81 protein-coding genes, 1 tRNA gene and 1 pseudogene (1 of these 83 running past the window's edge) are annotated in these 102,748 nt (G+C 73.6%); 43 read left to right on the top strand and 40 right to left on the bottom strand.

The features are described from left to right. From ACZ5NJ_RS24150 to ACZ5NJ_RS24135, 4 genes and pseudogenes are all read left to right on the top strand, one after another. Positions 1-185: pseudogene (locus ACZ5NJ_RS24150) on the top strand (sulfate ABC transporter substrate-binding protein); the annotation flags it as partial. Positions 186-219: 34 nt separating this feature from the next. Next, complete coding sequence (locus tag ACZ5NJ_RS24145) at positions 220-1,014, top strand: ABC transporter ATP-binding protein (protein ID WP_468767258.1); 795 nt, start codon at positions 220-222, stop codon at positions 1,012-1,014. Then, entirely contained in the window at positions 1,001-1,894 is an 894-nt protein-coding gene (locus ACZ5NJ_RS24140) for an ABC transporter permease (protein WP_468767257.1), read from the top strand. The genes ACZ5NJ_RS24145 and ACZ5NJ_RS24140 overlap by 14 nt, the downstream gene beginning before the upstream one ends. Before the next feature lie 14 nt (positions 1,895-1,908). After that, on the top strand, positions 1,909-2,682 hold the full coding sequence (locus ACZ5NJ_RS24135) for a sirohydrochlorin chelatase (protein WP_468767256.1): 774 nt from the start codon (positions 1,909-1,911) through the stop codon (positions 2,680-2,682). Between the two features lie 67 nt (positions 2,683-2,749). Here ACZ5NJ_RS24135 and ACZ5NJ_RS24130 read toward each other — a convergent pair whose 3' ends face one another. The 4 genes from ACZ5NJ_RS24130 to mgt all read right to left on the bottom strand — a co-directional run bounded on the left by ACZ5NJ_RS24130 (position 2,750) and on the right by mgt (position 8,370). Further along, positions 2,750-5,215: a dolichyl-phosphate beta-glucosyltransferase gene (locus ACZ5NJ_RS24130; RefSeq protein WP_468767255.1), complete on the bottom strand. Its 2,466-nt coding sequence runs from the start codon at positions 5,213-5,215 to the stop codon at positions 2,750-2,752. A gap of 274 nt (positions 5,216-5,489) precedes the next feature. Then, positions 5,490-6,491, bottom strand: a complete 1,002-nt coding sequence (locus tag ACZ5NJ_RS24125; protein WP_468767254.1) for a ketopantoate reductase family protein — start codon at positions 6,489-6,491, stop codon at positions 5,490-5,492. Between the two features lie 94 nt (positions 6,492-6,585). Further along, complete coding sequence (locus ACZ5NJ_RS24120) at positions 6,586-7,158, bottom strand: DUF1697 domain-containing protein (protein WP_468767253.1); 573 nt, start codon at positions 7,156-7,158, stop codon at positions 6,586-6,588. 9 nt (positions 7,159-7,167) lie between these two features. Further along, positions 7,168-8,370 (bottom strand): macrolide-inactivating glycosyltransferase, encoded by a 1,203-nt coding sequence (gene mgt / locus ACZ5NJ_RS24115; RefSeq protein WP_468767252.1) that lies wholly within the window; start codon positions 8,368-8,370, stop codon positions 7,168-7,170. A 196-nt stretch (positions 8,371-8,566) separates the two neighbouring features. Between mgt and ACZ5NJ_RS24110 the strand changes: the two genes are divergently transcribed. Further along, entirely contained in the window at positions 8,567-9,418 is an 852-nt protein-coding gene (locus ACZ5NJ_RS24110; RefSeq protein ID WP_468767251.1) for a phosphotransferase enzyme family protein, read from the top strand. Beyond that, entirely contained in the window at positions 9,418-10,074 is a 657-nt protein-coding gene (locus ACZ5NJ_RS24105) for a hypothetical protein (protein WP_468767250.1), read from the top strand. The genes ACZ5NJ_RS24110 and ACZ5NJ_RS24105 overlap by 1 nt, the downstream gene beginning before the upstream one ends. Here ACZ5NJ_RS24105 and ACZ5NJ_RS24100 read toward each other — a convergent pair. Continuing rightward, complete coding sequence (locus ACZ5NJ_RS24100; protein ID WP_468767249.1) at positions 10,055-10,768, bottom strand: exonuclease domain-containing protein; 714 nt, start codon at positions 10,766-10,768, stop codon at positions 10,055-10,057. The two genes, ACZ5NJ_RS24105 and ACZ5NJ_RS24100, sit on opposite strands and share 20 nt — an antisense overlap. A 177-nt stretch (positions 10,769-10,945) precedes the next feature. Then, on the bottom strand, positions 10,946-12,205 hold the full coding sequence (locus tag ACZ5NJ_RS24095) for an SAV2148 family HEPN domain-containing protein (protein WP_468767248.1): 1,260 nt from the start codon (positions 12,203-12,205) through the stop codon (positions 10,946-10,948). Between the two features lie 295 nt (positions 12,206-12,500). Here ACZ5NJ_RS24095 and glgX point away from each other — a divergent pair, with 295 nt between their 5' ends. Further along, complete coding sequence (gene glgX / locus ACZ5NJ_RS24090; RefSeq protein ID WP_468767247.1) at positions 12,501-14,615, top strand: glycogen debranching protein GlgX; 2,115 nt, start codon at positions 12,501-12,503, stop codon at positions 14,613-14,615. On the opposite strand, the gene ACZ5NJ_RS24085 is transcribed toward glgX, so the two are convergent. Beyond that, a complete protein-coding gene (locus tag ACZ5NJ_RS24085; protein ID WP_468767246.1) occupies positions 14,600-15,913 on the bottom strand; it encodes an MFS transporter in 1,314 nt (437 codons plus the stop codon). The genes glgX and ACZ5NJ_RS24085 overlap by 16 nt on opposite strands. A gap of 82 nt (positions 15,914-15,995) precedes the next feature. On the opposite strand from ACZ5NJ_RS24085, the gene treY reads away from it, so the two are divergent. After that, positions 15,996-18,320, top strand: a complete 2,325-nt coding sequence (treY, locus tag ACZ5NJ_RS24080; RefSeq protein ID WP_468767245.1) for a malto-oligosyltrehalose synthase — start codon at positions 15,996-15,998, stop codon at positions 18,318-18,320. Positions 18,321-19,542: 1,222 nt separating this feature from the next. Then, positions 19,543-20,760: a M14 family zinc carboxypeptidase gene (locus tag ACZ5NJ_RS24075; protein WP_468767244.1), complete on the top strand. Its 1,218-nt coding sequence runs from the start codon at positions 19,543-19,545 to the stop codon at positions 20,758-20,760. Here ACZ5NJ_RS24075 and ACZ5NJ_RS24070 read toward each other — a convergent pair. Beyond that, positions 20,742-21,200 (bottom strand): GNAT family N-acetyltransferase, encoded by a 459-nt coding sequence (locus ACZ5NJ_RS24070; protein ID WP_468767243.1) that lies wholly within the window; start codon positions 21,198-21,200, stop codon positions 20,742-20,744. The two genes, ACZ5NJ_RS24075 and ACZ5NJ_RS24070, sit on opposite strands and share 19 nt — an antisense overlap. A 72-nt stretch (positions 21,201-21,272) precedes the next feature. Further along, positions 21,273-21,845, bottom strand: coding sequence for an FHA domain-containing protein (locus ACZ5NJ_RS24065; protein ID WP_468767242.1), 573 nt, complete (start codon positions 21,843-21,845; stop codon positions 21,273-21,275). A gap of 141 nt (positions 21,846-21,986) precedes the next feature. On the opposite strand from ACZ5NJ_RS24065, the gene treZ reads away from it, so the two are divergent. Then, entirely contained in the window at positions 21,987-23,738 is a 1,752-nt protein-coding gene (gene treZ / locus ACZ5NJ_RS24060) for a malto-oligosyltrehalose trehalohydrolase (RefSeq protein WP_468767241.1), read from the top strand. An 18-nt stretch (positions 23,739-23,756) separates the two neighbouring features. On the opposite strand, the gene ACZ5NJ_RS24055 is transcribed toward treZ, so the two are convergent. Beyond that, positions 23,757-24,914, bottom strand: coding sequence for a M24 family metallopeptidase (locus tag ACZ5NJ_RS24055; protein WP_468767240.1), 1,158 nt, complete (start codon positions 24,912-24,914; stop codon positions 23,757-23,759). Positions 24,915-25,818: 904 nt separating this feature from the next. Between ACZ5NJ_RS24055 and ACZ5NJ_RS24050 the strand changes: the two genes are divergently transcribed. Then, positions 25,819-25,891: transfer RNA gene (locus ACZ5NJ_RS24050), tRNA-His, on the top strand. A gap of 63 nt (positions 25,892-25,954) precedes the next feature. Here the strand turns inward: ACZ5NJ_RS24050 and ACZ5NJ_RS24045 are convergent. Then, the gene (locus tag ACZ5NJ_RS24045; protein WP_468767239.1) at positions 25,955-26,764 is read right to left on the bottom strand and encodes an alpha/beta fold hydrolase; all 810 of its coding nucleotides are present in this window, start codon (positions 26,762-26,764) and stop codon (positions 25,955-25,957) included. An 18-nt stretch (positions 26,765-26,782) separates the two neighbouring features. On the opposite strand from ACZ5NJ_RS24045, the gene ACZ5NJ_RS24040 reads away from it, so the two are divergent. Further along, positions 26,783-27,499 carry a hypothetical protein gene (locus ACZ5NJ_RS24040; RefSeq protein WP_468767238.1) on the top strand — a complete coding sequence of 239 codons (717 nt, stop codon included), beginning with the start codon at positions 26,783-26,785 and terminating at the stop codon, positions 27,497-27,499. Here the strand turns inward: ACZ5NJ_RS24040 and ACZ5NJ_RS24035 are convergent. Next, the gene (locus tag ACZ5NJ_RS24035) at positions 27,486-29,546 is read right to left on the bottom strand and encodes a phosphocholine-specific phospholipase C (RefSeq protein WP_468767237.1); all 2,061 of its coding nucleotides are present in this window, start codon (positions 29,544-29,546) and stop codon (positions 27,486-27,488) included. The two genes, ACZ5NJ_RS24040 and ACZ5NJ_RS24035, sit on opposite strands and share 14 nt — an antisense overlap. Positions 29,547-29,906: 360 nt before the next feature. Between ACZ5NJ_RS24035 and ACZ5NJ_RS24030 the strand changes: the two genes are divergently transcribed. The 7 genes from ACZ5NJ_RS24030 to ACZ5NJ_RS24000 all read left to right on the top strand — a co-directional run bounded on the left by ACZ5NJ_RS24030 (position 29,907) and on the right by ACZ5NJ_RS24000 (position 38,127). Beyond that, on the top strand, positions 29,907-31,853 hold the full coding sequence (locus tag ACZ5NJ_RS24030; RefSeq protein ID WP_468767236.1) for a GTPase-associated protein 1-related protein: 1,947 nt from the start codon (positions 29,907-29,909) through the stop codon (positions 31,851-31,853). A gap of 243 nt (positions 31,854-32,096) precedes the next feature. Next, positions 32,097-33,119 (top strand): 3-oxoacyl-ACP synthase III family protein, encoded by a 1,023-nt coding sequence (locus ACZ5NJ_RS24025; protein WP_468767235.1) that lies wholly within the window; start codon positions 32,097-32,099, stop codon positions 33,117-33,119. Beyond that, a complete protein-coding gene (locus tag ACZ5NJ_RS24020; protein ID WP_468767234.1) occupies positions 33,116-33,868 on the top strand; it encodes a glycosyltransferase family 2 protein in 753 nt (250 codons plus the stop codon). The genes ACZ5NJ_RS24025 and ACZ5NJ_RS24020 overlap by 4 nt, the downstream gene beginning before the upstream one ends. Then, positions 33,868-35,346, top strand: a complete 1,479-nt coding sequence (locus ACZ5NJ_RS24015; RefSeq protein ID WP_468767233.1) for an AMP-binding protein — start codon at positions 33,868-33,870, stop codon at positions 35,344-35,346. The genes ACZ5NJ_RS24020 and ACZ5NJ_RS24015 overlap by 1 nt, the downstream gene beginning before the upstream one ends. Then, positions 35,343-36,098 (top strand): glycosyltransferase family 2 protein, encoded by a 756-nt coding sequence (locus ACZ5NJ_RS24010; RefSeq protein WP_468767232.1) that lies wholly within the window; start codon positions 35,343-35,345, stop codon positions 36,096-36,098. Before ACZ5NJ_RS24015 ends, ACZ5NJ_RS24010 begins: the two co-directional genes overlap by 4 nt. Further along, positions 36,095-37,213 (top strand): cytochrome P450 family protein, encoded by a 1,119-nt coding sequence (locus ACZ5NJ_RS24005; RefSeq protein ID WP_468767231.1) that lies wholly within the window; start codon positions 36,095-36,097, stop codon positions 37,211-37,213. Before ACZ5NJ_RS24010 ends, ACZ5NJ_RS24005 begins: the two co-directional genes overlap by 4 nt. Then, the gene (locus ACZ5NJ_RS24000) at positions 37,210-38,127 is read left to right on the top strand and encodes an NAD-dependent epimerase/dehydratase family protein (RefSeq protein ID WP_468767230.1); all 918 of its coding nucleotides are present in this window, start codon (positions 37,210-37,212) and stop codon (positions 38,125-38,127) included. Before ACZ5NJ_RS24005 ends, ACZ5NJ_RS24000 begins: the two co-directional genes overlap by 4 nt. Here the strand turns inward: ACZ5NJ_RS24000 and ACZ5NJ_RS23995 are convergent. The 6 genes from ACZ5NJ_RS23995 to ACZ5NJ_RS23970 form a co-directional block, all read right to left on the bottom strand. Next, on the bottom strand, positions 38,111-39,649 hold the full coding sequence (locus ACZ5NJ_RS23995) for an ABC transporter substrate-binding protein (RefSeq protein ID WP_468767229.1): 1,539 nt from the start codon (positions 39,647-39,649) through the stop codon (positions 38,111-38,113). The two genes, ACZ5NJ_RS24000 and ACZ5NJ_RS23995, sit on opposite strands and share 17 nt — an antisense overlap. Further along, the gene (locus ACZ5NJ_RS23990) at positions 39,646-41,715 is read right to left on the bottom strand and encodes a hypothetical protein (RefSeq protein ID WP_468767228.1); all 2,070 of its coding nucleotides are present in this window, start codon (positions 41,713-41,715) and stop codon (positions 39,646-39,648) included. Before ACZ5NJ_RS23990 ends, ACZ5NJ_RS23995 begins: the two co-directional genes overlap by 4 nt. Before the next feature lie 241 nt (positions 41,716-41,956). Beyond that, complete coding sequence (gene msrB / locus ACZ5NJ_RS23985) at positions 41,957-42,364, bottom strand: peptide-methionine (R)-S-oxide reductase MsrB (RefSeq protein WP_468767227.1); 408 nt, start codon at positions 42,362-42,364, stop codon at positions 41,957-41,959. A 15-nt stretch (positions 42,365-42,379) separates the two neighbouring features. Beyond that, a complete protein-coding gene (gene murC / locus ACZ5NJ_RS23980; protein ID WP_468767226.1) occupies positions 42,380-43,774 on the bottom strand; it encodes a UDP-N-acetylmuramate--L-alanine ligase in 1,395 nt (464 codons plus the stop codon). A 49-nt stretch (positions 43,775-43,823) separates the two neighbouring features. After that, positions 43,824-44,291, bottom strand: a complete 468-nt coding sequence (locus ACZ5NJ_RS23975) for an indole-3-glycerol phosphate synthase (RefSeq protein ID WP_468767225.1) — start codon at positions 44,289-44,291, stop codon at positions 43,824-43,826. A 148-nt stretch (positions 44,292-44,439) separates the two neighbouring features. After that, positions 44,440-45,222 (bottom strand): pyrimidine reductase family protein, encoded by a 783-nt coding sequence (locus ACZ5NJ_RS23970; RefSeq protein WP_468767224.1) that lies wholly within the window; start codon positions 45,220-45,222, stop codon positions 44,440-44,442. A gap of 36 nt (positions 45,223-45,258) precedes the next feature. On the opposite strand from ACZ5NJ_RS23970, the gene zapE reads away from it, so the two are divergent. The 5 genes from zapE (at position 45,259) to ACZ5NJ_RS23945 (ending at position 50,160) form a co-directional block, all read left to right on the top strand. Then, positions 45,259-46,365 (top strand): cell division protein ZapE, encoded by a 1,107-nt coding sequence (zapE, locus tag ACZ5NJ_RS23965; protein ID WP_468767223.1) that lies wholly within the window; start codon positions 45,259-45,261, stop codon positions 46,363-46,365. A 60-nt stretch (positions 46,366-46,425) separates the two neighbouring features. Further along, positions 46,426-46,851, top strand: a complete 426-nt coding sequence (locus ACZ5NJ_RS23960; protein ID WP_042812939.1) for an OsmC family protein — start codon at positions 46,426-46,428, stop codon at positions 46,849-46,851. A gap of 162 nt (positions 46,852-47,013) precedes the next feature. Next, positions 47,014-48,354: an alkaline phosphatase PhoX gene (locus ACZ5NJ_RS23955; RefSeq protein ID WP_468767222.1), complete on the top strand. Its 1,341-nt coding sequence runs from the start codon at positions 47,014-47,016 to the stop codon at positions 48,352-48,354. A 4-nt stretch (positions 48,355-48,358) separates the two neighbouring features. Then, entirely contained in the window at positions 48,359-49,243 is an 885-nt protein-coding gene (locus ACZ5NJ_RS23950; protein ID WP_468767221.1) for a PPK2 family polyphosphate kinase, read from the top strand. Positions 49,244-49,260: 17 nt separating this feature from the next. Then, complete coding sequence (locus tag ACZ5NJ_RS23945) at positions 49,261-50,160, top strand: polysaccharide deacetylase family protein (RefSeq protein WP_468767220.1); 900 nt, start codon at positions 49,261-49,263, stop codon at positions 50,158-50,160. A 38-nt stretch (positions 50,161-50,198) separates the two neighbouring features. Here the strand turns inward: ACZ5NJ_RS23945 and ACZ5NJ_RS23940 are convergent, their stop codons facing one another. Genes ACZ5NJ_RS23940 through ACZ5NJ_RS23925 form a run of 4 tightly spaced genes read right to left on the bottom strand, consistent with a single transcriptional unit; the run spans position 50,199 to position 52,541 of the window. Continuing rightward, positions 50,199-50,375, bottom strand: coding sequence for a hypothetical protein (locus ACZ5NJ_RS23940; protein ID WP_468767219.1), 177 nt, complete (start codon positions 50,373-50,375; stop codon positions 50,199-50,201). 14 nt (positions 50,376-50,389) lie between these two features. Next, positions 50,390-51,046, bottom strand: coding sequence for an ABC transporter (locus ACZ5NJ_RS23935; protein ID WP_468767218.1), 657 nt, complete (start codon positions 51,044-51,046; stop codon positions 50,390-50,392). Then, a complete protein-coding gene (locus ACZ5NJ_RS23930) occupies positions 51,043-51,870 on the bottom strand; it encodes an ABC transporter ATP-binding protein (protein WP_468767266.1) in 828 nt (275 codons plus the stop codon). The genes ACZ5NJ_RS23935 and ACZ5NJ_RS23930 overlap by 4 nt, the downstream gene beginning before the upstream one ends. After that, complete coding sequence (locus ACZ5NJ_RS23925) at positions 51,867-52,541, bottom strand: AIM24 family protein (RefSeq protein WP_468767217.1); 675 nt, start codon at positions 52,539-52,541, stop codon at positions 51,867-51,869. Before ACZ5NJ_RS23925 ends, ACZ5NJ_RS23930 begins: the two co-directional genes overlap by 4 nt. Before the next feature lie 71 nt (positions 52,542-52,612). Here ACZ5NJ_RS23925 and ACZ5NJ_RS23920 point away from each other — a divergent pair, with 71 nt between their 5' ends. The 5 genes from ACZ5NJ_RS23920 to ACZ5NJ_RS23900 all read left to right on the top strand — a co-directional run bounded on the left by ACZ5NJ_RS23920 (position 52,613) and on the right by ACZ5NJ_RS23900 (position 58,323). Next, a complete protein-coding gene (locus ACZ5NJ_RS23920) occupies positions 52,613-53,362 on the top strand; it encodes an aminoacyl-tRNA hydrolase (RefSeq protein ID WP_468767216.1) in 750 nt (249 codons plus the stop codon). Beyond that, positions 53,359-53,793: an SMI1/KNR4 family protein gene (locus tag ACZ5NJ_RS23915; protein ID WP_468767215.1), complete on the top strand. Its 435-nt coding sequence runs from the start codon at positions 53,359-53,361 to the stop codon at positions 53,791-53,793. The genes ACZ5NJ_RS23920 and ACZ5NJ_RS23915 overlap by 4 nt, the downstream gene beginning before the upstream one ends. Positions 53,794-53,970: 177 nt before the next feature. After that, entirely contained in the window at positions 53,971-55,293 is a 1,323-nt protein-coding gene (locus tag ACZ5NJ_RS23910) for an MbnB/TglH/ChrH family RiPP precursor modification enzyme (protein WP_468767214.1), read from the top strand. Continuing rightward, positions 55,290-56,366 carry a TIGR04222 domain-containing membrane protein gene (locus ACZ5NJ_RS23905; RefSeq protein WP_468767213.1) on the top strand — a complete coding sequence of 359 codons (1,077 nt, stop codon included), beginning with the start codon at positions 55,290-55,292 and terminating at the stop codon, positions 56,364-56,366. Before ACZ5NJ_RS23910 ends, ACZ5NJ_RS23905 begins: the two co-directional genes overlap by 4 nt. Positions 56,367-56,526: 160 nt before the next feature. Then, positions 56,527-58,323, top strand: a complete 1,797-nt coding sequence (locus ACZ5NJ_RS23900; protein WP_468767212.1) for an alpha/beta hydrolase — start codon at positions 56,527-56,529, stop codon at positions 58,321-58,323. 116 nt (positions 58,324-58,439) lie between these two features. On the opposite strand, the gene hemQ is transcribed toward ACZ5NJ_RS23900, so the two are convergent. Continuing rightward, positions 58,440-59,153, bottom strand: a complete 714-nt coding sequence (gene hemQ, locus ACZ5NJ_RS23895; RefSeq protein WP_365158741.1) for a hydrogen peroxide-dependent heme synthase — start codon at positions 59,151-59,153, stop codon at positions 58,440-58,442. Between the two features lie 23 nt (positions 59,154-59,176). Further along, the gene (gene hemG / locus ACZ5NJ_RS23890; protein ID WP_468767211.1) at positions 59,177-60,664 is read right to left on the bottom strand and encodes a protoporphyrinogen oxidase; all 1,488 of its coding nucleotides are present in this window, start codon (positions 60,662-60,664) and stop codon (positions 59,177-59,179) included. Between the two features lie 140 nt (positions 60,665-60,804). Here hemG and ACZ5NJ_RS23885 point away from each other — a divergent pair, with 140 nt between their 5' ends. Together ACZ5NJ_RS23885 and ACZ5NJ_RS23880 are read left to right on the top strand one after the other, a co-directional pair. Then, a complete protein-coding gene (locus ACZ5NJ_RS23885) occupies positions 60,805-61,788 on the top strand; it encodes a DUF4349 domain-containing protein (RefSeq protein WP_468767210.1) in 984 nt (327 codons plus the stop codon). A 71-nt stretch (positions 61,789-61,859) separates the two neighbouring features. Continuing rightward, entirely contained in the window at positions 61,860-63,242 is a 1,383-nt protein-coding gene (locus ACZ5NJ_RS23880; protein WP_468767209.1) for an FAD-dependent oxidoreductase, read from the top strand. A gap of 146 nt (positions 63,243-63,388) precedes the next feature. Here the strand turns inward: ACZ5NJ_RS23880 and hemE are convergent, their stop codons facing one another. Beyond that, positions 63,389-64,453, bottom strand: a complete 1,065-nt coding sequence (hemE, locus tag ACZ5NJ_RS23875; RefSeq protein ID WP_468767208.1) for a uroporphyrinogen decarboxylase — start codon at positions 64,451-64,453, stop codon at positions 63,389-63,391. 91 nt (positions 64,454-64,544) lie between these two features. On the opposite strand from hemE, the gene ACZ5NJ_RS23870 reads away from it, so the two are divergent. The 3 genes from ACZ5NJ_RS23870 to ACZ5NJ_RS23860 all read left to right on the top strand — a co-directional run bounded on the left by ACZ5NJ_RS23870 (position 64,545) and on the right by ACZ5NJ_RS23860 (position 67,569). Then, positions 64,545-65,201, top strand: a complete 657-nt coding sequence (locus tag ACZ5NJ_RS23870) for a DUF3000 domain-containing protein (protein ID WP_468767207.1) — start codon at positions 64,545-64,547, stop codon at positions 65,199-65,201. A gap of 298 nt (positions 65,202-65,499) precedes the next feature. Then, positions 65,500-66,162 carry a helix-turn-helix transcriptional regulator gene (locus ACZ5NJ_RS23865; protein ID WP_007267191.1) on the top strand — a complete coding sequence of 221 codons (663 nt, stop codon included), beginning with the start codon at positions 65,500-65,502 and terminating at the stop codon, positions 66,160-66,162. A 123-nt stretch (positions 66,163-66,285) separates the two neighbouring features. After that, entirely contained in the window at positions 66,286-67,569 is a 1,284-nt protein-coding gene (locus tag ACZ5NJ_RS23860; protein WP_468767206.1) for an HRDC domain-containing protein, read from the top strand. Positions 67,570-67,740: 171 nt separating this feature from the next. On the opposite strand, the gene ACZ5NJ_RS23855 is transcribed toward ACZ5NJ_RS23860, so the two are convergent. Continuing rightward, entirely contained in the window at positions 67,741-68,820 is a 1,080-nt protein-coding gene (locus ACZ5NJ_RS23855; protein WP_468767205.1) for an outer membrane protein assembly factor BamB family protein, read from the bottom strand. Positions 68,821-68,995: 175 nt separating this feature from the next. Between ACZ5NJ_RS23855 and ACZ5NJ_RS23850 the strand changes: the two genes are divergently transcribed. After that, the gene (locus tag ACZ5NJ_RS23850; protein WP_468767201.1) at positions 68,996-70,222 is read left to right on the top strand and encodes a thiolase family protein; all 1,227 of its coding nucleotides are present in this window, start codon (positions 68,996-68,998) and stop codon (positions 70,220-70,222) included. After that, positions 70,219-72,357 carry a 3-hydroxyacyl-CoA dehydrogenase NAD-binding domain-containing protein gene (locus ACZ5NJ_RS23845; protein ID WP_468767200.1) on the top strand — a complete coding sequence of 713 codons (2,139 nt, stop codon included), beginning with the start codon at positions 70,219-70,221 and terminating at the stop codon, positions 72,355-72,357. The genes ACZ5NJ_RS23850 and ACZ5NJ_RS23845 overlap by 4 nt, the downstream gene beginning before the upstream one ends. A gap of 62 nt (positions 72,358-72,419) precedes the next feature. On the opposite strand, the gene ACZ5NJ_RS23840 is transcribed toward ACZ5NJ_RS23845, so the two are convergent. Together ACZ5NJ_RS23840 and ACZ5NJ_RS23835 are read right to left on the bottom strand one after the other, a co-directional pair. Then, positions 72,420-74,159 carry a polysialyltransferase family glycosyltransferase gene (locus ACZ5NJ_RS23840; protein ID WP_468767199.1) on the bottom strand — a complete coding sequence of 580 codons (1,740 nt, stop codon included), beginning with the start codon at positions 74,157-74,159 and terminating at the stop codon, positions 72,420-72,422. Next, entirely contained in the window at positions 74,156-75,133 is a 978-nt protein-coding gene (locus ACZ5NJ_RS23835; RefSeq protein ID WP_468767197.1) for a glycosyltransferase family 2 protein, read from the bottom strand. The genes ACZ5NJ_RS23840 and ACZ5NJ_RS23835 overlap by 4 nt, the downstream gene beginning before the upstream one ends. A gap of 249 nt (positions 75,134-75,382) precedes the next feature. Between ACZ5NJ_RS23835 and ACZ5NJ_RS23830 the strand changes: the two genes are divergently transcribed. The 4 genes from ACZ5NJ_RS23830 to ACZ5NJ_RS23815 are packed head-to-tail and all read left to right on the top strand — an operon-like array spanning position 75,383 to position 79,436. Then, on the top strand, positions 75,383-76,660 hold the full coding sequence (locus tag ACZ5NJ_RS23830) for a DUF6716 putative glycosyltransferase (protein ID WP_468767196.1): 1,278 nt from the start codon (positions 75,383-75,385) through the stop codon (positions 76,658-76,660). Further along, a complete protein-coding gene (locus tag ACZ5NJ_RS23825; RefSeq protein ID WP_468767194.1) occupies positions 76,657-77,451 on the top strand; it encodes an acylneuraminate cytidylyltransferase family protein in 795 nt (264 codons plus the stop codon). The genes ACZ5NJ_RS23830 and ACZ5NJ_RS23825 overlap by 4 nt, the downstream gene beginning before the upstream one ends. A 6-nt stretch (positions 77,452-77,457) precedes the next feature. Next, the gene (locus ACZ5NJ_RS23820; RefSeq protein ID WP_468767265.1) at positions 77,458-78,375 is read left to right on the top strand and encodes an N-acetylneuraminate synthase family protein; all 918 of its coding nucleotides are present in this window, start codon (positions 77,458-77,460) and stop codon (positions 78,373-78,375) included. Next, positions 78,372-79,436 carry a hypothetical protein gene (locus ACZ5NJ_RS23815; RefSeq protein ID WP_468767193.1) on the top strand — a complete coding sequence of 355 codons (1,065 nt, stop codon included), beginning with the start codon at positions 78,372-78,374 and terminating at the stop codon, positions 79,434-79,436. The genes ACZ5NJ_RS23820 and ACZ5NJ_RS23815 overlap by 4 nt, the downstream gene beginning before the upstream one ends. Here the strand turns inward: ACZ5NJ_RS23815 and ACZ5NJ_RS23810 are convergent. Further along, on the bottom strand, positions 79,410-80,450 hold the full coding sequence (locus ACZ5NJ_RS23810; RefSeq protein ID WP_468767192.1) for a PLL family lectin: 1,041 nt from the start codon (positions 80,448-80,450) through the stop codon (positions 79,410-79,412). The genes ACZ5NJ_RS23815 and ACZ5NJ_RS23810 overlap by 27 nt on opposite strands. 234 nt (positions 80,451-80,684) lie before the next feature. Here ACZ5NJ_RS23810 and ACZ5NJ_RS23805 point away from each other — a divergent pair, with 234 nt between their 5' ends. Then, positions 80,685-81,830 carry an LCP family protein gene (locus ACZ5NJ_RS23805; RefSeq protein WP_468767190.1) on the top strand — a complete coding sequence of 382 codons (1,146 nt, stop codon included), beginning with the start codon at positions 80,685-80,687 and terminating at the stop codon, positions 81,828-81,830. Here ACZ5NJ_RS23805 and ACZ5NJ_RS23800 read toward each other — a convergent pair. The 6 genes from ACZ5NJ_RS23800 to ACZ5NJ_RS23775 form a co-directional block, all read right to left on the bottom strand. Further along, positions 81,827-83,323 (bottom strand): amino acid permease, encoded by a 1,497-nt coding sequence (locus tag ACZ5NJ_RS23800; RefSeq protein WP_468767189.1) that lies wholly within the window; start codon positions 83,321-83,323, stop codon positions 81,827-81,829. The genes ACZ5NJ_RS23805 and ACZ5NJ_RS23800 overlap by 4 nt on opposite strands. Before the next feature lie 116 nt (positions 83,324-83,439). Continuing rightward, on the bottom strand, positions 83,440-85,356 hold the full coding sequence (dxs, locus tag ACZ5NJ_RS23795; RefSeq protein ID WP_468767187.1) for a 1-deoxy-D-xylulose-5-phosphate synthase: 1,917 nt from the start codon (positions 85,354-85,356) through the stop codon (positions 83,440-83,442). A 253-nt stretch (positions 85,357-85,609) separates the two neighbouring features. Continuing rightward, complete coding sequence (locus ACZ5NJ_RS23790) at positions 85,610-86,869, bottom strand: sugar ABC transporter permease (RefSeq protein ID WP_468767264.1); 1,260 nt, start codon at positions 86,867-86,869, stop codon at positions 85,610-85,612. A 29-nt stretch (positions 86,870-86,898) separates the two neighbouring features. Continuing rightward, entirely contained in the window at positions 86,899-87,687 is a 789-nt protein-coding gene (locus tag ACZ5NJ_RS23785) for an ATP-binding cassette domain-containing protein (protein ID WP_468767186.1), read from the bottom strand. Between the two features lie 183 nt (positions 87,688-87,870). Continuing rightward, positions 87,871-88,986 (bottom strand): substrate-binding domain-containing protein, encoded by a 1,116-nt coding sequence (locus tag ACZ5NJ_RS23780; protein ID WP_468767184.1) that lies wholly within the window; start codon positions 88,984-88,986, stop codon positions 87,871-87,873. 117 nt (positions 88,987-89,103) lie between these two features. Then, a complete protein-coding gene (locus ACZ5NJ_RS23775) occupies positions 89,104-90,318 on the bottom strand; it encodes an ROK family transcriptional regulator (RefSeq protein WP_468767183.1) in 1,215 nt (404 codons plus the stop codon). A gap of 527 nt (positions 90,319-90,845) precedes the next feature. On the opposite strand from ACZ5NJ_RS23775, the gene mgtA reads away from it, so the two are divergent. Beyond that, on the top strand, positions 90,846-93,566 hold the full coding sequence (mgtA, locus tag ACZ5NJ_RS23770; protein WP_468767182.1) for a magnesium-translocating P-type ATPase: 2,721 nt from the start codon (positions 90,846-90,848) through the stop codon (positions 93,564-93,566). A gap of 10 nt (positions 93,567-93,576) precedes the next feature. Here the strand turns inward: mgtA and ACZ5NJ_RS23765 are convergent, their stop codons facing one another. From ACZ5NJ_RS23765 to ACZ5NJ_RS23745, 5 genes are all read right to left on the bottom strand, one after another. Then, complete coding sequence (locus ACZ5NJ_RS23765) at positions 93,577-94,503, bottom strand: carbohydrate ABC transporter permease (protein WP_468767181.1); 927 nt, start codon at positions 94,501-94,503, stop codon at positions 93,577-93,579. Positions 94,504-94,515: 12 nt separating this feature from the next. Further along, positions 94,516-95,460, bottom strand: a complete 945-nt coding sequence (locus ACZ5NJ_RS23760; RefSeq protein WP_468767179.1) for a carbohydrate ABC transporter permease — start codon at positions 95,458-95,460, stop codon at positions 94,516-94,518. A 39-nt stretch (positions 95,461-95,499) separates the two neighbouring features. Continuing rightward, complete coding sequence (ngcE, locus tag ACZ5NJ_RS23755; protein WP_468767178.1) at positions 95,500-96,927, bottom strand: N-acetylglucosamine/diacetylchitobiose ABC transporter substrate-binding protein; 1,428 nt, start codon at positions 96,925-96,927, stop codon at positions 95,500-95,502. Between the two features lie 218 nt (positions 96,928-97,145). Then, positions 97,146-99,860, bottom strand: a complete 2,715-nt coding sequence (gene acnA, locus ACZ5NJ_RS23750) for an aconitate hydratase AcnA (protein WP_468767177.1) — start codon at positions 99,858-99,860, stop codon at positions 97,146-97,148. Between the two features lie 262 nt (positions 99,861-100,122). Beyond that, positions 100,123-101,115: a LacI family DNA-binding transcriptional regulator gene (locus ACZ5NJ_RS23745; RefSeq protein ID WP_468767176.1), complete on the bottom strand. Its 993-nt coding sequence runs from the start codon at positions 101,113-101,115 to the stop codon at positions 100,123-100,125. A 121-nt stretch (positions 101,116-101,236) separates the two neighbouring features. Between ACZ5NJ_RS23745 and ACZ5NJ_RS23740 the strand changes: the two genes are divergently transcribed. Beyond that, a protein-coding gene (locus ACZ5NJ_RS23740; RefSeq protein WP_468767175.1) for an amidohydrolase crosses the window boundary here: on the top strand, positions 101,237-102,748 show its 5' portion. The gene runs 375 nt beyond the window's last position; only the first 1,512 of its 1,887 coding nucleotides appear in the window; its start codon is at positions 101,237-101,239; its stop codon lies off the right edge, out of view.

Below are 102,748 nucleotides of genomic sequence, written 5' to 3'. Positions count from 1 at the left end.
AGTCCATCCTCGTCACCGACGACCCCCTCGCCTCCACCCTCAAGACCGAGTCCGACTGGGCCGTCAAGGCCAAGCTCCTCGACAAGCCCGACCTCGCCGGCATCTACGACCTCACCCTGCTCAACAAGGTCCTCAAGGCCGCCGGCAAGCCCGAGCTCTCCGACGCCGGCCTCGGCGCCAAGTAATCCGTAATCCCGCGCATCCCAGGAGGTGACGACCATGGCCACCACTCTCGCCAAGGCTGCCGAGGGCTCGATTGCGGAGCAGACGCACGCCGCCCGCATCGAGCACGTCTCGAAGTCCTTCTCCGGCCCGGCCGGATCGCAGCTCGTCCTGGACGACATCAGCCTCGATGTCGCTCCCGGCGAGTTCGTCACCCTCCTGGGGGCGTCGGGGTGTGGCAAGTCCACCCTGCTGAACCTGGTCGCGGGTCTGGACAAGCCGTCCGCGGGGTCGATCGAGACCCCCGGCGGCCGTCCGGCGCTGATGTTCCAGGAGCACGCCCTGTTCCCCTGGCTGACGGCCGGCAAGAACATCGAGCTCGCCCTGCGGCTGCGCGGGGTCGCCAAGGCCGACCGCAAGCAGGAGGCCGAACGCCTGCTGGAGCTGGTCCGCCTGGGCGGCGCCCACGGCAAGCGCGTCCACGAACTCTCCGGCGGCATGCGCCAGCGCGTCGCCCTCGCCCGGGCCCTCGCCCAGGACAGCCGCCTGCTGCTGATGGACGAGCCCTTCGCGGCCCTCGACGCCATCACCCGCGACGTCCTGCACGGCGAACTCACCCGCATCTGGACAGAGACGGGCCTCTCCGTGCTCTTCGTCACCCACAACGTCCGCGAGGCCGTCCGCCTCGCCCAGCGCGTCGTCCTCCTCTCCTCCCGCCCCGGCCGGGTCGCCAAGGAATGGACCGTCGGCATCCCGCAGCCGCGCCGCATCGAGGACGCGGACGTCGCGGAGCTGTCGCTTGAGATCACTGAACACCTGCGTGGGGAGATCCGCCGCCATGGCCAGCACTGACACCACCCCCAAGGCGGCGAAGGGCGACGACCTGGCCGGCCTGGAGGCCGGCCTCGACGCCCTCGACGCCGTCCAGACCCACCGCACCCCGGTGCGCGAGGTCCTCACCAAGAAGGTCCTGCCCCCGCTCCTGGCCGTCGGCCTGGTGCTGGTGGTCTGGCAGGTCCTGGTCTCGGCGAAGGTCACCGACGAGACCAAGCTGCCCGCGCTGTCCGCGGTGTGGAACAGCCTGGCCGACATGTGGCTGAAGGGCACGCTGATCGACGTCGTCTGGACCTCGGTCTCCCGCGGTCTGCTCGGCTTCCTGCTGGCCCTGGCCATCGGCACCCCGCTCGGCCTGCTCGTCGCGCGGGTCAAGTTCGTCCGCGCCGCGATCGGCCCGATCCTCCAGGGCCTGCAGTCGCTGCCCTCGGTCGCCTGGGTGCCGCCGGCGGTGCTCTGGTTCGGCCTCAACGACGCCATGATGTACACGGTGATCCTGCTGGGCGCCGTCCCGTCCATCGCCAACGGCCTCGTCTCCGGCATCGACCAGATCCCGCCGCTGTTCCTGCGGGCCGGCCGCACCCTGGGCGCCACCGGCCTGCGCGGCGCCTGGCACGTCGTCCTGCCGGCCGCCCTGCCGGGCTACGTCGCCGGCCTCAAGCAGGGCTGGGCCTTCTCCTGGCGCTCCCTGATGGCCGCCGAGATCATCGCCAGCTCCCCCGACCTGGGCCTGGGCCTGGGCCAGCTCCTGGAGAACGGCCGGAACAACATCGACCTGCCGGGTGTTTTCCTGGCGATCGTCCTGATCCTGGTCGTGGGCATCGCCATCGACCTGCTGATCTTCAGCCCGGTCGAGCGGTGGGTGCTGCGCAGCCGCGGTCTGCTGGTCAAGAACTGAGATCCGAGCGCCCCATGTCCTCTCCCGCACTCCTGGTCATAGCCCACGGCAGCCGCGATCCGCGGCACGCGGCGACCGTGCACGCCCTCGTCGGGCGGGTCCGGTCGCTGCGGCCGGGGCTCCGCGTGGAGACGGCCTTCCTGGACTTCAACGGCCCCACCGTCCCGCAGGCCCTGGCCTCCCTCTACCTCTCGGGCGTCCGGGAGGTCGTGGCCCTGCCCCTGCTGCTCACCCGGGCCTTCCACGCCAAGGCCGACGTCCCGGCGGTCCTGGCCGAGTCGGCCACCCGTCTCCCGGACCTCTCGGTCCGGGTCGCGGACGTCCTGGGCCCGCACCCGCTCCTGATCTCCTCGCTGGAGCTCCGCCTCGCCGAGGCGGGCGTCGGCCTCACCCCGGCGGACCGCGCGACGACCGGTGTCGTCCTCGCGTCCGCCGGATCCTCTGACCCGGAGGCGATCGCAGTGATCGCTGAAATCGCGCGGGAGTGGCGGCGCACCGGTTGGTGTGCCGTGCGGCCTGCGTTCGCCTCCGCTGCCCTTCCCCGTACGGAGGACGCCGTCCGCGCGCTGCGCGCGGAGGGCGTCCGCCGCGTGGCGGTCGCCCCGTACGTCATCGCCCCGGGCTTCCTCCCGGACCGGATCACGACGGGCGCCCGCTCCGCCGGCGCGGACGCGGTGGCGGAGGTCCTGGGCGCGGCCCCGGACCTGGCCCGCCTCCTCCTGCTCCGCTACGACGCGGCCTCCCCGGCCCGCGCGCCGCACACCGGCCTGACCGCCCGGGCGGTCTGAACCACACCCCGCACACGCACGAGGGGGGCCACGGCATCCGCCGTGGCCCCCCTCGGTGGTGCGCGGCCTAGGCGGCGTCCACCTGCCAGATCAGGCAGTCGGCGACCACCTGCGGCTCCTTGCCCAGGAGACCGGAGAGGGTGCCGCGCAGTTCCTTGGCGCGCTGCTGGTCCTTCGGCAGGACCAGCAGGCCCGCCTTCCAGTACGCCAGGTCCTCACGGGCCTGATCGCGCATCTGCGGGGTGATCGTGTCCGGGGGCGTGACGGTGCCCCAGCGGACGTCGTTCAGGAGGGTGGAGAGCATGCGCGGCTTGGCGCCGTAGATGCCCACGCGGTCGGGACCGTCGGGACCGTTGAAGTACCCGCCGGCCAGCTTGAAGCCGAAGCCGGTGCTGCTCTGCCAGTGCAGGGCGGCGGCGGCGCCGGGGTCGGGCAGGGGGACCGGGACCAGCGAGCGGCCGTCCTTCAGGTAGTCCTTGTAGAGGCCCTGGGTGATGAAGGACGGGACCGGTTCGCGGTCCTTGGTGACCAGGGGCAGCGGCAGGATGGGGACCAGGGCGGCCGCGACGGCGAGGTAGCCGACGGTGCGGTGGTCCCCGGAACGGAAGCCCCGTATCCGGTCCAGCGCGAGGGCGAGCAGCATGCCGAAGACGGGGGCGCACACCATCGCCACCCGGCTCTCGATCACCGACTCCAGCAGCGGGAGGTGGCGCAGCAGCCGCCAGGGGGCGGGCACGGTGATGCCGAACTTGTCGAGCTCGACCCGGGGGCCGAGGGACAGCACGGCCGCGACCACGGCGGTCAAGCCCAGGGCCCGGACCAGGGGGCGGCGCCACATCCACAGGGTGATGCCGATGGCCAGCGCCAGCAGCGGCCAGCCGTAGAAGGCGTTCTGCTCGGTGGTGTTCATCGACAGCTTGCCGGCGGTCTCGGCGTCGCCGAACAGCGAGCGCGCCGGGTACTCGCTCAGGGCGCGCAGCGGGTTGCCGGCGCCGTTGTCGCCGTGGAGCACCGAGTGGTAGCTCTGCGGGCCGAAGAACTGCCAGTACAGGGGGAAGGCGACGATCGGTATGGATACGGCGGCCGCGATGCCGAGGCCCTTGGCCAGCGGCTTGACGGCGGCGCGCGCGTTGGCCCGGTCGTAGCAGGCGTGGATGAGGGCGAAGATCGCCATGCCCATCGCGGCCAGGAGGAAGGGCTCTTCGCCCAGGAAGATCTGGTAGGCGGTGAACAGGCCCAGCAGGACGCCGTCGCGGACCACGTTCTTGCCCGCGCACAGGCGCAGGGCCCGGTCGATGATGACCGGGATCATGAAGAGGACGCAGAAGTTCGGGTGCGCGTTGGCGTGCGAGATCATCGGCGGGGCGAGCGCCGCCAGTGCGCCGCCGGCCGCGGCCGCCCAGCGGCTGTCCGTCAGGCGGCGGTGGATCAGCCAGTACCAGGCCCAGGCCGTCGCGGCGATGCCGAGGGTGAAGACCAGCGCCAGGGCGACGGTCGGCCCGAACAGCAGGGTGACCGGTGTCATGGGCACCGAGAGCCCGAGCATCACCGTGTTGGCCATCAGGTTCACGCCGTCCGGCATGTTCTGGAGGTCGGTGAACAACGGGTTGCGCAGATGTGCGACGTTGTCGGCGGTGACGCCGAAGAACCACTCCCACTGGTTCTGGTCCTGGAGCGAGTGGGCCAGGATCGCCCCGTCCAGGTCCGTCCAGAGGCCCTTGTAGAGGTAGAGCGACGCCAGCAGGTAGAGCGCGGCGACGGCGATGCCGCCCGCGTTCAGCTTCATCAGTTCGCCGAGGGTGCGCAGGTAGTCCAGCAGCTTCACCTTCGAGCCGTCCTGGTGCGCCCAGCGGACGGGGACCTCGGCCACGGGCCAGCCCTTGCGCCGGTAGTACTGGAGGATCTCGACGTCGATGGCCCAGCCGTCGAGGCGGGCGGCGCCGAACGCGGCCCGGGCCTGGTCCCCGTCGAACAGCTTGAACCCGCACTGCGTGTCGCGGATGCCGCGTACGGCGACCATCCGGATGACGCGGTTGCCGACCCAGCCGAGGACCTCGCGCAGCACGCTCTGCTGGCGCTCGATGGCGGAGTCGCGGTGGGCGCGCGAGCCGATGGCCGCGTCCATGGACGGGTCGTCGGCGAGTGCCTGTTCCAGACGGGCGAGTTCCTCGATCGGCGTCGCCAGGTCGGCGTCCATGATCAGGACGCGTCGGCCCAGGGAGGCGCGGACGCCCAGGCGCAGGGCGCTGCCCTTGCCCCGGTTCTGCTCCGACTGCACGAGCCGGATGCGCGGCTCGTCGGCCCCGGCCTTGAGCGCTATCGCGGCGGTTCTGTCCGGGGAGCCGTCGTCGACGACGATGATCTCCCAGGCGGCCGGGCCGCTGCCCACGTGCTCGTCGAGGTAGTCCCGGACCAGGTCCAGGGTCGGGGCGAGACGCTCCTCTTCCCGGTAGGCGGGGATGACCACGGAGAGTCCGACAGACCCTGGTCCCTGGTTGTGGGGTTCGCCCGTGATGGTGGCACCTCGGGCCATGCCGTTCTGCACATTCAAGCCGTTCGTCAAGTTGTTCTGCTCATCCGCGAGGCAGCGCCGAGCCGAACGCTCCGCACGTCAAAATCGCCACTGCACGTCAGCCGTCGCGGAGGCACTCGGGGATTCCTGGGAGGGAACCGGCCCGGGAAGCCTTCACGGTGGAACGCTGGTGCATGGCGTCGTCGACCGCGTCTGGAAGCGATCATTGTCAGGCGATTGATTTGTGTGAGGCCTTTACGGTTCCAGAACAATATAGGTCAGGGGCGGGCGCGGGCTATCCGCGCCCTGCGGCCTCGTCGGCCAGGGCGGTCAGGTCGGTGACCGACATGGCTCCCGGGGGCAGGGCCTCGCGGGCGAAGATGTTCGCCGCGTGGCGCAGGACGTCGTTGACGGGGGTGGGCACGCCGTGGAGGCGGCCCAGCAGGGTGATCTCGCCGTTGAGGTAGTCGGCCTCCACCGAGCCCGTGCCGCGGGCCAGGCTCTGCCAGGAGGAGCCGCCGCGGACGCCCGCGGGCTGGTTCACCTTGCCGTCGCGGGCCGCGGACTGCTCGGCGTCCGAGGCGTAGGCGATGCCCGCGGCGTCGAAGGCCGCCTTGGCCTCGCGGACGGCGCGCAGCAGCAGGGCCGCCTTGGCCGGGTCGGGCTCGGGGCCGGTGGTGGCCTGGATCGCGTTGCCCAGGTTGCCGAGGAGCTTGGCGTACTTCCAGCGCATCACGTCCTCGACGACGGGGGCCTCGAAGCCGGCCTTGCCGAGGTCGGCGGCGATGGCCCGGATCCGCTCGTCGGACCCGCCGGCGGCCCGCCCGAGGTGGAGGATGCCGGTGAGCGGGGAGCAGAGCGCCGAGACCACGCCGGGCTCCAGGAAGGTGGCGGGGAGCCAGAGGCAGACCCCGTAGACGCGCGCGAAGCGGCGCAGGGCCAGGCGTTCGCTCTCCACGCCGTTCTGGGCGCACAGCAGCGGCAGCCGCTGGGCGGCGGTGCCGCCTCCGGCGACCTCGGCGGCGCCCCAGGTGTCGAGGGCGGCGACGGCGTCCTGGGTCTTGACGGTCAGCAGCAGGACGTCGTCCGGGCGCAGGGCGCCGAGGTCGTCGGGGTGCGTGGCCACGGGGAGGCGGTGGACGCGTTCCCCGTCGGCGGTCGTCAGCCGCAGGCCGCCCGCCCGCAGCGCCTCGGCGTGCGCGCCGCGTGCGACGAGGACGACCTCCCGGCCCGTCTCGGCGAGCCGTCCGCCGATGGTCGCGCCGACCGCACCGGCGCCGATGATGATGTAACGCATACCCAGAGCCTGGCACACGGTCCGCACCGCAGGCCCACCGGCCCGTGGCGGGCCACGAGTTGCCGCGTGGGCGGGCCGGCGGCCGGGTCGGTCCTCAGGGCTGGTCCGCCGTCAGCTCCACGAGCTTGGCCACCGTGTTCCAGTTGCGGCTGGTGGCGTCGATGCCCTTGAGGACGGACGGCTTGTGGAGGGCGGCGCCCAGGTCGGAGCGGCCGAGGCCGTCGGGGGCGTAGAGATAGAGGACGCGGTCGCCCAGCCGGAATTCCTCGGGGAGGTAGGCGGCCGGGTCGAGGGCCGCGAAGCGGTCCGGGGCGGGCTGCTCGGAGAAGAAGGTGGCGTGCAGCTGCCGGCCCTCCAGCTCGGCGGCCGGGAAGGGGCAGGCGTCGGCGACGGCGCGCAGGTACGCCCCGTCGACCACGAGGACGCTCACCGGGAAGCCGAAGCGGGCCTCGATGGCCGCCTCCAGCCCCCGGGCGAGGGCGGCGGGGTCCTGCTCGGCGCTGCTGAAGACGGCGTTGCCGCTCTGCAGGTAGGTGCTCACGTCCCCGTGGCCGAGCCCCTCCAGTACCGCGCGGAGTTCGGCCATGGGGACCTTCTTCTTTCCCCCGACGTTGATGCCGCGCAGCAGCGCCGCGTACTTCTTCACGGGGGCCGGTAGCTTCGTCATGGCCGCACCCTAGGGCAGTGCGGCCTCGATGAGGTCGGCGGCCTGGCGGGTGCCGCCCTCGGTGGCCATCCGGGCGCGGATCTCCTCGGCCCGGACGGCGACCCGCGGGTCGGCGAGCAGCCCGAGGACGGCCTCGCGCAGGGTGGCCGCGTCGGCCTCCTCCATCGAGACGTGCCGGGCGACGCCGAGGGAGGCGAGCATGTCGGCGTTGCCGAACTGGTCGACGGCCTGGGGGACGGCGACCATCGGGGTGCCGGTGGCCAGGCCCTCCTGGCTGCCGCCGGCGCCGGCGTGGGTGATGAAGGCGTCGGCCTGGCGGAGGATGTCCAGCTGGGGGACCCAGCGGTGGACCTCGACGTTGGCGGGGACGGCCCCCAGGTCGGCCTCGTCGGTGAACCTGCCGATCTGGAGGACGACGTGCCAGTCGGGCAGGTCCCCGAAGGCCTCGATGCAGGCGCGGTAGAAGGCGGGCTGCTTGGTGAAGGTGGATCCGAGGGAGACGAGGAGGATCTTCTTCCCCTCGGCGGCCGCCGGGCGCCGCCAGGTGCCCTGGGTGGCGCTGCGGTCGCCCTGGCAGGAGCCGACGAAGGTGTGGACGGAGTCGTCGACCCGGTCGGCATGGGGCTGGAGGGCGCGCGGGATCAGCACGATGCTGCGGCGCGGCCGGCCGACGAACCGGTCGGGGTCCTCGTCGATGCCGTTCTCGTCGAGCCAGGCGCGGAAGCGGGCGTAGTACGCCCTGCCGCGCTCGCTCGCGCGCAGTTCGGCGGTCATGGGGGCGGCCACCTCCTCCTCGTAGCCCTCCCACGCGACCAGGTTCGGGGAGAGGGAGATCACGGGGACCCCCCAGCGGTGGGCCAGGACACGGGCCGGGTAGGCGGTGATGTCGTGGAGGACGAGGTCCGGCGCGTCGCCGTCGAAGGCGGCCGCGAGCTGCGGGAGCGCCTGTACGGCGTCGTCCAGGAAGGGTTCGATGTGGTCGATGAGCTCGGTGCCCCAGGCCTCCGGCTCGTCGTCGGTGGGCAGGACGGACTTCCAGATCACCGGTACGGCTCCGGTCTCCGCGACCTTCTCGGCGAAGGAGGCGGGGATGGCGTAGCTGACGCGGTGGCCCCTGGCGACGAGTTCCCGGATCACTTCGATGCTCGGGTTCACGTGCCCGGGGGCGGCGATGGAGAACATGGCGATGTGAGCGGGTTTGGCTGAGGTCATGTCGTCGACATTAGCGAGACGATACGTCTCGTGCAAACGGAATCCGACCCTCTGGCCGGTCCTGCGCCGCAGCCCCGCCCTCCCCCTTTCCTCCCGCTCCCACCAGCCGTTTCTCCGCCCGGGGATGCGAGACTGGGCGCCGCACGATCAGCACCGCGCACCGCGACGACCCCCCGGCGAAGGACGAGACGCACACATGGACGAGGCACGGGCCAGGGACGTACTGACACGGGCGGGTCTCACGGGACCCGCCGAACTGCTCGCCTTCGGCGAGAACGCCGTCTTCGGCCTCGGCGACCTGGTCGTCAAGGTCGGGCGGGAGGCCGGTCTGCTGGAGCGGGCCGAGCGGGAGCTGGCCGTCGCCGGCTGGCTGGCCGGCGCCGGGATCCCGGCGGTCCGCGCCGCCGAGCCGCAGCCGCGGCTCGTCGACGGACACCCGGTGACCCTGTGGCACCGGCTGCCCGACGCGCTCCGCCCGGCCGGCCCCGAGGACCTCGCGGCGCTCCTGCGCACCCTGCACGCCCTGCCCGCCCCGCCGTTCGCGCTGCCCGCCCGGGACCTCCTCGGCGGGGTCGAACGCTGGCTGCGGCTGGCCGGGGAGGCCGTCGACCCCGAGGACGCTGCCTACCTGCGGGCCCGCCGCGACGCCTACGCCGCCGAAGTCGCCGCCCTCACCCCGCACCTGTCCCCGGGTCCGATCCACGGCGACGCCCTCCCCCGCAACGTCCACGTGGGCCCGGACGGGCCGGTCCTCGTCGACCTGGAGACCGTCTCGGCCGACCTGCGCGAACACGACCTGGTGGTGATGGCCCTGTCCCGCGACCGGTACGGGCTGCCCGCGGCCGACTACGAGGCCTTCACCGCCGCCTACGGCTGGGACGTCCGCGCCTGGGAGGGCTGCGCCCTGCTGCGCGGCGCCCGCGAGACCGCCAGCTGCGCCTGGGTCGCCCAGCACGCCCCGGCCGACCCGAAGGCCCTGGCGGAGTTCCGCCGCCGCGTGGCCTCCCTGCGCGACGGCGACCCCGAGGTGCGCTGGTACCCCTTCTGATGGACGTGAAGCTGCACCTCACCGTCCACGAGGCCCGGCGCGGCCCGGAGGCCTTCCGCGTCGTCCGCCCGGCCCGGCCGCCGGAGCACGCCGGCCTCTTCGACGACTCCTGGTGGCTGAACGCGTACGTCGACCGGGACGCGGCCCTGCTCATGGCGGGGCTGTGGACCCTGGCGGCCACCTCGCCCCGCTCCCTGGTCCACCTGCCCCTGCGCGGCCCGGCGCCGGGCGCGGGTTCCCGCCGGCTGGACCTCGTCCTGCTCCACCACTCCCTGCAGTGGGCGCCCTCACGCTGGAAGGGACTGCGGTCCCGGCTCTCCCCGGGCCGCCCCCGGACCGTGGACCTCTCCCTCACCGAGCCCGCCGACGAGGAGTACGCGTCCCTCCACCACGCGGAGAACCGGGACCGCCTCCACCAGAGCATCCACGCCGAGACCCTGTTCCTGACGGGCAGCGCGAAGCCCTTCCGGCTGGGCGCCGCCGTCTTCCTCGACGTGGCCCTGGCCGGTCCCGCGCACGTCGCCGCCCACCCGGACCGCGCGCGACGGCACCGCCACTACTGCCGCAGCCTGCCCTGCGACCCCCGCTTCCGCGACCTCCACGTCGCCTACGACGAACCGCCCGGGACGAACCCCGTCAGCGGCTGCGGGGTATGAGCGGCCAGGCCGGTTCGACGACCGCCGACGGATCCGCGGTGCGCCGCAGGTAGGCCTGGAGCGAGACCGACTGTTCGGCCGCCGCCCGGACCTGGAGGTCGTGCAGGTCCGCCAGGGCCATCACGCCGACGCGCCGGTGCCGCTCGGCCATGCTCCGCACCACGCGGGCCGCGGCCACCGCGTCCGCCCGCGCGTCGTGCGCGTCGTCGAGCGGCACCCCGTAGTGCGCGCACAGCGCGTGCAGGGCCCGCTTGCCCTTGCGGTACTTGTCCACGTGCTTGTCGATCACCAGCGGATCGATGACCGGCCACGGGGCCCCGCCCAGCCGCTCGCTGACCGACTCGGCCCCGTGGCGCCGGCACTCCCGGTCCAGCAACGACAGGTCGTAGCGCGCGTTCATCACCACCAGCGGCGTCCCGGCCCGCAGCCCCTCGGCGACGGCCCCCGCGATCTGCGCGACCGCCGACGCGGCCGGCGCCCCGTGCGCCCGGGCGTGCTCCGTCGATATGCCGTGGATCGCCGAGGCCTGCTCCGGTATGGCCACCCCCGGATCGAGCAGCCAGGTCCGCTCCCCCGCGACGGAGCCGTCCGGATCGAGCCGTACGACCGCCGCCGTGACGATGCGGTCGCTCTCCACGTCGGTGCCGGTGGTCTCCAGGTCGAAGGCCACCAGCGGCCCGCCGAGCCAGCTCATCGCACGGCCCCCGCCGCCTGCCGGCCGGCCCCGGCCACCGCTCCCCCGTGCCACGCCTCCATGACGCGCCCCTCCCCCGTATTTCCGGTCAACGCGTTTCAGCCTGCCACGAGGCACTGACACCGGACGCGCCCACCCCCCGCGGCCGCTCCCGCGCGGCTCCTGCGGGACCCGGCGTCAGGACACCGGGCGCGAGTCCTCCCACATCGACTCGAACTCCTCGCGGTAGGTCTGGAACAGGCCGTGGTCCGCGTCCTTCGGGACCCCCCGCCCGCCCCCGCGCAGCACCAGCACCGGTGCCTCCATCCCCCGGGCCCGCCGCAGGTACGACTGGACCACCGCGATGCCCGAGGACTGCCCCTCCACCAGATAGGCGGTGAAGCGCGGGGTCTCGTCGAAGACGTGGATGTCGAAGCGCGAGGGGTCCGTGAGTCCCGCCCGCACCCGGCGCACGTGCAGGATGTTCATCTCCACCGACCGGCTCAGCTCGCCCTTGCGCAGCCCCAGCTCGCGCTCGCGCCGCTTGACGGCGCTGCTCGCCGGGTTGAGGAACAGCAGACGCACCCGGCAGCCGGCCTCCGACAGCCGCACCAGCCGGCGGCCCGAGAAGTTCTGCACCAGCAGGTTGAGGCCTATGCCGATCGCGTCGAGCCGCCGCGCGCCCCCGAACAGGTCCTCCGCCGGCAGCTGCCGCTGGAGCCGCACCCGGTCCGGATGGACGGAGATGACGTCCGCGTACCGGTCCCCGACGAGGTCCTCGACGGCGTCGATCGGCAGCCGGTCCGCCGACGGGCTGCCCGACCCCGCGCCCAGCACCTCCAGCAGCCGCGCCGAGGCACGCTCCGCCTGCTCCAGCACCGCCCGCGACAGCGCCCGGTTGCGCGAGACCACGTTCCGCGTGACCTCCAGCTCGTCGAGCGCCAGCTCGATCTCGCGCCGGTCGTCGAAGTACGGCTCGAAGCACGGCCAGTGCTGGACCATCAGCTCCCGCAGCTGCGGCAGCGTCAGGAAGCTCAGCACGTTGTCGTCGGCCGGGTCGAGGAGGTAGCCCTTGCGCCGGCTGACCTCGCGCACCGCCACCGCCCGCTGCACCCACTCCTGCCCGGCGGGGCCGGCGGCCGCGACCACCCAGTCGTCCCCGCCGTGCACGGGCTCGTAGACGGGCCGCAGCACCGCGCCCACCACCGACCGCAGCCGCTGCTCGATGAGGTTCAGCCAGATGTACGCACGGCCCGCGCGCTGGGCCCGCGTCCGGACCTCGCTCCACGCGTCCGCGCTCCAGTCCAGCTCCGCCCCGGCCCGCACCTCCCCGGCCGCCGGCGGGGCCAGCGAGACCGAAGCCCCGGCCACCGCCCCCGGCACACCGCCTGGGGCGTCCGCCGGGCCGCCCTCGTGTCCGCTGTCACCAGGGGGCAGCTCCAGACCTCCCGAGCTCACTCGTGCACCGCCTTCTGCGTCCGGACGCCCGTCTCCAGTGATCACGGAAGGGTACTCCGCGCGCGCGGCCCGATGCAGCCCGAAGCCGGCCGAGGTGATCACGCCCACCCCGGCCGACCGTCCGTCGGACCATTATGTGATGCCCGGACGGTCCGTCGATCCGCATATCAGCTCTCCGGTTCACTCGGCAGGAGCATCCCAAGTCCACGCGTGCGGAGCGTCTTTCGGGGAAGATTCGGCAGAGACGTGATCCGCGCCGGATCGACCCGGACCAGGATGGAAAGAGTCGTTGCTGATGCAGGTCTGGCCGGGACAGGCGTATCCGCTGGGCGCCACGTACGACGGCGCCGGCACCAATTTCGCGGTCTACTCGGAGGCCGCCCGCCGCATCGAGCTGTGCCTGCTGCACGACGACGGTTCCGAGACCGCCGTCGAGCTGCGGGAGACGGACGCCTTCGTCCGGCACGCCTACCTCCCCGGGGTGATGCCCGGGCAGCGGTACGGGTTCCGGGTACACGGCCCGTACGAGCCCGAGCGCGGGCTGCGCTGCAACGCGGCGAAGCTGCTGCTGGACCCGTACGCGCGGGCCATCAGCGGGCGGATCGACTGGGGCGAGGAGGTCTACGGCTACCACTTCGGCCGGCCCGACTCGCGCAACGACCTGGACTCGGCCCCCCACACCATGAGTTCCGTCGTGGTGAACCCCTACTTCGACTGGGCCAACGACCGGCCCCCGCGCCACGAGTACCACCACACCGTGCTCTACGAGGCCCACGTCAAGGGCCTGACCATGCGTCATCCGGAGCTGCCGGAGGAACTGCGCGGCACGTACGGGGCCCTCGCGCACCCGGCGGTCATCGGCCACCTGGTGAAGCTCGGCGTGACGGCCCTGGAGCTGATGCCCGTACACCAGTACGTCAACGACCACCGGCTCGTCAACGACGGGCTCAGCAACTACTGGGGCTACAACACCATCGGGTTCTTCGCCCCGCACAACGGCTACGCCTCCGGCGACCGGGGCCAGCAGGTGCTGGAGTTCAAGTCGGCGGTGCGCGCCCTGCACGAGGCCGGGATCGAGGTGATCCTGGACGTGGTCTACAACCACACCGCCGAGGGCAACCACCTGGGTCCGACCCTCTCCTTCCGGGGCCTGGACAACGCCTCCTACTACCGGCTCGCGGACGACCCCCGCCACTACACGGACACCACCGGCACGGGGAACTCGCTGCTGATGCGCTCCCCGCACGTCCTCCAGCTGATCATGGACTCGCTGCGGTACTGGGTGACCGAGATGCACGTGGACGGCTTCCGCTTCGACCTGGCGGCCACCCTGGCCCGGCAGTTCCACGAGGTCGATCGGCTGTCGTCGTTCTTCGACCTGGTGCAGCAGGACCCGGTGGTCAGCCAGGTGAAGCTGATCGCCGAGCCCTGGGACCTGGGCGAGGGCGGCTACCAGGTGGGCAACTTCCCGCCGCTGTGGACCGAATGGAACGGCAAGTACCGCGACACCGTACGGGACCTGTGGCGCGGCCAGCCGCGCACCCTGGCCGAGTTCGCCGGACGGCTGACGGGCTCCTCCGACCTCTACCAGGACGACGGCCGGCGCCCGCTGGCCTCCATCAACTTCGCCACCTGCCACGACGGGTTCACCCTGCACGACCTGGTCTCGTACAACGAGAAGCACAACGAGGCCAACAGGGAGGGGAACCGGGACGGCGAGACCCACAACCGGTCCTGGAACTGCGGCGTCGAGGGGCCGACCGAGGACCCCGCGGTCCTGGAGCTGCGGGAACGGCAGATGCGCAACTTCATCGCCACCCTGATGCTGTCCCAGGGCGTGCCCATGCTGAGCCACGGCGACGAGTTCGCCCGCTCCCAGGGCGGCAACAACAACGCCTACTGCCAGGACAACGAACTGTCCTGGCTGACCTGGCCCGAGCCGGGCAAACCCGCGCCCGCCCTGCTGGAGTTCACCCGGCGGATGGTGTGGCTGCGCCGCGACCACCCGGTGTTCCGGCGGCGCAGGTTCTTCCACGGCCGGCCGGTGGAGGGCACCCACGACGAGCTCTCCGACATCGCCTGGTTCACCCCGCACGGCGAGGAGATGCGGGCCCGGGACTGGCAGGCGCAGCACGCGCGCGCCCTGACGGTGTTCCTCAACGGCGAGGCGATCTCCGAGCCCGGCTCGCGCGGCGAGCGGATCACCGACGACTCGTTCCTGCTGATGTTCAACGCGGGCGCCGACCCGCAGGAGTTCACCGTCCCCGCCGGGCACGGCGCGCACTGGCGACTCGTCGTGGACACCGCGCGGGCGGAGGTGCCGGCGCCCGGAACCGGGCCGCAGTACGCCGCCGGGGACCGGGTGGCGCTGACGGGCCGGTGCCTGGCGGTGCTTCAGCGGCCCGCGTAGCCGGCGGCGCCGCCCGGCGCCCCCGAACCCTCCGAGGAGGCGGTGCGCTGGGCCGGCACGAACGCCTTGGCCGGCTCCGCCCGGGCGGCTCCGGGCCGGGCCGACGGCACCCGGGTGACCAGGGCGATCGTCAGGCACAGCGCGGCCGCCCCCACGGCCACGGCGAAGGCTCCGGCGGGCCCGTACGCTTCCGCGAGCCGCCCCGAGACGGCCAGCGCCACCGCCTGCCCGGCCACGAGCGAACTGGCCGCGAAGGCCATCGCCTCGGCGAGCCGGGACGGCGCCACGACCCGCTCGGTGAGGGCGAACGCGGTGATCAGGTGCGGGGCGTAGGCCGCTCCGAGGACGGTCACGACCGCGTACAGCGGCCACAGCGTCTGAGTGAACAGCAGCGGCACCGACAGCACCAGCGCCGCGCCCGTCGCCGCCCGCCAGCGCAGCCGCAGCCCGTAGCGGGCGGGCAGCGCGCCGAGCGCGAGGCCCACGACGGCGCTGACCACGCCCATCGCGGCGTACACGATGCCGGCCTGGCCGGGCACGCCCAACCGGGCGGTGAGGGCGGCGATTCCGGCCTGGCAGGCGCCGAACATGGCTCCCTGGAGGGCGAGGGAGCCGCGCACGGCGTGCACCACGCGGGGCTGGCGGGGCGCCCGGACGCCCTTCCCCCGGGCCCGCGCGGGGTTCCCGGCCGTGACCGCGGCCGTCGGGTGGAGGGCGTAGGCGGTGCCGAAGACGGCGACGAGGGCGGCCGCGCCGCCGAGGGCGACGGCCGGGTGCAGGGCGAGCGCGGCGAGGCCGACGAGGGCGGGGCCGAAGACGAAGGAGACCTCGTCGAGGGTGCCCTCCAGCGAATGCACCGCCGCCACCACGCCCTCGCCGGACCCCGCCCGGTGCGCGAGCGCCACGGAACGGGTCCGGGCGAGGGGCCCGATCAGCGGGACGGAGGCCCCGGCCACGAAGCCGACGGCGGCGAGCGCGGCGGTGGCCAGCCCCGTGAGGGCCCCGGCGACGAGGCCGGCGGTGGCCACGGCGTTGACCGCCGCCGCGGCGAGGACGACCGGCCGCTGTCCGCGGCGGTCGGCGAGCCGGCCCAGGACCGGCCCGAAGACCACCTGGCCGGCGGAGAGCGTGCCGCCGACGATGCCGGCGGTGGCGAGGGAGCCGCTGGTCTCGGACACCAGCAGGACGCTCCCGAACTGGGACATCGCGACGGGCAGTCGGGCGAAGAAGGAGACGAGGGGGAGGAGGGGCCCGGTCAGGGCGATGACGTGTCGGTAGGTGCTGACGCTTGAAGCCACTTGATCGACACTAACGCGACGCAGTCACCCGGATGCATTGGGTCATGGCACGGAATCACGCCGACTGGGTACGTACGTTCTCATGAGCCAGCGGAATTCAATCAGCCCATCGGAATCCGACGTCGGGACACCCGTCGTTCCGGCGTCGACGTACCGTCTCCAGCTCACGCCCGCGTTCCCGTTCGCCGCGGCCGGGGCAGCCGTACCGTACCTCGCCTCCCTCGGCGTGTCGCACCTCCACCTCTCCCCCGTCCTGGAGGCGGTGCCGGGCTCGGGGCACGGGTACGACGTCACCGACCACGGGCGGGTCCGGGAGGAACTCGGCGGCGAGCGGGGACTGCGCGCACTGGCCGCGGCCGCGCGGGAGCGGGGGCTCGCGCTGGTCCTCGACATCGTCCCGAACCACATGGCGGTGCCGTCGCCGCTGCGGCTGAACCGGCCGCTGTGGGAGGTCCTGCTGGAGGGACCGGAGTCGCCGTACGCGCGGTGGTTCGACATCGACTGGGAGGCGGGCGGCGGGCAGGTCCTGCTGCCGGTGCTCGCGGAGCCCGACGAGCCGTTCACGGTGGACGCCAGGGCGCGGCTGCTGCGCTGCGGGGACCGGGAGTTCCCCCTGCGCGCCGGGACGGAGGAACTGCCGCTGCCGGAGCTGCTCGCCGCGCAGTGGTACCGGCCCGCCTGGTGGCGCGAGGCCCGGACCTCCCTCAACTACCGCCGCTTCTTCACCATTTCGGACCTCATCGGGGTACGGGTGGAAGACCCGGCCGTCTTCGCCGCCACCCACGCCAAGGTGCTGGAGCTGGTCCGGGACGGAGTGGTGGCGGGCCTGCGGATCGACCACGTCGACGGGCTGGCCGACCCCGAGGGGTACCTGCGGCGGCTGCGGACCGCGGTGGGCGCCGGCTGCTGGGTGGTGGTCGAGAAGATCCTGGCCCGCGAGGAACGGCTGCCGCCGTCCTGGCCGGTGGCGGGCACCACCGGGTACGACGCCCTGCACCGGGTGGACGGGGTGTTCACGGATCCGGCGGGGGCCGGCGAACTGGCGCGCAGGTACGGGGAGTCGACGGGGACGTCCGACTGGGAGGAGACGGCCTCGACGGCCGCCCGCGAGGTCCTGACCGGCGACCTGGCCGCCGAGCTGGGCACCCTGGAACGCTGGGCCGGCCCGGAACTGGCGCCGGCCGTGAGGGAGTTGCTCATCGCCTCACCGGTGTACCGCACCTACCCCGGCGGTCCGGGCCCGGACGCCGGGACCCGCGACCGGGCCGCCGCGCGGGCCGGGACGGCCGCGGTGGAGGGCGTACTCGGCCTGCTGGAACGCAGCCCCGCCTTCGCGGCCCGCTTCGCCCAGACCTCGGCGGCCCTGCGCGCCAAGTCCCTGGAGGACCGCGCCTTCTACCGCTGGGCCCCACTGCTCTCGGCGACGGAGGTCGGCGGCGATCCGGGGGCCCCGGCGGTGTCGGTGGCGGAGTTCCACGCGTACTGCGCGGAACGCGAACGGGAGCGGCCCGCCGCGGGCACGGTCCTGTCCACCCACGACACGAAGCGCAGCGCGGACGTCCGCGCCCGCATCGCAACGCTGGCGGAGGGGGCGGGTTCGGGGGCGGGTGCGGGTTCGGGTTCGGGGTGGGTGGGTGCGGGTTCGGGGGGGCTGCGGGAGGCGGGGGCGGCCGGGGGCCGGGATCCGCAGCTGGCCTGGGTGGCCCGGCAGAGCGCGCTCGGGCTGGGCGACGTCCCCGAGCGGGGCCCCCGGCTGGAGGCGGCCCTGCTGAAGGCCGCCCGGGAGGCGGCGCTGCACACCTCCTGGACCGACCCCGACCCGGCGTACGAGGCGGGCATCGCCGATCTCGTCCCCCCGGCCCCGCTGGACCTGCCGCCCGCACTGGCGGAGGCGGCCCGGGCGAACGTACTGGGCATGACCCTGCTGCACCTGACCATGCCGGGCGTGCCGGAGGTCTACCAGGGCTCCGAGTACGAGTACCGCGCCCTGGTGGACCCGGACAACCGCCGCCCGGCCGAGTTCCCCCGGGAGGCGCTGGCCGCCCTGGACTCGGGCACCGCCCCGGCGGCCCTCGGGGAGGAGAAGCTCGCCCTGACGGCCGCCCTGCTCCGCCTGCGCCGCAGCCGCCCCGCCCTGTTCCGGGGCTACGCCCCGCTGGCCGCGCGGGGCCCGGCCTCCGACCACTGCCTGGCCTACGCCCGCCTGGGGGGCCTGGTGGCGGTGGTCACCCGCCTCTCCCACCGCCTGGCGGAAGCGGGCGGCTGGCGCGACACCGCCCTCGCCCTCCCCCCGGGCCAGTGGCTCCCGGCCCACGGACCGCACCCGTCGGCCCCGTACGAGGGCGAGGTCCGCCTGACCCGGCTCCTGGCGAGGGGGCCGGTGGCTGCGCTGGTACGGGCGGGGTAGGGGGCGGGGTCCCGGCGGGGCGGTCTCAGGGAGGGGTTGGGGCTTTCCCGTCAGTCTCATCGTCCTTCCGTGTCGGGCCGGCCTGTCCAAGGGCGCTCCTTCGTCGCGTCGCTGCGCGATGGCCTTCGGCCACCCTTGACAGACCGTCCCGCCACGGAAAAACGAAGACTGCCGGGAAACCCCCAAAGAAACGGGACGGATGTACATGAGACATCCGGCCGGATCAGGGAGCCTCCGGGGTCGTCGGGGGCCGGCAGACATCCCATCCGGCCCCGCCGCGAGGGCAATCGGGGACGACGTACGCGTCAGATCGCTACGCGCTCCTCCCGGCTTAGCGTCCGCCGCCCGTCTGGGCTCGCTGCCGTCGCCCGGGGACGACGGAGTCGTCATCCGGGGCCGGTGGGCGCCCCAGATCGCTACGCGCTCCTCATGCCCCAGCGTCTGGCAGCCGTCTGGGGCTGATACCCGCACCAAAGGACGATCAGGACGACATCCGGGCCCTCCGGCGCCCCACATCGCTACGCGCTTCGCTCATCTCAGCGTCCGGCGGCCGTCTTGGCTTTCTGACCGCACCAGACGACGAGTGGCAGGGCATCCCAGCCCACGACCACCCCCGGACGCCGAGAAAAGAGGAGCGCGTAGCGATCTGACGCGCGGGACGGCCCCGGATGTCGATCTCATCGTCCTTTGGTGCGGGTATCAGCCCCAGACGGACGGCGGACGCTAAGCCGGGAGGAGCGCGTAGCGATCTGACGCGTGGGTCGGCCCCGCTTGCGCTCGCGCGGGGGCCGGATGCCCGGTCAGGCGGCCCCCGACGACCTCGCCTGCTCCCTGACACGGCCGGATGTCTCAGGTACATCCGTCCCGTTTCTTTGGGGGTTTCCCGGCAGTCTTCGTTTTTCCGTGGCGGGACGGCCTGTCAAGGGTGGCCGAAGGCCATCGCGCAGCGACGCGACGAAGGAGCGCCCTTGACAGGCCGGCCCGACACGGAAGGACGATGAGACTGACGGGAAAGCCCCAACCGATCTCTGAGACCGCCCAGGTGACACCCCGACCCCTGCGGGTCCCGACCGGCTGTCCTCTCCCGCCCCCGCGGACCCCCGCCCCCGCAGCACCCCGCCCCCTCGGTCCCCCGCCCCCCGCAGGGGACCGGCACAGACGTTTGGGTGCAGTAGGGCAGGCGTGTGGCGGGCATGGCATGGGGGTGAGCCTCCTCCGTGACATGCGCTATCCCGCCCCGCACGAACTCGCCCTGGCCGCACGGGCGATGGCCGACGAGTACCCCGGCCGGGTGCGGCTGCGTCAGGTCGGGGAGTCGCGGGGCGGGCGGCCGCTGTGGGTGCTCTCCGTCGACGGGCGCGGGGGCCGGGGGCGGGAGGTGCTGGTCGTCGCCGGGGCGCACGCCAACGAGCCCGTCGGCGGGGCCACCGCGCTGGACCTCGCGCGGCGGGCGGCCGGGGCCCCGGGCGGCGGGACGGGGTGGCACTTCCTGCTCTGCGCCGACCCCGACGGCGCCGAGCTGCACCGCACCCCGCTCCCCTCCTCCGTGCTCGACTACCACCGGCACTTCTACCGGCCGCCCGGCCCCGAACAGCCCGAGTGGGCGCCGTCGTTGCTGCCCCCGGACCGGCTCCCGCCGGAGGCCGTGGCGCTGACCGGGCTGATCGACGAGCTGCGTCCCGTCCTCCAGGTCTCCCTGCACGGTACGGACCTCGGGGGTTCGTGGGTGCAGCTCACCCGGGACCTGCCCGGGCTGGCCGAGCCGTTCGGGAAGTCGGCCGCCGAGCTGCGGATCCCGGTGGAGACCGGGGCCTCCGACGCCGCCGGGTGGGCCTCGCCCGGTCCGGGGATCTTCGTGATGCCCCGCGCGGGGGCCATCGGCTCCCACTCCGAGGACACGCGGCTGAGCACCTGGTGCCACGGCGGGACCACCACCGCGATCGTCGAGGTGCCCATGTGGGCCTCCGACCTGGTGGACGACCCCGCCCCGCACCCGGACCCGCGGGGCGCCCTGCGGATGCTGGCCGGGCGGCTGGACGGGGACGCGGCGCGGGTCGCCGAGCTGCGCGAGGGGGTCGGGGCGGCGGACCCGGACGCCGCCGCGCTGCTGCGGGCGGTGGACTGGACGCTGTGGCTCATCCCGCAGGTCACCGCCGGGTGGACGGCCTCGGGGACGCCTTCCGGGACGACCACGGCCGCCCTGGCGAGCCTGGACGCCTTCGGGCGGCGCCTGCCGCTGCGGGCCGCCGCCATGCTGTGGCGGGTGGTGCGGGCGCAGGGGCATCCGGCGGCGCCGGGGCTGGACCGGCTGGTGACGGGGTGGTCCGAGGAGTTCTCGGCCCGGTTCCGGGCCCGTCCGGTGCCGGTGGCCACGCAGGTGGAGCACCAGGCGCGGACGGTCCTCGCCGCCCACCGGTGTCTTCAGACGGGCCAGGCGTAGCGGCGCTTGGCCCGGCCGCCGGCGCCCAGGCGGTCGTAGAAGCGGATCGCGCCCTCGTTCCAGTCCGGGGTCTGCCACTCGACGTGGTCGAGGCCCCGCTCCCGGGCGAGGTCCGCCACGGCCGCCATCAGGGCGGCGCCGAGGCCGTGGCCGCGGGCCTCCTCCGCCAGGTAGAGGCAGTCCATGTGGAGGTAGGGGGACGCGTCCCAGAACGCGAACTCCTCCGAGCAGGCGGCGTATCCCGCCACCGTGCCGTCGGGGGTCTCGGCGAGCAGCACCCACAGCGGGGCGCCTTCGGCGAACAGCCGGGACCCGAGGCGCTCGGCGAGGCCCGCCGGCCGGGGGGCCGCCTTCTCGTAGGCGACGTGCTCGTGGATGAGTTCGACGAGGCGGGGGAGGTCGTCGGGCCGGGCCGGCCGGATGCGGGAGTCGTGGTCCATGGGAGGACATCCTGCCCTCCGCCCTCCGCCCGCCGCGCGGCGGGCGGCGGGCGGCGGGCGGCGCGGCGACCGTCAGCCGGCCGTCAGCCGGAAGCTCATCCGCCCGAACCCCACCTGGTCCCCGACCCGCACCACGGCCGCCCCGGTGACCCGGCGGCCGTTGACGGTGGTGCCGTTGGTGGAGCCGAGGTCCTTGAGCAGCCACACGCCGTCCCTCAGGCTCAGCTCCGCGTGGGCCCGCGAGACGGTGTCGTGGCTGAGCCGCAGGCCGTTGCCGGGGTCGCGGCCGATCCGCAGGGGGCCGGCGGCCGGGTGCGGGAGCAGCAGCTTCGGCAGCCGTTCGACCTGCCAGGCCCGCCGGACCCCCGCCGAGACGGCCGAGGCGCGCCCCACCCAGCCGAACAGCCGGTGCGTCCAGGGGGTTTCGGGGCCGAGCGGTCCCTCGCGGGTCTGGAGGTCGGCCAGCAGCACGGCCAGGTCCTCCGAGCGGCGGGCGACCAGCGCGAGTTCCATGCGGCGCAGGAAGGTGTCGTGCGACAGCTTCCCGAGGGCGGCGCCTTCCCTGAGCCGGTCCAGCGCCCGGTCCCGTTCCGCGTCGGACAGCCGCGGGGCGGGGTGGGCGGGGAACTCGAAACCGGACGTCACAGGGTGATTGTCGGCCCGTCGGGTGCGGAGTGTCCAGAACTCCCCCGGCGGGCCCGGAATGATGGGCACGATACGCATGCTGAACGACGCCGCCGGATCCGACCGGATCGACCGGATCGACCGAGAACAAGGGGACCGTCCGTGCAGTTCGAGGTGTGGGCACCGCTGACAGGCCGGGTCGCCGTGCGACTCGGTGACACCGCTTACGAGATGACGCCCGATCCGTCGCCCGGCCGCGCGGGCTGGTGGACGGCGCAGGCCCCGGCGGGCGACGGCGACCGGTACGGGTTCCAGCTCGGCGACGATCCCGTCGTCCGCCCGGACCCGCGCGGGCGGCGGCTGCCGGACGGTACGGACGGCCTGTCCGCCGTGGTCGACTTCGAGGCGCTCACCCCCCGCACGGCGTCCCCGCGCCTCCCGCTCCAGGACGCGGTGCTGTACGAGCTGCACGTCGGCACCTTCACTCCCGAGGGCACCTTCGACGCGGCGGCCGCCCGCCTGGGGCACCTGACCTCGCTGGGCGTGACGCACGTGGAGCTGATGCCGGTCTGTCCCTTCCCGGGCCGGCACGGCTGGGGCTACGACGGGGTGGCGCCCTGGGCGGTGCACGAACCGTACGGGGGGCCGGCGGGGCTGGCCCGGTTCGTGGAGGCGGCGCACGCGGCGGGCCTCGGGGTCGTGCTGGACGTGGTCCACAACCACCTGGGCCCCTCCGGCAACCACCTCCCCGCCTTCGGCCCGTACTTCACCGACACCCACCACACGCCGTGGGGCGCGGCGGTGAACCTGGACGCGCCGGGTTCCGACGAGGTGCGGGCGTACCTGATCGGGAGCGCCCTGGCCTGGCTGCGGGACTACCGGATCGACGGGCTGCGGCTGGACGCCGTGCACGCGCTGGCCGACGGGCGGGCGCTGTCGTTCCTGGAGGAGCTCTCGGCGGCGGTGGACGCGCTGGCCGCCGAGTCGGCGCGGCCGCTGTTCCTGATCGCCGAGTCCGACCAGTGCGACCCGCGCCTGACCACGCCGCGGCCCTCCGGCGGTCTCGGTCTGCACGCGCAGTGGAACGACGACTTCCACCACGCGCTGCACGCCGCGCTGACCGGGGAGTCCCAGGGCTACTACGCCGACTTCGCCGTCGCTCCGCTCGGCGCCGTGGCCAAGACGCTGACCCGGGGGTTCTTCCACGACGGCACCTGGTCCTCCTTCCGTGGCCGCTCCCACGGCCGGCCGGTGGACCGCCGCCGCACCCCGGCGCACCGCTTCCTGGGCTACTCCCAGACCCACGACCAGGTCGGCAACCGGGCGCTGGGGGACCGGCTGTCGGCGTCCCTCTCCCCCGGGCTGCTGGCCTGCGCGGCGACGCTGGCCCTGACGGGGCCGTTCGTCCCGATGCTGTTCATGGGCGAGGAGTGGGGGGCGGGGACGCCCTGGCAGTACTTCACCGACCACCAGGACCCGGGGCTGGCGGAGGCGGTGCGCAACGGCCGGCGCCGGGAGTTCGCGGAGCACGGCTGGAAGGCGGAAGAAGTGCCGGACCCGCAGGATCCGGCGACCCGGGAGCGGTCGTGCCTGGACTGGGCGGAGCCGGAGCGGGAGTCGCACGCCTGGCTGCTGGAGTGGTACCGGACGCTGATCCGGCTGCGTCGTTCGCAGCCGGACCTGCGCGACCCGGACCTGGCGGCGGTCCGGGTCGCCTTCGACGAGGAGCGGCGGTGGCTGACGTTCCGGCGGGGTGACGTCCGGGTGGTGGTGAACCTGGGGACGGAGTCGGTGACGGTGGCGCTGGGCCGCAACGGGGTGCGGGTGCTGGCCTCGTGGGAGCCGGTGGAGCACCCGGGGCCCGACGGGCGCCTGCACGTTCCGGGCGAGTCGGCGGTGGTGCTGGGTCCGTGAGGCCCGCTGCGAGGGGGGTTACTCCACGATCGCCAGCTCCCGGGGGGCCTCGTTGAGGCGGCGGCCGCCGTCCTGTGTGACGGTGACGATGTCCTCGATGCGGACGCCGAAGCGGCCGGGGAGGTAGACGCCGGGCTCGACGGAGAAGCACATGCCGGGGACGAGGGACTGCTCCTCGCCCTCGACCATGTACGGCGGTTCGTGGGTGGTGACGCCGATGCCGTGGCCGGTGCGGTGGATGAAGCGGTCGCCGTAGCCGAATTCGGTGATGACGGCGCGGGCGGCGCGGTCGACGTCCTGGCAGGCGGCGCCGGGGCGGACGGCCGCGAAGCCGGCCTGCTGGGCCTCGCGGACGATGTCGTGGACGCGCTGTTCCTCGGCGGTGGGTTCCCCGACGTGGACGGTGCGGGAGATGTCGGAGCCGTAGCCGTGCTTGAGGCCGCCGAAGTCGAGGACGACCATGTCGCCGCGCCGGATGACGCGGTCGCCGGCCTCGTGGTGCGGGTTGGCGCCGTTGGGGCCGGAGCCGACGACGGTGAAGTCGACCTGGGAGTGGCCGTGTGCGCGGAGCAGGCCGGCGAGGTCGGCGGCGACGTCGCTTTCGCGGCGGCCGGTGAAGGGGACGTGGAGGATCTGCGCGTAGGCGGCGTCGGCGGCGGCTCCGGCGGCGGCGAGGCGGGCGAGTTCGCGGTCGTCCTTGACGGCGCGGAGCATGGGCAGGGCCTCGGTGAGCGGGGTGTAGGAGGTGGTGGGCGACTCCTTCTGCAGGCCGAGGAGGTGGAGGGCCCAGGTGTTGTCGCTGACGCCGAAGCGGCCGCTGACGTCGAGGAGCGGGGCGGTGAGGGCGTACGGGTCCTTGCCGTCGGTCCAGTCGCGCAGGGTGAGGGCGCCGGCGCCGGGGGCCTTGGCGGCGTCGGGGGCCTCCAGGGCGGGGACGACGAGGACGGGGTCCCGGCCGGCGGCGAGGACGAGCAGGGTGAGCCGTTCGGTCTCGGCGGTGGGGCGGTATCCGGTGAGGTGGGTGAGGTCGGGGCCGGGGGCGATGAGCAGGCCGGCGAGTCCGGCGTCGGCCGCGGCCCGGGCGGCGGTGGCCATGCGGGCGGCGTAGTCATCGGTGGTGAAGGGGGCCGGGCCGGGGTGGGCGGGGGCGGCCTCGGGGTGCGGTGTGGTGGTCATACGGGGGATCCTGCCGTGAGGCGTGCGGCGAGCGCAGCGGCCGCGCCGGGCGCGAGGAGCTCCGTACGGTGCACCAGGCACGGGGCGCCGAGCGGTACGGCGACCGCCGCGCCGGGGCGGGCCCTCGCCGAAGGTTGCGCGTGCGGCGGGGCAGCAGGAGCCGACCGTACCCGGCGGCGCCGAGGGCGCACAGGTCGCGGCGCAGGGCCGCGCGTGCGAAGCCGCGGGCGGGGGTCAGCGGCAGGCCGGCATCGGGGGCGTCGAGCCGACGGACATCGACGAGGCCGTCCAGCCGGACTGCGGCCCGCCGGGCGAAGGGGTACCCGGGCGGGAGCCGGCGGCGATGTGCCGGGAGACGCGGCCTGGGGTGAGCCGGGTTCCCGGGCGGCGGCGGAAAAGGAGGCGAGGCGGCGGGCCCGGGGCGCCGGGCGTCGGCCCCGGCCCCGGCCCCGGCCCCGGCCCCGGCCCCGGCCCCGAGGATGATCGGCGCGGCCACCGCGCAGGCCGCCGCCCCGACCGCTCCCTCCTCCGCCGCCGCGCTCCCGGCTTCCCGTCCGTCGTCGTCCGGGCGGCCCCGGCCGTCGGCCGCCCGGTGTCCCGTCCGTCGGGGTGGTCGCACGGATCGCCCTGGTCGGCGGCCGTCCCCGCCCGTGGAGTCCCACGACGCGCCGGCCGCCCGCGAGGGTCCGGTCCTGGACGCCTGCCGGATCCCGACCGGGGAGGCCCTGGCGCAGGCGGCCGCCGGGCGCCGGCCCGGTTCGACGCCGTGTGGGTGCTGCCGGGCAGCCTGTACGGCGGCGAGCCCGGACGGCGGCCGGGCCGCCGGATAAGCCGTCGCGGAAGCACCCATCTGATCGGCTATGCTGTGCTTGCACGACGAACGGGTGGTCCGCCGCCCTTCGTGGTGGGTGTAGCTCAGTTGGTAGAGCACCTGGTTGTGGTCCAGGTGGCCGCGGGTTCGAGTCCCGTCACTCACCCTTTCCTTCCCGTAGGGGGTACGAGGTCCGCCTCGTGCCCCCTACGGGCGTTCTCCCGGCCGTTCAGGCGCGGAGGAAGGCCTCCACCTCCGTGACGAAGGCCACGGGGGTCTCGTGCGGCGGGTAGTGGCCGGCCCCGCGGACCGTGACGATCCCGCAGTCCGGGTACCAGGCCTGCCAGGTGGCCCGCATCACATCGGCGGTGAGGGCGAGGTCGTACTCCCCCACGAGGACGAGCACGGGCACCGTGTTGCCCTTGACGGCGGAGGACAGGTCGCGGGTCCGCCAGTCGTCGAGGTAGCCGGCGAAGGCCTCGGGGCGGGAGACGGCGAGGGAGTGGGCCACCATCCGGTCCAGCCAGTGGCCGCTCGCACGATGGCCGGTGACGAGGTCGAGGATGGCGCGGCGCTTTCCGGGGTCCGCGGCGGCGCCGTGGAAGAGGGCGTGGGTGGCGTCGTCCATCGCGTAGGGCGCCGCCGGGACCGGGCAGAGGCCGATCAGCTTCTCGATCCGCTCGGGTGCGCGGACCAGGACCTGCTGGACGGCCTTGCCGCCCATGGAGTGGCCGAGGAGGGAGAAGGTGTCCCAGCCCAGTGCGTCGGCGAGTTCGAGGACGTCGTCGGCGATCTCGGGGAGGGTGTGGCGGCCGGGGACGTCGCGGCGCTCGCCGTAGCCGCGGTAGTCGAGGAAGGCGTACGAGAACCCTTCGGGGTCCAGGTAATCCAGCACGGAGCCCCAGTTGGCGGAGGTCCCGAACCAGTCGTGCAGCACGATGACGCGGACGGGGCCGGTGCCGATCCTGCGGTGGGCGATGGCCATGCGTTCTCCCTCGGTGACGGTGGTGTGGATCCCGACGCCGTTCGTTCTGCCCACCGGCCCTACGATCACACCGTGCAGCCCGAACCGCTCCGCAAGCCATTGGTCATGGGGGCCTTCTCGCGCCCCGACGGGGCCCGCCACCCCCACCACCCCGGGAGCTACGAGATCAGCGACCCGGCCGAGATCCGCGAGGTCCGCGCCGTCCGGCGGATCGGGCAGCAGCGGGCCGCCGCCGCGGCCGCCAAGGGGGTCGTCTTCTGCTCCTGCGGGGACGACGACGGGACCGCCCACCCCACCCCCGAGTCGAACCGGCTCCTCGACCCGCTGTCGCCCGACGGCATCCCGGCCCGGCACCGGACCCGGTGGGCCGGGGCGGCGCCGGAGGGACTGCGGGCGTACGCCCAGGCCCTGGCCGGGGGCGAGGAAGAACCCGGCCCGCCACGCGAGGTGCCGTACGCGGTGGTCTTCGGCTGGCTGGGCGCCGTACGGCAGGAGCCCCGCGACGCGGCGTGGCTGCTCGCCGAACGGGCCCCCGCCCGGCTGCTGGCCGGGGTCCCCACGGAGGAACTGGCCTGGGCGGTACGGGAGACGGACCGGACCGGGCTGGAGGGGGCCGTGCGGTTCTTCGCGAGCGAGGAGTTCACCACCCGCCACCCCAAGCGGCGGCGGGTCCCCGACACGGCCCGGGACCTGCTGCTCCGGCACGCGCGCGGCCACCGCCCCGCGGACCTGGCGGTCCTGGAGCGGCGGCTGCTGCGCACGCCGGACGACCGGGTCAGACGGTCCTGATCGCCGGGTCCGAGACGCCCGGGGCGCCCGTCTCGACGTGGCCCGCGAAGCGGCGGAGGAAGGTGCTGTCCGCGTCGGAGACCACCGTCACGTCGTACCAGCGGCCCGAGGCGCGCAGGTCGACGGTGAACGGGACCGTGGCGCCCGGGTTGACCTTGAAGGTCTGGGCGGCGCCGCCGTAGGCGTGGGTGACCGTGAGGTTGACGGCGGTCGAGCCGCCGTTGGTCAGGGTCAGGTCCAGGTTGCCGGTGGTGTCGGCGTGGCGGGCCGTGACCTCCGGGCCGGCCTTCTTCGCCGGGCCCTTCCAGGTGCGCAGGAAGCCGTTGGGGCCCCAGACCGTGAGGTCGATCTTGTTGCCGGTGGAGCTGCTGGTGCTCCAGGTGTCCGACAGGGTCTTGCCCGCCTCGACCGTGTAGGGCCAGGGGCCGTCCGTGCGGTTGCCGGAGGTGCTGTGGAAGTGGGCGCCGAGCTTGGGGCCCGAGGAGAAGGTGAGGGTGAACTTGCCGGTGGAGACGGTGCGCGCGCCGTCCACGTACGGGCTGTAGCCCAGGGCGCGGGTCGGCTTGGCGCCGGCCTCCTGCTGGGGCAGGGTGCCCGTCGCCGGCGGGACCGGGTGGTAGGAGGGGTGCGCGTTGTGGTCCGCCGGGACGTAGCCGGTGGTGGAGGGCAGCGACGCGGGGGCCGCGTCGGCCCGGGTGAAGTCGAACGCCGAGGTCAGGTCGCCGCAGACGGCCCGGCGCCAGGGCGAGATGTTGGGCTCCTGCACCCCGAAGCGCTTCTCCATGAAGCGGATCACCGAGGTGTGGTCGAAGGTCTCGGAGCAGACGTAGCCGCCCTTGCTCCACGGGGAGACCACGATCATCGGGACGCGCGGCCCCAGGCCGTAGGGGCCGGCCGTGTAGCCGTTGCCGCCGGCGTACAGGTCGCGGGTGACGTCCGCCGTGGACAGGCCCCACGCGGAGGAGGCCGGCGGGTACGGGGGCACGACGTGGTCGAAGAAGCCGTCGTTCTCGTCGTAGGTGATGAAGAACGCCGTCTTCGCCCACACCGCCGGGTTGGCGGTCAGCGCGTCCAGGACCTGGGAGATGTACCAGGCACCGAAGTTGACCGGCCAGTTCGGGTGCTCGCTGAAGGCCTCGGGGGCCGCGATCCAGGAGACCTGCGGCAGGGTGCCGTTGACGACGTCCGCGCGCAGCTTGTCGAAGTAGCCCTCGCCCGCCTTGGCGTTGGTTCCGGTGCGCGCCTTCTCGTACAGGGCGTCCCCGGGCTGGGCATTGCGGTAGCTGTTGAAGTACAGCAGGGAGTTGTCACCGTAGTTGCCGCGGAAGGCGTCACCGATCCAGCCCCAGCCGCCGGCGGCGTTCAGGCCGTCGCCGACGTCCTGGTAGACCTTCCAGGAGACGCCGGCGGCTTCCAGGCGTTCGGGGTAGGTCTTCCAGCCGTAGCCCGCCTCCTGGTTGCCGAGGACGGGGCCGCCGCCGGTGCCGTCGTTGCCGGTGTGGCCGGTCCACATGTAGTAGCGGTTGGGGTCGGTGGCTCCGATGAACGAGCAGTGGTAGGCGTCGCACACGGTGAAGGCGTCGGCGAGGGCGTAGTGGAACGGGATGTCGTTCCGGGTCATGTACGCCATCGTCGTGGTCGTCTTGGCGGGCACCCACTTGTCGTACTTGCCGTTGTTGTACGCCTGGTGGCCGCCGGCCCAGTCGTGGTTGAGGCCCTCGACGAACTGCATGCCGAGGTCGTTGACCTGCGGGTGGAAGGGCAGGATGTCCTTCGTGCCGTTGGACTGGTAGAAGACCGACTTCCCGTTGTCCTGGAGCACGGGGCGCGGGTCCCCGAAGCCGCGGACGCCCTTCATGGTGCCGAAGTACTGGTCGAAGGACCGGTTCTCCTGCATGAGGACGACGATGTGCTCGATGTCCTGGATGGTTCCGGTGCTGCCCTGCGCCGGTATGGAGGCGGCGCGGGCGATGCTCTCGCCCAGCATCGTGGCGGCGGCGGCGCCCCCCGCGATCTGGAGGAACCTGCGTCGGTTCAGTTCAGCCATGGTGTGACGACCTCTGGGGGTGGAGGGGGGAGCCGGGCGCCCCAAGGACAGCGGCCCCGGGGTACCGGACGGAGATCCCTGTCTGACGTCGGGCCGTACAGCGGGCGAACGGAAGCCGCCGGGGGCGGAACTCCCGAACGGGCCGCACATCTGGTGGAATGACCTCCCACACACAGCACGGGGGGCGCGGGGCATGGCGGGGATCGGGGCCGGGCATGCCGTGCGCTCCGGGGGCGGAACGGATCCGGAAAGGGATCGCGGAACGACGGTACGGGGAACGACGGTACGGGGAAACGGGCGCCCCGCAACAGACCCTGACGGGACGTCAGTGGACGGGGCCCGCGGGACGGAAGGGGACGCGTGAGCCTTCCGCAGCTCCACTACGAGGGCGGGCCGGGCTTCACCGCGGTGACGCCCGGGGTGTCCGCGGCGCTGCTGCGCGAGGCGGAGCCGCTCCTGGCGTACGAGCCGCCGCCGGGCTCCGGCTGCCCCGAGGCGCTCAGCCTCAGCGTGCTGTCGGACGGCAGCCGGCTGCTGGCCCGGGCGGTGCGCACCGGCTCCGGCTTCCACGCGCACGCCGTGCACCTGCCCGGGGAGGCCCGGGGCGCCCTGCCGGTCACCGCCTGGGGTTCGGCGGGGTGGCGGGAGCGGACCCCGGCGGACGGGCCGCCGCCCGCGCTCGACCGGATACCGCCGCCGGGGCCCTACGACCGGGCCGCGATGGCGGAGTTCGTCGCCGCCCGGGGGCCGTGGCTGGCCACGTTCTTCGACGACGTGCGCCGGACCGCGGAGGAGCCGGGCGCACCGCGGGTGGTCCTGGTGGAGGCGGACCCGGCGGACGTGGCCCGGTGGGTCATGCTGGCCTGCGGGGTGCTGCCGCACGCGCGCGGGCAGGGGCTCGGCTTCACCACGTACACGCGGCGGCCGCTGTCCGCCCCGCATCGGCTGATCGGGGTCCTGCCGCAGGACGCCGGAGTGCTGGACGGCGGAGGCCGGCGGCACCGGGTGTACGACACCGCCCGGGGGCCCGTCCCCGACGCGCCCCGGGGTCCGGCGGCGCTGTGGGCGCGGACGGCCGCCGCGGTCTGGGCGGCCGGGCGGGCGGACGTGTTCGCGCAGGTGCGCCGGCTGCGCGCGGAGCCGTACGCGGCGGGACCGCTGGCCGCGCTCGCGCTGGCGGCCGGAGTGCCGCTGGACGCGGCGGCCCGGACGGCGGCGGCCGACTGGGCCGCCGGGCACGGGGAGGCACTGGACGGCATACGGCCGCACCCGCTCCCGGAGGTGCCACCGCGGCCGCGCGGGGCAGCCGAGGCGGAGCGGCTGACGGGGGCGCCCGACGCGGAAGCCCGGGGCGCGCTCACGGCGGACCCCGACGCGGAGGCCCGAGGCGCACTCACGGCGAAGCCCGACGCGGAGGCCCAAGGCGCGCTCGTGGCGGCGCCGGACGCGGGGGCCCGAGGCGCACTCACGGCGGAGCCGGACGCCGAGGCGCGGGGCGTGCTCGCGGCCGAGGCGGGGTCGGAGCTGCGGGCGGCGGTGGCCGACTCCGGCGGCGAACCGGCGGTGCTGGCCCGGCTGTTGCTGTCGGCCGCCGCCGCCGGCACCGAGACGGCCGGGCTGCTCCCGCAGGCGGCCCGGAGGCTGGCGTGGGCCCTGTTCACGAACCCGGAGGGGGCGTACGGGGAGGAGATGCGGGCCGTGCTGGCGCAGCTGCCGGTGCTGCGGGCCCTCGTACTCGACCGGCTGGACGCCCTCGCGGCGGGTGAACCGGCGGCCGGGGCCCGGTTGTTCACCCCCGGCGGGCTGCGGCTGGGCGCGGGCGAGGCGCTGCCGCACCTGCGGATGTGCGCTCGGGGACGCCCCGACGGGGACCGGGTCGTGGCACTGGACACCCTGCTGCGGGAGGCGGGCGTCTCCCCGTACGCGGAGCCGCTGGTGCTGCGCACGGGGATGCGGCTGGTCTGGGCCGACGAGCCCCCGACCCCCGTGGAGGCCCTCCTGCTCCTGGCCACGACGGGCGCCCCGCTCCACCGCCGGGCGGGCACCCGGGACGTCCTGGCGCGGTCGGCCGCCGACGCCCCGCCCGCCGATCCGGACGCCCCGGAACTGGCGTCGGAACTGCTGCGCCACTTCGCCGGGGAGCTCCCGGCGGACCTCCGCGACCGCCTGTCGGCCCGCGCCGCCGCCGGCCCGGCGGCGGCCCACCGGAACGGTCCCGGCCCGGACCCGGGTGCCGAAGGGAGGCCCGGCTCCGGCCTCGTGGCCCGCCTGCGGAAGCGCTTCGGCGTGCTACCGCCGGGTTCGTAGGGCTGAGCCGGGGCCCGGGGCCGCTGCGCGGAGCCGTCTCCCCGCCCCGCCCTTTCCCCGTTCCCCGGGGCTCCGCCCCGGACCCCGCGCCTCGAACGCCGGGGGGGCTGGAGTGTGCCGCGCACATCCGGCCCGCGCGGCGTTTGCCTGAGGTGTCGTACCGGTCCCCTACTCAGCACCCCCGCAAGGGATCTGAGCACCCGTACTCAGGCCCGCCCGCGCCCGCGAAGCCATCGTGGACGCATGCCCATACAGCCATGCGATCCGCAGCTGCGCGTCGGGATCACCGCCGTCGGCAGCCTGCTGCCCGAGGACTCCCTGTCCTCCGATGACCTCCAGCGCGAAGTCTCCCGCCGCAGCGGGCTCGCGCTGCCCGACCGGATGCTGACCCTGGCCACCGGCATCGTCTCGCGGCGGGTCGCGCCCGAGGGGGTGTACGCGTCCACGCTCGCGGCGGGCGCCGCCCGCCGGGCGCTGGACGCGGCCGGGCTGCACCCGCTCGACGTGGACCTGCTGGTCTTCGCCTCCGCGTCGCGCGACCTCGTCGAGCCCGCCACCGCGCACATCGTGCAGGCCGAACTCGGTTCGCGGGCGTACGCCGTCGACGTCACCAACGCCTGCAACAGCTTCGTCAACGGCATCGACCTCGCCCGCGGCATGGTCCTCGCCGGCCGCGCCCGCCGGGCCCTCGTGGTCACCGGGGAGACCCCGAGCCGTGCGGTCCGCAAGGACCCGGCCGACTTGGCGGAGTTCCGCGGCGCGTTCGCCGGCTACACCTTCGGCGACGCGGGCGCGGCCGTCGTCGTCGAGGCGGTGGAGCGCGGCGGGATCCTGGACGTGGACGGCGAGACGCATTCGGAGCACTGGCGGGTCGGCGGGATCCCGGGCGGCGGGTCGCGGCACCCGCGCGGGGACGCGTACACCTACTTCCAGGGTGACGGGCACGAACTGCGCGGGGTCTTCGAGAAGGTGGGCACCGCCGTCATCGACCGGACGCTGCACCGCGCGGGAATGGGCTGGGACGGCTTCGCGAAGGTGCTGGTGCACCAGGTGACGGTGCCCTACCTGGAGCGGTTCGCCGAGCTGACCGGGGTGCCCGAGGACAAGCTGGTGGTGACCGTGCCCGAGCTGGGCAACGTGGCGAGCGCGGGCATCGGTGTGCAGCTGGACCGGATCTTCGGTGAACTGGGGCCGGGCGAGCGGGTGTTGTTCGTGGGGCTGGGCGGCGGGATCAGCATCATGACGATGGTCTGGGAGAAGTCGTGAGCGGCGGTGCGCGGATGTGGGTGGTGGTGCCCGCGCACCAGGAGGAGGCACGGCTCGGCGGGACCCTGCGGGCGCTGGCCGCGCAGCGGGACCGGGACTTCACCCTGCTGGTCGTCGACAACGCCTCGGCGGACGGAACCGGCGCCCTCGCTCGGGAGTTCGCGACGCGCGCCCCGTTCCCGGTGGAGGTGATCGAGGAGCCGGAGAAGGGCGTCGGTTCGGCGGTGGACACCGGTTTCCGGTACGCGATCGCGCGCGGCGCCACCCTGCTGGCCCGGACGGACGCCGACTGCCTGCCCGGGCCGGGCTGGGCGGGTGCGGCGCGGGCCGCGCTGCTGGCGCGGCCGGGGCTGGTGTGCGGGCGGATCACGGCCCGGCGCGACGAGCACGGACCGCTGGGCCGGGCGGCGTTCACCGCACTGGTGGGGCTGGCCGCGCTGTTCGGGCGGCTGCGCCCGCAGCACGCGCGCCGGCACGGCTACCGGGCGCCGTACCGGATGCACGCGGGGAACAACATGGCGATCACCGCCGAGCTGTACCTGGCCGTGGGCGGGATGCCGCGGCGCCCGTCGCCGACGGACCGGCTGTTCCTGAACGCGGTCCGCCGCCACACCGACCGGATCTCCCGCTGCCGGGGGATGGTCGTGGAGAACTCCACCCGCCGGCTGCGCGCGTACGGGCTCGCCGGCACCGCCCGCTGGTACCTGGACCAGGGCAGCGGCACGCACGGAACGGACGACCCCCGCTGATGCTGGACCGACTCGATCACGCGCTGCGCGCCCGGCCCGAGCGGCCGGCCGTCCTCACCGCCACCCGCGGCGGAGCCACCCGGGTGCGCGCCACCGGAGGCGAACTCGCCGATCTGGCGGACGCGTTCGCCGCCGCGCTGCACGCCCGGGGGCTGCGCGCCGGGGACACGGTCGGGGTGGCGGTGCGCCCGGGGCCGCGCGCGCTGGCGGTGCTGCTGGCGCTGTGGCGGCTGGGGCTGCGCGGGGCGGTGCTGGACCCGGGGGCCGGGGCGCGGGTGCTGCGGGCCCGGCTGGAGCTGGCCCGGCCCGCGCTGGTGCTGGCGGACGCGGCCGCGCAGGCGGTGGCAGGGTGGGCGGCGCCGCTGGCCCGCCGGGCCCGGCTGGAGCTGCCGGAGCTGGCCGCGCTGGGGCCGGTGGCCACCGTCGGGCCCCGGCTGCCGGGGTGCGCGCCCGCCCTGGACCTCGGGGCGCCGCGGGCGGGGGTCCCGGCCGGGTTCGAGGGGGACGGGGACGCGGTGGTGGTGTTCACCTCCGGGACGACCTCCCGGCCGCGTGCGGTGGTGCACACCCGGGCGGGGCTGGCGGCCGGGATGGCGACGGTGGCCTCCCTCTTCGACGCCCGCGGCGGCGCGCCCGTGCTGGGCGGGACGTTCTTCGTGCTGGTGCCCTCGCTGGCGCAGGGCGCACCGGTGGCGCTGCCGGCCCGCTCCCCCGCCGTGCTGGCCCGGCAGCTGGCGCGGCTGTCGCCCCGGGACACGTACCTGACCCCGCCGCAGCTGCGGGACGCGCTCGGCGCGGGGGCCCGGTTCGGGGGCCGGGTGTGGACGGGTTCCGCCCCGGCGAGCGCGGCCCTGCTGGGGCGGGTGCGGGCGGCGGGGGCGGAGCAGGCGTGGGGGGTGTACGCGCTGACCGAGCTGTTCCCGGCGGCCGCGGTGGAGTCCCGGGAGAAGGCCGCCTTCGACGGGGCCGGGGATCTGGTGGGCGCCCCGCTGCCCGGGGTGCGGACCGCCGTGGACGCGCGGGGGCAGCTGCTGCTGGCCGGCCCCGCCGCCCGGGACCGCTACCTGGGGGAGGAGCCCGACCCGTGGGTGCGTACGGGCGACCGGGCGCGGGTGGACGGGGCGGGGCGGATCGTGCTGGAGGGCCGCTGCAAGGACATGGTGCTGCGGCGGGCCGAGAACATCTACCCGGGGCTGTACGAGCCGGGCCTGCACGTGCCGGGAGTGGAGCTGGGCGTGCTCGTGGGGGTTCCGGCGGGTGACGGGGACGAGCGGCTCGTGGCGGTGGTGCAGCCGCAGCGCGGGGTGCCCGAACCGGCCCTGCGGGCGGCCTTGTCGGAGCCGCTGCGGGCGATGGGCACGGCCCGGCCGGACGCGCTGCTGTTCGCGCGGATCCCGCTGTCGGGGCGCTCGCGCAAACCGGACCGGGCGGCGGTGTCCGCGCTGGCGGCGGCCCGGCTGGGCGGGGGTGCGCGGTGAGCCTGTGGGTGGTGGTGCCGGCGTACGACGAGGAGGGGTCGATCGGGGCGACCCTGGCGGCGCTGGCCGCGCAGGAGGACACCGGGTTCCGGCTGGTGGTCGTCGACAACGCCTCGACGGACGGGACGGCCCGGGTCGTACGGGAGTTCGCGCGGGCTGCGCCGTTCCCCGTCGAGCTGGTGCACGAGCCGGAGCCGGGTGCGGGGACGGCGGCCGACACGGGGTTCCGGCACGCGGTACGGGGCGGGGCGCGCCTGTTGCTGCGTACGGACGCGGACTGCCTGCCGGCGCGGGACTGGACGGCGGTGGCCCGGGCGGAGTTCGGGCGGGGGGCGCAGATGCTGTGCGGGCGGAGCGTACCGCGCCGCGACGAGCGGCCCGGGTTCGCGCAGGCCCGGCTGCTGCCGGCGCTGGTGCGGCTGGCGGCCCTGTACGGCCGGTGGCGGCCCGCACACCGGGGCCCTCGCTTCCGGGCCCCGTACGTGCTGTGTCACGGCCACAACCTCGGCATCACCGCCGAGCTGTACGTCCGCTGCGGCGGGGCGCCGCGCGAGCGGCTGGAGGAGGGGTCGGAGGACGTCACCCTGCTCAACCGGGCGCGCGAGCACAGCGCGCGCGTCGTGCGCTGCGAGCGGCTGGTGGTGGAGAACAGCCTGCGGCGGCTGCGTTCCTGGGGTGCGCGGCGCACCCTGCTCTGGTACTGGGACCGGCGCTACCGGCCCGTCGACTCGATGGAGGTCCACGTCCGATGACCAGCCCCCACACCCGGGCCCGCAGGCGGGACCGCCGGGTGTACCTGCGCAGCCATCCCTTCCTCTTCGGGCTGCTGGCCGCATCGGGGTCGCGCGGGCGCGGGGTGCGGCGGGTCGGCGGCACGGTGCTGGTGCACGGTGCGGACGCGTACCGGGAGGCGCTGGGCCGGCTGCCGCTGGACCGGACGGCGGCGGGGACGACGGGCGGCGCGGCGCGGGAGGCGCTCGGCGGCGCCTCGGGCGTGCTGTTCGACCAGGAGGGCGGGGGGCACCGGGCGGACCGGCGCGCCCTGGCCGAGGGGCTGGGCGCGGCCGGGGTGGAGCGGCTGCGGGAGGTGTGGCGGCCGCTGCTGGTACGGGGGCTCGCGCCGCTGGGGCGGGGCGGCGAGGTGGACGTGGTGGCGCTGGCGCGGGAGCTGGCGGGGTCGGTGGTGTGCGCCCTGCTGGGCTGCGCGGCCGACCCCCGGGCCCTCGCGCGGGCTTCCGCCGAGGCGGCGGCGGCTTCGGTACGGGACCACCTGCCGGGCCTTCCCCGGCCGGGCGCGGCGGCGGAGGCGGCCCGGGCGGCGGAGCGGCTGCGGGCGCTGCTGCCCGACGGGGACCCGCTGGCGGCGATGCTCGCGGTGGCGGCGGTGAACACGACGGTGGCGGCGCTGCCCCGGGCGGTGGCGTGGTGCGCGGACGCCGGGCTGTGGGGGCAGGCCGCGGACGCGGAGCTGCGGCCCCGGCTGGCGCGGGAGCTGCTGCGGGTGACGGCGGCCTCGCCGGTGCTGCCCCGGGTGGCGGCGGCGGACGGGGTGGTCGGGGGCTGCCCGGTGCGGGGCGGGGACCGGCTGCTGCTGGTGGCCCGGCACGCGGCGCAGGCGCACCGGCGCGACCCGGACGGCCGGGCTCCGGCGGGGCCGGCGGTGGCGCGGCTGGTGTTCGGTGCGGGCCCGCACGCCTGCCCGGGCGCCCGGCTGGCCTCCGTCCAGCTGGCCGACGTCCTGGAGGCGCTGGCCCCGTACCGGCCGGTGGTGACCCGCTCCCGGGTGGACCGGCGGGCGGCCCTGCCGGGGTGGCGGGAGCTGAGGGTGCGGGCGGGCGGCGGGACGGCGGGAGGTGCCCGCGCATGAGGATCGCGGTGACGGGGGCGAGCGGGTTCTGCGGTGGGCACGTCGCCCGGGCGGCGGCCGCGGCCGGCGCGTCGGTGGTGTGCCTGGGCCGCGGGCCGGGCCCGCTGGGCGGGCACCGGTACTGGGACGCGGCGGCGGAGGAGCCGGACCTCTCCGGCGTGGACGCGGTGGTCCACTGCGCGGCGGCGGTGGGCGATCCGGCGCCGGGTTCGCGGGCGGAGGCGGCGATGCGCGCCGTGAACGTGGACGGCACGGCGCGGCTGCTGCGGGCGGCGGCGGGGCGGCCGGTGGTGTGGGTGAGCAGCGCGAGCGTGTACGACCCGCGCCGGGACCGGTCCCGGGTCACGGAGGACCACCCCCGATCGCACCACCTCAACGCCTACGGCCGTACGAAGGCGGAGGGCGAGGCCCTGGCCCTGGCGGCGGGCGCGGTGGTGCTGCGCCCGAGGGCGGTCTACGGCCCGGGGGACACCCAGCTGCTGCCCCGGCTGCTGTCCCGGGTCCGGGCCGGGACCCTGTTCCTGCCGGGCCCGGACGTCCGCCTCAGCCTGACGGCGGTGGAGAACCTGGCGGAGGCCTGCCTGGCGGCGGCGGGCTGGCCGCCGGGCGCGTACAACGTGGCGGACGCCGAGCCGTACGGGCGGGACGCGGCGGTGGCCGCCGTGCTGCGCGCCCACGGGGTGCGGGCGCGCGTCCGCCGGCTGCCGCTCCCGCTCGCCGCCGTGGCGGCCCGCGCGGCGGAGTCGGCGGCCCGGCTCACGGGCTCGGAGCCGGCCCTCAGCCGCTACGCGGTGGACCAGCTGGCCCACCCGGTGGTCCTGGACCTGGCCAGGGCCCGGTCCCAGGGCTGGACCCCGGGCCGGACCCTGGAGGACTACCTGGCGGGCGGGGGTGCGGTCAGCCGCCGCTGCTGATGCTGCAGTTGGCGTCGGGGGCGTGTCCGGCCGGCCAGGCGATCCGGTCGAACGCCGCGGTCTTGGTCGCCGGGTCGAGGTGGACGATGGGCACGGCCTTGTTGTGCGGGTTGCCGTACTGGTCGAGGCAGATCCAGCCGCTGGCGCCGTCGACCCGGTTGGTGCCGTGCAGACGCAGCCAGCTGTCGCGGACCTCGGTGAGGCCGGGCATCTTGACCGCGCCGACCGTGTCGTTGCGGATGCCCGCGACGGCGGTGGTGACGGCGTCGTACGTGATGATGACGCGGCCGTCGGACAGCGTGGCGGGGCCGATCGAGGGCCCGGACGCCGGCTGGGCGTCGTGGAGGAGGGAGGCGAGTTCCCGCAGGGCCGCCTTGGAGCCGCCGGTCGCCTCGGTGCTCCCCTCGCCCCACGCGTCGGGGTGGGCGAGAGCCGCGTAGCGCACGGTGATGCCGGCGCCCTTGGTGAGGGCGGTCCACTGGTCCGCGAACTTCTCGTCGACGGTCAGGGTGGAGGCGTGCGAGCCGGTGATGACGGTGTAGTGCTTGTCGCAGTTGCGGTCGCCCAGCTCGACGAGGAACTGGCGCAGCTGGACGGGCCGGCCGGCGAAGTAGACGGTCTTCGCGTTGGACGAGCAGATGTCCGGGACCATCTGGTGGAAGTCGTTGGCGAGGTTGCCCTCCTGGGTGAAGTCCTGCGGGGAGCGGAAGGTCTCCGGGGCGTTGGGCGCGCCCGTGGCGAGCTTCTCGAAGGTCTCGCGCAGGGTGGTCAGGTAGTTGTCGCCCTCGCGGATGTCCTCGACGACCATGGTCTCGGCGGGTTTGATGTCCGCCCCGTACGAGCCGAGGGCCTTGGCCTGGTCGGTGTTGCTGGGGGCGATGCGGGCGAGTCCGGGGTAGGCGTTGTCGGCGCCGTTCTTGATGTCGTCGGCGGTCATGGGTCCGGCGACGACCGGGATGCCCTTGTCCCGGGTGAGGTAGCGGACGGTCTCCGCGGTCTCCTTGAGGCTGATGTTGATGCCCGTGACGGCCCTCAGGTTCTCCTTCTCGGAGGCCGCTGCCCTGACCAGGGCGTCGGCGACGGGCCGCCAGTGGGCGTAGTTGCGGCCGGGGTTGGCGAGCAGCAGCCGGATCGGCGGCTGCTTGCCGTTGGCCGCGTGGTTGGCGCGGTACTGCGCGAGGTAGGCGCCCTGGACCTGCTCGACGAACTCGCGCTGCTCGGCGGCGTTGTCGGAGGTCATCGGGATCATCAGGGCGATGGTGGCGGGGTTCTTGCCCGCGACGGCGTCGTTCTCCGCCTTGATGCGGCCGGAGACCGGGCCGAGGTCCTTGGCGAAGGAGTAGGCGCCGTCGGTGACGCCGGTGCACTCCCGGCCGGGGCCGCGCCGCTCGACTCCGGTGGCGCAGGAGGGGTCGTCCCTGAGGACTCCGGTGTAGACGAGGTAGCCGCCGGTGCCCAGGGCGGCGGCGAGGACGGCGATCACCAGGGCCTTGTAGAGCGGGCCGTCGGGAAGCAGCTTCATGGGGCGGACTCTCCGTAGGTGGGCAGGTGGGGCGCCTGGCGCCAGTTCCCCAGGAGCGTCGGCCACTCCTCGTGCGCCCGGTAGAAGACCTTCTGGGCCGCGGGGACGCCGCTCTGGGCCATGGCCAGGGTGAGCAGTTGGAGCCGGACGGTGCCGATCGTGTCCGGCTGGGGTGGCGCGAGGGGCGCGGACTGCGCCCACAGGGCGGACACGAGGAGCCGTACGGCCCGGTGGACCGGGTCGTTCTCGCCCGCGCAGGCCCGGCAGGCCGCGGTGGGGGCGGCCGGCGGGGGCAGGGTCCGGGGTGGCCGGGGCGCGGCGCAGACCAGGTTGAGCGCGGCGAGCCAGTCGGGGGCGTCCTGCTCCGCGAAGCGGCGGTGCAGGGCGTGGACGGTGTACTCCTCCTCGCCGAGGGCGAGGGAGTGGTGCAGGAAGCGGACGTCGGGCCGCTCGGCCGCGGTGCCGCTGCCCTGGGGGTCGTAGAAGGAGCGCAGCCGCAGGTGGAGGTGTTTCCACGGCTCGGCGTCGGGCGTCCGCCCGGTGAGGGCCGTGAGCTCGTGCAGGAGCAGGGCGCGCAGGACGGGGTCGCCGACGAAGGGGCCGCCGCCGGTGCCGGGCCAGGGCCGGCTCCCCCAGCGGCCGTCCCGCAGCTCGGCCTCGGCTTCCAGTACGGGTACGCCGCCGGGATCGCCGGGCGGGTAGGCGGCGCCGAGGCGGTGCACGGCCTGGTTGTCGAGGGCGGGAGAGTAGTAGGTCAGGCGGCGGCGGGCGACTTCCCCGGGGAGCTGCGTCGCGAGGATCCGCTCGTTCACGGTCGTGGCGGACTCGGGGCCGGCCGGCAGGGCGAGCAGGTCGAGCGGGTCGGCGGTGGCGGCCCCGTCGTGGAGGCGCGGGTGCAGCCGGGCGGCCTGGACGAGGGCGTGGACGATGCCGGCCCGGCCGGCGCTGATCCGGTGGATCACCTGGGCCGTCCCGGGCGCCGGTCTGGCGTCCCCGAACATCTCCTTGACCTCGTCGAGAGTCAGCGGCGCGAGGGGCAGGTGCGCCAGCCATCCGGCCGGCGAGGCCGGTCCGTCCGCCCGCCAGAACGCGCCGGGGGCGCTGCGGGTGGAGGGCGCGGTGTCCTCGGGGTCGGGGACCGGCGGGTCCTGGCTCAGCGCGGTGGCGACGACGGCCGGGCGCAGTGCCCGCTCCCCGGCGGCCTCCTCGTGCCAGACCTGGGCCAGCGCGTCCAGGAAGGCCGCGCCCGTCGGGGTGTGGGCGTTGTCGAGGAGCAGCAGGGGGCGCGGCACCCGGTTCACGGTGTTCAGCCAGCCGTAGTGGTCGGCGATGTCCGCGAGGAGGGCCGCCAGCAGGTGCCGCTCGGCGTGTTCGCGGTCCTCCGCCTCGCCGCGGAAGGCCATGGCCAGCTCGGTCAGCCGGGCGAGCCCGTCGCCCTGGCGTCCCACCCGCCGGGCCCCCCACCACTTGAGCCCCTCCTTGTTGGCGCGGGGGCCGAGCAGTTCCGTGGCGACGATGCGCAGCAGGGCCCGGACCATCTCCTCGACGCCCGGCGGCATGCCCCCCATGGCCGGCAGCACGCCGGCCACCTCGTCGATCCAGCCCAGGACCCTCTCGTTGCGCGCCTGCTGGTCCGGCTGGCCGGCCCGCTGGAGCTCCCCGAGGCGGTGTCGTGCGGCGGGCAGTTCGGCGGGGCGCACCGGCTCCCAGCTGGTGACCGCGAGGAGTCCCTGGAGCAGCCGGGGGAAGGACAGCCTGCCCCCGAACTCGCTCGGCTTCTGGCTCAGCCCGTCCATCAGGTAGAAGAGCAGGTCCGAGGTGTGCGAGGCGTTCCTCGGGGCGTCGCCGCCGGCCGGTGCGGCGAGCCCCGGCTGGCCGAAGCGGTCCGCCCCGAGGTCGGCGTACGCCTGCGGGACGCGGTGCGCGTACTGGTCGGCGAGCGCTTGCAGCAGGGCGGTCTTGCCCGACCCCCGGCCGCCGGTGCACACGAGCAGGAACGGCGTCCCGTCCGGGATGCGTAAGCGTTTCGACCCCCTCGGCTCCAGCCCCAGCAAGGACGGAACCACGGTGTTCAGTACCGCAGAGCGTCCGTACAGCGCCACCGCGACCCCCCAGTCATCCGGCTCCGCGGTGCGCGATCGGCTCCGCGATGGAAGGAGACTAGGCGAGTCCGCCGGGTGGCCGGTGGCATATGGGCACGGCCCTTGCCCCAGTTATCCATTCGTGACGCCGAGAGCCCCGCGGACCGTCGGTCCGCGGGGCTCTCGGGCTCCTCGGGGCTCGGCCGCCCGCGGCGGCCGGCGCCGCTCAGCCCTCGGTCGGGGTGAGGCGGAGGGAGATCGAGTTGATGCAGTAGCGCTGGTCCGTGGGGGTCGGGTAGCCCTCGCCCTCGAACACGTGGCCCAGGTGGGAGCCGCACTTCGCGCAGAGGACCTCGGTGCGGACCATGCCGTGGGAGGTGTCCGCCTTCAGTTCGACCGCGTCGGAGTCCTTCGGGTCGTAGAAGGACGGCCAGCCGCAGTGGGACTCGAACTTCTCCGTGGACCGGAACAGTTCGGCGCCGCACGCCCGGCAGGAGTAGACGCCCTCCGTCTTGGTGTCGGTGTACTCACCGCGGAAGGCCGGTTCGGTGCCCGCGAGGCGGAGTACCTGGTACTCGGACGGGGTCAGCTCCGCCTGCCACTGCTCGTCCGTCTTCTGGACCTCGTACGCCATGACGCTCCCGCTCCCTCAGTCGGCAAGGCGGGCGAGGATCTGGGGTCCCAGGTCCGTGACGTCGCCCGCGCCCATCGTGAGAACGAGATCACCGGGCTTGGCCATTCCCGCGATCACGTCGGCGACGGCCGCCTTGTCGTGCTCGGGGGTGACGTCGGCGCCGGCGGCGCGGGCCGCGGCGATGATGATCTCGCTGGTGACGCCGGGGACCGGGTCCTCGCGGGCCGGGTAGATGTCGAGGACGACGGAGGCGTCGGCGAGGGCGAGGGACTGGCCCATCTCCTGGCCGAGCTCCTGGGTGCGGGAGAAGAGGTGCGGCTGGAAGACGACCAGGATGCGGGCGTCGCCGGCGGCGCCGCGGATGGCCTCCAGGTCGGCGGTCATCTCGGTGGGGTGGTGCGCGTAGGAGTCGATGACCTGGACGCCGGCCGCCTCGCCCTTGAGCTGGAGGCGGCGCTTGACGCCGGTGTACTTGCCGAGGGCGGAGGCCAGGTTGTGCGCGGGGATGCCGAGGGCGACGCCGGCGGCGAGGGCGGCGACGGCGTTGTGCGCGTAGTGGCGGCCGGGCACGGAGACCGTGAAGGTGAGCGGGCGGCCGTCGAGGAGGACGGTGACCTCGCTGGTCAGACCACGGGGGGTGATCTTGGTGATGCGGACGTCGGCGTCCTCGTCCTCGCCGTAGGTGACGACGTCCAGGCCGTCGCGGCCGGCGACGCGGCGGGCGATCTCGGCGGCGCCGTCCTGGCCGTGGGCGACGACGAGGGTGCCGCCGGGGACGACCTTGCCGACGAAGGTCTCGAAGGACTCGTAGATCTCGTCCATCGACGCGTAGTTCGCGTGGTGGTCGAGTTCCGCGTTGAGGATGATCGCGACCTGGGGGGCGTACTTGTGGAAGCTGCGGTCGCTCTCGTCCGCCTCGGCGACGAAGATGTCGCCCTCGCCGTGGTGGGCGTTGGAGCCGGGGGCGTCCAGGTCGCCGCCGATGGCGTAGGAGGGGTCCAGGCCGAGGGCCGAGAGGGAGACCGCCAGCATCGAGGTGGTGGTGGTCTTGCCGTGGGTGCCGGCGACCGCGATCGGGCGCAGGCCGTCCATCAGGGCGGCCAGGGCGTCGGAGCGGTGCACGACGGGGATCCCGAGCTCGGCGGCGCGGGCCAGCTCCGGGTTGTCGGCGCGGATGGCGCTGGAGACGACCACGCAGGTGGAGCCGGGGGCGAGGTGGTCGGCGGCGTGCCCGATGTGGACCGTGGCGCCGTGGGCGCGCAGCGCCTCGGCGGTCTCGGAGTCACGGGAGTCGCTGCCGGCCACCTGCGCGCCGCGCTGGGCGAGGATCTTCGCGATGCCGGACATGCCGGCGCCGCCGATGCCGATGAAGTGGGGCCGTTCCATCGCGGTCGGCAGGCCGGGCTTCATTCAGGTCGCTCCAGGATCGAGGGGTGGGGTGGTGCTGTCCCGCCCCAGCCTATTCGTTGTGGGCGAAGAGCTTGAGCACCGGAACCCCGACCTTGTGCCGGGCGCGGGAGGCCCAGTCGCGGTGGAAGAACTCCTCGACGAAGTGGGGGGCGGTCAGGACGATCACCTCGTCGGCGCTCGTCTCGTCGACGACGGCCTTGAGTTTGTCGAGGGGGTGGTGCTCGACGATCTGGCCGACGGCGGTGGCGCCTTTCTTCCGCAGGGCCCCGAGCGAGTGTTCGAGGGCTTGCGCGGCGGGGCCGCGGGCGGCGTCGCCCTCGGGTACGTCGGCCTCGCGGAGGGCTTCGGGGAGCTCACCGAGCGCTACGTCGTCGATGGCGCGGAGCAGTCGGTCCTGGTCGCCCCTGGGTTGCATCAGGACGACGAAGGAGACGGGGTCGTCTCCGTGCAGGCTGGTGACGAAGTCCACGTCCACCGTGGTCAGCGGCTGCTCGATCATCAATACGCTCGTGAACACGGACGCCCTCTCCTTCATGCGCCGAGGCCGGTCGGCCGGCCCCTGCGGAAACCATCCTGCCCCGCTGTGGCGCGGGACGTGCGCAGGTATACGTGCCCAGCTACGTACCCTTCGGAAGCTAAGCGGAACGTGAAATTCCGCTCCCTTGTCAGATCCGACGGTAGCTCGTGAAGAGGAACCCGGCCTCTTCCAGCACGGAGGCCGGTGCGAGCCGGTGCGGAACCGTGACGGAGGGCCCGCCCGCGATCCGCTGGGCGTCGCCCGCGGTGAGCATCGGGGAGACCGTCAGGCACAGCTCGTCCAGCGCGTCGGCGGCCACGAACTGGCCCAGCAGCCGGGGTCCGCCCTCCGTCAGCTGGCGGCGCAGCCCGCGCGCGGCCAGCTCCCGTACGGCCCGCGCCGGATCGATCCCGGCACCCTCGCCCGCCACCACGACCTCGACCCCGGCCGCGGTGGCCTCGGCGACCCGGTCGGAGGGGGCGCCGGCGCCGGTCAGCAGCAGGGTGGGGACCAGGGGGGAGGTGAACAGGGGCAGGGTGAAGTCCAGGTCCAGGCTCGCGGTGACCACCGCGATGGCCGGGGCGGGGCCCTGGCCGGCGGCCTCGCGCCGGGCCGCGAAGGCCTCGCGGGCCCGGGCCGGGCGGTAGCCCTCCTGGCGAACCGTTTCCGCGCCGGCGACGACCACGTCCGCCAGGGCCCGCAGGGTACCGAAGATCCGCATGTCGGTCTCGCCGGAGATGGGCTGCGAGCGCCCGTCGTGCTGGGCGGCCCCGTCCAGGGTCGAGACCATGTTCGCCCGCAGCCAGTGCGCGCCGGGGGCCAGGTCGGGGTAGGCGTAGGCCTCCGCCAGCTCGTCCAGCGACCACTCTCGGTCGGCCGCGGCCCCCGAGGGGGCGGATGTCTGATCGGTCACAGGGAACAGGCGTCGCATCGGTGCAGTGTGACACGCCCCGTAGAGTTGAGAGCTGTGTCAACATCACTCTCCACCTCCGGCCCTGCCTCCGGGCAGCCCCCGATAGCCGACGCGGGTCCGCTGGCCCTGTGCGCCCGCGAGCCGCGCGTACCCGCCGAACGGCTGGTGGCCGAGATGGTCCCGCCGCCGCGCTTCGACTCGGTGCGCTTCGACACCTACGACCCGGACCCGGCCCAGCCGAGCCAGACCGAGGCCGTCACCGTGCTCAGCGGCTTCGCCGCCGGCCTCGGCGGGGCCCACGCCAGCGGCGCCGGCAAGCGCAAGTGGTTCCAGAAGAAGGCGCCCGCCCCCGCCGCGGGCCCGCGCGGGGTCTACCTCGACGGCGGCTACGGCGTCGGCAAGACCCACCTGCTGGCCTCCCTGTGGCACGCCACCCCGGCCGAGCCCGCGCTCAAGGCCTTCGGCACCTTCGTGGAGCTCACCAACCTGGTCGGCGCGCTCGGCTTCCAGCAGACCGTGCAGACCCTCGGCGGACACCGCCTGCTGTGCATCGACGAGTTCGAGCTGGACGACCCGGGCGACACCGTACTGGTGTCCTCGCTGCTCAGCCGCCTGGTCGAGCAGGGTGTGGCGCTGGCCGCCACCTCCAACACGCTGCCCGGCAAGCTCGGCGAGGGCCGCTTCGCCGCCGCCGACTTCCTGCGCGAGATCCAGGGGCTGTCCGCGCACTTCCGGCCGCTGCGCATCGACGGCCAGGACTACCGCCACCGCGGCCTGCCCGAGGCCCCGGCGCCGTTCTCGGACGAGCAGGTCGCCAAGGCCGCCTACGCGACCCCCGGCGCGAGCCTCGACGACTTCCCGGGCCTGCTGGAACACCTGGCCAAGGTGCACCCGAGCCGCTACGGCGCGCTCACGGACGGGATCACCGCGGTCTGCCTGACCGACGTCGTCCCGGTGCCGGACCAGTCCACCGCGCTGCGCCTGGTCGTCCTGGCCGACCGGCTGTACGACCGGGAGGTGCCGGTGCTGGCCTCCGGGGTGCCCTTCGACCGGCTGTTCAGTGAGGAGATGCTGAACGGCGGCTACCGGAAGAAGTACTTCCGAGCCATATCGCGGCTCACCGCGCTCGCCCGCGACGCAAAACCCCTGGTGTCCCAGTAGGTTGGGGACGGCCGGGACGCTTTCGCGGCCCGGCCGTATCCGCCGATGAAGGGACCCGCCATGGCCACCACCCGTACCGCGCACACCGAGTGGGAAGGCAACCTGCTCAAGGGCGCCGGCACCGTCACCCTCGACTCCTCGGGCCGGGGCTCGTTCGAGGTCTCCTGGCCCTCGCGCGCCGAGGCCGCCAACGGCAAGACCAGCCCCGAGGAGCTGATCGCCGCCGCGCACTCCAGCTGCTACTCGATGGCGCTCTCGCACGGCCTCGACGGTGCGGGCACCCCGCCCACCCGCGTGGAGACCAAGGCCGACGTCACCTTCCAGCCCGGTGAGGGCATCACCGGAATCCACCTCACCGTGCGCGCCGAGGTCCCGGGCCTGGACGCCGAGGGCTTCGCCGCGGCCGCCGAGGACGCGAAGAAGAACTGCCCGGTCAGCCAGGCCCTGGCCGGTACGACGATCACACTGAGCGCCGAGCTCGTCTGATCCCCCCTCCGCCGTCACCGTCACCGGGCCCCCGCGCGCACACCGCGCCGGGGCCCGGTGGGGTGACGGGCCCCGACGCGCACACGCGCCGCCGGGGCGGCGGGGGCCCGCCGTGGTACCACGGGCCGGTCACTTCTCCAGCCGTCCACCGGGGAGTTGCCGATGTCCGTCACCCGACGCAGCCTGCTCGCGGCCGGCGCGGTCGCCTTCACCGGCTCCCTCGCCCCGCTCTTCACCCCGGGCCGCGCCCGGGCCTCCGCCCGGGGGTACGGGCCGCTGCTGCCCGATCCCGCCGGGCTGCTCGACCTGCCGGCCGGCTTCTCGTACCGGGTGCTCTCGCGCGCCGGGGACCCGCTGCGCTCCGGGGAGGGCACGGTGCCGTCCCACTGCGACGGCATGGCCGCCTTCGGCGCGGGCGGCGGGCGGGTCCGCCTGGTGCGCAACCACGAGAACCGGGCCGACGCCGCGCTGCGCGTCCCCGCCGTGGACGGCCTCACGTACGACCCGGGGGCCCTCGGCGGCTGCACCGTGCTGGAGCTGGACCCCGGCGGCCGGGTCGCCGCCGAGCGGGTCGCGCTGGCCGGGACCGCCGTGAACTGCGCGGGCGGCCGCACCCCCTGGAACACCTGGCTGAGCTGCGAGGAGACCGAGGACCGGGCCGGCGCCTCCGGGTACGCCCGCGACCACGGCCACGTCTTCGAGGTCGACCCCGCCGACCCGCACCGGCTCGGCGCCGTCCCGCTGACCGCGATGGGCCGCTTCGCCCACGAGGCCGTCGCCGTGGACCCGTACCGGGGTGTGGTCTACGAGACCGAGGACGCCTTCGTCAGGCCCTTCGGCCTCTTCTACCGCTTCCTGCCCGCACGCCCCCTCGGCGGCCCCGGCTCCCTCCGGGCCGGCGGCACGCTGGAGGCGCTGCGCGTGCCCGGCGTGCCCGACCTGTCGGTGGTGGACCGGCCGGGGGCGGAGTTCCCGGTGGAGTGGGTCCCCGTACCGGACCCCTCGGCGGCCGGGACCCCGATCCGCTTCCAGGACTTCGGGCCGGGCGGCATCACGCACGCGCAGAAACTGGAGGGCTGCTACTGGGGCGGGACGGTGGTCCACTTCGTCTCCAGCTACGCCCGCGGTTCCGAGGGCGCCGCCGCCGACCACCACGGGCAGGTGTGGTCCTACGACCCCCGGCGCGCCCGGCTCCGGCTGGAGGTGCGCTTCGGCCCGGCGGCCGACATCAGCCTTCCGGGGGACTCCCCCGACAACATCTGCCTGGCCCCCGACGGCGCGCTGATGGTGTGCGAGGACGGCGGCGGGGAGCAGTACGTCTTCGGCGTGACCCCGGCCGGGGAGGTCTACCCGGTGGCGCGCAACGCCCAGGACATCGGCGCGCCCGGGGCCCCGGCCTGGGGGGAGTTCGCGGGGGTCACCTTCTCCCCCGACGCGCGGACGATGTACGTCAACGCGTACACGCCCGGGACCACGTTCGCGGTCACCGGACCCTGGCGCTGACGCCGTGGCCGACGGGAAGGGACACCGGGGCGGGGCCGGGACCCCGCTGCGGGAGCTGCTGCGGGTCCGTACCGGGGCCCGGCACGGAGGCCGGGTCGACCTGGGGGCGTACTCCTCCTCCGCCATCCCCGCGGGCCCCGCGGACAAGGCCGCCGGGCGGGCCGCCACGGCCGGCCTGGCCGGTCCGCTCGCGGACCTCCAGGAACGGCTGTACGCCGCCGGCACCGCCGGGGACCGCCGCCGGCTGCTGCTCGTGCTCCAGGGCATGGACACCTCCGGCAAGGGCGGCACGGTGAAGCACGTCATCGGCCAGTTCAACCCCGCGGGCTGCCGCCTCACCGCCTTCAAGGCGCCCACCCCCGAGGAGAGGGAGCACCCCTTCCTGTGGCGGGTCGGCAAGGCCGTGCCCCGGCCGGGGGAGATCGGCGTCTTCGACCGTTCGCACTACGAGGACGTACTGATCGCCCGCGTCCACGCGCTGGCGCCGCCCGAGGTCCTGGAGCACCGGTACGGGGAGATCAACGCGTTCGAGCACGCCCTGGCCGAGGACGGCGTGACGGTGGTGAAGGTCCTTCTCCACATCGGCTTCGAGGAGCAGCGCGAGCGGCTGCTGCGACGGCTCGACCGGCCGGACAAGCACTGGAAGTTCGATCCGGCCGACATCGAGGAGCGGCGGCTGTGGCCGGCGTACCGGGAGGCGTACGAGCGGGTCCTGGAGCGGTGCTCCACGCGGGCCGCGCCCTGGTACGTGGTGCCCGCGGACCGCAAGTGGTACCGGAACTGGGCGGTCAGCAGGCTGCTGCTGGAGCACCTGGAGGAGCTGGACCCGCGGTACCCGCCGGCCCGGTTCGACGTCGAGGCGTGCCGTGCCCGACTGATGGACGGATAGTCATATATTTTGCGTACGTGACCCTTTCTGTACGCAAAGTGGCCGCCGTGGCCGTGCTCGGCGCCTTCCTCACGGGATGCGGCGCCGGCGCCGGCACCCCCCAGGGTGCGGGCCGGGCCCGTATGGGCACCCCTGCGGCCTCCGGCCCCGCCACCGCGTCCGCCCCGTCCGCCCCCGCCTCCCCCTCCGCCTCCCCGCAGGCCGGCGCGCCCGCCCTGGTGCCGACGCTGGCGCCCGGGCCGGGCGGCCTGACCCCGGTCTTCGAACGCGCTCGGCAGCGGACCGAGAAGACCGTCGCCCTGACCTTCGACGCCGACATGACCTCCGACCAGGGTCCGCGCGCCGCCTCGGGAGAACGCTTCGACAACCCCGAGCTGATCACGGCCCTGCGCCGGCTGAAGGTACCGTCCACCGTCTTCATGACCGGCCGCTGGGCGGAGGAGTACCCGGACCAGGCGAAGTCGATCGGCACCGACCCGAACTTCGAGATCGCCAACCACTCCTACAGCCACCACGCGTTCAAGACCCCGTGCTACGGGCTGCCCGCGCTCGACGCGCCCGCCGCCCGGGCGGACGTCGACCGGGCCTTCGCCGCCTTCAGGAAGGCCGGGGCGGTCAACACCGTGCCGTACTTCCGCTTCCCCGGCGGCTGTTACGACGACCAGGCGCTGCGCGCCCTGGGCCCCGCCAAGGTGACCGCCGTGCAGTGGGACGTGGTCAGCGGGGACGCCTTCGCCAAGGACCCCGACGCCGTGGCGGAACAGGTGCTGGCCGGGGTGAAGCCCGGGTCGGTGGTGGTCATGCACTGCACGCACAGCGCGGCGCCGGTCACCGAGCAGGCCGTGGAGAAGATCGTGCCGGAGCTGCGCAAGCGGGGGTACCGGTTCGTGAAGGTGTCGGAGCTGATGGGGAAGTAACGTTTCGTCACCGCTGGGAGGCGGCGGTCGGGGCGGGCTCAGCCGGAGCAGGCCGTGCGCTGGGCCTCCTGCCACTCGCACAGCGGGCACCGGACCGCGCCCGGGGTCGCCGCCCCGTACTCCGTGGGCCTGCCGCACTCCACGCAGTCCGCGTACGGCGGCCCGGGGGCGGGGCGGGAGGAGGCGCCGGTCTCGTGGTCCTGCGGCTGGTCCATGCGGACGAGCCTACTCAGCCCCGGCGCGCGGCCGCCAGGGCCGCCGCCGCGCCCGCCGCTCCGGCCAGCAGCAGCGCCCCCGCCGCCGCGCCGAGCGGGAGCGCCGGTTCGGGGGCGCCGGCGCGGGCGGCGCCGATCAGCGCGGACACCGCGCCGCGGGCCGGGGAGAAGGGCGCGACCCAGGCCAGCAGCGAGCCGAGGCCCGCCCCGAGGACGGCCAAGCCCCGCCCCGCCACCAGCGGCGGGCCGCACACCGCGCCCACGGCCGTCCCCGTCAGCGCGCACGCCGCCACCGCCACCGCGCCGGTGAGGGCGGCCCGGCCGGGGCCGTGTCCGGCGGGGTCCCCGACCAGCAGGGTGTAGGCCGCGGCGAGGAGCCCGGTGAGCAGGGTCCCGCCCAGGCCGGTCAGCAGGGCCGCGGCGTGCGCCCGGGCCGGGCCGGCCGCGGCGGCGGTGCAGGCCCGGGCCGCCGGGGGCTCGGCCGTGACGCAGACGCGGACCAGCCAGGCCGCCAGCGGGACCAGCCCGGCGGCGGCGTAGCCGAGGGAGTCCGGCGTGCGGTCGCCGGGCTGGATGCCGACGCCCATGAAGACGGCGTACACGGCGAACGGGGCGAGCCAGCCCTGGGAGCGCAGGAGCAGGGCGCCCTGGTAGCGGAGCAGGGCGTTCACGGGAGTTCCTCCACGGAGCGGATGTGCCAGGACGGCCGGGCGGTGAGCAGCGCGCGCAGGACCGCGTCGGAGCGCCCGGCCCCGACGGTCAGCCAGACGCCCCCGCCGGGAGCGGCCACCGCCCCCTCCGGCGGGACGCCGCCGGGCGGCCCGACCGCGTGGATCCGCAAGGTGCGCCCCGGGACCGGCACGGGCCCGGGCGCCGGGGACCCGGGCGCGGGCTCCAGGGCTGCGCCGTGGAGCCGGTAGCGGGCGTCGGGCAGGCCCGACAGACGGGCGGGGTCGTGGTCGACGAAGACCACCGTCGCCCCGGCCGCGGTGCGTTCGGCGACGGCGCGGTCCAGCTCCGCGCGGGCGGACGCGTCCAGGCCGGTCCAGGCCTCGTCGAGGACGAGCAGCCCCGGATCGGCGAGCAGCGCCTGGGCGACGGCCACCTTCTGGCTGGTCCCCTTGGACAGTTCGGCCATCGGGGTGCGGGCGAAGCGCGCGGCGCCGAACCGCTCCAGCCCGTCGGCCGCCCGCCGGGCCGCCTCGGCGCCGCCCAGACCGTGCACCCGGCCGAGGTGGATGAGGTAGGCCTCGGCGGTCAGCGGCAGGGCGGCGGGAAAGCGCTCGGGCACGTACGCGGTGCGGGACGGCCGGCCGCCGATCCGTCCCTCGGTCGGGGTGTCGATACCCGCGACGAGCCGCAACAGGGTGGACTTCCCGCCGCCGTTGCCGCCCTCGATACGGACGAGGGCGCCGGGCGGCAGCTCCACGCCGACCCCGCGCAGTACCCAGGGCCGCCGCCTGCCGTAGCGGCGGCCCACTCCGGTGAGCCTCAGTGCGCCGCCGCCGTCTCGGTGAGCTCGCTGGGCCGGACGATGACGAAGCCCTCGCCGCGCAGCATCAGCTGGACGGCCTCGCCGGAGCCGCCGCGGATCATCGAGCCGACGGACTGGGAACGGTGCAGGCCCGTCTCCAGCTGGGCGCTCCAGCCGACGACCGCGTCCGTGTCCACGTAGACCGGCGACTGCGCGGTGACCGGGATGATGATCGGGTTGCCGTCGCAGACGACGGCGAGCCTGCCCGTGCCGGTGAAGAGGCTGTTGAAGAGGCCGCCGCCGGTCATCCCGGCGCCCTTGACCATCTTGATCTCGTACGAGAGCGTCGCGTCGAAGCACAGCACGTTGCGCCCGTTGATGGTGAGGGCGTCGCCGGGCTCGAAGTCGATGATGAAGCAGTTGCCCGCCTGGTGGGCGAACCAGGCCTCGCCCTGGCCGCGGACGGACATCAGCGCCAGCCCCTCGCCGGTGACGGCCCGCTTGAGCATGCCGCCTATGCCCTGGCCCTTGCGCTCGAACTGGAGGTTGCCGCGGAAGGCGACCATGGAACCCTGCCGGGCGAGCATCTCGCCGTTGACGGCGTATTTGACGGACTTGGCGTTCTGCAGGGTCATCCCGGGGGCGGTGGCGGGCTGGGCCAGGTTCTCACCGGCGAAAAGGTCGCTCTTCATGGACCCGATCCTCACCCGCGCCGGCCACCCGGGGCATCCTCCTCAAGGCGGACCCTGGCATCCTTGGCGGGATGAGCAGCCAGCACACGAACCAGACCCCAGAGGTACCCGCGGTGGGGGCGGACAGCCCCTTCCGGAAGGACCACGTACTGCGCGACGAGGCCCCGCAGTTCGTGCTGCCGCTGGTCGTACGGATCGAGAAGACCGAGCCGCCGGCGCGGACGGACGCGCTGCAGACGGCGGCCCGGGCGGTGCTGGTCCTCCTCACGGACGAGCGCGCGCACGGCGACGGCGAGTGGGCGCGGGCGGTGCGCGACTGGCAGGACGCCCGCATCCGCAAGGTGGTGCGCAGGGCGCGCGGCGCGGAGTGGCGCAAGGCGGCCACGCTGCCGGGCATCACGGTCCGGGGCGCCGCGTCGGAGGTACGGGTCTTCCCCCCGGTCCCCCTGGACGGCTGGCCCAAGGAGCTGGCCAAGCTCCAGGTGTCGGGCACCGACCTGGACGACCCGGAGCCGGCGGCCGCGCCGGAGCCGGGCGTGCCGGTGCTGTGGCTGAACCCGGACCTCGACATGTCGGCCGGCAAGGCGATGGCCCAGGCGGGCCACGCGGCGCAGCTGGCCTGGTGGGAGCTGACGGCGGCGGAGCGCGCCCTGTGGCAGGCCTCGGGCTTCCACCTGGCCGTGCGCACCGCCCCCGTCGACCGCTGGGCGCACCTGTCCGGCAGCGGCCTGCCGGTGGTCCGCGACGCGGGCTTCACGGAGATCGCCCCGGGCAGCTGCACGGTCGTGGCGGACCACCCGGCCCTGCGGGCCCGGCTGTGAACTGGCGGGAGCTGGTCCTCGGGCTGCTCCCGGAGGCGGAGCTCGCCGGGCCGGCGGACGAGGCGGATCTCGCCGAGGTCGAGCGGGTGCTCGGGCAGCCGCTGCCGGCGGAGCTCCGCGAGCTGTTGCGGGTCTGCGACGGGGTGGTCGGGCGGTACGCCACCGATGTCGTCTGGAGCGCCCGGCGGATCGCCCGGGACAACGCGGAGCTGCGCGGTACGCCGGGATTCGCCGCGCTGTACATGCCCTTCGAGCCGCTGATGTTCTTCGGCGACAACGGCGGAGGGGACCTGTTCGGTGTCGTGCGGACGCCGGAGCGGCCCGACGTCTTCGTCTGGGACCACGAGAGCGACGGGCGCTCCTGGGCGGCGGGCGGGGTGGAGGACTACCTGCGGCGGGCCCTCCCGGCGGCCGGCGACTGGTACCGGTAGGGGAATCCGCCGGGCCGGCGGCGCCGGGGCGGCGGGGGCGGTGCGGAAGCGGTGCCGTAATGAGACCTTCCGGCAGGAACCTCAAATGTTGCTCTGAACGTCCCCTCCCGGTGGTTGGCCCGTTCGCGTCCGGGCCATCACATCGGCACGGAGTCCTTGAGAGGGGGCGAGGGGGACATGAAGCCCATGGCACGCCTGGGGGTGGGCATCGGGTGGAGGCCGGAGATCGCCGGTGCGGTCGAGCGGCTGGAGGGGCTGGACTGGGTCGAGGTGGTGGCCGAGAACGTCTGCCCGGGCCACCTGCCCGCATCCCTGCTGCGGTTGCGGGAGCGGGGCGTACGGGTGGTGCCGCACGGGGTCTCGCTCGGCATCGGGGGCGCCGACCGGCCCGACGCGGGGAAGCTGGCCGCGCTCGGCGAGCGGGCCGTGGCGCTGGGGGCGCCCCTGGTCACCGAGCACATCGCCTTCGTACGGACCTCCTCGCCCGCGCTGGAGGCCGGGCACCTGCTGCCGGTGCCGCGGACCCGGGACGCCCTCGACGTGCTGTGCGAGAACGTGCGGATCGCCCAGGACGCCCTGCCGGTGCCGCTGGCGCTGGAGAACATCGCCGCGCTGGTGTCGTGGCCCGGGGAGGAGCTGACCGAGGGGCAGTTCCTGACCGAGCTCGTCGAACGGACCGGCGTACGGCTGCTGATCGACGTGGCGAACCTGCACACCAACCGGGTCAACCGGGGCGAGGACCCCGCCGCCGTGCTCGACGCGGTCCCGCTGGAGGCGCTGGCGTACGTGCACGTGGCCGGCGGGGTGGAGCGCGAGGGCGTGTGGCACGACACCCACGCCCACCCGGTGCCGCCCGTGGTGCTCGACGTGCTGGCGCGGCTGCGCGAGCGGGTGGACCCCCCGGGGGTGCTGCTGGAGCGGGACGACGACTTCCCCGAGGGGGAGGAGCTGGCCGGGGAACTGGAGCGGATCCGCACGGTGGTGGCGGCCGGGGGCGAGCCGGCGGTACGGGAGGCCTTGGTCGTACGGGAGGCCGTGGACGTGCGGGAGCCCGTGGACGTGCGGGAGGGTGCCGCCGGGATCGCCGGCGAGGCCGCGCGCACGCGGGTGGGGCTCGCCCAGGCCGCGCTGCTGTCGGCGCTGGTCGCCGGGACGCCGGTGCCCGAGGGGTTCGACCGGCGGCGGGTGGGCGTCCAGGCCCGGGCGCTGGCCGCCAAGCGGGCCTCCGTGGTGGCGAAGGTCGCGCCCGAACTGCCCGGGATCCTGGGCGGTCCGGAGCCCTACCGGACGGCGTTCCTGGCGTACGCGCGGCGCCGGCCCATGACGGGCGGGTACCGGCGCGACGCGCTGGACTTCGCGGAGCACCTGCTGATCCGGGACCTGCCGGACGACCCGGCCGCGCGCCGCCGGCTCACCGCCTGGTGGCGGGAGCGGGCCGGGGCCCGGCCGTCCCGGGGGATCGTGCGCTGGGCGCGTGCGCTGATGGGGTGGGGACGATGAACGTACTGGCCGTGGTGGTGTGGGCCGCCGTCGTCTCGTCGAGCCTCGGGCTGCTGCTCGGGCTGCGGCGGGGGCGGCGGTCCGGGACGCCGGAGGTGCACGACCTGTCCGAGGCCGCGTTCCTGGCGGGCGGGCCCGGGACGGTCGTGGACGCCGCGCTCGTCGCGCTGCTCGGCGACGGCCGGCTGGTGGCGGGCGGCCCGGGCATCGTCCACGAGGGGCGGCGGGCGAGCGGTGCGGACCCCGCCGAACGGGCCGTGCTCGCGGCCCTGCGGGCGGCCCCGTCCGGGTGGCTCTACCAGGTGCGGTACGCCGCCATGCTGGACCCGGCCGTGCAGGAGACCGGGGACGCCCTGGCCGCGCGCGGGATGATCGCCGCGCCCGGCGCGGGGCGGGGCCTGCGGCGGTGGGCGCTGGTGCAGACGGTGGTGTGCGCGGTGCTGGTACCGGTGTCGCTGCCGGTGACGTTCGTGGCCATGGCGCTGACGCGGGAGTCGCAGGTGCCGTTCGTGCTCAAGGTGCTGCCGGTGTTGGCGGGCGGCATCGTGGTCGGCGCGGTCTGCGCCCGGCGGGCCCGGGGCCGGGTGACCGCGGCCGGGCGGGCGGCGCTGGCGCGGGCCCGGGTCCGGTACGCCGCCGACCAGACCCCGGCCGTGCGGACGGCGCTGTTCGGGCTGCGGGGGCTGCGGGATCCGGGGCTGCGGGCGCAGCTTGTGCCTGCGGCGCGCGGCACCCGGCTGGCCGCGGCGCAGGCCCGGGGGCGGGCGGGCGGCGGGCGGACCACGCGCTCCTCGCACTCCTCGCACTCCTGCGGTTCCTCCGACTCCTCGTCCGCCGAGCTGGTGCCCGTGCTGTGGTGCGCGTCCGGCGACAGCGGCGGCTCCTCCGGGGGCTGCGGCGGCGGGTCCGGCTGCGGCGGTTCCGGTTCCAGCTGTTCGGGTGGGTCGAGCTGCGGCGGGTCCTCCAGCTGTTCGAGTGGTTCGAGCTGTTCAGGGGGATCGAGCGGGTCCAGCTGTTCCAGCGGTTCGAGTTGCAGCAGTTCGTCCGGTTCCAGCTGCTCCAGCAGTACCTGACCTGCCCGAACGCCGCGGAGGCGGCGCCGGGCGATTCCGCCACTCGGTGCCCCGTTGTGGCGCCAACCGGGCGTACCGGGTCCGACACCCGGTGCCGGACCTGTACAGCGGCGACCCGTCGGCATCTCATCGGACAGGACGATGAAACGAAGGGGTCGCCATGCGGACGACGCTCGCGCGCTACGGAGCCGCCTCGGCGGTCCTCTGCCTCACCCTGTGCGCCCCCGCCGCCCCGGCCCGCGCGAGCGGTCCCGGTCCGGCGGCCGACCGGGTCGCCGCCGAGGACGCCGGGGCCGAACTGGTCGCCCGCCGCGCCGCCGCGGCCGCCGCCCTGCGGCCGGTCACCGGTGCGGCCGGGACCCCGGCGCAGGGCACCAGCCCGGGGCAAGGCACCCGCCCGGGACAGGGCACCCGCCCCACCCAGGGGGGCCGGCCCGTGACGCGTCCCATGCCCCGGCCCGCCGCCGTGGAGGGCGTACGGGCGCTGGAGTTCCTGCCGTGCCCCGCCGCCGAGGAGCTGCCGGAGCCCGTGCGGTGCGCCACCCTGCGGGTCCCGCTCGACTACGCCCGCCCCGACGGACCGCAGCTCTCCCTCACGGTCAGCCGGATCCCCGCCTCCGGCCTCGGGGGCGCCGTCCGGCAGGGTGCGCTGGTGTTCAACCCCGGCGGGCCGGGGGCCTCCGGGACGTACTTCCCGCTCCTCGCCGACCGCCCCGCCTGGGCCCGCGTCGCCGCCGCCTACGACCTGGTCGGCTACGCCCCGCGCGGAGTGGACCCCTCCGCCCCGCTGACCTGCCAGGACCCCGCCGAACGGCCGCAGGGGCCCACCCAGGTGCCGGCCGAGCCCTCCGCCGCGTACAAGCGGGAGCGGCGGGCGGCCGCGCGGGCCTACGCCGAGGGCTGCGCGCGGCACGCCGGCGCCGCCCTCGCGCACTACACGACCCTGAACAACGCCCGCGACCTCGACGTGCTGCGCGCCGCCCTCGGCGAGCGCCGGCTGACCTTCTTCGGGGCCTCGTACGGCACCTACCTCGGCGCGGTGTACGCCACCCGCCACCCGGACCGGGTGCGCCGCATGGTGTTCGACTCGGCGGTGGACCCGGACCCGCGCCGGATCTGGTACCTCGGCAACCTCGGCCAGGCCGCGGCCTTCGAGCGCCGCTGGGCCGACTTCCGCGCCTGGGCTGCCCGTCACGACGACGCGTACGGGCTGGGCGCCACCGCGCGGGCGGTACAGGAGAGTTACGAGCGGGTCCGCGCGGCCGTGGCCCGCACCCCCGCCGGCGGCCTCGTCGGTACGGGCGAACTCCAGGCGGCCTACCTCCAGGCGGCGTACTACGACGACGTGTGGCCGGAGCGGGCCGGGGCCCTCGCCGCGTACCTGCGCGGGGACCCGGACCCGCTGGTGCGCCAGGCGGCCCGCGATCCGCGGCTGGCGCCGCAGGCGGCCAACGCGACGGCCGTCTACACGGCGGTGCTGTGCAACGACGCGCCCTGGCCCGCCGACTGGGAGACCTGGGACCGCGACAACAGCGGACTGGCCCGCCGCGCCCCCTTCGAGACCTGGGCCAACGCCTTCCTCAACCTGCCGTGCGCGCAGTGGCCGGTGCGCGAGCGGCAGCGGCCCGTGGAGGTCGGGGCGTTCCCGGCCGGGCGGCTCCCCGGCACCCTGGTCGTGGCGGCGGAGCGGGACGGCGCGACGCCCTACCGGGGCGCGCTGGAGCTGCAACGGCGGCTCGGCGCCGGGTCCGCGCTGGTGACGGAGCGGGCGGCGGGCAGCCACGGGGTGGCCGGCGGACGCAACGCGTGCGTGGACCGGCATGTGGAGCGGTACCTGCTGACGGGAGCCACCCCGGGGTGGCGCGTGAGCTGTGCGCCGCATCCGGAGCCCGCACCGGTGACACTGGACGAGGGTGCAGCCAGCGCTCCCAGGGCGCTGCTGCCGCCGCTCGTCTGAACTTCCGGGCGGGATCTCCGGCTGCGTCGTTTCGGGGGCATGGCCTCCCGATCCACCGGAGGCCGCTCCTCGGCGAGAGCGCGGTCGTCCTCCGGTCCTTCCCCCCAGGGGAGGTATCAGGCGAGCCCGGCCACCAGATCGGCGACGGACTTGCGGCGCCCGGTGTAGAAGGGCACCTCTTCACGGACGTGCATCCGGGCCTCGGAGGCACGCAGGTGACGCATGAGGTCGACGATGCGGTAGAGCTCGTCGGCCTCGAAGGCCAGCAGCCACTCGTAGTCGCCCAGGGAGAAGGAGGCGACGGTGTTGGCGCGCACGTCCGGGTAGCCGCGGGCCATCTTGCCGTGGTCGGCGAGCATGCGGCGGCGGTCCTCGTCGGGCAGCAGGTACCAGTCGTACGAGCGCACGAACGGGTAGACGCTGACGTAGTCGCGGGCGACCTCGTCGGCCAGGAAGGCCGGGATGTGCGACTTGTTGAACTCGGCGGGGCGGTGCAGCGCCATGTTCGACCACACCGGCTCCAGCGCGCGGCCCAGTCGGGTGCGGCGGAACAGGTTGTAGGCGGTCTGCAGCTCGTCCGAGGTCTCGGCGTGCCACCAGATCATGATGTCCGCGTCGGCGCGCAGGCCGGAGACGTCGTAGGTGCCGCGGACGGTGATGTCCTTGGCGGCGAGCTGGTCGAACAGCTCCTGGACCTCGTCGGCGTAGCCGCTGCGGTCCTCCGGCAGGACGTCCTTCAGCTTGAAGACGGACCACAGGGTGTAGCGGATGACCTCGTTGAGGTCCTTCGCCTTCTTCCCCGCGTTGGGAATCTTCTCTGGTGCAGTCATGTGTCCATTGTCCCGTGTGCTGATCAGTGCTCGGTGCCAGGGGTGGCCATGGAGGCGGTGACCGCCTCGACGGCCTTCGCGGCGCTGGCGATGCAGGCCGGGATACCGACCCCGTCGTAGAGGGCGCCGCAGACCGCGAGGCCGGGCAGTGCGGCCACGGCGGCGCGGACCCGGGCGGCACGGGCGAGGTGGCCGACGGGGTACTGGGGCAGTCCGCCGTCCCAGCGGGTGACGGTGGAGGCCACCGGCCGGGCGGTGAGCCCGACGGCCTCGCGGAGGTCGGCCAGGGAGACGTCCACGAGCTCGGAGTCGTCGCGCTTCAGGTCGCCCTCGTCGCCGTGGCGGCCGACGGAGGTGCGCAGCGGGAGGAGCTCCGGATCGGCGCCGGACCAGGCCCACTTGTTGCCGGAGAAGGTGGACGCCTTGATCGTGCGGCCGTCGACGGGCGGGACGAGGAATCCGCTGGCGGTGCCGTCGGCGATGGCCGGGGGCAGGTCGGCGCGGCGGAAGGCCATCGTGACCAGGGCCATGGAGGCGTACTCCACCTCGCGCAGCCCGGCGGCGGCCGTGGGGGCGAGGGCGTCGAGCAGCCGGGCGGCCGGGGCCGCCGGGGTGGCGAGGACCACGCCGTCGGCGTCGAGGGCTTCGCCGTCGGTGGTGATCCGCCAGCCCTGGGGCGTGCGGGCCAGGCCGCGCGCCGGGGTGCCGGTCAGGATGCGGGCCCCGGCGGCCCGGCAGGCGTCGGCGACGGCGAGCGGGAGCCGGCCGATGCCGCCGGCGATCCCGGCGAAGAAGGCCCCCGTCGCGGCCGCGCCGGTGACGGTGGTCCGCTCGGCGGCCGCGCGGGCGGCGGCCCCCTGCTGGAGGGCCCGGACCGCTTCGGTCAGCGTGGGGTGGGTGCGGACGGCGTCGAACAGGGCGGGGACGGCGGCGCGCATCGAGATGCGGTAGGCGTCGCCGGCGTAGACCCCGCCGAGCAGCGGTTCGACGAGCCGGTCCACGACCTCGCGGCCCATCCGGGCGGCGACGTACTCACCGACGGCGACGTCCTCGCCGACCTCGGTGGGCGGCAGCGCGGTGTCGGCGGCGATGCGGGCGAGGCCCTCGGCGGACAGCACGCCGGAGGCGGCGAGGGCGGCCGGGTCGCCGGGGACGCCCATGACGTGGCCGCGGGGCATGTCGCGCAGGGCTCCGCGGGTCCAGAGCCGGGCGGTGGCGGTCGCCGGGGGCTGGAGGTCGTCGCCGAGGCCGACGGCCCGGGCGAGGTCCAGGGCCTCGGGGCGGCGGGCGAGGACGGACTCGGCGCCGAGGTCGACGGGGAGGCCGGCGAGCTCGCCGGCGTGCAGTTTGCCGCCGAGGCGCGGGCCGGCCTCCAGGAGGGTGACGCGGACGCCGTCGGCGAGGAGCCGGTGGGCGGCCGCGAGGCCCGCGATGCCGCCGCCGATGACGACGACATGACGGGACGGCCCCGGCCGGCCCGTCCCGTTCGTACGCGTGTCCGCTTCGTGCATGGCTCCATCGTCTCAGACCGCCCGGCGAGGCCCGAACGTGACCGCATCGGAACCGGGTCGGGATCCGGAGGGCGAAACCCGGCGCGGCCGCGCGTACGTCGAAACGGTGACATCTGCCGAACCCCCGGGGGGACTTGACGATGCACACGCTCAGCGGACAGCACCGCGCGGCGGCCGCCCTGGCCGGCCTGGCCCTGGCCGGAGGCCTCGCGCTCACCGGCTGCAGCGCCGACGGCGGGAGGACCGCCTCCGACGGTGCGGCCGCGGCCGCCCCCCGGGAGGCCGCGCAGGGCAAACCGGGGGCCGGGGCCGCCGCTCCCCCGGCGGCGGACGCCAAGGGCCAGGCGCAGGTTCCCGTCCGGCCGAACGTCATCCGTACGGGGAAGCTGGGGATCGAGACGGCCGAGCCGCAGAAGGCCATCGCCGCGGCCCGGACGGCGGCCGAGGGCGCGGGCGGCTACGTGGGCGCCGAGACCACCGACCGCGGTGGCGACGGGCGGATCACCTCCACGCTGACCCTGCGGGTGCCCGGGGACCGGTTCGACACGGTGATCGCCTCCCTGGAGGGCGGCGGGAAGCTGCTGAGCCGGAAGGTGGAGGCGCAGGACGTCACCGAGAAGGTCGCCGACGTCGACAGCCGGGTGAAGTCGCAGCAGGCCAGCGTGGCGCGGGTGCGGGAGATGATGGAGAAGGCCTCCGCGCTCGGTGACGTGGTCATGCTGGAGAGCGAGCTGAGCCGGCGCCAGTCCGACCTGGAGTCCCTGCTGGCCCAGCAGAACGCGCTGAAGGACCAGACCTCGATGGGCACGATCACGCTGTCGGTCTCGCAGCCCGCTCCGGCCCCGGTCGAGAAGGAGAAGAAGAAGGACGAGGGGCCGGGCCTGGGCGATGCCCTGGCCGGCGGCTGGGAGCTGTTCGTGCGCCTCGTCGGCTGGCTGGGGCTCGCGGTCGCGGCGGTGCTGCCCTTCGCCGTCACCGCCGCCCTGGTGGCCGTTGGTTTCAGGGCCTGGCGCAGGTTCCGTCCGGCGCAGCCGAAGACGGGGCTGCGGCGGACCCCGGTGCCCCGCCAGTCCCCCGCGCCGGTCCCGGCCCCGGCGCCGGGAGCGGGGGACGGCGAGGACTGACGGGCCGTCCGGCCGTACCGTGTCCCCGGTAGCGGAGGCGACGGCGCACGGCGCGGAGGGCGGGCAGGACGATGGCGGCGGAACGACTGGTGGTGGTCGGCGGCGACGCGGCGGGGATGTCCGCCGCGTCGCAGGCGCGGCGGCTCAAGGGCGCGGCGGAGCTGGAGATCGTCGCGTTCGAGCGGGGGCACTTCACCTCGTACTCGGCGTGCGGCATCCCGTACTGGATCGGCGGCCAGGTCGCCGGGCGGGACGACCTGGTCGCCCGCACCCCCGAGGAGCACCGCGCCCGGGGCATCGACCTGCGCACCCGCACCGAGGTGCTGGAGCTGGACCTGCCGGGCCGCCGGGTGCGCGCCCGGGACCTGGACAGCGGCGCGGAGTCCTGGACGGAGTGGGACAAGCTGGTCCTGGCGACCGGCGCCCGCCCGGTCCGGCCGAAGCTGCCGGGGATCGGCGCGCACGGGGTGCACGGGGTGCAGACCCTGGACGACGGCCAGCGCCTGATGGACTCCCTGGAGCGTACGGAGGGCCGCCGGGCGGTCGTGGTCGGCGCGGGCTACATCGGCGTGGAGATGGCCGAGGCCCTGGTCCACCGGGGGTACGAGGTCACCGTCCTGCACCGGGGCCCGCAGCCGATGGCCACGCTGGACCCGGACATGGGCGGCCTGGTGCACGGCGCGATGAACGCCATGGGCATCGTGACGGTCTCCGGCGCCGAGGTGGTGAAGATCCTGGCCGACGAGGAGGGCCGGGCCCGCGCGGTGGCCACGGCCTCGGGCGAGGAGTACCCGGCGGACGTGGTGGTGCTCGGCATCGGCGTGGAGCCCCGTACGGCCCTGGCCCGCGAGGCGGGGCTTCCGCTCGGGGAGTCCGGGGGCCTGCTGACGGACCTGTCGATGCGGGTCCGGGGCCAGGAGGACGTCTGGGCGGGCGGCGACTGCGTGGAGGTGCTGGACCTGGTCGCGGGCCGCACCCGGCACATTCCGCTCGGCACGCACGCCAACAAGCACGGCCAGGTGATCGGCTCGAACGCGGGCGGCGGCTACGCGACGTTCCCGGGCGTGGTCGGCACGGCCGTCAGCAAGGTCTGCGACCTGGAGATCGCCCGGACGGGGCTGCGCGAGAAGGACGCCCTGGCGGCGGGGCTGCGCTTCGTGACGGCCACGATCCGCTCGACGAACACCGCCGGGTACTACCCGGGGGCGGCGGAGATGACGGTCAAGATGCTGGCGGAGCGGCGCACGGGGCGGCTGCTGGGGGTCCAGATCGTCGGGGGCGCCGGGTCCGCGAAGCGGGTGGACGTGGCGGCGGTGGCCCTGACGGCCGGGATGACGGTGGAACAGGTCGTCTCCCTGGACCTGGGCTACGCCCCGCCGTTCTCTCCCGTATGGGACCCGGTGCTGGTCGCGGCCCGCAAGGCGGTCTCCGCGGTGCGCTCGGCGGGGGTGTAGCCCTGCGGGGCGGTCCCCTACCCGCCCTTCCTCCGTTCCTTGGGGCTCCGCCCCAAACCCCGCGCCTCAAACGCCGGCGGGGCTGGATCTTCCAGCCTCGCCGGCGTGGGGAGCAACGCCGCGGGCGCAGTCCCCGCCCCCGACGGCTAGCGCTGCGTACGGGTGTGGACGTAGTCCACCAGGCGGGTCAGGGCGTCGGGGTCCGTCGTCGGGAGGACGCCGTGGCCGAGGTTGAAGACGTGGCCCTCCAGGCCCGCCGCCGCGGCCAGGACCTCGTCCGTCTTGGTCTCGACGGCCTCCGTCGTGGAGAAGAGGACGGCCGGGTCCAGGTTGCCCTGGAGCGCCTTGCCGGGGCCCACCCGGCGGGCGGCCTCGTCCAGCGCGACCCGGTAGTCGACGCCCACGACGTCCGCGCCGGCCTCGCCCATCAGGCCGAGCAGCTCGCCGGTGCCCACGCCGAAGTGGATGCGCGGGACCCCGTAGGAGGCGACGGACTCCAGGACCTTCGCAGACGCCGGCATCACCGAGCGGCGGTAGTCCGCCGGGGACAGCGCGCCGACCCAGGAGTCGAAGAGCTGGACCGCGGAGGCGCCGGCCTCGATCTGGACCTTCAGGAAGGCGGAGGTGATCTCCGCGAGGCGGTCGAGGAGGGCCGACCACAGCTCCGGGTCCCCGTACATCAGGGCCTTGGTGTGCTCGTGGTTCTTGGACGGGCCGCCCTCGACGAGGTAGCTCGCGAGGGTGAAAGGCGCGCCGGCGAAACCGATCAACGGCGTGCCGCCGAGTTCACCCGTGAGCATGCCGATCGCCTCGGTGACGTACGCGACGTCCTCCGGGGTGAGGTCGCGCAGCTGTGCGAGGTCCTCGCGGCGGCGGATGGGCTGGGCGACGACCGGGCCGATGCCCGGCTTGATGTCGAGGTCGACGCCGATGGCCTTGAGCGGCACGACGATGTCGGAGAAGAAGATCGCCGCGTCCACGCCGTGCCGGCGCACCGGCTGCAGGGTGATCTCGGTGACCAGGTCGGGGCGCATGCAGGACTCCAGCATGGCCGTGCCCTCGCGGACCTTGCGGTACTCGGGCAGTGAGCGGCCGGCCTGCCGCATGAACCACACGGGCGTGTGGGGCACCGGCTCGCGCCGGCAGGCCTTCAGGAAGGCGGAATCGTACGTCTGACTCGGCTGGCCCTGCGGGCTGGTAGTGGCGCTCACGCGGCAAATCTTCGCACGTATGAAGAAGTGCCCGACCCGGGGCGGGTGTCCCTGCGCCGCACGGGCGCCCGTTCCGCCTAGTCTTCCCGGCATGGCTGCGGCTCAGGGACGATTTTCAGATGGCGCTGACGGCGTGGACGGCGCGAAGGAGAGCTCGGTCCCGCTCCCGTTCCGACGGGCGGTCGACGGCTTGCGGAAGGCGCGGCTGCGGCCCGGGATCGAGATCGACCCGACGAAGCCGCCCCAGCGTCTGGCCCCGTACGCGTACGCGCTGGAGGCGGCGGTCGTGGACGGGGAGGACGACCTGGCCGACGGCCGGCTGATCCTGCTGCACGACCCGGCGGGGCACGACGCCTGGCAGGGCACCTTCCGGCTGGTGACGCTGGTACGGGCGGAGCTGGAGCCGGAGATGGCCGCGGACCCGCTGCTGCCGGAGGTGTGCTGGTCCTGGCTGACCGGGGCGCTGGAGGCGCGCGGGCTGGCGTACGGGGAGCCGAGCGGGACCGTGACGATGGCGAGCTCGCACTACTTCGGCGGGCTCGGCGAGCGGCGTCCGGCGACGCAGATCGAGATCAGGGCCTCGTGGACGCCCCGGGAGGGGGTGGGCGGGGTGCCGGACACCTCCGCGCACCTGGCGGCCTGGTGCGAGCTGCTGTGCCAGATCGCGGGGCTGCCTCCGCTGGGGCCGGCGGAGGGGGCTCCGGGCGTGGTGTCCCTGCCACAGCGGCGCGGTCCGCACCACCCGTAGCGTGCGGCCCCGCGGGGCCGTCCGGAGGGGGGCGGGGGCGGCCGGACGGGGGGTCCCGGCGGCGGGCGCGATCGTTCGCGGTCGTAACGGAGCGTCAAAGCCGTGCGGTGATGGTGGGCTTCTGATCATCCCTTGATCGATCGTGCGTCCGAATTGCCCGAATTGTTACTCACCAAATCGTGATCATTCCCTAAAGCCGGGCGGGTGACGTGCCGAAGGAGTCAGTGACCATCCGCACGGTGCGCACCGGCTTTCTTCCCCGAGCCGGCCCGTCCCGCCACTCCCCCAGGAGGCCTAGGTGTCCGTTCTTCTCGAGCAGCCCGCAAGCCTGGTCGCCTACCGCCCGAACAAGCCGACGGCCATGGTCGTCGTGGCCGACCCGCGCGTCCGCTCCACCGTCACCCGCCATCTGTGGGCCCTCGGGGTCCGCGACGTGATCGAGGCGTCGTCCATCGCGGAGGCCCGCCCCCGCGTCGGCAGCCCTCGCGACATCTGCGTGGCCGACGTCCACCTGCCCGACGGCTCCGGTCTCACCCTGCTCTCCGAGACCCGTGCCGCCGGCTGGCCGAACGGCCTGGCCCTGTCCGCCGCCGATGACATCGGAGCCGTGCGCAACGCCCTCGCGGGCGGTGTGAAGGGCTACGTGGTCACCGGCACCCGGACCAACATCGGGCTCCCCACCCGGCCCGGCGCCGCCCCCATCGGTGCCGCCGCCGCCCGTATGCACCGCCGCCCCCCGGGTGCCCCGAGCCACCCGGGCGGCTACCGCGAACTGTCCGGCCGCGAGGTCGAGGTCCTGCGCCTCGTCGCGGAGGGACAGTCCAACAAGGCCATCGGCGTCTCGATGGGCCTGTCCGCCCTGACCGTCAAGTCCCACCTCGCCCGCATCGCCCGCAAGCTCGGCACGGGCGACCGTGCCGGGATGGTCGCCGTCGCGCTGCGGACGGGGATCATCCACTGACCCGTCCCCGAGCCCGCGGGCCGGCGGCCGGCGCACCCCGCCGGGGCCCGCACCCTCCCCCTCGCGCCCGTCGCCGGAACGTTCCGGCGACGGGCGCGTCACATACACGGATACCCTTGACCGGTGACCGACGCCCAAGAGACCGCAGCACACCTGCGCACCACCACCGGGGGCGGCCCCCCGGACGAAGAGGTTTCGTCCGATGGGCTGCCGATTCCCCTGCTGGAACCCCGCGAGGGCATCCCGCCCGTCGTGGCCGACGCCGAGGCGCTCGCCGCGGTGGTCGCGGCCTTCGCCGCGGGCACCGGCCCCGTGGCCGTGGACGCCGAACGCGCCTCCGGGTACCGCTACGGGCAGCGCGCCTATCTGGTCCAGCTGCGCCGCGAGGGCGCGGGTTCCGCGCTGATCGACCCGGTCGGCTGCCCGGACCTGTCCGCCCTGGGCGAGGCCCTGTCCGGCACGGAGTGGATCCTGCACGCCGCGACCCAGGACCTGCCCTGCCTGCGCGAAATAGGCATGGCCCCCACCACCCTGTTCGACACGGAGCTCGCGGGCCGGCTGGCCGGTTTCCCCCGGGTCGGACTCGGGGCGATGGTCGAAAGCGTGCTCGGCTACCAGCTGGAGAAGGGGCACTCCGCCGTCGACTGGTCCACCCGCCCGCTGCCCGAGCCCTGGCTGCGCTACGCCGCGCTGGACGTGGAGCTGCTGGTGGACCTGCGGGACGCGCTGGAGAAGGAACTGGACCGGCAGGGCAAGCTGGAGTGGGCCCGCCAGGAGTTCGACGCCATCGCCTCCGCCCCGCCCGCCCCGCCGCGCAAGGACCCGTGGCGCCGCACCTCCGGCATGCACAAGGTGCGCCGCCGGCGGCAGATGGCCGTGGTGCGGGAGCTGTGGGAGGCCCGCGACCGGATCGCGCAGCGCCGTGACGTGTCCCCCGGCAAGGTGCTGGGTGACGCGGCGATCGTCGAGGCGGCCCTGGCCGTCCCGGCGAACGTGCACGCGCTGTCGGCCCTGCCGGGGTACGGGCAGCGGATGGGGCGGCGCCAGCTGGACCAGTGGATGGCCGCCGTGGACCGGGCGAAGGCCCTGCCCGAGAGCGAACTCCCGCAGCCCGGGGCGGCCCCGTCGGGCCCGCCGCCGCCGCGTTCCTGGGCGGACAAGGACCCCGTCGCCGCGGCCCGGCTGTCCGCCGCCCGTGCGGCGGTGTCGGAGCTGGCCGAGGGGCTGAGCCTGCCCCAGGAGAACCTGATCACCCCGGACACGGTGCGCCGCCTCTGCTGGGAGCCGCCGCGGAACGCCGACGCGGACGCGGTGGCCGAGGCCCTGACGGGCTACGGCGCCCGCCCGTGGCAGGTCGAACAGGTGACCCCGGTCCTGGTCGCGGCCCTGCGGTCGGCCGCCTCCTGACCCGCACCCCCTCCGAGAGCCCCCGTCCCGCCCACGCGGACAGGGGCTCTCGCCGTTACCGGGCACGGCGCCGGCGCCGCCCCGAACCCGGGTTCCGTGCGCCGCCCGCGCCGGAGCGCTGCCGGCCGCCCCGCGGGCGGCGACGGGACGTCGGCCACGGGGCGTCGCCCGTCAGTCGCCCCGGGCCACCGCGGTGTTCCCCGGCACGTCGAGGGACACGAGCGTGCCCTTGGTGAGGGCGAAGGCGTGCACGGCGGGGCCCTCCGGCCCGGCCTCGCCCGCCGGGAAGCCGGGCAGCAGACCGGAGACGTGCTGCCCGAGCACCACGCACCGCGTCACCTCCCCGGCCGGGTCGAGGTGGAAGAGGGTGCCCTGGGCCCCCGCCACCAGGAAGCCGTCCGCGACCGGGACCACCCCGTCGGCCATGCGCCGGCCCGTTCCCACGCGCCGCAGCAGCGTCCCGTCGGCCGGGTCCAGCACGGCGAACCCCCTCGGCTCGCGCAGCCACAGCAGCCCCCCGGCCCCGGTCACCGGCCCGGCGGCGGCCCGGTCCGCTCCGGGCGCCCGGAGCGTGCGCACCTCCGCGTCCGCCGCGCACGCGTCGGCACGGGACCCGAAGCGGAGCTCGGCCAGAAGCCCGCCCTCGCACCGGAGCAGCACGCGCCCCGCGCCCGCCCGCGAGAACACCGCCCGGTCGTCCCCGTACGGCACCGCCCCCGGCAACCGCACGCGCTCCACCGGCGACCCGTCGTCGAGCCGGATCCGGCGGACCTCCGTCCCGCCCGGCCCGCCCAGCAGGGCCGTACCGTCGCCGAGGCCGAGCGGCCGGACGGTGTGGACGCGTCCGTCTGTGCGCCAGGACGGGCGCCCGGTGGCGGCGTCGAAGGCCTGGAGCGGGGTGTAGCCGCGCCAGCCTCCGACGAGCACCGTGTCCCCGGCCACCACCACGTGCCCGGTGTAAGGGGGCAGGGGCGCGCTCCAGAGCTCCGCGCCGGACCGCAGGTCGCGGCAGGTGAGCGCGTCCACGTCCTGCGCGATCCCGAAGCAGCGGCCGCCGGCGGCCACCACCGCCCGGGGCCACCGCCCGAACGGCCGGTCCCACCGGACCGAGCCGTCCTCACGGTCCAGGCAGACCAGCCTGCTGCGGCGCTCGTGGACGGCGACCGCGTCCTCGCCCACCGCCACGGTCCTCGGATTTCCCCTCTGGTGCAGGGGCCTCTCCCACCTCAAGTACGCACTCACGGGCACCATCATCCGCACGGTGCGCACGGCCGTCCCCACGGCGGTGCGGTGTGACCTTCGCCGCTCCCGCCCCCGGGGGTGTCCACACGGGTTACCCGCAAGTAGCATGGGCCGGGTGAGCGCCCGCTCAGTGAGCCGGCGTCCACGCGCAGCAGTGCCATCCCGCACCTGGAGGAGAGCCAACGTGCCTCGTACCGTCAGGGACGTCGTCTTCGTCGACGGCGTCCGCACCCCGTTCGGCAAGGCGGGCCCGAAGGGCATTTACCACGAGACCCGCGCCGACGACCTCGTCGTGAAGGCGATCCGGGAGCTGCTGCGCCGCAACCCGGACCTGGACCCCAAGAAGATCGACGAGGTCGCCATCGCCGCGACCACGCAGATCGGCGACCAGGGCCTGACGCTGGGCCGCACGGCCGGCATCCTCGCGGGCCTCCCGCAGTCCGTCCCGGGCTACTCCATCGACCGCATGTGCGCCGGCGCGCTGACCGCCGTGACCGCCGTCGCGGGCGGTGTGGCCTTCGGTGCGTACGACGTCGCCCTCGCCGGCGGTGTCGAGCACATGGGCCGCCACCCCATGGGCGAGGGCGTCGACCCGAACCCGCGCTTCGTCTCCGAGAAGCTGGTCGACGAGTCCGCCCTGTTCATGGGCATGACCGCCGAGAACCTGCACGACCGGTACCCGACGATCACCAAGCTCCGCGCCGACGAGTACGCCGTGCGCTCGCAGGAGAAGGCCGCCAAGGCGTACGCCGACGGCAAGATCCAGCAGGACCTGGTCCCGATCTCGGTGCGCAACACCAACGCGGAGGTCGGCGAGACGGGCTGGGGCCTGGTCACCTCCGACGAGCCGATGCGCCCGGGCACCACGCTGGAGAACCTGGCCGGCCTGAAGACCCCGTTCCGTACGCACGGCCGGGTCACCGCGGGCAACGCCGCCGGTCTCAACGACGGCGCCACCGCCGCGATCATCGCGTCCGAGGACTTCGCCCGCGAGAACAACCTCCCGGTCAAGATGCGCCTCGTCTCGTACTCCTTCGCGGGTGTCGAGCCGGAGGTCATGGGCTACGGCCCGATCCCGGCCACCGAGAAGGCCCTGGCCCAGGCCGGTCTGACGATCGACGACATCGGTCTCTTCGAGATCAACGAGGCCTTCGCCGTGCAGGTGCTGGCCTTCCTGGAGCACTACGGCATCGCCGACGACGACGCCCGCGTGAACCAGTACGGCGGCGCGATCGCCTTCGGCCACCCGCTGGCCTCCTCCGGCGTTCGCCTGATGACGCAGCTGGCCCGCCAGTTCGAGGAGCAGCCGCACGTCCGCTACGGCCTGACCACGATGTGCGTCGGCTTCGGCATGGGCGCCACGGTCATCTGGGAGAACCCGAACTTCGACGCCGAGGGAGACTCCAAGTGAGCACCACCGCCGAGCTCCTGAAGGGCGCAGCCGAGCTGTTCCCGGACGAGGTCGTCACGTCCGCGCACGTCCGTCACCTGGACCTGCCGTTCGGCGCCGGGCGCTTCGCGCTCATCACGCTGGACAACGGCTTCGACCACACCAAGCCGACCACCTTCGGCCCGCAGTCGCTGGCCAACCTGAACGCGGCGATCGACCAGGTCGAGCAGGAGGCCCTCGCGGGCTCCCTCGTCGGCGTGGGCATCACCGGCAAGCCGTTCATCTTCGCCGTCGGCGCCGACCTCAAGGGCGTCGAACTGCTGAAGAAGCACGACGAGGCGCTCGCCATCGGCAAGGGCGGCCACGACGTCTTCAAGCGCCTGGCCGCGCTGGCCGTCCCCACCTTCGCCTACTACAACGGCGCGGCGATGGGCGGCGGTGTCGAGGTCGGCCTGCACTGCTCGTACCGCACCGTCTCGAAGGCCATCCCGGCCTTCTCGCTGCCCGAGGTCTTCCTCGGTCTGGTTCCGGGCTGGGGCGGCTGCGCCATCCTCCCGAACCTGATCGGCGCGGAGCGCGCGGTCTCGGTCATCATCGAGAACTCGCTCAACCAGAACCGCCAGCTGAAGGGCAAGCAGGTCTTCGAGCTCGGGATCGCCGACGCGATCTTCGAGGGCGCGGACTTCCTGGAGCAGTCCCTGATCTGGACCGCGAAGGTCCTGAAGGGCGAGACCGAGGTCGTACGGGCCGAGGTCGACCGCGGCGAGGCCTGGGACGCGGCCGTCGCCAAGGGCCGCGCCCTCGCGGACTCCAAGGTGCACGGCGCCGCTCCGGCCGCCTACCGCGCGCTGGACATCATCGCCGCGGCCAAGGACGGCGACCTCCAGGCCGGCTTCGACGCCGAGGACAAGGCCCTGGCCGACCTCATCATGGGCGGCGAGCTGCGCTCGGGCATCTACGCCTTCAACCTGGTCCAGAAGCGCGGCAAGCGCCCGGCCGGTGCCCCGGACAAGTCCCTGGCCCGTCCGGTCACCAAGGTCGGCGTGGTCGGCGCGGGCCTGATGGCCTCGCAGCTGGCGCTGCTGTTCCTGCGCCGCCTGGAGGTGCCGGTGGTCCTCACCGACATCGACCAGGAGCGCGTGGACAAGGGCGTGGGCTACGTCCACGCCGAGATCCAGAAGCTGCTCGGCAAGGGCCGCATCAACCAGGACAAGGCCAACCGCCTGACCGCCCTGGTGAGCGGTGTCCTGGACAAGGCCGAGGGCTTCGCGGACGCGGACTTCATCATCGAGGCCGTGTTCGAGGAGATGTCCGTCAAGCAGAAGGTGTTCGCGGAGGTCGAGGCGGTCGCCCCGGCGCACGCGATCCTCGCCACCAACACCTCCTCGCTGTCGGTGTCGGAGATGGCCTCCAAGCTTCAGCACCCGGAGCGCGTGGTCGGCTTCCACTTCTTCAACCCGGTCGCGATCCTCCCGCTGCTGGAGATCGTCCGCGGTGAGCAGACGGACGACGCCTCGCTGGCCACGGCCTTCGGTGTCGCCAAGAAGCTGAAGAAGACCGCGGTCCTGACGAAGGACGCCCCGGCGTTCGTCGTGAACCGCATCCTGACCCGCTTCATGGGCGAGATCCAGAACGTCATCGACGAGGGCACCCCGGTCGCCACCGCCGAGAAGGCCATCGAGCCGCTCGGCCTGCCGATGTCGCCGCTGGTGCTGCTGGAACTCGTCGGCCCGGCGATCGGCCTGCACGTGTCCGAGACGCTGAACCGTTCCTTCCCGGAGCGCTTCACCGTGTCGCCGAACCTCAAGCGCGTGGTCGAGGCCGGCAAGCGCGGCTTCTACGTCTACTCCGCCGAGAACGGTTTCAAGCCGGAGCTGGACCCCGAGGTCGCCGCCCTCCTGGTGCAGGGCGACTCCGTCCTGACGGAGGAGCAGGTCCGCGACCGCGTCCTGGACGCGGTGGCGCAGGAGATCGGCCTGATGCTGGAGGAGGGTGTCGTGGCCGAGGCCCAGGACATCGACCTCTGCCTCATCACCGGTGCGGGCTGGCCCTTCCACCTGGGCGGCATCACCCCGTACCTGGACCGTGAGGGCGTCTCGGAGCGGGTGAACGGCAAGAAGTTCCTCGCCCCGGGTGTCGCGAGCGTCCCGGCGTAACGCACCCGACACGTGAGAAGGGCCCCGTCCGCAGCCGCTGCGGACGGGGCCCTTCCCGTGGTTCACCTGCGGCCGAGCCGGCCGTTCTTGACCAGGCGCTGGGCTGCCGGCGAGGCCGGGTTGATGGTCAGCGCCTGCCGGCCGGCCCGGCGGCGCAGGTCGTCGCCGTGCCGGCCGAGTCTGGCCGCGGTCTCGGCGATCCGCAGCCAGACCAGGGCCCGGCCGCTGTCCGCGGAGATCTCGATGGCCCGCTCGATGCGCCGTCTCGCCTGCTCGGTCTCCTTGCGGCGGATGTGGGCCTGGGCCATGCCGATGAGCAGGTCGAGGTTCTCGTGCTCGGTGAGCAGCCGGGCGCCGACCTCCAGGACGCCGCGGTCGTCCTTGGCCTCCACCAGCGAGGCGAACCCGCTCATCGTGATGTCGGTGAAGGGCACCTCGTCCGGCTCGCTGCGCTCCCCGGTGCTGCGCAGGGTCCAGCCGAGGCCGCGGCGCCACTTCCAGGTGCGCGGACCGGGGAGTTCCAGGCGGGTGCGGGTGCGCTCGTTGAAGTGCATGGCGAGCTCGGGGCGGCCCTCCCACTGGTCGACGGCGGCGGCGATGTACTCCTGCGCGACCGGGCGCAGGAACGCGTACCGCTTGGGCTGCATGCAGTAGCCGACGGCCTGGACGTACGGGGTGACCTCGGTGCGGATGTGCTCGACGTCCAGGATCCGGTCGGCGGGGGCGGCCGTCGGCACGTCCAGGTCGGGGACCAGGGCGTGCGTGAGGGTGGCGGGGATGCGGTTGCTGTTGGCGTAGGGCCGCATGCGCCGGACGACCTCCAGCGCGCCGATCTGGGCGACGGGGATCCCGTACAGGGCTCGGGCGGTGAACAGGCCGGTGGAGAAGCAGCCGATGACCTGGCGGGGGCGCAGGTAGGCGAAGACGGTCTCGGCGAGGACGGGGACGTCCAGGACGAGGAAGGGGACGCCCGCCTCGCGGGCGGCTTCGGCGAGGGTGTCGGAGAGGCTGGAGGGGGCGCTGGGGTGGGGTTTGAAGACGACGGAGGTGTGGCCGAGCCGTACCGCGTGGTCGAACATCCGCCGGTGCAGGTCCTCCTCTTCCTCCTCGGTGAGGATGCCGAGGGGGGAGAGGTACTGGCCGAGGAGGAGCGCGGTCTGGGGGCCGCGTTCGGCGAGCTGCGGCGGGATCACCCGGTCGAGGATCGGGCGGCACTCCTCGGTGAGCTCCGCCATCAGCTTGAGGACGGCGCCGGTGTGCACGGGCTGCGAGGGGATCCCGTACTCGGTGAGGAGCATGGGCAGCAGGGTGGGGATCAGGTCGAGGTAGAGGACCTGTTCGATCCGGCCGTGGAGGGGGCGGGGCAGGTCGTTGCGGGTGGGTCCGTAGCTCATGACCCCGTCGGCGTACACGGCGAGGGTGGCGTCGGAGAAGATCTTGCAGAGGGTCTGGGCGGGTTTGACCTGGATGGACTCGACGACGAGTTCCAGGGGGCCGGGCCGGATCCCCATCTTCTCCCCCATGACGGTGCGCCAGAGGGGGGCGTCCTCGTCGCGGGGGGCCCACAGCGCGGGGTGGAAGGGGTAGATGAGGTCGTTCCAGTAGACGACGCGGTGGAAGCGGGCGAGGACGGCGGCGGCGCCCGGCATGTGGTGCAGGGGGGTGGCGACTTCGGGGATGTCGACGTTGTTGCAGACGAGCAGGACGCGCTCGCGGTCGTCCCGGCCGAGCTGTCCGGCGTCGATGGCGGCGGCCACCGTCATGGCGCCGTAGAGGGTGGAGGCGGCGAATATCCGGGTCATCGGGCGGCGGCACCCGGGTGCTGGGACATCAGTGCTCTGAGCTTGTTCACGCGTGCGGCGTCCATTCCTGCCAGGGTCCCCTCCAGGATGTCCTGGGGTAGGTCGAAGAGGGTCCGCGCGCTGCGTTCCCGCAGGAGCTCCCGGGTGAGTTCCTCGTAGTCGCCGGCGCGGTCCAGGTGAATGACGATGAGGGCGCACAGCGTTCGCATGGCCTTGAACGAGAGTTCATATCCGCGCGGGTGGTGGCCCAGCTCGTCGAAAATCATCCGGAAGGCGGGCAGGAAGTCCAGTTGCCGTTCGTCCGGGACCTTGGTGAGTGAAGTGGACACATCACGGCGGTAGAAGACTCCGTGCAGGTCGACCACTCCGAAGGAACGCATCCGCAGGTGCAGCTTGTAGAACCAGGGCCGGTCCTCGGCGGTGCGCAGGGACTCGTCGAAGAACAGCGCGTCGGCCTGGCGCAGCCGTTCCCTGTCGTAGATGCCGGCCCAGGACTGCGGGTAGTCCATGAAGGTGGAGGCGTCGACCGGGCCGACGTAGTCCGCGGGATTCAGCGGAAGGGCCCGGGGGGCGAGCGGAGCGTCCACCACCTTCCGCTTGCGGCCGTACACCCGGACGTGGCCGGTGCGCAGGAAGTCGACGCCGGACTGGCTCATCCAGCCGACCAGTTGCGCGAGATATCCGGGCGCGTACCAGTCGTCCCCGTCGAGGAAGGTGAAAAAGCGCCCGCGGGCGGCGGCCAGGCCCGTGTTGCGGGTCGCCGAAATGCCCATGTTCCGCTCATTGCGGATGAGTACGGCACCGGGAATCCGGGGCACCATCTCCCGCAGGATCTCGGATGTGCCGTCGACGGACGCGTCGTCCACCACGATGAACTCGAAGTCCTCCCGGGCATTGAGGGCCAGGGACTTCAAAGCCGTCCGACAGAAGTCGCGCACGTCACACATCGCGACGATTACCGAAAGGGTCACCATCGGCCGGCACCCACCTTCTCCCCATTCACCGACACGCCCGCCATCATGTCAGAGCCTCCCGGAGAACCCGAACGGCGCTTGGGGTGTGACGTACAACTCCCCCGGCGGTCGAGGCCTATTCGTGACACATAAGGCCCAGGTGAGGATGTAAGGTCTAACGGGCCGCGCGGCCATCCCGCCCGTGTCCGTGCCCGCCTGCGGCCCTGCCGACGGCAGTTCGGGCTTCGCCGACCGACCGGGAATCCACCAGTGCGCATCCACGTGCTCGCAGACTCCGACACCCGCTGGAAATGGGGTGCGGGGCTGGCGGTGGGCCTGGCGCCGGGCAGCGAGGTCCACGCCCACATGCTGCGCGGCCGGAGCACGCCCACCGCGCGCCAGCTGGCGGAGGTCGGCATCACCCCGTCCTCCATCACCGAGTCCACCCTCGCCGAGTTCGCGGCGGCCCCCGCGCTCGACAGCGCGGACGTGATCATCCTGGGCACGGTCGGCGGCGCCACCCACGCCGCCCTGCACGCCCTGGCCCGCCGCTTCGCCGGCGCCCCGTACCGGCCGGTCCTGATGACCGGCTACGTCGGCGTGGTCTACGAGAAGATGGCCGACGGCCTCCTGCTGCGCGCGGGCGCCGATATCGTCCTCGCCAACAGCCCTTTCGACCGGCGCCGTTTCACCGAGGTGTACGCACCCCTGGGAATTCCCGCCTCCAGCATCGTCCAGACGGCACTTCCCTTTCTCGACCAGCGGCCCTACGACCCGTCCCGGACATTCGCCGAACACCCCTATACGGTGTGCTTCGCCGTCCAGCCGTCGGTACCCGCGGACCGCAGCGGCCGCCTTTACCTGCTGCGCCGCGCGATATCCCACGCCCGGCTGCGCCCGGGACGCGACGTCCTGGTCAAACTCCGCAGCAAGCCGGGTGAGGCGACCACCCATGTGGAGGCGTTCCACTACCAGGTCCTGGCCGAGCAATTGGACGAACCCCTGCCGCCCAACCTGCATTTCGTGTACGGCAACATGTCGCAGACCCTCGACCGCACCGATCTCCTCGTGACCGTCAGTTCCACGGCCGCTCTCGAATCGATGCACCGCGGAATGCCGACCGCCATCCTGAGCGATCTCGGCGTCCGGGAGATCCACGGGAACCACTACTTCACCGGCTCCGGCTGCGTCACCGACTGGACGGCCATAGACGAGGGCGCCGCCCCGATCGCCGACGAGTCCTGGACCGTCGACCAGGGAATCCGCTCGGCCGACCCGTTCGGTGAACTCCGCGGCCGGATCGCCGCGTTGCGCGGCCGCCCGCTGCCGCCGATCTCCCCGTACTACACGGCCGAGAGCGCGCCCGAATACGTCGGAACGCTGCTGCGCCGCCGGGGCCTGGATCCGGACGGCTCCCCCGGGGCCGGAGCCGTCGCGGCCCGCTCCCGCGGCCCGATGAAGCGGACCTCGCGCCGCGTGCTCAAGATCGCCTACCAGTTCGGGGTCCAGCGCGTGGCCCCGAAGATCCAGCAGTGGGGCGGCGTATGAGCCCCCGCACCCCCTCACCCTCCCAGGAGAGCAGCCCCGTGAACGTCACCGCCGTCATCCCCGCCCGGGGCGGGTCCAAGGGCATCCCCGGCAAGAACGTGGCCGAGGTCGGCGGGGTACCGCTGGTGGCCCGCGCGGTACGGGCCTGCCTGGGCGCCGCCCACGTGACCCGGGTCGCGGTCTCCACCGACGACGCGGCCATCGCCCGCGCCGCCCGGGAGGCCGGCGCCGAGGTGGTGGACCGCCCGGCCGAGCTGGGCTCCGACCGGGCCTCCAGCGAATCGGCGCTGCTGCACGCGCTGGACGTGCTGGAGGAACGTCACGCCGAGCCCGTGGACGTCCTCGTCTTCGTCCAGTGCACCAGCCCCTTCCTCACCTCCGAGGAGGTGGACGAGGCCGTGTCGGCCGTCGTCCGCGACGGAGCCGACTCCGCCTTCACCGCCGTGCCCTTCCACGGGTTCCTGTGGACCGCCGACCCCGGCCACGGGCCCGGCCACCGGGCGCGGGGCGTCAACCACGACAGCGCGGTCCGGCTGCGCCGCCAGGACCGTACGCCGGAATACCTGGAGTCGGGCGCCGTCTACGCGATGCGCGCCGAGGGCTTCCGCCGCAGCGGGCACCGCTTCTTCGGCCGCACCCAGCTCGTCCCCACGGCCCCCGAGCGGGCCATCGAGCTCGACGAACCCGGCGACCTCGACCGGGCCCGGGCCCTGGCCCCCCTCCTGGACCCCCCGAAGACTTCGGCGACCCCGTCGCCGCAATCCCAGCAGTACCCCGGAAAGGAACTCTGAACAGTGGTGCACAGCAACCGGATCCGCCGCATCGGCGACAGGGAGGTCGGCACGGGCCGGCCCGCCTACGTGATCGGCGAGATCGGGATCAACCACAACGGTGAGCTGGCCAACGCCCTCGCGCTCGTCGACGCGGCCGCCGACGCGGGCTGTGACGCGGTGAAGTTCCAGAAGCGCACTCCCGAGATATGCACCCCGCGCGACCAGTGGGACATCGAACGGGACACCCCCTGGGGGCGGATGACGTACATCGACTACCGCCACCGCGTCGAGTTCGGCGAGGACGAGTACCGCGCCATCGACGAGCACTGCGCCGAGCGCGGCATCGACTGGTTCGCCTCCCCGTGGGACACCGAGGCCGTCACCTTCCTGGAGAAGTTCGGCGTGCCCGCCCACAAGGTGGCCTCCGCCTCCCTGACCGACGACGAGTTGCTCCTGGCCCTGCGCGCCACCGGCAAGACGGTCATCCTGTCCACCGGCATGTCCACCCCGCAGCAGATCCGGCACGCCGTGGAGGTGCTGGGCAGCGAGAACATCATCCTGCTGCACGCCACCTCCACCTACCCGGCCAAGGCCGAGGAGCTCAACCTGCGGGTGATCAACACCCTGGAGGCCGCCTACCCGAACGTGCCGGTCGGCTACTCGGGGCACGAGACGGGGCTGCAGACCACCGTGGCCGCCGTCGCCATGGGCGCCTGCGCCGTCGAGCGGCACATCACCCTCGACCGCGCCATGTGGGGTTCCGACCAGGCCGCGTCCGTCGAGCCCGGCGGTCTCGCCCGTCTCGTGCGCGACATCCGCACCATCGAGACCGCCCTCGGGGACGGCGTCAAGAAGGTCTACGAGTCCGAGCTGGGCCCGATGAAGAAGCTGCGCCGCGTCCAGGGCGCCCTCGCCGCCGAGGGCGTGACGGCCACGGCATGAGCGACACCCTCGCCCTGGTGGAGAGCCCGGCTCAACTACTGAATGTCCTGGAGTGGGCGCACGCCCACCCGGGCGAGGCAGCGTCCCTCACCATCGCCGTGCTCCAGCCGGTGGACCCGCGCTCGCGCGCGCAGGTCCGCCGGCTGTGCCGGTTCGCCTCCCAGGCCAAGGTGGTGTGGCGGCGCTACGAGGTCCGCGCGGGCTACCTGGGGCGGGCCGGCGAGCTGGTCCGGCTCGGCCGGGCGGTCGCCGCGGCCCGGCGGCTGGTCATCGGGGACCTGTTCTCCCGCACCATCCAGCTGCTGCTGCCGCGCTCCCGGGCCAGCGAGGTGGTCGTCGTCGACGACGGCACCGCCACCACCGAGCTGGTGGCGCTGCTGACGAGCGGGCAGCAGCTGACCCGCTGGCACCAGGGGGACGCCAAGTCCGCCAAGGGCGGCCCGGTCAACCGGTGGCTGGCCCGGGCGGAGCTGGAGCGGGCCGTCTTCTTCACCTGCATGCCGGTGGCCGCGCCGCCGGGCGCCGAGGTGCGGCCCAACGAGTACGCCTGGAGCCGCGCCACCTTCGGCCCGGCGCGTCCCCGGCCCGGGGCGGACCTGGCGGGCAGCTCCCTGGTGGAGACCGGGGTCATCGACGAGGACCGGTACATCGACGCCGTCGGCTGGATCGCCCGCACCCGGGCGGCCGGCCGCTACCTGGCGCACCGCCGGGAGAGCGCGGCCAAGCTGGAGCGGATCGCCGGACTGACGGGCATGGAGATCGTCCATCCCGAACTGCCGCTGGAGCTGACCGCGCTGACCGAGCCCATCGGGCTGTCCCTGCTGACCTTCGCGTCCACCGTCGCCTACACCCTGCCGATCGTGCTGCGCGGTGCGCCGGTACGGGTGGAGCTGTGCGAGATCGACGACGCCTGGATCACCCCGGATACGGCGGCCCGCTCGGTGGACTTCCTGCGGCGCATCTCCAGCCTGGCCATCGCCCGCCACGGCCTGTCCAGCATCCCGCCGCAGGGCGGCCGGCGGACCGGTGTGCGCTCAGAAGCGCTGCCAGCGGCCCAGTGACAGGCCCGAGCTGTCCTTCTGCCGGTTGACCAGCAGCTCCCCGCGGGCGCTGATCGAGGCGATGACGACCAGGCCGTAGGCGTCGACGGCGAGGGCCGGCGAGTCCAGGCACTCCTCGCCGATCTCGGTCCACCACAGCCCGGCCGCCTCGTGCTCCGTCGGGTACGCGGCCAGGGCGGTCCGGCCGCCCAGGGTGCGGTGGGCCAGCACCGTGCAGTCGTACCCGTCGACGAGGGCGCGGACGGCGGCCACCGCCCCGTACGCCGGACCCCCGCCCAGGGCCATCACCCCGGCGCCCTCGCGGTAGGCGAACACGCCGCTGCCGTCGGCCGCGTGCCAGAAGTGGGTGACACGGCCGGGGGCCGTCTCCAGGGTGCGGACGGAACCGTCCTGGGCGAGGTACGGGACGTCCTCGCCCTTCTCCAGGGGCCCGCCGGGCCCGCTCTGGGCCCACAGGGACAGCCCCTTGTCGCCGGGGGCGGCGAGGCGGACGCGGCCGTCGCCGCCGCAGGAGGCGCAGATCCCCTCGAAGGCCTTGCTGCCCCGCAGGTCCTCCCAGGCGGCCCAGTTGCCCTTCTTGTCCTGGCGCCTGACGTGGACGCCGCGGCCGGCGTTGCGCACGAAGACGTGGGGTGCGCCCTGGGCGTCCACCGCGACGGCCGGCGGGCCGCCGCGGTGGGACATGTCCGGGTTGCGGTAGAGCGTGCCCAGGGATTCCCAGGGGCCCATGGGGCGGCCGCTCTGGTACTGCACGGCATGGTGGTAGGTGACGGTGTCGGTGCCGTCGGTGCGGATGCGCCGCCGGCCCGCGAAGTGGGCGTACCCGTCCGCTCCCTGACCTACCGTCAGGTCGGTGAGCCCGTCGGCGGGAAACAGGTCGGGGCCGCTCCATCCGGGACCGCCGGGGGCGTGTTCGGTCCAGCGCAGGATGCCGCCCTCGGTGCGCACGTACGCGGTGAGCCGGCCGTCCTTGCCGGCGAGGACCCAGCGTCCGGTCAGGGGGCCCAGGGCCACCGCTTTCCCGTCACGGGCGGCGGTCCGGCCGGGACCGGGCGGGCGTCGGGAGGATTTGTCCGGACCGCGTCTGGATCGCGTCGCCATGGACCGCAAGCAACCCTTCCCCTTCACCATTCGAACAGAATCAGGATACCCCGGGGGTCGTCTGACGGGGTCCTGCGTCTATGTTGGAGCCCGCGTGCGCCCCGCCGCGCTCTCCCGCCACCCGTTCGGAAGGACCGGTCCCCGGGCATGACTCCAGACGCCACCGCCACTGCCACGACCACCCCGGAGGCCGCGCCGGCGCCGACCCGTTCGCGCGCGAGCCGGATCCGCCGGGGGCTGGCCTGGACGGCGGCCGTCCTGGTCCTCGGCTCGGCCGGGGCCGGCTGGTGGGTCTACAGCCACCTGGAGGGGAACATCGACAGCGTCGACCTCGACCGGGCCATCGGTACGGACAACCGCCCGCCGAAGGTGGTGGAGAAGGCCCAGAACGTCCTGGTGCTCGGCTCCGACTCGCGCGCCGGGGCCAACGCCGAGCTCGACCACGGCAACGTCAGCGGGGCCCGCTCCGATACCGCGATGCTGGTCCACATACCCGAGGGCCGCTCCCGCGCCACCGCGGTGAGCATCCCGCGCGACACCCTGATCGCCCGGCCCGAGTGCAAGGACCAGGACGGCAAGACCGTCCCCGGGGCGAACCGGGTCATGTTCAACTCCGTCTACTCGGTGGCCGGTCCGGCCTGCGTGGTCAAGACGGTGGAACAGCTGTCGGGGATCCGCGTGGACCACTTCGTGGAGGTGGACTTCGCGGGTTTCAAGGGCCTGGTGGACGCCCTCGGCGGGGTCACCGTCACCCTCGACCAGCCCATGACGGGTGCGAAGGGCGGCCTGAAGCTGGACGCGGGCACGCACCGGCTGAACGGCACGGACTCGCTGAAGTTCGTCCGCACCCGCTACGGCTACGGCGACGGCAGCGACCTCGGACGCATAGGCCTCCAGCAGCAGTTCATGCTCGCCCTGCTCGCCGAGATCAAGAAGCAGGACGCCCTCGGCAACCCGGCCCGGCTCTACAAGCTCGCCGACGCCGGCACCAAGTCCCTGACCACCGACTCCGAACTGGCCTCGCTGACCGCGCTGGCCGACTTCGCGCAGAGCATGAAGGGCGTGGACCCGTCCACGATGGAGACCATCATGCTGCCGGTGGCGTACGACAAGGTCGACCCGAACCGGGTGGTCATCGCACAGGAGCAGGCCTCCCTGCTGTGGGAGGCCCTGCGCACCGACCAGAAGGTGCCCGCGGCGGCGAAGGACTCGCCCGCCAAGGGCGGCACGGGCGCCAGGTCCAAGTCCCCGGCGCCCTCGCCGTCCCCGTCGGCCCCGTCCCCGTCGGCCTAGTACTCCGCGTCCCGTCCCCTCCTGGCCAGCCTGCTGTGGCTGCGGCCGTACAGGAAGTAGACGACGAACCCGACCACCATCCAGATCCCGAACCGGGCCCAGGTCTCGGCCGGCAGGTTCAGCATCAGCCAGAGCGAGGCCGCGATGGACAGGATCGGGATCACCGGCACCCACGGGGTGCGGAAGGACCGGTGCAGGTCGGGGCGGGTCCTGCGGAGGATGATGACGCCGAGGGCCACGATCACGAAGGCGAACAGGGTGCCGATGTTCACCAGTTCCGCGAGTTTCTCCAGGCTGGTGAACCCCGCGATGACCGCGATGATCCCGCCGAGGAGCATCGTGGCCCGGTAGGGGGTGCGGAACTTCGGGTGGGTGACGGAGAAGACGCGGGGCAGCAGTCCGTCACGGCTCATCGCGAAGAACACCCGGGTCTGGCCCAGCAGGAGGATCATGCTCACCGTGATCAGGCCGACGGCCGCCCCGAGGCTGATGGCACCGGAGAAGAATGGCTGGTTCACGGACTTGAAGGCCTCGGCGAGCGGGGCGGTCGGCGACATCTGCGCGTAGTACTGCATGCCGGTGACCACGATGGTCACGGCGACGTAGAGGAGCGTGCAGATGAGCAGCGAGCCGAGGATGCCGCGGGGCATGTCCCGCTGGGGGTTCTTGGTCTCCTCGGCCGCGGTGGCCACGACGTCGAACCCGATGAAGGCGAAGAAGACCAGCGAGGCGGCGGTGAAGATGCCCATGACGCCGAAGTTGGTGGGCTGGAAGCCGAACATCAGCTGGACCAGCGGCGCCGTCCAGCCGCTGCCTCCGGTCTGCGGCTGTGCGGGAGGGATGAACGGCGAGTAGTTGTCGGCCTTGATGAAGAACGCGCCCGCGATGATGACCAGCAGGACCACGGTCACCTTGATGGCGACGACGACCGCGGTGATCCGGGCCGACAGCTTCGTCCCCACGACGAGGATCACCGTCAGCACCAGGACCAGCAGGAAGGCCAGCAGGTCGAAGTGGCCCCCCGCGTCGGGCCCGGACAGCGCGACGGGCATGTCCCAGCCGAGGTTCGTGTGCATGAGGTGGCGTACGTACCCGGACCAACCGACGGCCACCACGGCGGTGCCGAGGGCGAATTCGAGGACCAGGTCCCAGCCGATGATCCAGGCGGGCAGCTCCCCGATGGAGGCGTACGCGAAGGTGTAGGCCGAGCCCGCCACCGGCACGGTGGAGGCGAACTCGGCGTAGCAGAGGGCCGCGAGGGCACAGACGACGCCCGATACCACGAAGGAGAGGGCGGTGGCGGGTCCGGCGTTGTTGCGGGCGGCGATGCCCGTCAGGACGAAGATGCCGGTACCGATGATGACGCCGACACCGAAAACGGTCAGGTCCCAGGCGGAGAGCGATTTGCGGAGCGCGTGCTCCGGCTCCTCCGTGTCCCGGATGGACTGTTCCACCGTCTTGGTACGGAACGGGCTGTTGAGGTCCGAGCTCACCGACGCACCTCCCAAGAAGTACGCGAACGGGCCGGGAGGCCCACCCCTCAAGGGTGATCTCCCGGCCCGTATGGTGCAACCGCGCGATCCGGCCGCCCGTGCGGCCGGCCGTACGGCTAGTCGACGGTGGCGGCCCGCTCGCTCTCGAAACGGCCGTCCAGCTTGGCGACCAGACCGGTGACCTGGCGCGCGATGTCGGGGGCGGTCAGGCCGATCTCGGCCATGATCTCCTTGCGCAGCGCATGGTCCAGGAAGCGCTGCGGGATGCCGAAGTCGCGCAGCGGCACGTCCACGCCCGCGTCCCGCAGGGCCTGCGAGACGGCGGCGCCGACACCGCCCGTGCGGCCGTTGTCCTCGACGGTGACGACGACCCGGTGGCGGTCGGCGAGCGGGGCCATGGCCTCGTCCACCGGCTTGACCCAGCGGGGGTCGACGACGGTCGAGGAGATGCCCTGCTTGTCGAGCAGGTCGGCGATCTCCAGGCACATCGGGGCGAGTGCGCCGACCGAGACGATGAGTACGTCCGGACGGGTGACCTCGGGGGCGGGCAGGCGCAGCACGTCCATGCCGCCGACCTTCCCGACCGCCGGGACGGCCGGGCCGACGACGCCCTTGGAGTAGCGCACGACGGTCGGGGCGTCCTTGACCTCGACGGCCTCGCGGAGCTGGGCGCGCAGCTGTTCGGCGTCGCGCGGGGCGGCCAGCCGCAGGCCGGGGACGACCTGGAGGATGGACATGTCCCACATGCCGTTGTGGGAGGCGCCGTCGTCGCCGGTGACGCCGGCGCGGTCCAGGACGAAGGTGACCCCGCACTTGTGCAGGGCGACGTCCATGAGGACCTGGTCGAAGGCGCGGTTGAGGAAGGTCGCGTAGACGGCGAAGACCGGGTGGACGCCGCCGGTGGCGAGGCCGGCGGCCGAGGTGGCCGCGTGCTGCTCGGCGATGCCGACGTCGTAGATGCGGTCCGGGAAGGTGTCCGCGAACTTCTTCAGGCCGACCGGGTGGAGCATGGCGGCGGTGATGCCGACGATGTCCTCGCGCTCGTGGCCGAGCTTGACCATCTCGTCGGCGAAGACGGAGGTCCAGCTGGCGGCGGAGGTCTTGATCGGCAGGCCGGTGTCGGGGTGGATCGGGCCGATGCCGTGGAAGCGGTCGGCCTCGTCCTGCTCGGCGTGCGTGTAGCCGCGGCCCTTCTGGGTGAGGCAGTGCACGATGACCGGGCCGCTGAAGCGCTTGGCGCGCTGGAGGGCGGACTCCAGGGCCTCGATGTCGTGGCCGTCGATGGGGCCGATGTACTTCAGGCCGAGGTCCTCGAACATGCCCTGCGGGGCGATGAAGTCCTTGAGGCCCTTCTTGGCGCCGTGCAGGGTCTCGAAGAGCGGCTTCCCGACGACGGGGGTGCGCTCCAGGATCTCCTTGCCGCGGGCCAGGAAGCGCTCGTAGCCGTCCGTGGTGCGCAGGGTGGCGAGGTGGTTCGCGAGGCCGCCGATGGTGGGGCCGTACGAGCGCTCGTTGTCGTTGACCACGATGACCAGCGGGCGGTCCTTGGCGGCGGCGATGTTGTTCAGCGCCTCCCAGGCCATGCCGCCGGTGAGGGCGCCGTCGCCGATGACGGCGGCGACGTGGTGGTCCTCGCGGCCGAGGACCTCGTTGGCCTTGGCGAGGCCGTCGGCCCAGCCGAGCACGGTCGAGGCGTGCGAGTTCTCGATGACGTCGTGGTCGGACTCGGCGCGCGAGGGGTAGCCGGACAGGCCGCCCTTGGAGCGCAGTCCGGCGAAGTCCTGACGGCCGGTGAGCAGCTTGTGGACGTAGGACTGGTGCCCGGTGTCGAAGAGGACCTTGTCCTTCGGCGATTCGAAGACCCGGTGCAGGGCGATCGTCAGTTCGACCACGCCGAGGTTGGGGCCGAGGTGCCCGCCGGTCTTGGAGACGGCATCGACCAGGAAGGACCTGATCTCGGCGGCGAGCTGGATCAGCTCCTCCTGGCTGAGCCGGTCCAGATCGCGCGGTCCCGTGATGCGGGTCAGCAGCACCCGTGCCTCCTTGCAGTTGCTGGCTGGTCTGTCGAGTCTAATGTTCCGCTCGCGGGCGGAATCATCGGGCGGTACCGGGAGGGGTACGCCCTTTGTCATACCTGTACACCTCGCGGCGCAATCACACCTCCCAAACGGACGTATGACCGCACAACCGTACGTACATATGTACGCACAGGTGCCCGGTGCCACACGCAGTGGCACCGGGCACTGTGACGGGTCTTACCGTCCGGGTGACGCCCCGGACGCGCGGTCAGGCGCGTCCGGCGGTCTTCTGGGTCTTGCGGGTGACCGAGTCGATGACCACGGTGGCGAGCAGGACCGCGCCGGTGATCATGTACTGGATCGGGGTCGCGATCCCCTCCAGGGCCAGACCGTACTGGATGGAGGTGATGACCATGACGCCGAGGAGGGCGTTCCAGGTCCGGCCGCGGCCGCCGAAGAGGCTGGTGCCGCCGATGACGGCCGCCGCGATCACGTTCATCAGCAGGTCGCCGGCGCCCGCGCTCTGGTTGGCCGCCGCGATCTTGGAGGCCCAGAAGAGCCCGCCGATGGCGGCGAAGGTGCCGGCGATGGCGAAGACGGCGATGCGGATGCCGTTGACGTTGATGCCGGCGCGGCGGGAGGCCTCGACGCTGCCGCCGAGGGCGAAGACGTTGCGGCCGAAGGTGGTGCGGCGCAGCACGAAGTCCGTGCCGACCAGGGCCAGGACGAAGAGGACGACCGCGAGCGGCAGGCCCTTGTACTGGTTGAACACGACGGCGGGGCCGAAGGTGAACACGGCCAGCAGGCCCGTGCGCAGCAGGACCTCGCTCAGCGGCCGCGAGGGGACCCCGGCGGCCTCCCGGCGGCGGTTGTCCGTGTAGGAGGCGAGGAAGTAGGCCGCCACGGCGACCGCCGCGAGGCCGTAGCCGGCGGCCACGTCGGAGAAGTAGTACGTGGTGAGCTTGCCGACCACGCCGTCGGGGTCGAGGTTGACGGTGCCGTTGCTGCCGAGGATCTGGAGCATGGCGCCGGACCAGAACAGCAGGCCGGAGAGGGTGACCGCGAAGGCGGGGGCGCCGATCTTGGCGAAGAAGAAGCCGTGGAGGGCGCCGATCAGGGCGCCGCCGGCGACGGCGGCGAGGATCGCGAGCCATTCGTTGACGCCGTGGGTGACGGCGAGGACGGCGACGATCGCGCCCGAGACGCCGCTGACCGAGCCGACCGAGAGGTCGATCTCGCCGAGCAGCAGCACGAAGATGATGCCGACGGCCATCATGCCGGTGGCGACCATCGTGATCGCGATGTTGGAGAGGTTCTCCGGGGAGAGGAAGTTCGCGTTCAGGCCCTGGAAGATGCCCCAGATGATGATCAGGCCGAGGACGACCGGGATCGAGCCCAGGTCGCCGGCCTTCATCTTGCGTCCGAACTCGCTCAGGTAGCCGGACAGGCCCCGCTCGCGCACGAGCAGGCGGGGGTCCACCACGGGTATCGCGTCCGCCGGGGCGGCCGGGTTGGCCAGCTTGGCCACGTCCTCCGCCGCGGTGTGGTGTTCGGTGCTCACTTGCGGGCCTCCCCGGTGCGGGCCGCCCGGCGGGTCACGGCGTTGTCCGTGGCCCCGGTGATGGCGGAGATGATCTCTTCCTGCGAGGTGTCGGCGACGTTGAAGACGCCGTTGTTGCGGCCCAGCCGCAGCACCGCCACCTTGTCGGCCACGGCCTTCACGTCGGCCATGTTGTGGCTGATGAGGATGACGGCGTGGCCGCGCTCGCGCAGCCGCTCGACCAGGTCGAGGACCTGGGCGGTCTGCTCGACGCCGAGGGCGGCGGTGGGCTCGTCGAGGATGACGAGGCGGGGCTCGCCGAGCATCGAGCGGGCGATCGCCACGGTCTGGCGCTGGCCGCCCGAGAGGGAGGCGATGGGGATCCGGACGCTGGGGATCCGGATGGACAGGGTGGTCAGGAGCTCGCGGGCGCGGCGCTCCATCTCCACCTCGTCGAGGACGCCGTAGCGCTTGAGCTCGCGGCCCAGGAAGAGGTTGCCGACGACGTCGATGTTGTCGCACAGCGCGAGGTCCTGGTAGACGGTCGCGATGCCGAGGTTCTGGGCGTCGTGGGGCTTGCCGATGGAGACCGGACGGCCTTCCCACTCGATGACTCCGTCATCGATGGGGTGCACGCCGGCGATGGTCTTGACCAGCGTGGACTTGCCGGCGCCGTTGTCGCCGACGAGGGCGACCACCTCACCGGAGTGGATTTCGAGTTCTACGTCGGTCAGGGCCTGGACGGCGCCGAACCGCTTCGAGACCCTTCGCAACGCCAGCACGGGCGCAGCGGACACATGAACCATCTCCTTCGCCGCCTGACCGGCGGGGATGTCGTGCAAAAGAGCAGGAGCGGGGCGGATGGGGATAAGTCGAGCGAAAGATGAAACGTTTCTGCCCGGCGCCCCGCGAAAGGCGGGGGCATGGGGGGCGGGGCGCCGGGCAGGGCGGGGGGCCACTCCTCCCTCGGCGGGAGGCGGCACAGGGCCTTACTTGAGGCCGAGGGCGGCGCAGGCGGCCGCGTACTTGTCGGTGCAGATCTCGTCGACCGTGTACACGCCGTCCTTGACGACGGTGTCCTTGATGTTGCTCTTGGTCAGCGACACGACCGGGATCAGCACGGCGGGGACGCCCTTGGTGGTCGGGCTGTCGACCTTGTTGTTGATGATGTCGTCGGCCTTCTTGCCCTGGGCGAGGGCGACGGCCATCTCGGCGGCGGCGGAGGCCTCCGGGGCGTACGGCTTGTAGACGCTCATGAACTGCTCGCCCGCGACGATGCGCTGGACACCGGCGAGTTCCGCGTCCTGGCCGGTGACCGGGGGCAGGGGGTTCAGGCCGGCCGCCTTGAGGGCGGTGATGATGCCGCCGGCCATGCCGTCGTTGGCGGAGTAGACGCCGACGACCTTGTCCTTGCCGAGCGCGGAGAGGGCGCCCGCCATGTTGGTGTTGGCGTTCTCCGGCTTCCACTCCTTGGTGTCGTACTCCTTGCCGATGGTCACCTTGCCGTCGAGGACGGAGTGCGCGCCCTTCTTGAACAGCGCGGCGTTCGGGTCGGTGACGGAGCCGTTCATCATGACGATCTGGCCGTCCTTGGCCTTGTCGCCGAGGGCCTCCAGCAGGGCCTTGCCCTGCACCTTGCCGACCTCTTCGTTGTCGAAGGAGGTGTAGCCGTCGATCGGGCCCTCCGCCAGGCGGTCGTAGGCGACGACCGGGATGCCGGCGTCCTTGGCCTTCTTGACCGAGCCCGCGATGGCCTTGGCGTCCACGGCGTCGACGATCAGGACGTTCACCTTGTTGGTGATCATCGTGTCGACCTGGGAGTTCTGCGTGGTCGCGTCCTGCTTGGCGTTCGCGTAGACCACCTGGGCCTTGCCGTTGGTCAGATCGGAGATCTTCTTCTCGATCAGCGGCTTGTCGAACTTCTCGTAGCGCGCGGTCTGGTTCTCGGGAAGGAGCAGACCGACCTTGATCGCGTCACCGGCGGCGGCGGAACCCGAGGGCTTCTTCTCGCCCCCCGCCTCCTTGGCGCTGCCACAGGCGGCCAGCGAAACGGCCATGGCGCCGGCGGCTACGGCAACGGCGGCTCTCCGCATACGCGTGTTCATGAAGTGAACCTCCCTGACGAGGCCGCAACGCTGCGGCCGAGGTGGATGTGAGTCAACCCCGGCCGCGTTTTGTCGTCAAGGAGTGAATACTTAACGAGATGACAACGGAGTCATCCGTTATCTAAATGAAGACAGAGCGGCGGGGGCGCGCACTCCCATTCCATTTTCTGCCAAAAGCGTCGAATCGCCCATCTCGCTGAGTACGAGGGCGAGTGCGCCGAGTACCTCCGCGCGGCCGCCCAGCGTCCCCGTCAGGACCGAGAGCTGGCGGGCCGCGCTGGGGATCGCGTACCGCCCCACGGATTCCCGGATCGGTGCCAGGACCAGCTCACCGGCCTCCGCCAGCGAGCCGCCGAGCACGATCCGGGAGGGGTTCAGGAGGTTGCAGAGGCTGGCCACGCCGCTGCCGACGTGCCGGCCCACATCGGTGATGACCCGGCGGCAGCCCGGGTCCCCCTCGCGGGCCAGCTCGACCACCTTCTCCATGGTCAGCTCCGGCCCGTGGCTGCCCTGGAGCAGGGGCAGCACGTAGCGGGCGGCGGCGAAGGTCTCCAGGCAGCCGCGGTTGCCGCAGCGGCAGACCGGGCCCGACTCGTCCAGGGTGATGTGCCCGATCTCCCCGGCGGTGCCGCCGGGACCCCGGTAGATCCGGCCGTTGATCACCAGGCCGGCCCCCACGCCGCTGGCGACCTTGATGTACGCCAGGTCCCGGACCCCGCGCCCGCTCCCCCACACCAGCTCGCCCAGCGCGCCGAGGTTGGCGTCGTTGTCCACGTAGACGGGCACGCCCAGGCGCTGCGAGAGCTCCCGGCGGGGGTTGATGCCGGCCCAGCCCGGGAGGATCGCGGTGGAGCCGAGCGTTCCGGACTCCACGTCGATGGGGCCGGGGACGCCTAGCCCGACGCCGATGACCTTGTCGCGGGCCACCGCGACCTGCTCCACCAGCCGTCCGACCAGCGCTTCCGCCCGGTCGAAGCCGTCCACCCAGGAGGCGTCCACGTCCAGCGGCTCGGACTCCTCGGCCAGCACCTGGTGCGCGAGGTTGCCGACCGCCACCCGCAGGTGGGTGTGGCCGAAGTCCACGCCGATCACGATGCCCGCGTCCCCGCTGAGGGAGACGCTGCGCGCCCGCCGGCCGCCGGCCGAGGTGTCGGTGACCTCGACGGTCCCGCCCTCTCTGAGCTCACGGACGATGTTGGAGACCGTGGCCGCCGACAGTCCGGTGGTACGGGCGATCTCCGCCTGGGTCAGCGAACCCGCGAGGCGCACCGCCCGCACGACCCGTTCGAGGTTCGCTCGATGCAGCGAGGACTGCGATCCGGGAGTCTGCACGACTCATCCACTCCTGCCCATAAGCGACGGCCATCCGTCGCCCCCCGGCCGGTCGTCGCGGCTGCGTGCTCCGAGACCCCGGCGTCTCTCCAACTTGTGAACCTTAAGTCGAGCGTTTGGCCCCTCTGGCGTCAAGGGCCGGACGCATGCCGAAACGGACACGGCTGACCAAAAGGCTGAAACACCGCCCTTCGAGATCGTGTTACGGTCGCTGAGGCGCCGGTCCTCTGCGGCCTCCAGGCCGGACCTGGCGCCGCGTACTGACGGCGCGACGCGAGGAGGTGTTCGGGATGAGTCCCGATCGAAGTCTTCGCCGCGCTCTCGTCGGCTGACCGTTCCGTTATGGAACGGCCCCTTTTTCCTTTCTTCTCCTCTTTCCGTACGCCCTGACTCTCCTGTCAGGCATACGTCATCCCTGTCCACGGCGCACCCCGTGGCGGCCCCCGCCACCCCGCGCCGCACCCTGACCACTCCACGTGACCGCGCGGCTGCGCGCTGCCCGGACGCGGTGGAGGGAGGCATTCGTCATGACCATGCTCACCCCTCGTACCCCTGCGAAGCTCGCACCGCCGGGCCGGACCCGCCGTGAGCGCGGGGCCGCCGAGCTGGAGTCCGCCACCCGTCTCGCCGCTGAGCGCCTCGCGGCCCTCAGCGCCGCCCCCGCCGTCCGGGTCCTCCAGGACGTGGACACATCCCGGGGCGGATTGACCCACGGCGAGGCCGTGCGCCGCCTGGGGCTCCACGGCCCCAACGTCGTCGCCGAGGAGCGCGCCCCGCACTGGACGGCGCAGCTGGCGAAGGCGTTCCGGAACCCCTTCATCGGCGTCCTGGTCTTCCTGGCCGCCGTCATGTTCTGGCAGGACCCGCAGGACCCCGGTGTCCTCATCCTCTCCGTGATGGTCGCGGTCAGCGGGCTGCTGCGGTTCTGGCAGGAGTACCGCTCCGGCCGCGCCGCCGACGCCCTGAAGAAGCTCGTCACCACCACCTGCGCGGTGCGGCGCAGGGCCGGCAGCGGCTCGGTCCCGACCACCCTGGAGATCCCGATGGACCAGGTGGTCCCGGGCGACCTGGTCCGGCTGGCGGCCGGCGACCTGATCCCGGCCGACCTGCGGCTGCTCACCGCCAAGGACCTGATGGTCGGCCAGGCGGCCCTGTCCGGCGAGTCTTTGCCGGTGGCCAAGGCCGACACCCGAACAGAGGACCTCGGCCAGCACGAGACGACCGACCCGGTGGAGGCGGACAACCTCTGCCTGATGGGGACGTCGGTCACCTCCGGCACCGCCACCGGGGTGGTCGTGGCGACGGGCTCCGACACCTGGTTCGGCTCCATGGCCGGCACCCTCGTCGGCGAGCGCCCGCAGACCACCTTCGACACCGGCGTGCGCAAGGTCAGCTTCCTGCTGATCCGCTTCATGCTGGTGATGGTCCCGGTGGTCTTCATGGTCAACGGCCTGACCAAGGGCGACTGGAACGAAGCCTTCCTGTTCGGTGTCGCCGTCGCGGTGGGCCTGACCCCCGAGATGCTGCCGATGGTCGTCTCCGCCAACCTGGCGCGCGGCGCGGTGGCCATGGCGAAGCGCAAGGTCGTCGTCAAGCGGCTGAACGCCATCCAGAACCTCGGCGCCATGGACGTGCTCTGCACGGACAAGACCGGCACCCTCACCGAGGACCGGATCGTCCTGGACCGCTACCTCGACGTGCACGGCGACGAGGACGGCGAGGTCCTGGAGTACGGCTACCTGAACGCGCACTTCCAGACGGGCCTGCGCAACCTGCTGGACCAGGCGGTCATCGACCGGGTGAACGAGGCCGAGGAGGTTGTCGTCGACGCACGGTTCACGCGGGTCGACGAGATCCCCTTCGACTTCGCCCGCCGGCGGATGTCCGTGGTCCTGAACCGCAACGCGATGGCCGTCGGCCCCGGCCGGGCCGAGCACGTGATGATCACCAAGGGTGCGGTGGAGGAGGTCCTGGACCTCTGCACGCACCTGAGGGACCGGGGGGAGACCGTCGGGCTCACCGCGGAGCTGCGCCGCCGCGTCGCCGCCATCGCCGAGGACGACAACCGCAGGGGCCTGCGGGTCCTGGCCGTGGCCACCCGCCGGATCGCCGCCCCGCGCGACACCTACACCGTCGCGGACGAGGACGGGCTGACCCTGGTCGGCTTCCTGGCCTTCCTCGACCCGCGGAAGGCCTCCGCCGCCCGGGCCCTGCGGGGCCTGGCCGACAAGGGCGTCGCGGTGAAGGTGGTCACCGGGGACAACGAGCTGGTCGCGGCCCGGGTCTGCGCCGACGTCGGCATCGAGGTGGGCCGCGTGGTCACGGGCTCCGAGGTGGACGCCCTCGACGACGCCGGACTGCGCGCGCTGGCCGCCCGTACGACGGTCTTCGCCAAGGCCAACCCGGTGCAGAAGGCCCGCATCGTGCGGGCCCTGCAGGCGGACGGCCGTACGGTGGGCTTCCTCGGGGACGGCATCAACGACGCGGCGGCGCTGCGGGACGCCGATGTCGGCATCTCCGTCGACACGGCGGTCGACATCGCCAAGGAGTCGGCGGACATCATCCTGCTGGAGAAGGACCTGACTGTCCTGGAGCAGGGCGTGGTCCAGGGCCGCACCACCTTCGGCAACACGATCAAGTACATCAAGATGACGGCCTCGTCGAACTTCGGCAACGTCTTCTCGGTCCTGGTGGCGAGCGCCTTCCTCCCCTTCCAGCCGATGCTCGCGATCATGCTGCTGGTGCAGAACCTGGTCTACGACATCTCCCAGCTGGCCACGCCCTGGGACCGGATGGACGAGGAGTACCTGCGCAGGCCCCGGAACTGGGACGCCAAGGGAATCTTCCGCTTCATGGTGACGATCGGCCCCATCAGCTCGGTCTTCGACATCACCATGTTCGTGATCATGTGGAACGTGTTCGCCGCGAACACCGTGGGCGAGGCCTCGCTCTTCCAGACCGGCTGGTTCGTCGAGGGCCTGCTCTCGCAGACCCTCGTCGTCCACATGATCCGGACCCGCAAGATCCCCTTCCTCCGGTCCCGCGCCTCGTGGCCGGTGATGGTGACGACCGTCCTCGCGGTGCTGACCGGGCTCTGGCTGCCCTTCTCCCCGCTGGCCCCCGCCCTCGGCTTCACCGCCCTGCCGGCCGGCTACTTCCCCTGGCTGATCGCCGTACTCCTCGCGTACTGCACGCTCACCCAGCTGGTGAAGACCCGCTACATCCGCCGCTTCGGCGCCTGGCTGTAGGAGCGGGGCCCTACTTGAGGGTGGCCGAGGTCAGGCCCGCCTGGATCTGGCGTTGGAAGGAGAGGTAGACCACCAGCATCGGGATCATCGCGATGGTCACGCCGGCGAAGAGCACCGGCAGGTCCGTCTCGTAGCCCATCTGGTACTGGAGCTGGATCAGGCCCTGGGTGAGCATGTAGCGCTCGGGGTCGGATCCGCTCTGGGGCTGCATCAGGACGGAGGGCAGGATGTACTGGTTCCACTGGCCCAGGACATTGAATATCCCCACGCTGATCAGGCCGGGCCTGGCCATCGGCAGCATCACCCGGAAGAAGATCCGGGTGTCGGAGGCCCCGTCGATCACCGCCGCCTCGTGCACCGCCGTCGGCAGGGTGCGGAAGAAGGAGTGCATGAAGAAGACGGTGAACGGCATCGAGTAGGCGACGTAGACCAGGATCAGGCCCTGGTAGGTGTTCAGCATGTCCAGGCGCTTGACCATGAAGAACAGGGGTACGAGCGCCAGGAACACGGGGAACATGGCCCCGCTGACGAAGAAGTAGTAGATGATCCGGTTCCCCGGGAAGGGGTAGCGGGCCAGGACGTACGCGGCCATCGAGCCGAGCAGCATGGTCAGCGGGACGGAGAAGGCCAGGACGATCAGGGTGTGGCCGAAGTAGCCGCCGATGCCCTTGTCCCAGGCCCGGCCGAAGGCGTCGAAGTGCCAGTGGGTCGGCCAGCTCAGGGCGGAGGCGCCGATCTGGGAGTCGGTCTTGAAGGAACCGAGCGCCAGCCACACCAGGGGCAGGACGATCAGTATCGCCCAGACGGCGAGGAAGCCGTGGGAGAAGACGTTCAGCACCATGCCGTCGGAGCGGGCCTTGCCGCCGCCCGCGGGGCGGCCGCTGCCCCGGGAGCGCTCGGCGGCCGACTCACCGGGTGCCTTGATCACTGTGGTCATCGGGTCTCCCGCTCAGAACTCGATGCGCTCGCGGCGGGTGGCGCGCAGCGTGACGACGGAGAGGATCATGGTCAGGACCAGCATGACGACGCCCATGGCGCACGCGTAGCCGCTCTTGCCGAAGTAGAGGAAGTTGCGCATCAGCACGGTCGCCATGACCTCGCTGTGGTGGTCCGGGCCGCCGCCGAACTGGCCGGAGGTCATGGTGGACACCAGGACGAACATGTCCATGGCGGCGATGCCCAGGTAGACCGCCGAGGTCTGCACGGAGTCCCACAGCAGGGGCAGCGTGACCCTCAGGAAGGTCTGGGCGCGGCCCGCGCCGTCGAGCAGCGCGGCCTCGTAGATGTCCTTGGGCACGGACTGCATGGCGGCCGAGAAGAGGACCAGGTAGAAGCCGACCCCGTGCCAGACCACGACGAGCAGCAGGCACCACAGGACCAGGTTCGGCCGGTTGAGCCATTCGACGGGGTGGGCCGGGTCGACGAGGCCCAGCTTGGCGAGGAACGCGTTCAGCAGGCCGCCCGTGTCGCTGCGGTACACCGCTCCGAAGAGGACGGCGAGGATGGCGAGGGACAGGACCTGCGGGAAGAAGTAGACGATCTTGTAGAAGGCCGATCCGCGGACGCCCCGCACCCCGCCGGCCCCGCTGCGCCCTCCCGCGTTCACCATGAAGGCGAAGAAGAGGGCGAGCAGGATGGTGAGGGCGGGGACGAACACCAGGAGCAGCAGGTTGTGCCACAGGGCGCCGCGGAAGACCTCGTCCTCCATCAGGGCCGAGTAGTTCTCCAGGCCGACGAAGTCGAACGTCGGGGACTGGCCGGACCAGTTGGTGAAGGAATAGCCGAACGTCTGAACGTACGGCCAGATGACGAAGGTCAGGTACAGCGCGAGCGGCAGGACGAGGAAGCCGGCGATGAAGCCGGTCCGTCCCTTGCTCCGGGCTACGTGGCTCATGGTGTCCGTCCCTGGTGACGCCGCCGGTTGGACGTGGGGTCAGCTGCGGTGGTTGTTCTTGGCGTTGGGGTCCTTGGCGGCCTTGTCCACCGCGGCCTGGGCCCGCTTGATCCACTCCTTCGGCTGGATGCGCTGGGCCATCAGCTCATTGGACGCGTTCTGGATCTCGGTGTCCATTTCGCTGTACCAGTCGGGGTACAGGTAGTTGAAGGTGTCGGCTCCGGCGGCCTTGACGGCGGCCACGGCCGACTGGGTGCCGGGGCGGAGCTTGACGCCCGGGTCCACGCCGTCCTTGACGACGGTGAGGGAGTTGGCCTGCTGGGCGAAGACGGTCGACCATTCGCGGGAGAGCATGGTGCGCAGGAACTCCAGGCCGCCGGCCTTGTTGGCGGCCTTCTCCGGGACGACGAAGGCCTCGTTGGCGCCCGCCCGGATGGCGGTGAAGGGGAGCTTGCTGCCGGCGAGGAGCGGCACCGGCAGGAACTTCATGTCGAAGTCGTCCGGGGTCTGCTTGAGCTGCTCGTTCTCCAGCCAGGATCCGGAGGGGATGAAGGCGGCCTTGTACTGGTTCCAGGCGGTCTGCGACTCCGTATGGGTGAGGCCGTTGGTGCCGGGCATCAGATAGCCCTTCTCGACCACCTCGTAGACGGCCTCGACGGCGGCCAGCGCGTCCGGGTTGCCCTCGAAGGCGTTGGGGGCGAGGTTGTCGATGGCCTTCATGGCCTCCAGACCGCCCTTCTTGGCGATCAGATCCATGATCACGACATTGATGTAGTAGGGGTACTTCCCCTGGTGGGCCAGGCCGCCGATGCCGGCCTCCTTGGCCTTGGCGCAGATGCCCAGGAACTCGTCCCAGGTCTTGGGCTCGGTCCAGCCCTTCTCCTTGAAGAGCTTGCCGGAGTACCAGAGGCCGAAGACGGTGTAGACGTAGTTGAGGGCGACGAACTTGCCTCCCTGGGAGCCCTGTTGGACCGTTCCGGCGATCAGGGTGTCGCGGACCTTCTTGTTCGGGTCGTCGATCGAGGGGGCGTCGAGGAGGGGGGTCAGGTCGGCGAGCTGGTTGCCCTTGGCGAGCACGTCGATCTTGATCATCTGGGCGCCGGAGTCGTTGAGGACGTCCGGCGGGTTGCCGCCGTTGAAGCGCGGCTGGAGCTTGGCCGCGATCTCCTGGGTGCCCAGGTGGGAGCTGGTGGTGCCCCACTTCTTGTCGAAGGCCGCCTCCCAGGCCTTGGCGTAGTCGTCGCCGAAACCGCCCTTGAAGATGACCACGTCGAGTTTGCCGCCCTTGGCGAGGCCGAAGGGGTTCTCCTTGGACACGAGCCCCTTGTCCGGGCCGTTCGCGGAGGTGTCGCCACCGCCGGAGGCACAGGCGGACAGGAAGCTCATCGTCGGCACGGCGATCAGTCCGAGCGCTGCGGAGCGCTTGATCAGATCGCGGCGGCCGAGGCCCTCACCGGTGGATCCCATGCTCAAGTCCTCGCCTTCGTCAGGATTGGGGCACAGGTATAGTCCACTTCCGCTTCGCTCAGCAAGATCGTGCGCAAGGATCGTTCCCGGCTTTTCCGAGTTGAGACCTGTCCGTCATCTGATTCCGCCGCCCCGAAAAGCGGAAGGGCCGCACCCCCTTGTCGGGGGTACGGCCCTATGGTGCCGACAACCGGCGGATCGCTCCGCCTGGCGCGCCCTTAGCCGCGGATCAGGTTGCGGAGGACGTACTGCATGATGCCGCCGTTGCGGTAGTAGTCCGCCTCACCCGGCGTGTCGATGCGGACGACCGCGTCGAAGGAGACACCGGTGTCGGTGGTGACCTTGACCGTGCGCGGGGTGGTGCCGTTGTTCAGCTCCTCCACACCGGTGAAGGAGAAGGTCTCCTCGCCGGTGAGGCCCAGGGAGGCCGCGGTGGCGCCCTCGGGGAACTGGAGCGGGAGGACGCCCATGCCGATCAGGTTGGAGCGGTGGATGCGCTCGTAGGACTCGGCGATGACGGCCTTGACGCCGAGCAGCGCGGTGCCCTTGGCGGCCCAGTCGCGGGACGAGCCCGAGCCGTACTCCTTGCCCGCCAGGATGACCAGCGGGATGCCGGCGGCCTGGTAGTTCTGCGAGGCGTCGTAGATGAAGGCGACCGGCGCGCCCTCGACGGTGAAGTCGCGGGTGAAGCCGCCCTCGGTGCCCGGCGCGATCTGGTTGCGCAGGCGGATGTTGGCGAAGGTACCGCGGATCATGACCTCGTGGTTGCCGCGGCGGGAGCCGTAGCTGTTGAAGTCGCGGCGCTCGACGCCGTGCTCCGTGAGGTACTTGCCGGCCGGGGTGTCGGCCTTGATCGCACCGGCCGGGGAGATGTGGTCGGTGGTGACCGAGTCGCCCAGCTTCGCCAGCACGCGGGCGCCGGCGATGTCGGAGACCGGGGAGGTCTCCATCGTCATGCCCTCGAAGTAGGGGGGCTTGCGGACGTAGGTGGACTGCGGGTCCCACTCGAAGGTGTTGCCGGTCGGGATCGACAGCGCCTGCCACTGGGCGTCACCCGCGAAGACGTCCTCGTAGGACTTCGAGAACATGTCCTCGCCGATGGCGTTGGCCACGACGTCGTTGACCTCGGCCTCGGAGGGCCAGATGTCCTCGAGGAAGACCGGGTTGCCCTCGGTGTCGATGCCGATGGCCTCGGTGGTGATGTCCACCTTCATGGAGCCCGCGATGGCGTACGCGACGACCAGCGGCGGGGAGGCCAGGTAGTTCATCTTGACGTCGGGGTTGATGCGGCCCTCGAAGTTGCGGTTGCCCGAGAGGACCGAGGTGACCGCGAGGTCGTGCTCGTTGATCGCCTTCGAGATCTCCTCGTCCAGCGGACCGGAGTTGCCGATGCAGGTGGTGCAGCCGTACCCGACGAGGTTGAAGCCCATCTTGTCGAGGTACGGGGTCAGGCCGGCCTTGTCGAAGTAGTCGGTGACGACCTTCGAGCCCGGGGCCAGGGTGGTCTTGACCCACGGCTTGCGGGTCAGGCCCTTCTCGACCGCCTTCTTGGCCACGAGCGCCGCGGCGACCATGACGTAGGGGTTCGAGGTGTTGGTGCAGGAGGTGATCGCGGCGACGGTGACGGCGCCGTGGTCGATCTCGAAGGAGGTGCCGTCGGCCAGGGTGACCTGGGTCGGGCGGCTCGGCACGCCGTTGGTGGCGGCCGGGGCGTCGGAGGCCGGGAAGGACTCCTTGCCCGCCTCGTCGGCGTCGTCCACGTAGTTCAGGACGTCGACGGCGAACTGCTGCGCGGCGTTGGCCAGGACGATGCGGTCCTGCGGGCGCTTCGGGCCGGCGATGGACGGGACGACCGTGGAGAGGTCCAGCTCCAGCTTCTCGGAGAAGTCGGGCTCGGCCTTCGGGTCCAGCCAGAGACCCTGCTCCTTGGCGTACGCCTCGACCAGCGCGACCTGCTGCTCGGAGCGGCCGGTGAGCTTGAGGTACTTCAGCGTCTCGCCGTCGATCGGGAAGATCGCGGCGGTCGAGCCGAACTCCGGCGACATGTTGCCGATGGTGGCGCGGTTCGCGAGGGAGGTGGCGGCGACGCCCTCACCGTAGAACTCGACGAACTTGCCGACGACGCCGTGCTTGCGCAGCATCTCGGTGATCGTGAGCACCAGGTCGGTGGCGGTGGTGCCGGTGGGCAGCTCGCCGGTCAGCTTGAAGCCGACGACGCGCGGGATCAGCATGGAGACCGGCTGGCCGAGCATCGCGGCCTCGGCCTCGATGCCGCCGACGCCCCAGCCGAGCACGCCGAGGCCGTTGACCATGGTGGTGTGCGAGTCGGTGCCGACGAGGGTGTCGGGGTAGGCCTGGCCATTGCGGACCATGACCGTACGGGCCAGGTGCTCGATGTTGACCTGGTGGACGATGCCGGTGCCCGGGGGGACGACCTTGAAGTCGTCGAAGGCGGTCTGGCCCCAGCGCAGGAACTGGTAGCGCTCCTTGTTGCGGCCGTACTCCAGCTCCACGTTCTGGGCGAACGCGTCGGCGGTGCCGAACTTGTCGGCGATGACCGAGTGGTCGATGACCATCTCGGCGGGCGAGAGGGGGTTGATCTTCGCCGGGTCGCCGCCGAGGGCCTTGACGGCCTCGCGCATGGTGGCGAGGTCCACGACGCAGGGGACGCCGGTGAAGTCCTGCATGATCACGCGGGCCGGCGTGAACTGGATCTCCTGGCTGGGCTGCGCCTGGGAGTCCCAGCCGCCGAGCGCCCGGATGTGGTCGGCGGTGATGTTCGCGCCGTCCTCCGTGCGGAGCAGGTTCTCCAGCAGGACCTTCAGGCTGTAGGGAAGGCGGGCGGCGCCCTCGACCTTGTCCAGCCGGAAGATCTCGTACGACTCGTCGCCCACCTGCAGCGTGCTGCGGGCGTCGAAGCTGTTCGCCGACACGACAGTCTCCTTCATGCATGATTTCGCGCGTATTACCGCATCCTGCCGCCACGCCCTGTGGCCAATCCGCTAAGGTAAGGCTAAGTTAGGTAGCCCTTACTCGCGGGGGCGGCTGCGGTACGCCTTCGGCAGATATCTCGATGTCGAGATAACTCTAGTACATGGCCGCGCCTGGGGTCAGCACGCCTCCGCGTCCGTCTCGGCACGTCGCGCCGTCCCGCACTCGCCGTCCACTGCTGCCGCACATCTCGTCACCCCGCGCTCAACGTACGGACGAGGTCCGCTGGAGCAGGGTCGCGGGGACGGTGAGCCCGCCGGGGCCGGCGGGGGCGCCCTGCTCCAGCCGCGAGACCAGGGCCGCCACCGCCGCCCCGGCGAGCGCCTCCGGGTGGAGGGTGACGGTGCTGACGGACGGCCGGCAGTCCGCGTACGCCGGGTCCTCGCTCGCGCAGACCAGCAGCAGGTCACCCGGCACCGAGAGCCCGTGGCGGGCGGCGGCGGCCAGGGCCTGGCGACCGCCCGGGTCGTACAGGGAGTACACGGCGTCGGCCGCCCCCTCGGCGAAGAGGGGGTCGAAGGCGTGGCCCGGTCCGTCGTGGGGGTCGAAGCGGACCGGCAGCGGGGTCCGGCCGTGGCGCGCGCACCAGCGCCCGTACGCCGCGGTGACGGCCCGGGTGTAGTGCTCGTCGCCGAAGCCGGTGTGCAGCGCGATGCGGCGGGCCCCGGCGGCGGCGAGGTGGTCGAGGACCTCGTGGGTGGTGGCGGTGTGGTCGTTGTCCACCCAGACGTCGCCCGGACGGGGGTCGGCGGGCCGGCCGTCGAAGACCAGCGGGATGCCCCGGGCCCGCAGGGCACGCAGCACCGGGTCGTCGTAGGGGCTGTCGAGGAGCAGCATCCCGTCCACCGCGAGGTGGTGCCAGGGGGTGCCGGCGCCCCGGTCGGCGGGCAGGGTGGTCAGGGCGTAGCCGTGGGCGTGGGCGGCGGAGGTGGCGGCGGTCAGCCAGCGGGAGAAGTAGGCCACGGCCACGAAGTTCCAGGGCGCCCCGGCGAAGGTGGTCACGGCCAGGCCGAGGGTGCGGGTGCGGGGCGGGCGGGGGGTGCCGTACCCGAGGCCGGTGGCGATCTCGCGGACCCGGCGGCGGGTGCCCTCGCCGAGCCGTCCGGTGCCGTTGAGGGCGTGCGAGACCGTGGCGGTGGACACCTCCGCGGCGCGGGCGATGTCGGCGAGGGTCGGTCCGGGCGGCACGCGGGTCATCGTACGGATTCCGCGGGCGGGGGCATACGGGCCGGCGTGCGGAATCCGTCGTGGGGGGCGGGTTCTGGTTAAGGGGTTAATCACCCAGTGTCCTGGCCACAGCCAACGGTTTGGAGTGGTCATGACGTCTTCTGTTTCCCGGCGCGGGCTCCTCGCGGCGGCCGGGGCCGCCGGAGCGGCGGGTCTGGTGGGCGCCGGCAGCGCCTCGGCGGCCCCGGCACGTGGTTCCGCCTCCCTGGTGGTGCACGGTGCGCGCGTGTTCACGGGCACCCCGGGCGGCGCGCCGGCCACGGCCGTGGCGGTCGGCCGCGACGGGCGGATCCTGGCGGTCGGCGGCGACGCGGAGGTGCGCCGGCTGGCCGGCCGGGACACCGAGGTCGTCGACGGGCGCGGCGCCACCCTGATGAGCGGCATCCACGACGGGCACGTCCACCCGCTGGGCGCGGGCGACCGGTCGCTGCGGCCCTCGCTGGAGGGCGCGGAGACCACGGCCGCCGAGCTGACGGAGATCCTCACGGGCTTCCTCGCCGACACCGGCGGCGCCGGGGCGGAGCCCGACACCTGGCTGGTGGTGGAGGACTGGAACCCGGTCGGGCTGCTCCCCTCCGGCACCCTGCCGCACCACGCGCTGCTGGACGCGCTGCCCACCCGCCGGCCGGTGGTGCTGGTCGGCGGCGACGGGCACAACCTCTGGGCGAGCCGGCGGGCGCTGGACATCGCCGGGATCACGGCCGCCACGCCCGACCCGGCGGGCGGCAGCATCGTCAAGGGCGCGGACGGGCAGCCGACGGGCGTGCTCAAGGACGACGCCCAGGAGCTGGTCAAGCGGCACGTGCCGCAGCCCACCCGGGCCGAGCTGGTCGCCGCCTGCGCCAAGGTGCTGGCGCAGGCGGCGGCCTCCGGTGTGACGACGATGATGGACGCCCTGGTCGGGCGGCACGAACTGGAGCTCTACCAGGCCCTCTCGGCGGCCGGGCGGCTGCCTCAGCGCATCGTGCCCGCGATCCGGCTGGACGTGGAGCAGACGAAGGACCCGGCGGCGTCGAAGGCCTACGCGCTGGGCTTGGAACGGGAGTTCCGGGGGGTGGCGGGGCTGCGCTTCGGCACGGTGAAGGTGTTCCTGGACGGGGTCATCGAGTACCCGGCGCAGACGGCCGCGCTGCTGGAGCCGTACCTCGACGGCCAGGGCCGGCCCACCGCCAACCGGGGCGAGCTGTACACCTCGGCCGCCGACTACGGGCGGCTGACCGCCGCTTTCAACGGGGTCGGCTGGCAGATGCACGCCCACGGCCTGGGCGACCGGGCGGTCCGTACCGCACTGGACGGGTACGAGGCCGCCCTCCGGACCACGGGCAGGCGCGACCTGCGCAACACGGTCGCCCACCTCCAGCTGGTGGACCCGGCCGACCTGCCGCGGTTCGGCCGGCTCGGGGTGGCCGCCTGCATGCAGCTCCAGTGGGCCACCGCCGACACCTGGACGATGGAGGCGCTGCTGCCGTACATCGGCCCGGAGCGGCACCGGCGGATGTACCCGGCGCGCAGCCTGGAGCGGGCCGGCGCCCGGCTGACGGGCGGTTCGGACTGGCCGGTGGACGCGCTCCAGGTGTGGAACCAGCTCCGGACCGCCATCGAC

Source organism: Streptomyces sp. NPDC032091 (assembly GCF_055580265.1).
This window is presented reverse-complemented; position numbering and strand designations above follow the sequence as displayed.

What these genes read in the sequence shown, in the direction of transcription:
- ACZ5NJ_RS24145 (WP_468767258.1), top strand. Translation starts at nt 220, where the DNA reads ATGGCCACCACTCTCGCCAAGGCTGCCGAGGGCTCGATTGCGGAGCAG.
- ACZ5NJ_RS24140 (WP_468767257.1), top strand. Translation starts at nt 1,001, where the DNA reads ATGGCCAGCACTGACACCACCCCCAAGGCGGCGAAGGGCGACGACCTG.
- ACZ5NJ_RS24135 (WP_468767256.1), top strand. Translation starts at nt 1,909, where the DNA reads ATGTCCTCTCCCGCACTCCTGGTCATAGCCCACGGCAGCCGCGATCCG.
- ACZ5NJ_RS24130 (WP_468767255.1), bottom strand. Translation starts at nt 5,215, where the DNA reads ATGGCCCGAGGTGCCACCATCACGGGCGAACCCCACAACCAGGGACCA.
- ACZ5NJ_RS24125 (WP_468767254.1), bottom strand. Translation starts at nt 6,491, where the DNA reads ATGCGTTACATCATCATCGGCGCCGGTGCGGTCGGCGCGACCATCGGC.
- ACZ5NJ_RS24120 (WP_468767253.1), bottom strand. Translation starts at nt 7,158, where the DNA reads ATGACGAAGCTACCGGCCCCCGTGAAGAAGTACGCGGCGCTGCTGCGC.
- mgt (WP_468767252.1), bottom strand. Translation starts at nt 8,370, where the DNA reads ATGACCTCAGCCAAACCCGCTCACATCGCCATGTTCTCCATCGCCGCC.
- ACZ5NJ_RS24110 (WP_468767251.1), top strand. Translation starts at nt 8,567, where the DNA reads ATGGACGAGGCACGGGCCAGGGACGTACTGACACGGGCGGGTCTCACG.
- ACZ5NJ_RS24105 (WP_468767250.1), top strand. Translation starts at nt 9,418, where the DNA reads ATGGACGTGAAGCTGCACCTCACCGTCCACGAGGCCCGGCGCGGCCCG.
- ACZ5NJ_RS24100 (WP_468767249.1), bottom strand. Translation starts at nt 10,768, where the DNA reads ATGAGCTGGCTCGGCGGGCCGCTGGTGGCCTTCGACCTGGAGACCACC.
- glgX (WP_468767247.1), top strand. Translation starts at nt 12,501, where the DNA reads ATGCAGGTCTGGCCGGGACAGGCGTATCCGCTGGGCGCCACGTACGAC.
- treY (WP_468767245.1), top strand. Translation starts at nt 15,996, where the DNA reads ATGAGCCAGCGGAATTCAATCAGCCCATCGGAATCCGACGTCGGGACA.
- ACZ5NJ_RS24075 (WP_468767244.1), top strand. Translation starts at nt 19,543, where the DNA reads ATGCGCTATCCCGCCCCGCACGAACTCGCCCTGGCCGCACGGGCGATG.
- ACZ5NJ_RS24070 (WP_468767243.1), bottom strand. Translation starts at nt 21,200, where the DNA reads ATGGACCACGACTCCCGCATCCGGCCGGCCCGGCCCGACGACCTCCCC.
- ACZ5NJ_RS24055 (WP_468767240.1), bottom strand. Translation starts at nt 24,914, where the DNA reads ATGACCACCACACCGCACCCCGAGGCCGCCCCCGCCCACCCCGGCCCG.
- ACZ5NJ_RS24035 (WP_468767237.1), bottom strand. Translation starts at nt 29,546, where the DNA reads ATGGCTGAACTGAACCGACGCAGGTTCCTCCAGATCGCGGGGGGCGCC.
- ACZ5NJ_RS24025 (WP_468767235.1), top strand. Translation starts at nt 32,097, where the DNA reads ATGCCCATACAGCCATGCGATCCGCAGCTGCGCGTCGGGATCACCGCC.
- ACZ5NJ_RS24015 (WP_468767233.1), top strand. Translation starts at nt 33,868, where the DNA reads ATGCTGGACCGACTCGATCACGCGCTGCGCGCCCGGCCCGAGCGGCCG.
- ACZ5NJ_RS24005 (WP_468767231.1), top strand. Translation starts at nt 36,095, where the DNA reads ATGACCAGCCCCCACACCCGGGCCCGCAGGCGGGACCGCCGGGTGTAC.
- ACZ5NJ_RS24000 (WP_468767230.1), top strand. Translation starts at nt 37,210, where the DNA reads ATGAGGATCGCGGTGACGGGGGCGAGCGGGTTCTGCGGTGGGCACGTC.
- ACZ5NJ_RS23995 (WP_468767229.1), bottom strand. Translation starts at nt 39,649, where the DNA reads ATGAAGCTGCTTCCCGACGGCCCGCTCTACAAGGCCCTGGTGATCGCC.
- msrB (WP_468767227.1), bottom strand. Translation starts at nt 42,364, where the DNA reads ATGGCGTACGAGGTCCAGAAGACGGACGAGCAGTGGCAGGCGGAGCTG.
- murC (WP_468767226.1), bottom strand. Translation starts at nt 43,774, where the DNA reads ATGAAGCCCGGCCTGCCGACCGCGATGGAACGGCCCCACTTCATCGGC.
- ACZ5NJ_RS23970 (WP_468767224.1), bottom strand. Translation starts at nt 45,222, where the DNA reads ATGCGACGCCTGTTCCCTGTGACCGATCAGACATCCGCCCCCTCGGGG.
- ACZ5NJ_RS23960 (WP_042812939.1), top strand. Translation starts at nt 46,426, where the DNA reads ATGGCCACCACCCGTACCGCGCACACCGAGTGGGAAGGCAACCTGCTC.
- ACZ5NJ_RS23955 (WP_468767222.1), top strand. Translation starts at nt 47,014, where the DNA reads ATGTCCGTCACCCGACGCAGCCTGCTCGCGGCCGGCGCGGTCGCCTTC.
- ACZ5NJ_RS23940 (WP_468767219.1), bottom strand. Translation starts at nt 50,375, where the DNA reads ATGGACCAGCCGCAGGACCACGAGACCGGCGCCTCCTCCCGCCCCGCC.
- ACZ5NJ_RS23925 (WP_468767217.1), bottom strand. Translation starts at nt 52,541, where the DNA reads ATGAAGAGCGACCTTTTCGCCGGTGAGAACCTGGCCCAGCCCGCCACC.
- ACZ5NJ_RS23920 (WP_468767216.1), top strand. Translation starts at nt 52,613, where the DNA reads ATGAGCAGCCAGCACACGAACCAGACCCCAGAGGTACCCGCGGTGGGG.
- ACZ5NJ_RS23910 (WP_468767214.1), top strand. Translation starts at nt 53,971, where the DNA reads ATGAAGCCCATGGCACGCCTGGGGGTGGGCATCGGGTGGAGGCCGGAG.
- ACZ5NJ_RS23905 (WP_468767213.1), top strand. Translation starts at nt 55,290, where the DNA reads ATGAACGTACTGGCCGTGGTGGTGTGGGCCGCCGTCGTCTCGTCGAGC.
- ACZ5NJ_RS23900 (WP_468767212.1), top strand. Translation starts at nt 56,527, where the DNA reads ATGCGGACGACGCTCGCGCGCTACGGAGCCGCCTCGGCGGTCCTCTGC.
- hemQ (WP_365158741.1), bottom strand. Translation starts at nt 59,153, where the DNA reads ATGACTGCACCAGAGAAGATTCCCAACGCGGGGAAGAAGGCGAAGGAC.
- hemG (WP_468767211.1), bottom strand. Translation starts at nt 60,664, where the DNA reads ATGCACGAAGCGGACACGCGTACGAACGGGACGGGCCGGCCGGGGCCG.
- ACZ5NJ_RS23885 (WP_468767210.1), top strand. Translation starts at nt 60,805, where the DNA reads ATGCACACGCTCAGCGGACAGCACCGCGCGGCGGCCGCCCTGGCCGGC.
- ACZ5NJ_RS23880 (WP_468767209.1), top strand. Translation starts at nt 61,860, where the DNA reads ATGGCGGCGGAACGACTGGTGGTGGTCGGCGGCGACGCGGCGGGGATG.
- ACZ5NJ_RS23870 (WP_468767207.1), top strand. Translation starts at nt 64,545, where the DNA reads ATGGCTGCGGCTCAGGGACGATTTTCAGATGGCGCTGACGGCGTGGAC.
- ACZ5NJ_RS23855 (WP_468767205.1), bottom strand. Translation starts at nt 68,820, where the DNA reads ATGGTGCCCGTGAGTGCGTACTTGAGGTGGGAGAGGCCCCTGCACCAG.
- ACZ5NJ_RS23840 (WP_468767199.1), bottom strand. Translation starts at nt 74,159, where the DNA reads ATGACCCGGATATTCGCCGCCTCCACCCTCTACGGCGCCATGACGGTG.
- ACZ5NJ_RS23835 (WP_468767197.1), bottom strand. Translation starts at nt 75,133, where the DNA reads ATGGTGACCCTTTCGGTAATCGTCGCGATGTGTGACGTGCGCGACTTC.
- ACZ5NJ_RS23825 (WP_468767194.1), top strand. Translation starts at nt 76,657, where the DNA reads ATGAGCCCCCGCACCCCCTCACCCTCCCAGGAGAGCAGCCCCGTGAAC.
- ACZ5NJ_RS23815 (WP_468767193.1), top strand. Translation starts at nt 78,372, where the DNA reads ATGAGCGACACCCTCGCCCTGGTGGAGAGCCCGGCTCAACTACTGAAT.
- ACZ5NJ_RS23805 (WP_468767190.1), top strand. Translation starts at nt 80,685, where the DNA reads ATGACTCCAGACGCCACCGCCACTGCCACGACCACCCCGGAGGCCGCG.
- ACZ5NJ_RS23785 (WP_468767186.1), bottom strand. Translation starts at nt 87,687, where the DNA reads ATGGTTCATGTGTCCGCTGCGCCCGTGCTGGCGTTGCGAAGGGTCTCG.
- ACZ5NJ_RS23780 (WP_468767184.1), bottom strand. Translation starts at nt 88,986, where the DNA reads ATGAACACGCGTATGCGGAGAGCCGCCGTTGCCGTAGCCGCCGGCGCC.
- mgtA (WP_468767182.1), top strand. Translation starts at nt 90,846, where the DNA reads ATGACCATGCTCACCCCTCGTACCCCTGCGAAGCTCGCACCGCCGGGC.
- ACZ5NJ_RS23765 (WP_468767181.1), bottom strand. Translation starts at nt 94,503, where the DNA reads ATGACCACAGTGATCAAGGCACCCGGTGAGTCGGCCGCCGAGCGCTCC.
- ACZ5NJ_RS23760 (WP_468767179.1), bottom strand. Translation starts at nt 95,460, where the DNA reads ATGAGCCACGTAGCCCGGAGCAAGGGACGGACCGGCTTCATCGCCGGC.
- ngcE (WP_468767178.1), bottom strand. Translation starts at nt 96,927, where the DNA reads ATGGGATCCACCGGTGAGGGCCTCGGCCGCCGCGATCTGATCAAGCGC.
- ACZ5NJ_RS23745 (WP_468767176.1), bottom strand. Translation starts at nt 101,115, where the DNA reads ATGACCCGCGTGCCGCCCGGACCGACCCTCGCCGACATCGCCCGCGCC.